The 110664-nt window shown below is 30.3% G+C and carries 152 protein-coding genes and 1 tRNA gene (2 of these 153 running past the window's edge); 78 read left to right on the plus strand and 75 right to left on the minus strand.

The genetic code is table 11. The features are described from left to right. The 5 genes in view from P9515_RS07185 to plsY are tightly spaced (at most 28 nt apart) and all read left to right on the plus strand, a layout consistent with a single transcriptional unit that may run on beyond the window. A protein-coding gene (locus P9515_RS07185) for an MFS transporter (protein ID WP_011820787.1) crosses the window boundary here: on the plus strand, positions 1-504 show its 3' end. The gene continues 846 nt to the left of window position 1, outside the view; only the last 504 of its 1350 coding nucleotides appear in the window; its start codon lies beyond the left edge, outside the window; it ends in the stop codon at positions 502-504. Between the two features lie 9 nt (positions 505-513). Then, positions 514-1269, plus strand: coding sequence for an MlaE family ABC transporter permease (locus P9515_RS07190; RefSeq protein WP_011820788.1), 756 nt, complete (start codon positions 514-516; stop codon positions 1267-1269). Positions 1270-1273: 4 nt separating this feature from the next. After that, positions 1274-1684 carry a DUF3119 family protein gene (locus P9515_RS07195; RefSeq protein WP_011820789.1) on the plus strand — a complete coding sequence of 137 codons (411 nt, stop codon included), beginning with the start codon at positions 1274-1276 and terminating at the stop codon, positions 1682-1684. Positions 1685-1712: 28 nt separating this feature from the next. After that, on the plus strand, positions 1713-2723 hold the full coding sequence (locus P9515_RS07200; RefSeq protein ID WP_011820790.1) for a DUF3086 domain-containing protein: 1011 nt from the start codon (positions 1713-1715) through the stop codon (positions 2721-2723). 5 nt (positions 2724-2728) lie between these two features. Continuing rightward, complete coding sequence (plsY, locus tag P9515_RS07205) at positions 2729-3325, plus strand: glycerol-3-phosphate 1-O-acyltransferase PlsY (protein WP_011820791.1); 597 nt, start codon at positions 2729-2731, stop codon at positions 3323-3325. Here plsY and pyrF read toward each other — a convergent pair. From pyrF to P9515_RS07220, 3 genes are read right to left on the minus strand one after another with little or no spacing between them, the layout of a single operon-like run. Beyond that, positions 3315-4034 (minus strand): orotidine-5'-phosphate decarboxylase, encoded by a 720-nt coding sequence (pyrF, locus tag P9515_RS07210; RefSeq protein WP_011820792.1) that lies wholly within the window; start codon positions 4032-4034, stop codon positions 3315-3317. The genes plsY and pyrF overlap by 11 nt on opposite strands. Before the next feature lie 6 nt (positions 4035-4040). After that, complete coding sequence (gene tyrS, locus P9515_RS07215; RefSeq protein ID WP_011820793.1) at positions 4041-5279, minus strand: tyrosine--tRNA ligase; 1239 nt, start codon at positions 5277-5279, stop codon at positions 4041-4043. Positions 5280-5300: 21 nt separating this feature from the next. Next, entirely contained in the window at positions 5301-5624 is a 324-nt protein-coding gene (locus P9515_RS07220) for a DUF1825 family protein (RefSeq protein ID WP_011820794.1), read from the minus strand. A 151-nt stretch (positions 5625-5775) separates the two neighbouring features. Here P9515_RS07220 and P9515_RS07225 point away from each other — a divergent pair, with 151 nt between their 5' ends. Together P9515_RS07225 and P9515_RS07230 are read left to right on the plus strand one after the other, a co-directional pair. Continuing rightward, positions 5776-6387, plus strand: coding sequence for a hypothetical protein (locus P9515_RS07225; protein ID WP_049750658.1), 612 nt, complete (start codon positions 5776-5778; stop codon positions 6385-6387). Positions 6388-6410: 23 nt separating this feature from the next. Next, positions 6411-7898 (plus strand): leucyl aminopeptidase, encoded by a 1488-nt coding sequence (locus P9515_RS07230; protein WP_011820796.1) that lies wholly within the window; start codon positions 6411-6413, stop codon positions 7896-7898. Here the strand turns inward: P9515_RS07230 and msrA are convergent, their stop codons facing one another. Genes msrA through purC form a run of 7 tightly spaced genes read right to left on the minus strand, consistent with a single transcriptional unit; the run spans position 7899 to position 14772 of the window. Continuing rightward, the gene (msrA, locus tag P9515_RS07235; protein ID WP_011820797.1) at positions 7899-8504 is read right to left on the minus strand and encodes a peptide-methionine (S)-S-oxide reductase MsrA; all 606 of its coding nucleotides are present in this window, start codon (positions 8502-8504) and stop codon (positions 7899-7901) included. 16 nt (positions 8505-8520) lie between these two features. After that, complete coding sequence (gene lpxB / locus P9515_RS07240) at positions 8521-9699, minus strand: lipid-A-disaccharide synthase (protein WP_011820798.1); 1179 nt, start codon at positions 9697-9699, stop codon at positions 8521-8523. Then, positions 9696-10538 (minus strand): acyl-ACP--UDP-N-acetylglucosamine O-acyltransferase, encoded by an 843-nt coding sequence (gene lpxA, locus P9515_RS07245; protein WP_011820799.1) that lies wholly within the window; start codon positions 10536-10538, stop codon positions 9696-9698. The genes lpxB and lpxA overlap by 4 nt, the downstream gene beginning before the upstream one ends. A gap of 4 nt (positions 10539-10542) precedes the next feature. Next, positions 10543-11001, minus strand: coding sequence for a 3-hydroxyacyl-ACP dehydratase FabZ (gene fabZ, locus P9515_RS07250; protein ID WP_011820800.1), 459 nt, complete (start codon positions 10999-11001; stop codon positions 10543-10545). Positions 11002-11019: 18 nt separating this feature from the next. Continuing rightward, positions 11020-11856, minus strand: a complete 837-nt coding sequence (gene lpxC, locus P9515_RS07255; protein ID WP_011820801.1) for a UDP-3-O-acyl-N-acetylglucosamine deacetylase — start codon at positions 11854-11856, stop codon at positions 11020-11022. Then, a complete protein-coding gene (locus P9515_RS07260; RefSeq protein WP_011820802.1) occupies positions 11857-14001 on the minus strand; it encodes a BamA/TamA family outer membrane protein in 2145 nt (714 codons plus the stop codon). 42 nt (positions 14002-14043) lie between these two features. Continuing rightward, complete coding sequence (gene purC / locus P9515_RS07265) at positions 14044-14772, minus strand: phosphoribosylaminoimidazolesuccinocarboxamide synthase (RefSeq protein ID WP_011820803.1); 729 nt, start codon at positions 14770-14772, stop codon at positions 14044-14046. A gap of 133 nt (positions 14773-14905) precedes the next feature. On the opposite strand from purC, the gene purD reads away from it, so the two are divergent. Both purD and P9515_RS07275 read left to right on the plus strand, forming a co-directional pair. Beyond that, positions 14906-16243 carry a phosphoribosylamine--glycine ligase gene (purD, locus tag P9515_RS07270; RefSeq protein WP_011820804.1) on the plus strand — a complete coding sequence of 446 codons (1338 nt, stop codon included), beginning with the start codon at positions 14906-14908 and terminating at the stop codon, positions 16241-16243. After that, positions 16244-18313, plus strand: a complete 2070-nt coding sequence (locus tag P9515_RS07275) for a HAMP domain-containing sensor histidine kinase (RefSeq protein ID WP_011820805.1) — start codon at positions 16244-16246, stop codon at positions 18311-18313. On the opposite strand, the gene kaiC is transcribed toward P9515_RS07275, so the two are convergent. Next, the gene (gene kaiC / locus P9515_RS07280) at positions 18310-19839 is read right to left on the minus strand and encodes a circadian clock protein KaiC (RefSeq protein ID WP_011820806.1); all 1530 of its coding nucleotides are present in this window, start codon (positions 19837-19839) and stop codon (positions 18310-18312) included. The two genes, P9515_RS07275 and kaiC, sit on opposite strands and share 4 nt — an antisense overlap. A gap of 61 nt (positions 19840-19900) precedes the next feature. Next, positions 19901-20227, minus strand: coding sequence for a circadian clock protein KaiB (gene kaiB / locus P9515_RS07285; protein WP_011820807.1), 327 nt, complete (start codon positions 20225-20227; stop codon positions 19901-19903). Positions 20228-20369: 142 nt separating this feature from the next. Between kaiB and rplU the strand changes: the two genes are divergently transcribed. Next, positions 20370-20810 (plus strand): 50S ribosomal protein L21, encoded by a 441-nt coding sequence (gene rplU, locus P9515_RS07290; protein WP_011820808.1) that lies wholly within the window; start codon positions 20370-20372, stop codon positions 20808-20810. 9 nt (positions 20811-20819) lie between these two features. Next, positions 20820-21080 (plus strand): 50S ribosomal protein L27, encoded by a 261-nt coding sequence (gene rpmA / locus P9515_RS07295; protein WP_011820809.1) that lies wholly within the window; start codon positions 20820-20822, stop codon positions 21078-21080. Here the strand turns inward: rpmA and P9515_RS07300 are convergent. Next, positions 21070-21747, minus strand: coding sequence for a class I SAM-dependent methyltransferase (locus P9515_RS07300; protein ID WP_080513419.1), 678 nt, complete (start codon positions 21745-21747; stop codon positions 21070-21072). The genes rpmA and P9515_RS07300 overlap by 11 nt on opposite strands. Before the next feature lie 143 nt (positions 21748-21890). Between P9515_RS07300 and truB the strand changes: the two genes are divergently transcribed. Beyond that, positions 21891-22808 carry a tRNA pseudouridine(55) synthase TruB gene (truB, locus tag P9515_RS07305; protein ID WP_011820811.1) on the plus strand — a complete coding sequence of 306 codons (918 nt, stop codon included), beginning with the start codon at positions 21891-21893 and terminating at the stop codon, positions 22806-22808. A 3-nt stretch (positions 22809-22811) separates the two neighbouring features. Here truB and P9515_RS07310 read toward each other — a convergent pair whose 3' ends face one another. Continuing rightward, positions 22812-24005, minus strand: a complete 1194-nt coding sequence (locus P9515_RS07310) for a SpoIID/LytB domain-containing protein (RefSeq protein WP_011820812.1) — start codon at positions 24003-24005, stop codon at positions 22812-22814. 88 nt (positions 24006-24093) lie between these two features. On the opposite strand from P9515_RS07310, the gene rnz reads away from it, so the two are divergent. Next, positions 24094-25032: a ribonuclease Z gene (gene rnz, locus P9515_RS07315; RefSeq protein ID WP_011820813.1), complete on the plus strand. Its 939-nt coding sequence runs from the start codon at positions 24094-24096 to the stop codon at positions 25030-25032. A gap of 77 nt (positions 25033-25109) precedes the next feature. Then, positions 25110-25670 (plus strand): pentapeptide repeat-containing protein, encoded by a 561-nt coding sequence (locus P9515_RS07320; RefSeq protein WP_187146020.1) that lies wholly within the window; start codon positions 25110-25112, stop codon positions 25668-25670. Positions 25671-25673: 3 nt separating this feature from the next. On the opposite strand, the gene P9515_RS07325 is transcribed toward P9515_RS07320, so the two are convergent. From P9515_RS07325 to serA, 4 genes are all read right to left on the minus strand, one after another. Beyond that, complete coding sequence (locus tag P9515_RS07325) at positions 25674-26042, minus strand: hypothetical protein (protein WP_011820815.1); 369 nt, start codon at positions 26040-26042, stop codon at positions 25674-25676. An 81-nt stretch (positions 26043-26123) separates the two neighbouring features. Further along, positions 26124-26423 carry a ferredoxin gene (locus tag P9515_RS07330; RefSeq protein WP_011820816.1) on the minus strand — a complete coding sequence of 100 codons (300 nt, stop codon included), beginning with the start codon at positions 26421-26423 and terminating at the stop codon, positions 26124-26126. Between the two features lie 143 nt (positions 26424-26566). Next, a complete protein-coding gene (gene prmA / locus P9515_RS07335; protein ID WP_011820817.1) occupies positions 26567-27469 on the minus strand; it encodes a 50S ribosomal protein L11 methyltransferase in 903 nt (300 codons plus the stop codon). 16 nt (positions 27470-27485) lie between these two features. Next, positions 27486-29072 carry a phosphoglycerate dehydrogenase gene (gene serA, locus P9515_RS07340; protein WP_011820818.1) on the minus strand — a complete coding sequence of 529 codons (1587 nt, stop codon included), beginning with the start codon at positions 29070-29072 and terminating at the stop codon, positions 27486-27488. 101 nt (positions 29073-29173) lie between these two features. Between serA and P9515_RS07345 the strand changes: the two genes are divergently transcribed. The 6 genes from P9515_RS07345 (at position 29174) to P9515_RS09820 (ending at position 32130) form a co-directional block, all read left to right on the plus strand. After that, positions 29174-29740 (plus strand): hypothetical protein, encoded by a 567-nt coding sequence (locus tag P9515_RS07345; RefSeq protein WP_011820819.1) that lies wholly within the window; start codon positions 29174-29176, stop codon positions 29738-29740. After that, a complete protein-coding gene (locus P9515_RS07350; RefSeq protein ID WP_011820820.1) occupies positions 29741-30532 on the plus strand; it encodes a photosystem II electron transport protein, Sll1252 family in 792 nt (263 codons plus the stop codon). A gap of 55 nt (positions 30533-30587) precedes the next feature. Further along, positions 30588-30659 (plus strand) — tRNA-Val (locus tag P9515_RS07355). A 65-nt stretch (positions 30660-30724) separates the two neighbouring features. Further along, a complete protein-coding gene (locus P9515_RS07360; RefSeq protein WP_011820821.1) occupies positions 30725-31348 on the plus strand; it encodes a DUF1295 domain-containing protein in 624 nt (207 codons plus the stop codon). Beyond that, complete coding sequence (locus tag P9515_RS07365; protein WP_011820822.1) at positions 31335-31886, plus strand: pyridoxamine 5'-phosphate oxidase family protein; 552 nt, start codon at positions 31335-31337, stop codon at positions 31884-31886. The genes P9515_RS07360 and P9515_RS07365 overlap by 14 nt, the downstream gene beginning before the upstream one ends. Before the next feature lie 76 nt (positions 31887-31962). Next, positions 31963-32130, plus strand: coding sequence for a hypothetical protein (locus tag P9515_RS09820; RefSeq protein WP_011820823.1), 168 nt, complete (start codon positions 31963-31965; stop codon positions 32128-32130). Here the strand turns inward: P9515_RS09820 and P9515_RS07370 are convergent. Further along, entirely contained in the window at positions 32127-32693 is a 567-nt protein-coding gene (locus P9515_RS07370) for a DoxX family protein (protein WP_011820824.1), read from the minus strand. The genes P9515_RS09820 and P9515_RS07370 overlap by 4 nt on opposite strands. A 158-nt stretch (positions 32694-32851) precedes the next feature. Further along, positions 32852-33988, minus strand: a complete 1137-nt coding sequence (locus tag P9515_RS07375) for an FAD-binding domain-containing protein (protein ID WP_011820825.1) — start codon at positions 33986-33988, stop codon at positions 32852-32854. 298 nt (positions 33989-34286) lie between these two features. Between P9515_RS07375 and P9515_RS07380 the strand changes: the two genes are divergently transcribed. Both P9515_RS07380 and P9515_RS07385 read left to right on the plus strand, forming a co-directional pair. Then, the gene (locus tag P9515_RS07380; RefSeq protein WP_011820826.1) at positions 34287-35036 is read left to right on the plus strand and encodes an NAD-dependent DNA ligase; all 750 of its coding nucleotides are present in this window, start codon (positions 34287-34289) and stop codon (positions 35034-35036) included. A 171-nt stretch (positions 35037-35207) separates the two neighbouring features. Then, positions 35208-36137 (plus strand): oxidoreductase, encoded by a 930-nt coding sequence (locus tag P9515_RS07385; RefSeq protein ID WP_011820827.1) that lies wholly within the window; start codon positions 35208-35210, stop codon positions 36135-36137. Here P9515_RS07385 and P9515_RS07390 read toward each other — a convergent pair. From P9515_RS07390 to P9515_RS10000, 3 genes are all read right to left on the minus strand, one after another. Next, a complete protein-coding gene (locus tag P9515_RS07390; protein WP_011820828.1) occupies positions 36132-36398 on the minus strand; it encodes a hypothetical protein in 267 nt (88 codons plus the stop codon). The genes P9515_RS07385 and P9515_RS07390 overlap by 6 nt on opposite strands. Before the next feature lie 279 nt (positions 36399-36677). Then, on the minus strand, positions 36678-36770 hold the full coding sequence (locus tag P9515_RS10125) for a hypothetical protein (protein WP_011820830.1): 93 nt from the start codon (positions 36768-36770) through the stop codon (positions 36678-36680). Next, positions 36743-36928 (minus strand): hypothetical protein, encoded by a 186-nt coding sequence (locus P9515_RS10000; RefSeq protein WP_011820831.1) that lies wholly within the window; start codon positions 36926-36928, stop codon positions 36743-36745. Before P9515_RS10000 ends, P9515_RS10125 begins: the two co-directional genes overlap by 28 nt. A gap of 49 nt (positions 36929-36977) precedes the next feature. On the opposite strand from P9515_RS10000, the gene murD reads away from it, so the two are divergent. Then, complete coding sequence (gene murD / locus P9515_RS07400) at positions 36978-38411, plus strand: UDP-N-acetylmuramoyl-L-alanine--D-glutamate ligase (RefSeq protein ID WP_011820832.1); 1434 nt, start codon at positions 36978-36980, stop codon at positions 38409-38411. 89 nt (positions 38412-38500) lie between these two features. Further along, complete coding sequence (locus tag P9515_RS07405) at positions 38501-38809, plus strand: hypothetical protein (protein WP_011820833.1); 309 nt, start codon at positions 38501-38503, stop codon at positions 38807-38809. An 8-nt stretch (positions 38810-38817) separates the two neighbouring features. Here P9515_RS07405 and P9515_RS07410 read toward each other — a convergent pair whose 3' ends face one another. The 6 genes from P9515_RS07410 to P9515_RS07430 all read right to left on the minus strand — a co-directional run bounded on the left by P9515_RS07410 (position 38818) and on the right by P9515_RS07430 (position 43015). After that, the gene (locus tag P9515_RS07410; RefSeq protein ID WP_011820834.1) at positions 38818-39549 is read right to left on the minus strand and encodes a pirin family protein; all 732 of its coding nucleotides are present in this window, start codon (positions 39547-39549) and stop codon (positions 38818-38820) included. A gap of 96 nt (positions 39550-39645) precedes the next feature. After that, positions 39646-39774, minus strand: a complete 129-nt coding sequence (locus P9515_RS10085) for a hypothetical protein (protein WP_263969684.1) — start codon at positions 39772-39774, stop codon at positions 39646-39648. An 82-nt stretch (positions 39775-39856) separates the two neighbouring features. Continuing rightward, positions 39857-40390, minus strand: a complete 534-nt coding sequence (locus P9515_RS07415) for a DUF1643 domain-containing protein (RefSeq protein ID WP_011820836.1) — start codon at positions 40388-40390, stop codon at positions 39857-39859. Next, on the minus strand, positions 40387-40872 hold the full coding sequence (locus P9515_RS07420) for a DUF2214 family protein (protein WP_011820837.1): 486 nt from the start codon (positions 40870-40872) through the stop codon (positions 40387-40389). The genes P9515_RS07415 and P9515_RS07420 overlap by 4 nt, the downstream gene beginning before the upstream one ends. A gap of 94 nt (positions 40873-40966) precedes the next feature. Further along, positions 40967-41683: a GAF domain-containing protein gene (locus P9515_RS07425; RefSeq protein WP_011820838.1), complete on the minus strand. Its 717-nt coding sequence runs from the start codon at positions 41681-41683 to the stop codon at positions 40967-40969. Positions 41684-41779: 96 nt separating this feature from the next. Continuing rightward, positions 41780-43015 (minus strand): BaiN/RdsA family NAD(P)/FAD-dependent oxidoreductase, encoded by a 1236-nt coding sequence (locus tag P9515_RS07430; RefSeq protein ID WP_011820839.1) that lies wholly within the window; start codon positions 43013-43015, stop codon positions 41780-41782. Positions 43016-43244: 229 nt separating this feature from the next. Between P9515_RS07430 and P9515_RS07435 the strand changes: the two genes are divergently transcribed. Continuing rightward, entirely contained in the window at positions 43245-43427 is a 183-nt protein-coding gene (locus P9515_RS07435) for a hypothetical protein (protein WP_225867083.1), read from the plus strand. 32 nt (positions 43428-43459) lie between these two features. On the opposite strand, the gene P9515_RS09825 is transcribed toward P9515_RS07435, so the two are convergent. Next, positions 43460-43612, minus strand: coding sequence for a hypothetical protein (locus P9515_RS09825; RefSeq protein WP_011820841.1), 153 nt, complete (start codon positions 43610-43612; stop codon positions 43460-43462). Positions 43613-43993: 381 nt separating this feature from the next. On the opposite strand from P9515_RS09825, the gene P9515_RS07440 reads away from it, so the two are divergent. Then, the gene (locus P9515_RS07440) at positions 43994-44869 is read left to right on the plus strand and encodes a DMT family transporter (RefSeq protein WP_011820842.1); all 876 of its coding nucleotides are present in this window, start codon (positions 43994-43996) and stop codon (positions 44867-44869) included. A gap of 183 nt (positions 44870-45052) precedes the next feature. Here the strand turns inward: P9515_RS07440 and P9515_RS09830 are convergent, their stop codons facing one another. Continuing rightward, positions 45053-45196 carry a hypothetical protein gene (locus P9515_RS09830; protein ID WP_187146021.1) on the minus strand — a complete coding sequence of 48 codons (144 nt, stop codon included), beginning with the start codon at positions 45194-45196 and terminating at the stop codon, positions 45053-45055. Between the two features lie 469 nt (positions 45197-45665). Here P9515_RS09830 and P9515_RS09835 point away from each other — a divergent pair, with 469 nt between their 5' ends. After that, positions 45666-45842 carry a hypothetical protein gene (locus P9515_RS09835; RefSeq protein WP_187146022.1) on the plus strand — a complete coding sequence of 59 codons (177 nt, stop codon included), beginning with the start codon at positions 45666-45668 and terminating at the stop codon, positions 45840-45842. A gap of 65 nt (positions 45843-45907) precedes the next feature. Here the strand turns inward: P9515_RS09835 and P9515_RS10090 are convergent, their stop codons facing one another. Next, complete coding sequence (locus tag P9515_RS10090) at positions 45908-46036, minus strand: hypothetical protein (protein ID WP_011820845.1); 129 nt, start codon at positions 46034-46036, stop codon at positions 45908-45910. Between the two features lie 303 nt (positions 46037-46339). Here P9515_RS10090 and P9515_RS07450 point away from each other — a divergent pair, with 303 nt between their 5' ends. The 4 genes from P9515_RS07450 to P9515_RS07465 all read left to right on the plus strand — a co-directional run bounded on the left by P9515_RS07450 (position 46340) and on the right by P9515_RS07465 (position 47724). Continuing rightward, the gene (locus P9515_RS07450) at positions 46340-46519 is read left to right on the plus strand and encodes a hypothetical protein (RefSeq protein ID WP_011820846.1); all 180 of its coding nucleotides are present in this window, start codon (positions 46340-46342) and stop codon (positions 46517-46519) included. Positions 46520-46562: 43 nt separating this feature from the next. Next, on the plus strand, positions 46563-46700 hold the full coding sequence (locus P9515_RS09840; protein WP_011820847.1) for a hypothetical protein: 138 nt from the start codon (positions 46563-46565) through the stop codon (positions 46698-46700). Positions 46701-47139: 439 nt separating this feature from the next. After that, positions 47140-47304 carry a hypothetical protein gene (locus tag P9515_RS09845; RefSeq protein WP_187146023.1) on the plus strand — a complete coding sequence of 55 codons (165 nt, stop codon included), beginning with the start codon at positions 47140-47142 and terminating at the stop codon, positions 47302-47304. 84 nt (positions 47305-47388) lie between these two features. Continuing rightward, positions 47389-47724, plus strand: a complete 336-nt coding sequence (locus P9515_RS07465; RefSeq protein ID WP_011820849.1) for a DUF805 domain-containing protein — start codon at positions 47389-47391, stop codon at positions 47722-47724. Between the two features lie 16 nt (positions 47725-47740). Here the strand turns inward: P9515_RS07465 and P9515_RS10095 are convergent, their stop codons facing one another. Together P9515_RS10095 and P9515_RS07470 are read right to left on the minus strand one after the other, a co-directional pair. Further along, positions 47741-47872, minus strand: a complete 132-nt coding sequence (locus tag P9515_RS10095) for a hypothetical protein (RefSeq protein ID WP_011820850.1) — start codon at positions 47870-47872, stop codon at positions 47741-47743. Between the two features lie 129 nt (positions 47873-48001). Beyond that, positions 48002-48331: a hypothetical protein gene (locus P9515_RS07470; RefSeq protein ID WP_011820851.1), complete on the minus strand. Its 330-nt coding sequence runs from the start codon at positions 48329-48331 to the stop codon at positions 48002-48004. Between the two features lie 579 nt (positions 48332-48910). Here P9515_RS07470 and P9515_RS09850 point away from each other — a divergent pair. The 4 genes from P9515_RS09850 to P9515_RS07485 all read left to right on the plus strand — a co-directional run bounded on the left by P9515_RS09850 (position 48911) and on the right by P9515_RS07485 (position 51868). Next, on the plus strand, positions 48911-49066 hold the full coding sequence (locus tag P9515_RS09850) for a hypothetical protein (protein ID WP_011820852.1): 156 nt from the start codon (positions 48911-48913) through the stop codon (positions 49064-49066). 148 nt (positions 49067-49214) lie between these two features. After that, positions 49215-49505: an RNA recognition motif domain-containing protein gene (locus tag P9515_RS07475; RefSeq protein WP_011820853.1), complete on the plus strand. Its 291-nt coding sequence runs from the start codon at positions 49215-49217 to the stop codon at positions 49503-49505. A 135-nt stretch (positions 49506-49640) separates the two neighbouring features. Continuing rightward, entirely contained in the window at positions 49641-50651 is a 1011-nt protein-coding gene (locus P9515_RS07480; RefSeq protein WP_041710645.1) for an SDR family oxidoreductase, read from the plus strand. Positions 50652-50761: 110 nt separating this feature from the next. Continuing rightward, positions 50762-51868: a fatty acid desaturase gene (locus P9515_RS07485; RefSeq protein ID WP_011820855.1), complete on the plus strand. Its 1107-nt coding sequence runs from the start codon at positions 50762-50764 to the stop codon at positions 51866-51868. A gap of 2 nt (positions 51869-51870) precedes the next feature. Here P9515_RS07485 and P9515_RS09855 read toward each other — a convergent pair whose 3' ends face one another. Continuing rightward, entirely contained in the window at positions 51871-52023 is a 153-nt protein-coding gene (locus tag P9515_RS09855; protein ID WP_187146024.1) for a hypothetical protein, read from the minus strand. A 127-nt stretch (positions 52024-52150) separates the two neighbouring features. On the opposite strand from P9515_RS09855, the gene P9515_RS07490 reads away from it, so the two are divergent. The 3 genes from P9515_RS07490 (at position 52151) to P9515_RS09865 (ending at position 52867) form a co-directional block, all read left to right on the plus strand. Continuing rightward, positions 52151-52363 (plus strand): hypothetical protein, encoded by a 213-nt coding sequence (locus P9515_RS07490; protein WP_011820857.1) that lies wholly within the window; start codon positions 52151-52153, stop codon positions 52361-52363. 203 nt (positions 52364-52566) lie between these two features. Beyond that, positions 52567-52725 carry a hypothetical protein gene (locus P9515_RS09860; protein WP_011820858.1) on the plus strand — a complete coding sequence of 53 codons (159 nt, stop codon included), beginning with the start codon at positions 52567-52569 and terminating at the stop codon, positions 52723-52725. Further along, entirely contained in the window at positions 52718-52867 is a 150-nt protein-coding gene (locus P9515_RS09865) for a hypothetical protein (RefSeq protein ID WP_011820859.1), read from the plus strand. Before P9515_RS09860 ends, P9515_RS09865 begins: the two co-directional genes overlap by 8 nt. Before the next feature lie 423 nt (positions 52868-53290). Here the strand turns inward: P9515_RS09865 and P9515_RS09870 are convergent, their stop codons facing one another. Continuing rightward, on the minus strand, positions 53291-53437 hold the full coding sequence (locus P9515_RS09870) for a hypothetical protein (protein ID WP_011820860.1): 147 nt from the start codon (positions 53435-53437) through the stop codon (positions 53291-53293). Between the two features lie 192 nt (positions 53438-53629). On the opposite strand from P9515_RS09870, the gene P9515_RS10100 reads away from it, so the two are divergent. The 5 genes from P9515_RS10100 (at position 53630) to P9515_RS09875 (ending at position 57087) form a co-directional block, all read left to right on the plus strand. Beyond that, positions 53630-53761: a hypothetical protein gene (locus P9515_RS10100; protein ID WP_263969685.1), complete on the plus strand. Its 132-nt coding sequence runs from the start codon at positions 53630-53632 to the stop codon at positions 53759-53761. A 111-nt stretch (positions 53762-53872) separates the two neighbouring features. Further along, positions 53873-54550: an HAD family hydrolase gene (locus tag P9515_RS07495; protein ID WP_011820861.1), complete on the plus strand. Its 678-nt coding sequence runs from the start codon at positions 53873-53875 to the stop codon at positions 54548-54550. Between the two features lie 29 nt (positions 54551-54579). After that, the gene (locus tag P9515_RS07500; RefSeq protein WP_011820862.1) at positions 54580-55218 is read left to right on the plus strand and encodes an SOS response-associated peptidase; all 639 of its coding nucleotides are present in this window, start codon (positions 54580-54582) and stop codon (positions 55216-55218) included. Positions 55219-55630: 412 nt separating this feature from the next. Further along, positions 55631-56809, plus strand: coding sequence for a fatty acid desaturase (locus P9515_RS07505; RefSeq protein ID WP_041710646.1), 1179 nt, complete (start codon positions 55631-55633; stop codon positions 56807-56809). Positions 56810-56925: 116 nt separating this feature from the next. Beyond that, positions 56926-57087: a hypothetical protein gene (locus tag P9515_RS09875; protein WP_011820864.1), complete on the plus strand. Its 162-nt coding sequence runs from the start codon at positions 56926-56928 to the stop codon at positions 57085-57087. A gap of 98 nt (positions 57088-57185) precedes the next feature. Here P9515_RS09875 and P9515_RS07510 read toward each other — a convergent pair whose 3' ends face one another. After that, positions 57186-57833, minus strand: coding sequence for a DUF938 domain-containing protein (locus tag P9515_RS07510; protein ID WP_225867084.1), 648 nt, complete (start codon positions 57831-57833; stop codon positions 57186-57188). A 902-nt stretch (positions 57834-58735) separates the two neighbouring features. On the opposite strand from P9515_RS07510, the gene P9515_RS09880 reads away from it, so the two are divergent. After that, on the plus strand, positions 58736-58873 hold the full coding sequence (locus P9515_RS09880; protein WP_011820866.1) for a hypothetical protein: 138 nt from the start codon (positions 58736-58738) through the stop codon (positions 58871-58873). Positions 58874-59219: 346 nt separating this feature from the next. On the opposite strand, the gene P9515_RS09885 is transcribed toward P9515_RS09880, so the two are convergent. From P9515_RS09885 to P9515_RS07515, 3 genes are read right to left on the minus strand one after another with little or no spacing between them, the layout of a single operon-like run. Continuing rightward, positions 59220-59369: a hypothetical protein gene (locus P9515_RS09885; protein ID WP_187146025.1), complete on the minus strand. Its 150-nt coding sequence runs from the start codon at positions 59367-59369 to the stop codon at positions 59220-59222. Between the two features lie 4 nt (positions 59370-59373). Then, on the minus strand, positions 59374-59499 hold the full coding sequence (locus P9515_RS10105; protein WP_263969686.1) for a hypothetical protein: 126 nt from the start codon (positions 59497-59499) through the stop codon (positions 59374-59376). A gap of 5 nt (positions 59500-59504) precedes the next feature. Next, entirely contained in the window at positions 59505-59792 is a 288-nt protein-coding gene (locus P9515_RS07515) for a hypothetical protein (RefSeq protein WP_041710647.1), read from the minus strand. Between the two features lie 236 nt (positions 59793-60028). Between P9515_RS07515 and P9515_RS07520 the strand changes: the two genes are divergently transcribed. The 3 genes from P9515_RS07520 to P9515_RS09890 all read left to right on the plus strand — a co-directional run bounded on the left by P9515_RS07520 (position 60029) and on the right by P9515_RS09890 (position 61509). Next, positions 60029-60136 carry a high light inducible protein gene (locus P9515_RS07520; protein WP_011132751.1) on the plus strand — a complete coding sequence of 36 codons (108 nt, stop codon included), beginning with the start codon at positions 60029-60031 and terminating at the stop codon, positions 60134-60136. Beyond that, complete coding sequence (locus tag P9515_RS07525; RefSeq protein WP_011820868.1) at positions 60136-60276, plus strand: high light inducible protein; 141 nt, start codon at positions 60136-60138, stop codon at positions 60274-60276. Before P9515_RS07520 ends, P9515_RS07525 begins: the two co-directional genes overlap by 1 nt. Before the next feature lie 1083 nt (positions 60277-61359). Next, the gene (locus P9515_RS09890; RefSeq protein ID WP_011820870.1) at positions 61360-61509 is read left to right on the plus strand and encodes a hypothetical protein; all 150 of its coding nucleotides are present in this window, start codon (positions 61360-61362) and stop codon (positions 61507-61509) included. A gap of 868 nt (positions 61510-62377) precedes the next feature. Here P9515_RS09890 and P9515_RS07530 read toward each other — a convergent pair. The 3 genes from P9515_RS07530 to P9515_RS07540 form a co-directional block, all read right to left on the minus strand. Then, positions 62378-62584 carry a high light inducible protein gene (locus tag P9515_RS07530; RefSeq protein ID WP_011820873.1) on the minus strand — a complete coding sequence of 69 codons (207 nt, stop codon included), beginning with the start codon at positions 62582-62584 and terminating at the stop codon, positions 62378-62380. 875 nt (positions 62585-63459) lie between these two features. Then, on the minus strand, positions 63460-64620 hold the full coding sequence (locus P9515_RS07535) for an LptF/LptG family permease (protein WP_011820874.1): 1161 nt from the start codon (positions 64618-64620) through the stop codon (positions 63460-63462). 23 nt (positions 64621-64643) lie between these two features. Beyond that, positions 64644-66341, minus strand: coding sequence for a hypothetical protein (locus P9515_RS07540; RefSeq protein ID WP_144038789.1), 1698 nt, complete (start codon positions 66339-66341; stop codon positions 64644-64646). A 144-nt stretch (positions 66342-66485) separates the two neighbouring features. Between P9515_RS07540 and P9515_RS07545 the strand changes: the two genes are divergently transcribed. Both P9515_RS07545 and P9515_RS07550 read left to right on the plus strand, forming a co-directional pair. After that, positions 66486-66770: a DUF3764 family protein gene (locus P9515_RS07545; protein ID WP_011820876.1), complete on the plus strand. Its 285-nt coding sequence runs from the start codon at positions 66486-66488 to the stop codon at positions 66768-66770. A gap of 541 nt (positions 66771-67311) precedes the next feature. After that, positions 67312-67512: a DUF2839 family protein gene (locus tag P9515_RS07550; RefSeq protein ID WP_011820878.1), complete on the plus strand. Its 201-nt coding sequence runs from the start codon at positions 67312-67314 to the stop codon at positions 67510-67512. Between the two features lie 54 nt (positions 67513-67566). On the opposite strand, the gene P9515_RS07555 is transcribed toward P9515_RS07550, so the two are convergent. Beyond that, positions 67567-68148 (minus strand): DUF1543 domain-containing protein, encoded by a 582-nt coding sequence (locus P9515_RS07555; protein WP_011820879.1) that lies wholly within the window; start codon positions 68146-68148, stop codon positions 67567-67569. Between the two features lie 94 nt (positions 68149-68242). Here P9515_RS07555 and P9515_RS07560 point away from each other — a divergent pair, with 94 nt between their 5' ends. After that, entirely contained in the window at positions 68243-68875 is a 633-nt protein-coding gene (locus tag P9515_RS07560) for a 2OG-Fe(II) oxygenase (RefSeq protein WP_011820880.1), read from the plus strand. 103 nt (positions 68876-68978) lie between these two features. Here the strand turns inward: P9515_RS07560 and P9515_RS09895 are convergent, their stop codons facing one another. The 6 genes from P9515_RS09895 to P9515_RS07580 form a co-directional block, all read right to left on the minus strand. After that, positions 68979-69146 (minus strand): hypothetical protein, encoded by a 168-nt coding sequence (locus P9515_RS09895; protein ID WP_011820881.1) that lies wholly within the window; start codon positions 69144-69146, stop codon positions 68979-68981. A 205-nt stretch (positions 69147-69351) separates the two neighbouring features. Next, positions 69352-69537, minus strand: coding sequence for a hypothetical protein (locus P9515_RS07565; protein WP_011820882.1), 186 nt, complete (start codon positions 69535-69537; stop codon positions 69352-69354). A gap of 694 nt (positions 69538-70231) precedes the next feature. Next, positions 70232-70708: a hypothetical protein gene (locus P9515_RS07570; protein WP_011820883.1), complete on the minus strand. Its 477-nt coding sequence runs from the start codon at positions 70706-70708 to the stop codon at positions 70232-70234. A gap of 7 nt (positions 70709-70715) precedes the next feature. Continuing rightward, positions 70716-71252, minus strand: coding sequence for a site-specific integrase (locus P9515_RS07575; protein ID WP_041710649.1), 537 nt, complete (start codon positions 71250-71252; stop codon positions 70716-70718). Positions 71253-71415: 163 nt separating this feature from the next. Then, the gene (locus P9515_RS09900) at positions 71416-71562 is read right to left on the minus strand and encodes a hypothetical protein (RefSeq protein WP_011820885.1); all 147 of its coding nucleotides are present in this window, start codon (positions 71560-71562) and stop codon (positions 71416-71418) included. A 264-nt stretch (positions 71563-71826) separates the two neighbouring features. Next, complete coding sequence (locus P9515_RS07580) at positions 71827-72231, minus strand: MarR family winged helix-turn-helix transcriptional regulator (RefSeq protein ID WP_011820886.1); 405 nt, start codon at positions 72229-72231, stop codon at positions 71827-71829. 471 nt (positions 72232-72702) lie between these two features. On the opposite strand from P9515_RS07580, the gene P9515_RS07585 reads away from it, so the two are divergent. Continuing rightward, on the plus strand, positions 72703-72876 hold the full coding sequence (locus tag P9515_RS07585; protein ID WP_187146026.1) for a hypothetical protein: 174 nt from the start codon (positions 72703-72705) through the stop codon (positions 72874-72876). A 583-nt stretch (positions 72877-73459) separates the two neighbouring features. On the opposite strand, the gene P9515_RS07590 is transcribed toward P9515_RS07585, so the two are convergent. Beyond that, positions 73460-73603, minus strand: a complete 144-nt coding sequence (locus P9515_RS07590) for a high light inducible protein (RefSeq protein ID WP_011820888.1) — start codon at positions 73601-73603, stop codon at positions 73460-73462. Then, positions 73603-73719, minus strand: a complete 117-nt coding sequence (locus P9515_RS07595) for a high light inducible protein (protein WP_011820889.1) — start codon at positions 73717-73719, stop codon at positions 73603-73605. The genes P9515_RS07590 and P9515_RS07595 overlap by 1 nt, the downstream gene beginning before the upstream one ends. A 147-nt stretch (positions 73720-73866) precedes the next feature. Between P9515_RS07595 and P9515_RS09905 the strand changes: the two genes are divergently transcribed. From P9515_RS09905 to P9515_RS07605, 4 genes are read left to right on the plus strand one after another with little or no spacing between them, the layout of a single operon-like run. Then, positions 73867-74004, plus strand: a complete 138-nt coding sequence (locus P9515_RS09905; RefSeq protein WP_011820890.1) for a hypothetical protein — start codon at positions 73867-73869, stop codon at positions 74002-74004. A gap of 59 nt (positions 74005-74063) precedes the next feature. Continuing rightward, positions 74064-74438, plus strand: coding sequence for a hypothetical protein (locus tag P9515_RS07600; protein WP_011820891.1), 375 nt, complete (start codon positions 74064-74066; stop codon positions 74436-74438). Between the two features lie 21 nt (positions 74439-74459). Then, positions 74460-74615, plus strand: a complete 156-nt coding sequence (locus tag P9515_RS09910) for a hypothetical protein (RefSeq protein ID WP_011820892.1) — start codon at positions 74460-74462, stop codon at positions 74613-74615. After that, on the plus strand, positions 74612-75040 hold the full coding sequence (locus P9515_RS07605) for a hypothetical protein (RefSeq protein WP_011820893.1): 429 nt from the start codon (positions 74612-74614) through the stop codon (positions 75038-75040). The genes P9515_RS09910 and P9515_RS07605 overlap by 4 nt, the downstream gene beginning before the upstream one ends. 473 nt (positions 75041-75513) lie before the next feature. On the opposite strand, the gene P9515_RS07610 is transcribed toward P9515_RS07605, so the two are convergent. Continuing rightward, on the minus strand, positions 75514-75729 hold the full coding sequence (locus P9515_RS07610) for a photosystem II reaction center protein PsbN (RefSeq protein WP_011820895.1): 216 nt from the start codon (positions 75727-75729) through the stop codon (positions 75514-75516). A 304-nt stretch (positions 75730-76033) separates the two neighbouring features. Here P9515_RS07610 and P9515_RS09915 point away from each other — a divergent pair, with 304 nt between their 5' ends. From P9515_RS09915 to P9515_RS09930, 10 genes are all read left to right on the plus strand, one after another. Beyond that, complete coding sequence (locus tag P9515_RS09915; protein ID WP_011820896.1) at positions 76034-76204, plus strand: hypothetical protein; 171 nt, start codon at positions 76034-76036, stop codon at positions 76202-76204. A 158-nt stretch (positions 76205-76362) separates the two neighbouring features. Further along, complete coding sequence (locus P9515_RS07615) at positions 76363-76785, plus strand: hypothetical protein (protein ID WP_011820897.1); 423 nt, start codon at positions 76363-76365, stop codon at positions 76783-76785. A 925-nt stretch (positions 76786-77710) separates the two neighbouring features. After that, complete coding sequence (locus P9515_RS07620) at positions 77711-77965, plus strand: hypothetical protein (protein WP_041710650.1); 255 nt, start codon at positions 77711-77713, stop codon at positions 77963-77965. A gap of 48 nt (positions 77966-78013) precedes the next feature. After that, positions 78014-78139: a hypothetical protein gene (locus P9515_RS10110; protein ID WP_011820899.1), complete on the plus strand. Its 126-nt coding sequence runs from the start codon at positions 78014-78016 to the stop codon at positions 78137-78139. Beyond that, positions 78139-78324: a hypothetical protein gene (locus tag P9515_RS07625; RefSeq protein WP_011820900.1), complete on the plus strand. Its 186-nt coding sequence runs from the start codon at positions 78139-78141 to the stop codon at positions 78322-78324. Before P9515_RS10110 ends, P9515_RS07625 begins: the two co-directional genes overlap by 1 nt. A gap of 814 nt (positions 78325-79138) precedes the next feature. After that, positions 79139-79276 (plus strand): hypothetical protein, encoded by a 138-nt coding sequence (locus tag P9515_RS09920; protein WP_187146027.1) that lies wholly within the window; start codon positions 79139-79141, stop codon positions 79274-79276. 106 nt (positions 79277-79382) lie between these two features. Next, positions 79383-79919, plus strand: coding sequence for an HPP family protein (locus P9515_RS07630; RefSeq protein WP_011820901.1), 537 nt, complete (start codon positions 79383-79385; stop codon positions 79917-79919). Positions 79920-80096: 177 nt separating this feature from the next. Continuing rightward, positions 80097-80282, plus strand: coding sequence for a hypothetical protein (locus P9515_RS07635; protein ID WP_041710651.1), 186 nt, complete (start codon positions 80097-80099; stop codon positions 80280-80282). A 282-nt stretch (positions 80283-80564) separates the two neighbouring features. Then, positions 80565-80714, plus strand: coding sequence for a hypothetical protein (locus P9515_RS09925; RefSeq protein ID WP_011820903.1), 150 nt, complete (start codon positions 80565-80567; stop codon positions 80712-80714). A 131-nt stretch (positions 80715-80845) separates the two neighbouring features. Continuing rightward, entirely contained in the window at positions 80846-81004 is a 159-nt protein-coding gene (locus P9515_RS09930; protein WP_011820904.1) for a hypothetical protein, read from the plus strand. 84 nt (positions 81005-81088) lie between these two features. Here the strand turns inward: P9515_RS09930 and P9515_RS07640 are convergent, their stop codons facing one another. Together P9515_RS07640 and P9515_RS07650 are read right to left on the minus strand one after the other, a co-directional pair. Beyond that, positions 81089-82648, minus strand: coding sequence for a BCCT family transporter (locus P9515_RS07640; RefSeq protein ID WP_011820905.1), 1560 nt, complete (start codon positions 82646-82648; stop codon positions 81089-81091). 1159 nt (positions 82649-83807) lie between these two features. Next, a complete protein-coding gene (locus tag P9515_RS07650; protein ID WP_011820907.1) occupies positions 83808-84032 on the minus strand; it encodes a hypothetical protein in 225 nt (74 codons plus the stop codon). Between the two features lie 189 nt (positions 84033-84221). Between P9515_RS07650 and P9515_RS07655 the strand changes: the two genes are divergently transcribed. After that, entirely contained in the window at positions 84222-84689 is a 468-nt protein-coding gene (locus P9515_RS07655; RefSeq protein ID WP_011820908.1) for an EVE domain-containing protein, read from the plus strand. 7 nt (positions 84690-84696) lie between these two features. On the opposite strand, the gene P9515_RS07660 is transcribed toward P9515_RS07655, so the two are convergent. The 3 genes from P9515_RS07660 to P9515_RS07670 all read right to left on the minus strand — a co-directional run bounded on the left by P9515_RS07660 (position 84697) and on the right by P9515_RS07670 (position 85873). Next, on the minus strand, positions 84697-84948 hold the full coding sequence (locus P9515_RS07660; protein WP_011820909.1) for a DUF2811 domain-containing protein: 252 nt from the start codon (positions 84946-84948) through the stop codon (positions 84697-84699). A 314-nt stretch (positions 84949-85262) separates the two neighbouring features. Further along, the gene (locus tag P9515_RS07665; protein ID WP_011820910.1) at positions 85263-85634 is read right to left on the minus strand and encodes a DUF1818 family protein; all 372 of its coding nucleotides are present in this window, start codon (positions 85632-85634) and stop codon (positions 85263-85265) included. A gap of 2 nt (positions 85635-85636) precedes the next feature. Beyond that, positions 85637-85873, minus strand: coding sequence for a DNA-directed RNA polymerase subunit omega (locus P9515_RS07670; RefSeq protein WP_011820911.1), 237 nt, complete (start codon positions 85871-85873; stop codon positions 85637-85639). Between the two features lie 103 nt (positions 85874-85976). Between P9515_RS07670 and P9515_RS07675 the strand changes: the two genes are divergently transcribed. Beyond that, a complete protein-coding gene (locus tag P9515_RS07675; protein ID WP_011820912.1) occupies positions 85977-87542 on the plus strand; it encodes an Hsp70 family protein in 1566 nt (521 codons plus the stop codon). Positions 87543-87545: 3 nt separating this feature from the next. Here the strand turns inward: P9515_RS07675 and pyrR are convergent, their stop codons facing one another. After that, entirely contained in the window at positions 87546-88085 is a 540-nt protein-coding gene (gene pyrR, locus P9515_RS07680; protein WP_011820913.1) for a bifunctional pyr operon transcriptional regulator/uracil phosphoribosyltransferase PyrR, read from the minus strand. A 139-nt stretch (positions 88086-88224) separates the two neighbouring features. Between pyrR and gpmI the strand changes: the two genes are divergently transcribed. Both gpmI and secG read left to right on the plus strand, forming a co-directional pair. Continuing rightward, positions 88225-89847 carry a 2,3-bisphosphoglycerate-independent phosphoglycerate mutase gene (gene gpmI, locus P9515_RS07685; protein ID WP_011820915.1) on the plus strand — a complete coding sequence of 541 codons (1623 nt, stop codon included), beginning with the start codon at positions 88225-88227 and terminating at the stop codon, positions 89845-89847. A 25-nt stretch (positions 89848-89872) separates the two neighbouring features. Continuing rightward, positions 89873-90097, plus strand: a complete 225-nt coding sequence (gene secG / locus P9515_RS07690) for a preprotein translocase subunit SecG (RefSeq protein ID WP_011820916.1) — start codon at positions 89873-89875, stop codon at positions 90095-90097. Positions 90098-90192: 95 nt separating this feature from the next. On the opposite strand, the gene groL is transcribed toward secG, so the two are convergent. Both groL and groES read right to left on the minus strand, forming a co-directional pair. After that, complete coding sequence (gene groL, locus P9515_RS07695) at positions 90193-91827, minus strand: chaperonin GroEL (RefSeq protein WP_011820917.1); 1635 nt, start codon at positions 91825-91827, stop codon at positions 90193-90195. A gap of 51 nt (positions 91828-91878) precedes the next feature. Beyond that, entirely contained in the window at positions 91879-92190 is a 312-nt protein-coding gene (groES, locus tag P9515_RS07700; RefSeq protein WP_011820918.1) for a co-chaperone GroES, read from the minus strand. A 221-nt stretch (positions 92191-92411) separates the two neighbouring features. On the opposite strand from groES, the gene atpD reads away from it, so the two are divergent. Both atpD and atpC read left to right on the plus strand, forming a co-directional pair. Continuing rightward, the gene (atpD, locus tag P9515_RS07705) at positions 92412-93872 is read left to right on the plus strand and encodes a F0F1 ATP synthase subunit beta (protein WP_011820919.1); all 1461 of its coding nucleotides are present in this window, start codon (positions 92412-92414) and stop codon (positions 93870-93872) included. A 48-nt stretch (positions 93873-93920) separates the two neighbouring features. Continuing rightward, positions 93921-94325 (plus strand): ATP synthase F1 subunit epsilon, encoded by a 405-nt coding sequence (atpC, locus tag P9515_RS07710; RefSeq protein WP_011820920.1) that lies wholly within the window; start codon positions 93921-93923, stop codon positions 94323-94325. A gap of 3 nt (positions 94326-94328) precedes the next feature. Here atpC and P9515_RS07715 read toward each other — a convergent pair whose 3' ends face one another. The 3 genes from P9515_RS07715 to P9515_RS07720 form a co-directional block, all read right to left on the minus strand. Next, entirely contained in the window at positions 94329-94805 is a 477-nt protein-coding gene (locus P9515_RS07715) for a 30S ribosomal protein PSRP-3 (protein ID WP_011820921.1), read from the minus strand. 107 nt (positions 94806-94912) lie between these two features. Beyond that, positions 94913-95071: a hypothetical protein gene (locus tag P9515_RS09935; RefSeq protein WP_011820922.1), complete on the minus strand. Its 159-nt coding sequence runs from the start codon at positions 95069-95071 to the stop codon at positions 94913-94915. A 55-nt stretch (positions 95072-95126) separates the two neighbouring features. Further along, positions 95127-96452 carry an aminopeptidase P N-terminal domain-containing protein gene (locus P9515_RS07720; protein WP_011820923.1) on the minus strand — a complete coding sequence of 442 codons (1326 nt, stop codon included), beginning with the start codon at positions 96450-96452 and terminating at the stop codon, positions 95127-95129. A gap of 73 nt (positions 96453-96525) precedes the next feature. Here P9515_RS07720 and P9515_RS07725 point away from each other — a divergent pair, with 73 nt between their 5' ends. The 4 genes from P9515_RS07725 to P9515_RS07740 are packed head-to-tail and all read left to right on the plus strand — an operon-like array spanning position 96526 to position 101027. Beyond that, positions 96526-97503 carry a CNNM domain-containing protein gene (locus tag P9515_RS07725; RefSeq protein WP_011820924.1) on the plus strand — a complete coding sequence of 326 codons (978 nt, stop codon included), beginning with the start codon at positions 96526-96528 and terminating at the stop codon, positions 97501-97503. 2 nt (positions 97504-97505) lie between these two features. Beyond that, positions 97506-98747, plus strand: coding sequence for a DUF697 domain-containing protein (locus tag P9515_RS07730; protein ID WP_011820925.1), 1242 nt, complete (start codon positions 97506-97508; stop codon positions 98745-98747). Continuing rightward, complete coding sequence (locus P9515_RS07735) at positions 98744-99325, plus strand: nicotinate-nucleotide adenylyltransferase (RefSeq protein ID WP_011820926.1); 582 nt, start codon at positions 98744-98746, stop codon at positions 99323-99325. Before P9515_RS07730 ends, P9515_RS07735 begins: the two co-directional genes overlap by 4 nt. Positions 99326-99329: 4 nt before the next feature. Further along, positions 99330-101027: an NAD+ synthase gene (locus P9515_RS07740; protein WP_011820927.1), complete on the plus strand. Its 1698-nt coding sequence runs from the start codon at positions 99330-99332 to the stop codon at positions 101025-101027. On the opposite strand, the gene P9515_RS07745 is transcribed toward P9515_RS07740, so the two are convergent. The 11 genes from P9515_RS07745 to P9515_RS07795 all read right to left on the minus strand — a co-directional run bounded on the left by P9515_RS07745 (position 101024) and on the right by P9515_RS07795 (position 108397). Next, a complete protein-coding gene (locus P9515_RS07745) occupies positions 101024-102091 on the minus strand; it encodes a DUF3326 domain-containing protein (protein WP_011820928.1) in 1068 nt (355 codons plus the stop codon). The two genes, P9515_RS07740 and P9515_RS07745, sit on opposite strands and share 4 nt — an antisense overlap. A 13-nt stretch (positions 102092-102104) precedes the next feature. Then, positions 102105-102314, minus strand: a complete 210-nt coding sequence (locus tag P9515_RS07750) for a hypothetical protein (protein ID WP_011820929.1) — start codon at positions 102312-102314, stop codon at positions 102105-102107. After that, entirely contained in the window at positions 102311-102622 is a 312-nt protein-coding gene (locus P9515_RS07755; RefSeq protein ID WP_011820930.1) for a 2Fe-2S iron-sulfur cluster-binding family protein, read from the minus strand. The genes P9515_RS07750 and P9515_RS07755 overlap by 4 nt, the downstream gene beginning before the upstream one ends. A gap of 14 nt (positions 102623-102636) precedes the next feature. Further along, positions 102637-103587 carry a F0F1 ATP synthase subunit gamma gene (locus P9515_RS07760; protein WP_011820931.1) on the minus strand — a complete coding sequence of 317 codons (951 nt, stop codon included), beginning with the start codon at positions 103585-103587 and terminating at the stop codon, positions 102637-102639. Positions 103588-103607: 20 nt separating this feature from the next. After that, positions 103608-105125, minus strand: a complete 1518-nt coding sequence (gene atpA, locus P9515_RS07765; RefSeq protein WP_011820932.1) for a F0F1 ATP synthase subunit alpha — start codon at positions 105123-105125, stop codon at positions 103608-103610. 31 nt (positions 105126-105156) lie between these two features. Further along, entirely contained in the window at positions 105157-105699 is a 543-nt protein-coding gene (atpH, locus tag P9515_RS07770) for an ATP synthase F1 subunit delta (RefSeq protein ID WP_011820933.1), read from the minus strand. Beyond that, the gene (locus tag P9515_RS07775; RefSeq protein WP_011820934.1) at positions 105699-106211 is read right to left on the minus strand and encodes a F0F1 ATP synthase subunit B; all 513 of its coding nucleotides are present in this window, start codon (positions 106209-106211) and stop codon (positions 105699-105701) included. Before P9515_RS07775 ends, atpH begins: the two co-directional genes overlap by 1 nt. After that, complete coding sequence (locus P9515_RS07780) at positions 106208-106669, minus strand: F0F1 ATP synthase subunit B' (RefSeq protein WP_011820935.1); 462 nt, start codon at positions 106667-106669, stop codon at positions 106208-106210. The genes P9515_RS07775 and P9515_RS07780 overlap by 4 nt, the downstream gene beginning before the upstream one ends. A gap of 69 nt (positions 106670-106738) precedes the next feature. Continuing rightward, positions 106739-106984, minus strand: a complete 246-nt coding sequence (gene atpE / locus P9515_RS07785; RefSeq protein WP_002805169.1) for an ATP synthase F0 subunit C — start codon at positions 106982-106984, stop codon at positions 106739-106741. Between the two features lie 162 nt (positions 106985-107146). Continuing rightward, entirely contained in the window at positions 107147-107872 is a 726-nt protein-coding gene (atpB, locus tag P9515_RS07790) for a F0F1 ATP synthase subunit A (protein ID WP_041710653.1), read from the minus strand. Positions 107873-107917: 45 nt separating this feature from the next. Continuing rightward, on the minus strand, positions 107918-108397 hold the full coding sequence (locus P9515_RS07795) for a hypothetical protein (protein WP_011820937.1): 480 nt from the start codon (positions 108395-108397) through the stop codon (positions 107918-107920). Between the two features lie 270 nt (positions 108398-108667). Here P9515_RS07795 and P9515_RS07800 point away from each other — a divergent pair, with 270 nt between their 5' ends. The 3 genes from P9515_RS07800 to P9515_RS07810 all read left to right on the plus strand — a co-directional run. Then, complete coding sequence (locus P9515_RS07800; protein WP_011820938.1) at positions 108668-109897, plus strand: FtsW/RodA/SpoVE family cell cycle protein; 1230 nt, start codon at positions 108668-108670, stop codon at positions 109895-109897. An 83-nt stretch (positions 109898-109980) separates the two neighbouring features. Beyond that, complete coding sequence (locus P9515_RS07805) at positions 109981-110637, plus strand: cytochrome c biogenesis CcdA family protein (protein WP_011820939.1); 657 nt, start codon at positions 109981-109983, stop codon at positions 110635-110637. Next, positions 110638-110664, plus strand: partial view of a cytochrome c biogenesis ResB family protein gene (locus P9515_RS07810; protein ID WP_011820940.1) — the beginning only. Its footprint extends 1260 nt past the window's final position; 27 of the gene's 1287 nt are visible here — the first part of the coding sequence; the start codon lies at positions 110638-110640; its stop codon lies off the right edge, out of view.

The raw sequence follows: 110664 nt of genomic DNA on the forward strand, positions 1-110664 counted from the left end.
TTAAACAGAATTTCAGCTTTTAACTATGGGGCAATTATTTGGATAGTTTCATGTACAGCAGCATTATTTTTACCTTCTTTATCCAAAGTTTCATCTTTGGGAGATGGTGTATTTCTAAATACTAATAACTTTATTCTATTTATAGTTTTAATTATCATTATTTGTCTAATTGGTATAGGTGCTTCAACTGCTTACCTAATTCCATGGTCACTTCTTCCTGATGCGATAGATGAAGATCCAGAAAAACCAGCAGGACTATATACCGCTTGGATGGTTCTTATTCAGAAAATTGGTATTGGTCTAAGTGTTCAAATACTAGGCTTATTACTATACATATCTGGTTATCAATCATGCATTGTCGACAATTCCAGTTTTAATATTATTGAACAATCATCTTTAGCTCAATTAACCATAAGATTATGCATTGGTTTTATACCTTCTTTATTAGTAATTACTGGAGTACTTATAATGCGAAAATGGGATCAAAAATTATTGCCCAACTAATATAAATATATGTATTATCCAAAATTTTTTAAAAGACTTGTAAACAGCCTCATAATTGGAGGGCAAGCAATTAATTATATTTTCAAAGGGAAAATTTCCAAAAATGACCTTTTTGAACAACTGATGGAATCAGGCCCTGGAAGTTTATTAATTGTATTAATAACAGGTGTCGCTGCTGGTACAGTTTTTAATATTCAAGTCGCTTCTCAGTTAACAAGCATGGGGGTTTCAAGTGAAATAGGCGGCTTGCTAGCTGTAGGAATGGCAAGAGAAATGGCTCCTCTTCTAACAGCCACTTTAATGACAGGCAAAGTAGCCACTGCCTATGCAGCCCAACTTGGAACCATGAAAGTTACTGAACAAATAGAAGCTATAACAATGTTAAGAACTGAACCAATTCAATATTTAGTAGTTCCAAGATTACTTTCCATGATAATTATGTCACCAATACAATGTCTTTTATTTTTATCAGTTGCTTTATGGAGTGGCCAAATCTGGAGCACAATTTTTTATAACGTTCCCCCCTCAGTTTTTTGGACTTCTGTACGTTCTGGTAATGTAAGTTTAAGCAGTTCAGACTTATCCTCTATGATAATAAAATCCGTAGTATTCGGATTATTAATATCAATTATTGCTTGTGGATATGGCCTTACTACAAAAGGAGGACCCAAAGAAGTCGGGACAAGTACAACAGGTGCAGTTGTAATGACTCTTGTTACTGTATCTTTAATGGATGTAGTACTAACACAAATATTATTTGGATAAATCTATGTTTAATACTAAATCAAAGATGCAAGAACCAGTAACAATCTCACCATCATTTCAATTACCAATAATCCTTATAATTTTGAGTTTTATGCTCCTATTTCTAAATATTGGTTATTGGCCAACAATAGTATTTGCTTCGTTTAGCTTTTTTTTACTGCTTCAATCATTCACCTTAAGAATAAAAATTACGGATGAAGATTTCGTTGTTTTGCAACTAGGAAAAGAAATTAGGACATTTCCATTTAAAAATTGGATCTCTTGGAAATTCTTTTTCCCCATAATCCCTGGTATTTTTTACTTTAGAGAAAAGTCTAGTCCTCATTTATTACCTATACTATTTAATCCACAACAATTAAAAAGTGAACTTATAAAGAAAGTTGAATCTCTGGAAATTAAAAACCTTGAAAACTAAATTTTTGATTAAACACCATTTTATTTAAATGACTAATACCAAAGTTTCTAATAATAATCCTGAAAAGGAACCAATAATTAATAAATCGATTACAAAAACAAATGCTGATCCAAATATCAAAAATAAAACGACTCAAAGTAGAAAGGTTGATTCGGTAAGCAAAAAAAGCAATAAATCTCTAGATGATATTTCTAATGAAATCTTTAGCGAGCTTATTTCAAAAAAAATCTCTTTACTTAGAGAAATAAAAGAGTTAGAAACAAAAAAAAATGAATTAGACAAAGAAATAGAATCAAATTTTAAGGGGCAATCAGATAATATAGCCAAAAGAGTAAAGGGATTCCAAGAATATTTAACCGGCTCTTTACAGAACCTCTCACAAAATGTTGAAAAACTGGAATTAGTATCACAACCGATAGTTGTTAAGCCTTCTCCTCTTGATGAGAAAAAAGAAGTTTCAAACAAAAATGAATTTATTAGTATTCCTGCTTTATCTGAAACATTTAAACCCGATGAAAAAATAATTAGAAATTGTTTATCAACTTTTACTGAACAGCCTGATTTTTATTCAGAACCTTGGAAATTAAGACGAAGCCTTGATTCCTCAGATATAGAAGTAATGAACGATTGGTTCTTTAATATGGGTGGGAGAGGTTCATTAGAAAGTAGAGGTTCAAGACAAAAAAATGCTTTATTGTCTGCTGGATTAATAGCTATTCTTGGTGAATTATATGGCGATCAGTTTCAGACTTTAATTTTAGCTTCTGAACCTGAAAGATTAGGAGAATGGAGAAGAATTTTACAAGATTCCTTGGGTCTTACAAGAGATGATTTTGGACCTAATAGTGGCATTGTCCTTTTTGAGAGGTCTGAAGGCGTTATTGAAAGAGCTGATAGATTAGAGGCCAATGAGGAATTACCATTCATTATTGTCGATGCCGCTGAAACATCTGTAGAAATTCCAATTCTTCAATTTCCATTATGGCTTGCCTTTGAGGGCTCAAATGATGAAATATATGATGATCTAGAACTAAACTAAAATCTATGACAATTATTATTATCGTTCTCAGTTATTTTTTAGGATCAATTCCAACAGGATTTTTATTTGGAAAATTTCTAAAAAATATAGATTTAAGACTTATTGGGTCTGGATCTACAGGAGCAACTAATGTTTTAAGAAACGTGGGCAAATGGCCTGCTTTTTTCGTTTTTATTATTGATGTAGGCAAAGGTCTTCTTGCGGTGAAACTTTCTCAAAGTTATACAAATCAACACTTATTTGAAGTTTTGGCAGGAATTTCTGCTGTTTCCGGACATATATGGCCAATATGGTTAAAAGGAAAAGGTGGTAAGGCTGTAGCCACTGGATTAGGAATGTTTATCGCTCTTTCATGGAAGGTAGGATTTGCATCTTTGGGAATTTTTTTAATAATTCTTTCAAAATCTAAGATAGTCTCTTTATCAAGTATTTTAGCTGCATTTTTTTTACCGCTTTTCATGTTTTTGGATATCGGAGTAACTAATCATCCTTACTTCTTAATTAGTTTAGTTGTATCAATATTAGTTATTTTGAAGCATAGAACAAATATCAGACGTCTTATTAAAGGAGAAGAATCAAAGATTAATAGCCTTAATAAATAGAATTACAGATATCTAAAAAAACCTTATTAGGATCTTTAGCTTTTGAAATAGCTCTTCCAATAACCAATCTAGAAGCTCCATTTTTTAACGCTTCATAGGGAGTCATTATTCTATTCTGATCATCTTTATTTTGAGTCTTAGTTCTTATACCAGGTGTAATCAACTCGAAATTATTTTTATAAATTGATCTCAATCTTTTTGCCTCCCATGGGGAACAAACGCATCCATCTAATCCTGCATCAAAACATAATTTTGCGAGCCTAACAACATTCTCTTCAATAGAGTTCTTCCTATCAAGATCATTTCTAAATTCTTCACTAGAGAAACTAGTTAAAACAGTTATACCTACAATATTGGGAGGATTCACACTAGCTAAATTTGCTCCATCTAAAGATGCATTTTTTGATGAGGTGAGTGCTTTATAACCTGAAGAAGCGTGAACAGATATAATATCAACTCCTAATTTGGAAACCTCATAACAAGCAGCCTCCATAGTATTTGGAATATCGTGAAATTTAAGATCTAAAAAAATTTTTTTATTTAAATCTTTCAAAAATTTTATTACATTAGGGCCTTCCCTTGTAAACAGTTCTAATCCAACTTTTACCCATTTAATATTGGGACATCTCTCAAGAAATAATTTTGCTTCTTGAATATTTAATCCGTCAATAGCTAATATTATTTTATCTTCTAAATTAATTTTGTTCATTTAAAATCAATTCTCAAATCTTTTAATTATTTTTTTGCCAATTTGCAAAATTTTACCTTTTAAAGCTTCTTTCGAATCAAAAACAAGGTCTGGATTTACTAATTTATTACTATCAATTTTCACACCACCACCTTTAATAGATCTTTTTGATTCACTGCTTGATTTAAATAAATTTAATGAGCTAAGCAAATAAAAAAGCTTTACAGGAAATACTATCTCTTTTAAAGAAATTATTGGAATATCTCCAACTTTTTCTTTAAGGCCTAGAAAAATTTTTTCACAATTAGATTGTGCTTTTAATGCTTCTTTCTTCCCATGGTACAAAGATGTAACTTCCAAAGCCATAAGTCTTTGTAAATCTCGAGGATTGGTTTCTTTAATGAAACTTAAATCTAATTCTGTAAGCAATTCGAAATATGATGGAATAAGTTGATCAGGTACTTTTTCTAATTTTGAATACATAGATAGTGAATCCTCGCTCAAGCCAACAGTATTGAATTCTGATTTACTCATTTTTTTAATTCCATCTAAGCCAGTTAAAATCGGTAGCAATATTCCATATTGAGGTTCTTTTTTAAAGTGCCTTTGCAAATCCCTTCCTATGGCAATATTAAATTTCTGATCAGTTCCACCTAGTTCAATATCCGAATTCACGATCACTGAATCATAGCCTTGTAGTAATGGGTATAGAAATTCATGTAATGCAATTGGGGTTTGATCGTTATATCTTTTATTAAATTCTTCCTTAGCAAGCATTTGGCTAACTGTAGATCTTCCCATTAGTTCAATAATTGAATTAAGGTCTAGATTTTTTAACCATTCGCTATTGTATCTAATTTCTATCCTATCTTCTGATTCAAAATCCAAAATAGATTTATCAGAAGATTTACCCATACCAAGTTGATTCAAATAAGTTTTTGAGTTTTCTTTAACCTCTTCTTCGGATAATTGAACTCTTGTTTTGTTTTTTCCTGTTGGATCTCCTATTTGTGCAGTAAAATCTCCAATTATTAGTACCGCTACATGACCATTATCTTGGAATGCTCTAAGTTTTCTGAATAAAATGCTATGACCAAGATGAATATCAGTTCCAGTTGGATCAATACCAAGTTTTACTCTTAATTTTTTTTTATTTTTATTTGCCTCATCAATTTTATATGCAAGTGTTTGATCAAAGTTTTTGAGTGGGAATGATTCTTCTATTCCCCTCGTGAGCCATTTTGGCAATTCAAATTTATCTACCATGAAAATTTCAATTTTAGGAAGTTAAGAAGACTTATCAAGCTCTTCCTTCATTCTTATCAATGTTTTGTTCATTTGATCAAACATTTGATCAGGAGTAATACCAAATTGACTTAATTGTGTTTTTAATTGTTCTACAGTCATTTTAGCTTGAAAATCTTCTGATAATTCAAATCTTTTCATAAAAACTTTATAACGCTCCATAAGTGATTCCATTTTTTTTATAAACATTTTTTTTCCTTCTCTATCAAATTTTCCATAATCAGAACCAAGTTTCATCAGTTCTTGATAATCTGTAAAAAGCTTTTTAGCTTCTTCTTGAACTATATCTGACTCGAAAAAGCTCATTTTTTATTTTAATTTCATCAATAGTTTACTTCTATACCAAGATAACAAGAATCTTGTTGATTGATTATAAGATTAATAAAATTTTAGTTTATAAATAATTCTATGTATAATTTTGATTCAGAATTAAAATTCTTAGACGCAATAAATAAATTTGGAAAACTCTAATAACAAAAAAATTTCTAATCAAAATAAGCAATTTGAATTATTTAGTTCCTCAGTGGATACTTCAATCACTTTGCCTTTATCAAATATTCTCAAAGTCAAAAGTAAAACCCTAATGATCTGGCGAAATAGAATTTATAAGTATCAATCAAAAATTGAGGAAGATAACCAAAATAATATTTCTCAACAGTCGGTCATACCCGATAATGAAAATATTGATCCTAAAAAAATTTATCCATTCTCACTACAAGGATTATCCTTAAATTTTTGGAGAACAAATCAATCAGTGCACAATGGTCCAGCCATGTATTTTGTAATTGATAATATGAAAAATTCTCAAATAATTCTCTATATAGGGGAAACCAATTCAGCTAATAAAAGATGGAAGGGTGAGCATGACTGCAAAAATTACCTTAGTAACTATAAAGAAGCGCTAGCATATAACAATCTAACTAGTCAGTTAGATATACGTTTTTTTTTAGATGTTCCCAAAAATGCTAAATCAAGACGTAAATTAGAACAGAAACTAATATATCTATGGATGCCGCCATTTAATAAGGAAACTAGAGATAGGTGGTCAACAACTTTTACAAACAACTAAAAATTAATTAAATCTTTTTAAAAATGCAATTTTCAAATTTCCAACAAGATCTTAATACTTGGCAAGGTTCTATTTTAATATTTGGAATTGTTGAAGAGGATCTTAAGAGCCAATTAGAAAAAATTTCTTGCATTATTGATTCAAAGTTGTTATTGGAAAAAATTAATCAAAAAAAATTCATAGGAGAAAAGGGAAAGATCTTAAACTTCGATTTTTTTGATCAAAAATTACAATCTCTGAAGATTATTGGTCTTGGTAAAGGAAAAAATATAAATATTAATGATATAAAAAATTTATTAGCAGACGTCATAAGAAAAAACGATGATAAAGATGAAAAAGTTAGTATCATGTTTCCTTGGAATTTAATAAATTCTCCAGAAGAAATTAGATCTTTGGGAGAATCAGCAAGATTATCAGCCTATAAAGATAATCGATTTAATAGCAAAAAGGATGATAAAAAAGTTCTAAAGGAAATTGAATTTTTGAATTTAAATAAATTTGAAAATATAAACTTCAATGAGACAGAATATATTTGTGAAGGTGTTGAGCTTGCAAGGAGGCTGGTGGCTGCCCCCCCAAATAGTCTTACTCCACTAGAAATGTCTAGACAAGCATCAATAATAGCTAAAGAACATGGTTTAGAAATTAAAATCCTCGATAGAAAAGAATGTGAAGATTTAGGAATGGGTGCATATTTAGCAGTAGCTAAAGGTTCTGATTTAGAACCTAAATTTATTCACTTAACTTTAAAGTCAAAAAGTCCCATAAAAGAAAAGATTGCATTAGTGGGAAAAGGTTTAACCTTTGACTCAGGAGGATACAACCTAAAAGTTGGAGCTTCTCAAATTGAAATGATGAAATATGATATGGGTGGTAGCGCGTCGGTTTTAGGAGCCGCCAAAGCACTCGGGGCTATAAAGCCAGACGGATTAGAAATACATTTCATTGTGGCAGCTTGCGAGAATATGATCAATGGATCCGCTGTTCATCCAGGGGACGTAATAAAAGCTTCAAATGGCAAGACAATTGAGATTAACAATACTGATGCTGAGGGTAGGCTTACATTGGCCGATGCATTAACCTATGCCTCAAATTTAAAACCTGATTCAATAATTGATCTTGCTACTTTGACTGGAGCTATTGTTGTCGCATTAGGAAATGATGTAGCTGGTTTTTGGACCAACAACCATTTGATGGCAGAGGACTTAAAAATAGCATCATCCCAAGCTGGAGAAGCATTGTGGCAAATGCCTTTACAAAAATCTTATAAGGATGGTCTTAAGTCTCATATTGCCGACATGAAAAATACTGGGCCAAGGGCAGGCGGATCAATAACTGCTGCATTATTTCTAGAAGAATTTTTTGATAACAAAATAAAATGGGCTCACATAGACATAGCTGGAACTTGTTGGACTGACAAAAGTAAAGGAATTAACCCCTTAGGAGCTACAGGATTCGGAGTTAAAACTTTAGTCCAATGGATTAAAAATAAACGTCAAGATAATAAATAATTATTCTTGAGACCAAGCATTCATTGATCTAGCATTGTCTTTCCATATTTTATCTAATTTCTGATCTCTGCCACAAGAGAATCTATAGAACTTATATTTTAATTCATTCCTAATAGCAAAATCTTGATGATAATCCTCCGCTTCCCAAAACTGACTTTTTGGTTTTAGTTCAACATTAATTTGTTCTAATTTGACGCCTAATTCTTTTGAAGCAGAAAGGAGGGATTTACTTGCTTCATTCTTTTCATCTGAAGTTTCAAAAAAAATTACAGGTCTATAAGAGTTCCCTCTATCGCAAAATTGACCTTCTCCATCAAGTGGATCAATATTTCTTAGGTATATTCTGTATATTTCTGATAAAGCCACCTCTTCAGAGTCATAATCTACTAAAACAACTTCTTGGTGTCCATCATGATTTTCATAAGTAGGGTTTTGTAAATTCCCTCCGGAGTATCCACTAATAACTGAATTAACCCCTTTTAATGACTCTAAATCATGCTCTAAACACCAAAAACATCCTCCAGCGAGGGTTACTTCTTCAGCGAAAGTATTTATAGGATTTACTATTATTGAAAATACAATAATTAGTGAGAAAAAATAAGTCATTTTTCAATTATAAGCATCAAATTAAAGAATTAATAATCTCTTCAGCAGCTCTTTTGGCCACACCTTGTTGTCCTAACTCTTTCTTTAATTGAGCATAACCTTTTAAGATTTTTGCTTTTTCTGATTTTTGATCTATAACCAGACAAGCTTTATCGTATATTTTTTTTACATCAAATTCTTTTTGAACGAATTCAGGAATAATTAACTTTTTAACTAATAAATTTACTGGCGAAATAAATTTCACTTTGAAATTGAGAATCTTTTTTGCAATAAATGCTGTAACTCTACTCACTCTATATCCAACGATTTGAGGTATCCCATATAAAGCCAATTCCATATTTACCGTTCCTGATTTACATAAGGCTAATTTACTTAATGAATAAATATGAGTTTTAAATTTATCGATATCTTTTTGAGATACTACCTTTCCTTTAACTTTGTATTTATCTAAAGCTTGTTCGAATTTAGCATCAAAAACAGCTCTACACGATGGGATATAAACGATTAGATTTGGATATTTTTGTTGTAATTTTCTGGCTGCCTGCATAAAAACGGGTAGAACATATCTTAATTCTTGAGGTCTTGATGCTGGCATTAATAGTAAAATATTTTCATTTGCACGAAGTTCAAGAATTTTTCTAGATTCTTTTTTAGTAGGTAGTTTTTTTATAAGATCGATCATTGGATGTCCAATCCATAAAACATTACCGCCTCTTCTTTTATAAAAATTTGCTTCTTGTTTAAAAATTGCAAAAATTCTATCAGAAAAACTTATAAGATCCGTCGTCGAATTATTCCCAACTCGCCAAGCCCACTCTTGAGGAGCGATATAATAATAAATTGGGATTTTATTCTTCTCAATTTTTAATTGTCGTCCAATTTTAATATTAGGACCCATATAGTCAATTAATATTAAGCAATTCGGGGAAAAGTTTTTAAGTGATTTATAAAATTTTTTTTGTATTTTTATTGTAGGAATGATGAGTGGCAAAGCCTCCCAAATACCAATAGCACTTATTGAAGTAGTATCTTGTAAAATTTCTACACCCTCTTTTCTCATCCTTTCCCCACCCAAGCCATATATTTTTAAATTAACAGAACGTTTTTCAGCCTCATTAAATAATGCATTAGCTAATAAACTTCCATGTAAATCTCCTGAAACTTCTCCAGTACTTATGAATATCTTTTTATTCATAAATTAACGGAAGGCATTGGTCCTCTTCTTTGCTTTGATATTGAATCTTTTACAAATTCACAAAGTTTAGCAGAAGAAATATCTAATTTTCCTTTCATCGCCATACCCAATGAAATAGAAATTACATCATTAGACTTAAATAAAAGATTCCATGTATTTTGCAATAATTTCAAATCAAATTCTTCATTTTCCATCAGCCCACTCCTCTTAATTCCTACTCTATTTAAACCTCTCAATCTACCAGGATGTCCTTCTGCCAAGCAAAAAGGAGGAACGTCTCTATCTACTCTTGTCATTCCTCCAATCATTGCGAGATATCCCACATGTACAAATTGATGAATACCTAAACAACCTCCAATAATTGCATTATCTTCAATTTTTACATGACCAGCAACCTGGACACTATTTGATAAAACAATCCCATTACCAAGTACGCAATTATGACCAATATGAGTGTATGCCATTAATAAATTATTATTCCCAATAATTGTTTTTTCTCCTTCGTCAGTTGCCTTATTAATAGTTACGCACTCTCTAAATGTATTGTTATCTCCAATAATCACCTCCGTAGATGCACCTTGATATTTAAGGTCTTGGGGCTCAAGTCCTATAAAAACATTTGGAAAAACTTTATTATCTTTACCTATTTTGGTTTTCCCTTCAATTACAGCATTAGATCCTATTTTGGTGCCTGATTCTATTATTACGTTTGGTCCAACGATAGCTCCACTAGCGATAGAAACTCCATCATGCAATTCTGCACTTGAATCGACAACTGCATTGGGGTGCACTCTCGCACCTCGAAAATCTGGATTTCGTTTGGTATTTTTAATCTCCATTTTATTAATCAACTAATGAAAACATCAATTCGCCTGAGCAAACTAATTTCCCATCAACATGTGCTTCACCTTTTACCTTCCCAAACCTTTGTCTTTTAATGCTTAATAACTCACAGGTAATCACTAATTGATCGCCAGGTAGCACCGGTCTTCTAAATTTGACATTATTAATTCCTGCAAAAACAAAGAGTCCTTTTGGGAGGTCGGGCATTTGAGTTACAATAATTCCTCCTACTTGAGCCATTGATTCAACAATAAGCACTCCTGGCATTAAAGGTCTTTCTGGGAAGTGACCTTGGAATTGAGGTTCATTTATAGTTACATTTTTCAATGCAACAGCTTTGTGTCCCGGAATATGTTCTATAACTCTATCTACCAGAGCGAAAGGGAATCTATGTGGCAAAAGACCAAGTATTTCCTCAGAAGATAGTTGATTATTTTCACTTAGTAATTGCTTGTCCAAAACTTAAAAAAGATAAAATTAATTTTTTAATGATGAGGCCAATAAAGCATTTAAAGAATGTGATCCCTTATATACTAAAATTTGTGCCTTTGGTAAGCCTACCAAAGCCAAGTCCCCAATAAGGTCTAAAATTTTATGTCTTATAGGTTCATTACTAAATCTTAATGGAGGATTAACCCATTTATCACCATCACAGACAAGAGCATTTTCTAAACTCCCTCCTTTAATTAATCCAAGTTCACTTAACTCTTGAAATTGGTCCTTAAAACCAAATGTCCTAGCGGGAGCTATATTTTCAACAAAACATTTCGGACTCAAATCTATTACATAAGTTTGATTTCCAATTGCTTTATACGAAAAACTTATTGTTGAAATAATTGTAATTTTATTAGATGGAGTTAAAGCAATAACTGAATTGTTTTTATTAAAAATGATCGATTTATTTATTTCTCTTATAAAGTTTGCTGGTTTAGGAACTTTTTTAATGCCAACTTCTTCAAAGGCCTTGACCCATTGAATTGCTGATCCATCTAGTAGTGGTATTTCTCTTCCATCAACTTCAATATGTATATAGCTCAATCCACAGCCTGCAAGTGAGGCTAATAAGTGCTCAATAGTATATAAATTTCTACCTGCTAATTTGACTGCAGTACATAACATAGTACTTCCAATTAAATTTTGATCTAGCTTAAAAATCTCATCAGGATTATCTGCAAAGGAAACATAAAATCCCTCTTTTTCATAAGGGGAAATTTTAACTCTTGTCTTTTCTCCACTATGCAGTCCTATTCCCTCTTTAGTGATAACACCAGAGAGCGTATAACAGAAATCATAATTAGGAGGCCATGAAAACACTTAAAATTTCCATCCAACTCCGAGAGTATATCTCCAATCACCACTTAATTCTTTACTAGCTACATCTAATCTTAATGGTCCAACTGGGGTCTTAACACCCACTCCTCCTCCCAGAGAATAACCAGTCCCAGCTTTTCGTAATAATTGACCAGGCTTTCCCGGAACGGCATTCTGCGACCATAGATGACTTCCAATATCAGCAAATAATGCTCCTGATATCATTCTCCAGACAGGGAATCGATATTCAGCAGTTGCTTCCACAAAACTTTTACTTACTGCCAGATCACAGGAGCTCCAGCCTCTGACAGAGGAAGGACCTCCAAGACAAAATGCTTCATACGGAGGCAATTCTCCAACAATTGTTCCAGCCTTAAATTCGAATCCAATAGTTTGAGGGCAATCACTATTAACAACATCAGTGCTCCTACATCCTTTTGACAGGTTTAAAAATTTTGTTGGAATGAAAAATGAGTATGTAGCTCTAACTCTATTAAAAGTTGGAGAGTTTTTTCCTACTGAAATAAACTGTTCACTTCCAAGGGTAAATCTATTTCCTGAAGTTGGATTAATTGTATTGTTTAAGTTATTCCGCGAGGTAGAGCCAATAAAACTAACTAATGTATTTGCAGATGGACAAGAACCATCCTCAGGGGTATATCCAATGCAAATGATTTCATTAATATTACCAGTCGTCGGAGTTATATCCCCATAAGGTTTTACATTACCACTACTATCAATCATTTCTACTTTTTTAAAATTCATCCCTGCAAGAACTCTCCACTTAGATTCTTTAAAAGGATCTCCACCGTTTAGAGGCCTAGAGAATGAGAATCCACCTCCTGTTTTTTCCAAAACTATTGATGACAAAGTATCAGTACTAGCTGTTGTTGTATCGTTGACAGCATATATTCTTCCATTCTTTTCACTTTTGAATTCTTGAGGATAATCTCGACTTAGAAAAACATTTGTTCTAAAAGAAGTCTTATGTTTATCTCCTTTAATCCAAGGATCAGCTAATGAGAAATTATAAGTTGTTGAGTATTCTCCAAAATTGAGATTTATGCTTGTTGACCAAGCCCTTCCTAAAGTATTAGTCTCTTGAAGACCAATTTGTGCAAAGATACCAGAAGTAGTACTGTAACCAAGACCACCTGTTAGAGATCCTGTTCGTTGTTCACTAAAATCCAAGATTATTCTGACTTGTCCGGGATTTTTATTATCAGGTCCAAGAGAAACTTTAATATCATCAAACAACGAAGTGGCATAAAGTCTTTTAATATCTGCTTCTAATATTTTTCTATTAAATATTGAACCTGGGATTGTCTTCAATTCTCTCTTGATAACCCAATCCTTTGTTTTTCCTTTTCTAGGTTTTCCATCAACATTAGGTTCTCCATCTGATCCAAGAAACCTTAATTCAATATCAGAAACGATACCTTCATCTACATTTAAACTGACAACTCCCGCCCCAGAGATTCTTTCAGGACCATTAATTCTTGAGAGGGAATAACCTTTTTCTTCATACCATTTTTTAATTAAATTTATTCTATTTTGGAGTTCATTTAAATTAAGAGTGGTTCCGTAATAATTAGTAAAAATATCATCCACAATTTCATTAGGAATAATTAAATTTTTGGGATTAAGTTCAACTTTTTTAAAGATTGGATTAGGCACAACGCTTACTATTATTCTTACTCCTAATGGGCCATCTTGAGATTTAATCTTTACGCCTGCGAACCATCCGCTGGCATAAATTGAATTTAAATCATCCTTTAAAATTTGATTATTAATAACGCTTCCCGGCTTAATTGTCATAGAGTCATAAGCAGCTAGTTCTAGCTTTCTCCCTTCCGGATGATTTTCCCATCCTTCAATAATTATTTCTGAAATAAGTACATTCTTTTCAGCATTATCTCCGCTATTGTCTACTATTAATACATTATTTTTTTGAACAAACTCAAACGCTGATGTTGAATCATTTGAATATTGATTTGTATTTTGAGGATTGTTTTTAATTTTATTGTGGTCTTCTTCTTTATCAGGTAGAAACTTAGCAGCTAATTCAGAATTATTTGAAATCAATAATAAAGAGAAGCAAGCTATGCTTGTAAATACTTTTGTATATTTTGAAAGATTATTTCGCATAGTAATGTGAATCAAGATAAATAAATAGAATCGTGTTTGGGACTAAATGAAATCGTTTATTCGTTTATTAATTTCACCATAAGCTTCAATAAAGCCTCCTAAATCATTTCTAAATCTATCTTTATCTAGGCTTACTATTGTACCATTACTTTGATTTAAGTCCCATAATCTACAATTATCAGGACTAATTTCATCACCTAAAACGATTTCACCCTTAGAGTTATAACCAAATTCTAATTTAAAATCTACTAACTTTAGGTTGATATTAAAGAAAAATTTTTTGAGTAGTTTATTAATTCTTAAAGTCATACCACTAATAAATTCTAACTCTTTATTATCGATTATTTTTAATAAATTTATTCTATCTTTTGTGAGGAGAGGATCGTTGAGATTATCATTTTTAAGATAAATATCAATCAAAGGTCTTTCCAAAACTGATCCGGGTTTAATCGTGGTCTGCTTACAAAGAGAACCATATGCAATATTTCTTAAAACAACTTCAAGGGGGATAATTTTTATTTTCTGAGCAATCATTGAATTATTATTTTTTAACTCAAGAAAATGTGTTGGTATATTATTTTTGATAAGGAACTCAAATATTTTTGAACTAATAAGGCAGTTTAATTCTCCTTTACCTTCAAATTTAGCTTTCTTTAATGCATTAAAAGCCGTGGCATCATCCTTGAATTCAATAATTACTTTATCTGAATCTTTATGAGCAAATATTTTCTTTGCTTTCCCTTCATAAATCAACCCAAATTTACTATTCATGAAAAAATCCTTTGCAATTTAAAAATAGAATATAATTAGACTGTTTACTGGCATTAGAAACGTTTTATAGTTTTATTAATACAATTTTAACTGATTTTTCTTCCAAACCTTAATATATTTAATAAACGAATTCATGAGTATTAATTCAAACAACTCTAAAAATTCTAATAAATTAGAAAATATTTTAATAATTGGTAATGGTGGAAGAGAAAATGCATTGGCATGGGCCATTCAAAAAAACGAATTAATCAAAAGAATTTATTTACTTCCAGGAAATGCTGGCTCAAAAAATATAAATAAATCTGAGAGAATAAATTTAGATTTAAATAATATTGAAGCATTAATAAAAAAACTGAAATCACTAAATATTGATTTAGTAGTAATAGGTCCAGAGACTTATTTAGCAGATGGATTAGGAGGAATTCTTCGAAAAAACAATTTTGATGTATTTGGACCTGGCTCAGATGGAGCCAAATTAGAATCAAGCAAATCTTGGGCGAAGGAATTTATGAGAGAGGCAAAAATCCCTACTGCAAATTTCTGGAAAATTAAATCATTAGAGGAAGCAAAAGAAATTATTTTTAAATCTCCAAATCCATTAGTAGTAAAAGCTGATGGATTAGCTTCAGGGAAAGGAGTTTATATCCCTGAGACAAAAGAGTCATCTCTTCAAGCTACGGAAGAAATATTTAAAGGTAAGTTTGGCAATGCTGGAAAAACAATTGTTTTGGAAGAAAAAATTGAAGGTCCAGAAGTCTCAGTTTTTGCTCTTTGTGATGGGAAAAAATACGTTTTACTTCCTACAGCACAAGATCATAAAAGACTTAACGAGAATGATAAAGGGCCTAATACAGGGGGTATGGGAGCCTATTCTCCTACTCCACTCATAACAAAAACTAATCTTGAAAAGATTACAAATGAAATCATTGAGCCAACAATTAATACATTGTTGAAAAAGAATATTGACTACAGAGGCGTTTTATATTTTGGACTAATGATCACAAAATCAGGTCCGAAAGTTATAGAATACAATTGTAGGTTTGGTGATCCGGAATGCCAAACGATAATGCCTTTATTGGATGAAAATTTTGTGATTCTTTTACAAAAATGTTCAAAAGGCAATCTTATCGGTAACGAAACAATTAAAATGCCTGATAAATTTAGTGGTTGTGTAATCGCAACTTCAAAAGGTTATCCTCTTAAATACGAAATTGGTTTTCCTATAGATTTCGGGAATATTGATAAAGAAGATTGTCAAATTTTTGATTCGGGCACATCTTTAAATTCAAATGGTGAAGTTATAACTAATGGTGGAAGAGTACTTAGTATTGTTTGTCAAGGTAAGGATTTCGACAAAGTTTTTGAAAAAGCATACAAAAATTTGAAAGAGATAAGTTTTGAAGGGATTTTTTATAGAAAAGATATTGGTCATCAAGTCAGAACAAAAACTTTAGATGACGAGATTAATTAAATGATAAATAGCAATGAAACTAAAAAAATAGAAGTAAGTTCCTCAAACCAAACTATTGAGGATGATAGTTACGAATCTCTTTCAAATAGAGTTTTAACATGGTGGAGTGGTTTCAGCTTAAGAACAAAATTATTAGCAATAGCAACCCTTGTTGTAAGTCTATTAATGACTGGTATTACTTTTTTTGCTCTTAATAGTATTCAAAGAGATGCAGGTATGAATGACACAAGATACGCAAGAGATTTGGGTCTATTACTTTCAGGGAACGTTACAGAACTAGTTGCGAATAATCAAAAGCAAGAAATATCAAATGTTGCAGAAAAGTTTTGGAGATCCAGTAGAAATTTGCGTTATATTTTTTTTACCAATGCTGATGATATTGTTCAACTTGGTATTCCAATTAGTGCTACTCCCACAAGTTCAGATAATCAATTTCAATTAACTAGAAAATTAAAGTTACCAAAGGAATTAAAGAAAAGGCCTCAATTTCCATTAGTGAGACAACATACCACTCCCCAAGGCCAAGTTACTGATGTATTTGTGCCTATGTTATGGAAAGGCAAGTATCTAGGAACATTAGCTTTAGGAGTTACACCTAACAAAAAAGCTTTAGCCAGTGCTGCTCTAACTAGGGAAGTAACAATAGCAGTTTTCATTTCTATTTGGGTTTTAGTGATACTTGGAGCAGTATTTAATGCTTTAACTATTACGAGACCAGTAAGAGAATTAGTAAGAGGTGTTAGAGAAATATCAAAAGGTAATTTCAAATCGAGGATCTCTTTACCGATGACCGGAGATCTAGGCGAATTACTTACTGGCTTTAACAGAATGGCTTCTCAATTAGAGAATTATGATGAAGCAAATATTGAAGAGCTTAAAGCCGCCCAAGTAAAACAACAGTCACTTATAGCCACAATGGCTGATGGAGCAATATTGCTGGACTCAAAAGGCAAAATTGTTCTCACTAATCCAACTGCAAAAAGACTATTTCGATGGGAAGGAAGATTTTTAGAAGGTAAATATCTTTTAAATGAAATCCCTGAAATCCTATCTAATGACTTACACACAAATATTGAATCAATCTTAAATAGAGAAAAAGAAAGTGATGATTTAAGGTGTAGCTTAGGGGAACCTGCAAGAACTTTAAGAATTGTTTTACAATCTGTTTTAGATACAAATAAAATCGAATTAAAAGGAATAGCAGTAACTATCCAAGATTTAACAAGAGAGGTTGAGCTTAATGCGGCACAAAATAGATTTATTAGCAATGTTTCTCATGAATTAAGAACTCCACTTTTTAATATTAAAAGTTATGTAGAGACTTTATACGATTTAAAAGATCAACTTTCTAATGAGGAGCAACTAGAATTTCTGGGAATTGCCAATTCAGAGACTGACAGATTGACAAGACTAGTTAATGATGTACTTGATTTATCAAGATTAGAGTCAGGTAAAATTATTCAATTAGAACCAATGGAAATAAAGCCAGCGATAGAACAAACTCTTAGAAATTATAGACTTAATGCTTCTGAAAAAAATGTTGCCTTAGCTCATGACATAGAGGAAAACATCCCATTAATTCTGGGAAATTTTGACTTGCTTTTACAAGTGTTTGATAATTTATTGGGTAACGGTTTGAAATTCAGTCCGAAAAATAGCACTCTTAAAATTAGGGCTTATACTTGGCCTGATTCTTGCCCAGCCTTTCCTCCTAACGACAATAATGAAGCGCCTCAATGTGAATTGGTCTCACCTTTACCTAAGGTAAGAATTGAGATTGCTGATACAGGTTCCGGTATATCTCAGCCCGATCAAGAGAAAATATTTGATCGTTTTTATAGAGTTGAAAATGCTGTTCATACAGAACAAGGTACAGGATTAGGTCTATCAATTGTCAGAGGGATAATTGAGAAACATGGTGGTGAAATTAGAATGGCTAGTGAGCTGGGTATTGGTACAACATTTTGGTTTGATTTACCTCTAGAACAATCAGATAAAGATGAACTTATTACTCAAACAATTAATACTACAGAAAATTTTTCTGATTCTCAAGTAAGTGAAATTATCTAAATTTTATCAATTCCTTTAAATACGTTCTGTATATTTTGATCAGAAATAACTCTATGAGGGGCACCGCTAAATATTTGTTCAAAATTTGAAAATGAATCTTTTATTTCAGGACCTCTACTTGTAATTATATATTCTCTAATCCTTTTATCATGCCATGAGCCTCTCATTTTAAATACATTTATTGCTCTTGCCATTTCTCCTTTAATCTCTACATACTGCAGTAATAATATAGTGTCTGTAATAGTTGATATGTGAGAGTCTGTAATGGAATGACTTCCCATAAATTCCTCAGCAGTATTTGTGAAGAAACCTGCTATCTCCTCTTGCTTTGAATACCCCGTAACTCCAATCACAAACTGTCTAAAAGCATTCAAACTTACACCTCTAGCTAATGCTGAGAGGGAGTCGATTGCCAATCTCTTAGGTTTGAATTGATTTATTTGCGTTTTTATAATCTGTAAGTGATCTTCTAAACCCGTTGATTCAGGATATGCACAAATAATTTTTAATAACCCATCACTTTCCATTTTTTCAAAATCAATTCCCCAACTAGTAGCATTTCTATTTAGTTGAGCTCTAGATTCTTCATAGGCAAAGAGTATTGCTCTTTCATTATTGTTATAAGCATCCTCAATAAACTTTGATACCAGCATAGTTTTACCTGTGCCAGTGGCACCAGTAGCCAGAATTATTGAATCTTGGAAATAACCACCTCCACACATTTCATCTAGATCTTTAACTCCTGAACTTATTCTGATATTTGAGGATCTTTGAGTTAATCTCATCGCTCCTAAGGCAAAAACACTTATACCATCATCTCCCATCGTAAACGGGAATTCTCCCTTCATATGAACTGTACCTCTTAATTTCAAGACTTCTAGTGTTCTTCTTCTCTTTTCTGACTCGAGTACATTTCTAAGCAGTACTACATTATCAGATACAAATTCCTCAACTCCATAACGAGCTATTGGACCATAATCATCCACTCTTTCTGTTGTCATTACAGTAGTAACACCAATTTCTTTTAATCTTGCAATAAGTCTGAAAATCTCTCTTCTTACAACATAAATAGCATCATATTGCTGAAAAACCGCCGTTATTGAGTCTATGGCCACTCTCTTTGCTTTATATTTTCTTATCGCGTAACTAATCCTTTCAATCAAACCAGAAAGATCGAAATTGCCCGCAACATCTTGTCCATCAGGATCAGGTGATGCGTCCAAAATAAAAAGTTTATTTTGATCAATTAATTTTTGTAAATCCCATCCGAAGCTAGCGGCATTTCTGATTATGTCTAAAGGTGATTCTTCAAAGGTAATAAAAATCCCTGGTTCATCGAAATTACAAATCCCATGATGTAAATATTGTAAAGAAAAAACAGTTTTACCAGTGCCAGAGGTGCCACTAACAAGAGTACTTCTCGAAGCCGGCAAGCCTCCCCTACAAACATCATCAAAGCCATCTATACCCGTAGGTAATTTCTGGACTTGCATTTTATTTGATTTGTTAATTTTTTTTTCTTTCATAGATGTTTTTCGAAAATAGCTATTTTTAACTTATTTATTATTTAACTTTATTATAAAAGTTTTATTTATTTTTTTTACCCCCATTCAATTCACTCTCTGATAATTCATCAAAAAGTAAATCTAAACCTATTAAAACCTTTTCTCTATCTGACAGATCACCAATTATTCTTCTAACAGGCGGAGGTAAAATCTTGGCAAGAGTTGGAGTAGCCAAAATTTTATCTTCTTCTGCAAGTTGTGGTTGTTTAAGGACATCTATTACTTTTAAAGCATAAACTCCTTTAAATTCATTTTCTAGAATTTCTTTAAGAGTATTTAGAGCTCTCATTGAATTAGGAGTATTACCTGCTACGTAAAGTTTTAGAATATAAGTTTTTCTTGCCGCCATTTGTTAGTTCTCCAAATTTAATAAAGAATTTAATAAAAACCTTGACTAATTACACTATAAAATAAGAAAATGAAAAAACCTTACGACTGCTTATCAGGCTGAATCAAATTAAAACATTTGAGCCTGGGTGCGTCCCTAATATATGACTTCTTCAAAAAAATCTTCAGATAACTCCTCTTCGAGTAACGATTTGTATGCAATAGCTGAGACTTCGGGCCAACAATTCTGGTTTGAAGTTGATAGATACTACGATATTGATAGATTAAATGCAAAGGAAAAAGATAAAATTACTATTGATAAAATTCTCCTAATAAAAGATAAAGAAAATGTTTCTATTGGAAAGCCCTACATAAAAAATGCAAAAATTGAGCTAGAAGTCGTTTCTCATAAAAGAGATAAAAAAATAATCGTATATAAAATGCGTCCTAAAAAAAAGACCCGTAGAAAAATGGGTCACAGACAAGAACTGACAAGAGTTATGGTAAAATCTATATCAATATCCAAAAGTACTCCAAAATCTTCTCCAAAAACAGAAGCAACAAAAAAGAGTACTAGCTCTAAAGCATCAAAACCCGAAAACTAATTTTTACTAATGGCACATAAAAAAGGGACCGGATCAACCAGAAATGGAAGAGATTCAAATTCTAAAAGACTTGGTGTAAAAGCCTTTGGGGGGGAAAAAGTGTCTGCAGGATCTATAATAATCCGTCAGAGAGGTACTTCTTTTTTGCCAGGAATCAACGTCGGCAAGGGTAAGGATGATACACTTTTTGCACTTAAAGAAGGCACTGTAAGCTTTGATAGTATTAAAAGGAATTTAAGAAATAGGAAAAGAGTAAATATTATTCTCTAAATTTTTTATAGGTTCTTGTTGTAATTAAAATAGGATGAAAAACTTCTACAAATTTTGATTGAAGAGTCTTAAAAAATTTTTCAACTATTTGTTCATCATCAATATGGAAAGGATACTCATTTTTTTCTCCTTTATAAAAGTACCAATTAAATAATCCTATAGATTTTGGGCCCATAATTTCGTAAAAGGTATTTAGCTGAAATGCCGGATCAGATAAATGCTCCAAGACATCAAGACATACGATCGTATCAAATCTAGAAATTTCAGTTTCATCAATTGTTTTACAAAAAGTGAGTTTATTACTCACACCTAGTTTTTGAGCTCTATATTCAACAAAATTTCTATTTGTTTGATTAATATCAACAAAAAAAACATGTTCGACCTTAGGAGACATTGCATTTGCCAAAGCATGTGTGCCAATCCCTCCTCCAAAATCAAGGACTAATTTCTGTGAAAATAACTGCTGAAGTTTTAACGTATCAGAAATATAATCTTTACTTGAAATATGCCAAGCGGCCAAATCAGCCAAATGTTTATCACCTACAATTTCTTTATAAAAATCTTCAGCCTCATTTAAATTATTTCCGGGATGAAGATTTGCCAAATCCATCTTTGCGTTTTCTAGGAACCCATCCAAATCACTTTCATCAATAGATAAGAATTCTATTAAGTGTGATTTCAAATCAAAAGCATGATCTCTAAACTCTTTTAATATAAAATCATCTTTTTTCAATTTCTTGCCTAAATAATTCCTTATTTAAAAATAATAAAATAGTAAGAAATAGTTCACATAGTAATCTTAATATTAAAATGGAAATCAAAGATGGATTTATAATAATAAATAAAGAGAAAGGGTATACTTCTCATGATTGTGTTCAACAAATAAGAAAATTATTAGGTACAAAAAAAGTTGGGCATACAGGGACTTTAGATCCAGGAGTAACAGGTACATTACCAATTGCCATTGGAAGTGCCACTAGATTTATTCAATACTTACCACAAGGAAAAACCTATATTGGGCAAATCCAATTAGGCATAAGAACAAAAACTGATGATATACAAGGAGAAATCATTAATAAAAAAGAGTGGCCTATTTTGAGCAATGCTCAATTAGATAAATTTTTAAATAAATTTAGAGGGATAATTCAACAAATACCTCCAAAAGTATCTAGCGTTCACGTAAATGGAGAAAGAGCTTACAAAAAATTTTTTAAGAATGAGGAATTCGAATTAAAACCAAGAGAAGTAAAAATAGAAGAATTAGTTCTGAAAAAATGGGACCAAATTAATGGAATATTAGAAATAAAAATTTCATGTTCAACAGGTACTTATATAAGATCTATAGCTAGAGATTTAGGGGGGGTATTAGACTCTGAAGGTTGTCTATTAAATCTTAAAAGAATTTCAGCTTGTGGATTCCATGAAAAAAATTCTATTAAAATATCTGATCTAGTTAATCTGAACAAAAACTGTTCCACCTTTATTATTCCTACAATTTATGCACTTGATCACATTTCAACACTTATTTTAAATAACCAAGAGGAAATTAATTTTTGGGAAACAGGAAGATTAATTAAATTAGATGAAGAAAATTTGATTAAAAGCTCCAAATTTGATTACAAAAAACCGATTAAAATTATCAATAATCAAAAAATGCTGTTAGGAATTGGTTTTATTAATGAAGATAAAAATAAATTACATCCCAAATTAGTTCTCAATGCAAAATAATATTTATAAAAATTTTTTATTAAATGGTTCAATCCTTACACCCTTATAAAAATGCTTTAATATTCTTTCTGCTTTTATACCTTTGGAGGCCATAAAATTTGCTCCCCATTGACTCATGCCAACACCATGACCAGATCCTCGACCTATAACTATTAAATTTTTTTCAATAGGAAAAGAGGAATTATCATTATCAGAAAGATTTTTTTTATCTTCTATAAGTTTAAACCTAATAAAATTACTTTTAAGATTAAGTTTTTTTCTAAAATCAACTCCTGATATCTTATTAGAACCATAATTACCAATAAGTTTTATATTTTTTACTCTTCCAGAATTAGTTATATCTATTATCTCAATTTTCTTTATCCCACCAATTTCAGGGAAAAAGCGTTCTAAATCTTGATGCGAGAATTTTTTCTGCCATCTCAATTTTGGATTATATGTATCAAAATCTTTAACGCTAGATAAATAAGGGTATTCATTATTCCAGACATCTTGACTATTTTCTGTCATTCCTCCTGAACTACTATGAAATAAAGCATTTATTAATTTATTTTTATATGTCAAAACTAATGATCTAGTAGTTCTTACTGCCCTTAAAGTTTTAAAAGTTCTTGATTCCAATCCATTATAAACTTGATTTTTCTGCGTAGAATCAATATCATAAAGCTCATTTCCTTTCTGTTTTAATGCATAAGTTCTCGAGGCAATAGCTTGCGCTTTTAATGCCTCCAATGGCCATTTAGTTGGCATCTCTGAGCCGACAACACTACTTAGGTACTTTTCAATTCCAAGGATATTAATTACTAATATCTCAGAATCAAGAATCAATACACTTATTATTCCAGAATATCTTTTCTGACCGACCCAAATACCTCTTTCATCTGTAGATTTAACTATAATTTTTGATTCATTGTTTAAATCGTAAATTTTTTGTTTATTCTTATCAAAAAATATTTTTGTTCTATTACTTTCCTTTTTTAAAGTTAAACCCTTAACTTTTTTATTTGAGAAGTTTTGTCCTTTGATAGTTAATGGAATTGATCTATCAGATCTTATCCTTAAATTATTGCCTTTTGATATAAGAACCCTCATTAGTGGCTCTCTGGAGGCAGATACTGAGTTATTTTGAAAAACAAAAAAACCTATAATGACGACCAAAAAAAATTTATGAGGAATTTTTATAGTTTTAAAAATCACTATGTCTGAGAAACAAATTTTGTATTTGCCTTAGTTTGACTAAAAGTCTAGATTTAATCTAGATATAAAAATAAAAATATTATAATAAGTGAATGTAACTTTCTTAGGAACCAGCTCGGGGGTTCCCACCTTAACAAGAAATGTCTCCTCTTTAGCCCTTAAATTATCACAAACGGCGGAAGTTTGGCTTTTTGACTGCGGAGAAGGGACTCAGCATCAATTAATGAAAAGTAATATTAAGTCTTCGCAAATTAAGAAGATATTTATTACGCACATGCATGGTGATCACATATATGGTTTGCCAGGCCTTTTAGCCACCTTAGGGCTATCAGGAAACAGTAATGGTATTGAACTTTATGGCCCTTCAGAGTTAAAATTTTTTGTACTTTCTGCACTTAAAAGCAGCTATTGCAAGTTGTCATTTCCGTTGCGTTTTAAAGAAGTTGAAGATAAGGCCTCATTTAATAAAATTTTATTCGAAAACGATAAGTTAAAAGTTCATTGTGCGTGTCTCAAACATAGACTACCTGCATATGGTTATCGTGTAAGCGAAAAAGATAAGCCTGGTATATTTGATATAAAAAAAGCAACAGATTTAAATATTCCGCCTGGACCTATATATTCAGAATTACAAGCCGGCAAAACAGTTAAATTGAAGGATGGAAGATCTTTTAATGGGCAAGAGTTCTGTGGTCCTCCTCGAAAAGGTGAAAGTTTTGTTTATTGCACAGATACAGTTTTTAGTGAGTCGGCAATTAACCTATCAAAAAATGCTGATTTATTGGTCCATGAATCTACATTTTCAAAGGAAGATGAAAAAATGGCTTACGAAAAATTACATTCGACAACAATAATGGCAGCAAAAACTGCACTCTTGGCCAACGCAAAGAAATTAATTATCACACATATAAGTCCTAGATATACTCAAAAAAGCCTAATAAAGCCAAGCACTTTACTATTAGAAGCTCAAAAAATTTTCCCCAATACTTATCTTGCAAAAGATTTCTTGACCGCAAAAATTAAATAAACTGCAACAGTTCGTGAGCAGTAGGGTTGTAAATGGCCAACCCATGAAATAATAGTCTTATGGTTTTTTTTAATTTGATGTCGATCGAAATGGTTTCTATTTTTTCATCACTAAAAAAGTCTTTCAAAAGACTTCTTATTTTTCTCCCATTGATTATTGGTTTACTTATTAATCCAATATCTGCAAATGCGCTTTATCCCAGCGATCCATCCTCGGTAGATGTACTAAAAGACGATCTTCATGGTGCCGATCTTCAAAATACTGAATACGTAAAATATGACTTATCTAATCAAGATTTAGGTGAAGCCAACCTTCAGGGAGCATATATGAGCGTAACAACTGCAAAAAATTCTAGTTTCAAAGGTGCCAACATGAAAGACCTTATTGCATATGCAACTCGTTTTGATAATGCTGATTTTTCAGATGCTAATTTGACAAATGGAGAACTAATGAAAAGTGTTTTTGATGGAGCAATTATAGATGGAGCAGATTTTACTGATGCAAATCTTGATTTAAAAACAAGAAAATCATTATGCGAAAGGGCAACTGGAACAAATTCAAGAACAGGTGTTGATACTTTTGAGAGCCTTGAATGCTCAGGTCTAAAAGGTTATATGCCTCCAAAGCCAAAAGCTTAAAAACTAATTTACACAATTAGGATATACATTACCAGCTTCTTTTGAAGCTGGTTTTTTGCTGTACCACCATTCTTGGATTTCTGCTGAAAATTTCTTAGAAAATAGTGTTATTACAGTTTCTACAGGTTTTGATCCTGGTTCTAAAATCTGAACTGAATATGAAGGACATTTCCTTGAGGCCATATCCGCTACAAATCTTGAACCTATTCTTCTCCAACTAGGTTCTTTACTACGCCAAGCAAGTCTAGAGCATGGCCAAGGCAGCTCTTCTCTATCATATAGCCTACAACACGGTCCAATTACTTTATAGCTAAATTGTCCACCATAACTTGATTGAATTGCATCAGTTTTAAAAAATTCAAATTTATTCATTTCGCAAAAAAAAAAGCCACCTCATTAGAGAGTGGCAGAAATAATTCTATATATCAACTAATTAAAATTAATTTTTATAAATTAGTAAAGCTCTTCTTCAGCGTGAGTATTAATTGTTACATCTGAAGATGGATAAGCGACACAAGTAAGCACAAAGCCGGCTTCAAGTTGATCATCATCTAAAAAACTTTGGTCTGACTGATCAACAGTACCCGTAGTAATCTTTCCCGCACATGTTGAGCAAGCTCCTGCTCTACAAGAATATGGTAAATCTACACCCTGCTCTTCAGCAGCATCTAGAATATACTGGTCATCTGGAACTTCAATAGTAGAATTGAGACCTTCACTTTCGCTGATAAGTGTAACTTTGTAGGAAGCCATTTAAATAAGAGATTGTTAGTAAATAAATTACTTATAATACTTTTTTAACATTGATCATAACCATTTGTGAGTTTTTGGCGTAAAAAATGAAACAATGAAATGTAAAAAGAGGGTTAGATCAGGAAAACTTATATGTTTTCAGTTCAGATGATTTTTTGTGCTGTAATGCACACCCAGCCTTGTTTAGAAGATACATCATTTATTTGTAAATTACTAGCATTTAATAATTTAATAATTTCATCTTTTTGAGAATTCAAAATTCCACTAAAAATCACTTCTCCATTTATTTTTAAACAGTTACGAATATCAGGGATTATGCCTTTTATCACTTCTGCAAGAATATTACATAAAATCAAATCAAAATTCTTTAAAGAATATTTTGAAACCAACTCATCGAATCTTCCTAGATATGTCTTTAAATCATCTAAATCACCAAAATTTAGCCGAAAATTAGATTCAGTAGAATTGATTGCCAGATAATCATTATCAATAGAATAAACCTTGCTAGCTCCAAAATATCTAGCAGCAATACTTAAAATACCGCTTCCTGAACCTATATCTAATATTTTCTTATTCGATAATGAAAATTTTTCCAATTCTTCTAAGCAAAGAGATGTCGTGGGATGACTGCCAGTACCAAAAGCTGCTCCTGGATCTATTTTAATAACTTTCTTATTTTTAAATTTCTCTGGCAATTCAAGCCAACAAGGCAATACAAGTAATTTTTTGCCTACAAGTTCTGGTCCCCAATACTTTTTCCAACTTGACATCCAATCTTCCTGCTCAATAACAATCCACTCAAAACAATTAGTTCGATAATTATTTTTATCTAAAACCTCTTTAATATTTCTCTCAAGTTTAATTCTTAAACTTTTTGGCCAATTTAAATTTGGAAGCCAAATTAAAACTTTTTTATTATTTTTATTATTTAATAAAATTTCTAATGCATAACTAGATATACCTAATTCGTTTAATTTCCAAATAATGATCTCTTCTAAATTAGCTTCTATTTCAAAGGTGAGTTTATACCAATAATTTATTTCCATTAAACTCTTAGAGTATTTACAAAGTTACTGGATCGGAACTAGTAATACCCTCAACTTCAAGAATCGATTCAAGCAAATTTGTGGGGATCGGATCATCAATACTTAAAACCATAACAGCTTCTCCTCTGACAATTTTTCTACCAACTTGCATTGAAGCAATATTGACATTGTGGTCCCCCAAGAGGGAACCTAACTTTCCAATAATGCCAGGCATATCTCTATGCCTAGTTATAAGCATAAATCTACTTGGAGAAACATTAACTGGATACTGATCAATGCTAATTATTCTTAATTCACCATCGGCAAAAATACTTCCTGCAACACTATGCTCTCCATTATCTCCGAATGTAGTTAATTGGAGTGAGCCGCTAGCAAATTCAGGTCTAGCCTCATCTTTACTTTCAACCACTGAAATACCCCTTGATTCCGCCTCAAGAGACGCGTTAACATAATTAATTCGATCTCCAAGCGCTTTACTTAATAGGCCTTTTAAACTTGCTATAATTAAGGGCTGAGAAGGGTGCTGTACAAATTCGCCTTGAAGCCTTAGGTCTAACTTTTGAATTTTTCCTCCAGAAAGTTGGCTTATTAAAAGACCCATTGTTTCAGCTAATTGTAAATGAGGTTTAAGGCTATCCATAATATCAGGACTTAAACCAGGAATATTTACTGCTGTTCTTGCAGAAAGGCCCAAAAGAACATCTCTTATTTGTTCCGCAACATCTACTGCAACATTCTCTTGAGCCTCCCTTGTTGAGGCTCCTAAATGAGGAGTAAGGATTAAATTTTTATCAACTTTAAGTAATGGTGAATTAGAATCTAATGGCTCTTCAGCAAACACATCAATAGCTGCTCCTCCAATCAATGACTTATTAAGCGCCTCAGCTAAAGCTTCTTCATCAATTATTCCCCCTCGAGCACAGTTTATTAATTTCGCATTATCTTTCATACTTTTTAACACTTTCATATCTACCAAGTTTTCTGTTTCTGAAGTCCTCGGCAAATGTAAACTTACATAATCAGATTCAGCAAACAATGTTTTCAATTCGGACAATTTGACCTGTAATTGTTGTGCTCTCTCTGAGGAAACAAAAGGATCATATCCATAAACATCCATTCCAAGCGCATTAGCAACTTTTGCGACATGAGTACCTATTTTTCCCAAACCCACAACACCTAGCTTTTTCTTAAAGAGTTCATTACCAACAAACTTTTTCCTTTCCCATTTACCTAAAAAAGTACTACTGTTAGCAATCGGTATATTTCTAGATAATGCCAACATCATTGCAATTGTATGCTCGGCAGCAGCTATTGTATTTCCTCCTGGAGAATTAACAACCAATACACCCTTCTGAGTAGCAGCCTTAACATCAACATTATCTACACCAACCCCAGCCCTGCCAATTATTCTTAGTTTTTTAGAAGAATTAATAATATCTCCTGTAACTTGAGTCCCAGAACGTATCATAAGAGCATCATAGTCTTGGATAATAGATGCCAATTCAAGGTTGGAGATTCCTATTCTCTGATCAACTTGAGCGACTTGGGAAAGAATATCAATTCCAGTTTGATCAATTGGATCGGTAATTAGAACTTTTGTCATTTAAAGAGTTGTTCTTTAATTTTTTACTTTAACTTAATCTATAGTAGAGATATCTTATTTTTTTTATTTGAATCAACAAACCAACATTTGAGGAATGAAAATTGACTAAAAGTATAGTGATATTTAATGAGCTAGAAAAATGCCTTGATCTTTTAAATGTTTTTAAAGATAAGTCAGTATTTCTTGAAGAAACTTTATTAATAGTGCCATCTAAAGAAAAAATAACTCCCGATCAACAACAATTATTAAATTCATCGAAAAATAGCTTTTTTAGATCTGATGAAATAGAAAACATAAGAATCCTAAATCCAAAACTTGATAGAAAGATTAGACAAAAAAACATGAGCATCTGGCTTATGCCATTTGGATTTATAGCAGGCATAGCATTTTCCAACATGACAAACTTATCCACTTTTAGCTTCCTAGGATTAAATAATATAGGCGAATCCTTCATAGGGGGTATTTTGGGTATGGGCTCAGGATATTTAGGTAGCATTGTATCTTCAGCAAGTATCAATCTTAATAGGAATAAAGAGTTGAAATCTATTATTGATTTCAATAAAGAGGGGAAATGGCTTGTTCTTCTCGAAAACCAAATAGGTACTGAATTACCTTGGGCTTTAATAAAACAATCAGAACCAAGAGACATAATTTTTATAGAAAGCTAAATGATTGACTTAAAGGAATTATTAATAAACTCAAATTACAAAAAAGAAATTGAGGAATTAATAAATATTTCTAATTTATCTTTAAAACATTGGGTAACGTATTGGACAGGGTTTAATTCAACATTTGTATGTGAAGAGATTTTGAAAGAATTTGAAAATTTAAATGATTTTAAATTTTTTGTTTTTGGAGGATATCCCTCAGCCCAAAAATCCAAGATTGCATGTTTCAGAGAAGATAATGTCCCAGATGAAAATGAACTAATAAAAAATTTTCCCGCAAAAGGTATTCTAATGAAAGGCAATTTTTTATTTGATAATGCAACTCAGGATGATTTCAGATCTTTACTAAGGGATAACGGTCTAATTGAAGAGAGAATTGGTGATATTTGGACTACAGGAGACAGAGGAGCTCAAGGAATAATCGATGATTCAAAAATTGAAGACTTAAATGAAAAAGTTTTCTTCCTAAGAGATGTAAAAGTAAAAATACAAATAGTTGATTTAGATTCATTACAAATACCGGTTGGAAGATCACAAAAACTAATTAATACCGTAGAGGCTTCAACAAGATTAGATGCAATAGCTTCAGCAGGTTTTAGGATCTCTCGGACCAAAATATTAGAAAGAATAGAAACTGGAATGCTTAAATTAAATGGTAAGACTGTTAAGAAAGGTACTATTAGTTTAAAGGTTGGAGACAAAGTTCAGCTTGATAACAAGGGGTTTGTTGAAATTCTAGATTTGGAAATGACAAAAAGAGAAAGATGGAAAATTAAGTTAATTAGAAAATGAATACTCAAGCTGCTATTTTCATATAGGGAGCTCAAATATTTGACTTTTGCTAAAAGGGCGATTAGCTCAGCGGTAGAGCATTACCTCGACAAGGTAGTGGTCACTGGTTCGAATCCAGTATCGCCCATTAAACTATTTATGAACTAAAGATAATCCACAAATAATGCTTTCGTTTTTTAGATTAATTAAAAAATGAAACTCAACCAAATAATTAACCTGCATAAAGGTTTAACTCTTTTTGTTGTTGCGGGGTTGATGATATTTTATGAAAACTATTCAATAGCAGCATGGGTTTACTTATCCTTGCATGGCACATATGGGATTCTTTGGCTATTAAAAGAAAAAATATTTCCGGATCCTTATTTTAAAGAAAAAATAAATCTTATCACCTCAATTACAGGGTTTCTTTTCCTTGGTAGTTACTGGATAGCCCCATTTATTCTAATATCTTCGCAAAAATCAGTTCCATATCCAATAATTGCAGCTTCTATTTCAATAAATATAGTTGGTGTTTTTCTTCATTTTGCTAGTGATGCTCAAAAATATTTCACTCTTAGAATTAAAAAAGAACTTATTAAAGATGGATTTTTCAAGAAAATACGAAACACTAATTACCTTGGGGAAGTACTAATTTATTTATCATTTGCTATTCTCTCTATGAGTTTTATACCTTTTTTAATTCTTGCTTTATTTTTCGTTGTAGTCTTTCTACCAAGAATGCTAAAAAAGGACAAATCACTGACAAAATACGATTCATTTAAGGAGTATCAACAAATTAGTGGTTTAATCTTTCCTAAATTCAATGACAGAAAATAAAATTCCAATATGGAGACAAGAATTAAAATCTGCGAGAATTAAAGAGGGTAAATTACCCTCAAGCAGATGGATTCAGTTGTGTACAGTTAATAATAATAACGAGCCTAGATTGCGGACAGTTGTCTTTAGAGGATGGAAAACAGAAAGTTCAATCCTTGTTTTTACTGATCAACTTAGTGAAAAATTTTCTCATTTACAATTTAATTCCAATGCGGAGGTTTTATGGCTTTTTTTTAGAAGCAAATCGCAATTTAGATTTAAAGGAAAGATGAAGGAAGTGAAGGAAAACATAAAATATTGGGATTCATTATCAGATAGCGCAAAATCAACTTGGTTTTGGCCGCATCCAGGAAAAGAGATTGATCACAAAATTCAACAACCTCAAATGATTTCTAATAATTTGAATAAACCAGAAAGATTCGTTGTACTTGAAATTGAAATATATTCTGTAGATCTTCTCAAATTAGTTAAGCCAATACACAAGAGATATGTCTGGAATAAAGAAGATAATTGGAAAAAAATAGAAATATATCCTTAAAAATATTTCTAATTTGTTTACTTAGGTTGAAAAAGCTATATAGATCGGTCAGTTTGGTTAAAGAAACATTATCCTTATGAATTTCTCAGAAATTCCAGAAAATTCCTTTATCTTGTTATCTTGGGTAACAGCCTTTGGATTGTTTTTAAGTTTAACTGAAGCAACTTTAAAAATAAGGTTTGAAAGGTTAAGTTCTATTAGAAGAAGACAAGAACTTGTTAGTAATCTCTATCCTAAGGTTTAGTTAGATGTATCTGAAAGTAAATTAGCTTGTAAGAATTGAAAAATACCACCTTTGTTGGGTTCCTCTTCATCTTTAACTGTAGATTTTCCAATTTTAGCTTTTGATTTTACAGACACCTGTTGAACTTCTTCGTCCTCAGATTCAGATCTCAATATTCTAATTATAACCTCATCAATCGAGAAATCCCCAGGACCGGTTAAAGCAATACAAGTTGAAGAGGCAAAATATAAAAGCAAAAGTTCTAATAAAAAAATATTAAAACCTGCTGTGACGAGCGCATGATAAATGGCTACTGATATAGTGCCAACGATTGCGAGCGCACCAAATCTTGTGGCTAAACCAAGAATTAGTAGCCAGCTGCCTCCTATCTCTGAAAATGCGGCCACGTATGACAAGAATATTGGGAAAGGTAGGTGTAAAGGTCTGACAAAGGCATCAGCAAAATTTTCAATATTTGCAAGCTTTTCAAAACCATGATGAATTAAAACTGTACCAGTTATAACTCTTAAAATTAATAAAGCTGTATCTTTGCTGAATGATTTTGTAAGAATTGTTGAAAGCACTATAAAACGTATTTCTTAAGTAAAAATAACTAGCCACATTATCCATCGTGGATTAAACCACCAAACTGATCCTTAATTAAGTATATATACTTAGATGGCAATGAATATTAAATGTTCAAGTTTATAAAAATATATTACCTTTCAAAAATCTTCAATTATTAATTTTGAAAAATATATTTATTGATTTTTGGAATGTTTTCTTTAAATTTAAAAAATCCTTTTTTGGCAAACTTCCAAGCAAATAAGTCTTGATCTCTTACTAAGTTAAAGATAACTTTATTATTTGAAATTTTAAAATTTTTTATAAAATCGTTATTATCTCCTATGCCGGGATAAATCATATCTAACTGATTAATATCTTTAAAGTTTTCTTGAAGTCTTATAGTATTAAGTTGAGTAACATTATCAAATTGCGCTACAAATTCGGAAACTATTTGTTGTTTGAAACTCATAACTGCTGAAGATAATTTTATCTTTCTTTGTTCGTTTCCTAGCAGGATAATGAATACTCGTTTGTAATTTTGAAAGATATTTTTAAGGGTTGGAGCATGTAAATCGTTTTCAAATAATATGAGTGATTCTGACTTTTGTTCCATATTGCTCTTATAAATCTCATCTGTTAATGGAATTTGATTTAGTTCTTCTAGAAAGATTTGTTTATTATTAATTTTTTCAACATTAAACCTATTATTTGAAAATTTCCTAAGATTTGAGGGGGAAAAAAGATATTGCTTCCCTTTTGTTTGTAATCCAGCAACCCATCTCCAACTCAAAATATTGGAGGCAGAATCCCCATCATATAAATGTTTAAAGAAAAAATTCGCACCTAATTCCCAAGGCAGTCCAAAATTAAATATCCAAGTACTAGCAAACCACATCCGAGTATGGTTGTGTAAATAGTTATGAGTCTTTAACTCATTAACCCATGAATTAAAAAAGCTTAAATCTGTATCTCCATTAATTGCTTTTTCATAGGCTTCAAAATCATATTTAAAATTTTTTTCTGAAATAAAATCAACCCAAACATTCGGTCTATTCTCCATCCAACCTTTCCAATAAATTCTCCAATAAATTTCTTCTATAAATTTATTAATTTTTTGAGATTGATATTTCTTCTTAACTTCCTCAATTAATTCGTACTCTAATAAAATCCTATGCGAAACGTAAGGGGATAATTTCGAAACCGAGCTAACATTCTCTGGTCCATAATCAAAATTACGAAATTTTTCATAGTTTTGAATTTTATTCTCTAAAAAATCGACCCACTTTTCTTGAGCATCCTGAAATTGTGTCATTTTTACATAAGCTAGAACATATTTTTCTTAATTGTAACTAGGTAAATACTAAATTTTTTTAGGGAATCACTTAACGAATAGAAGTTCATAAAATTTTTTTTGAAAAAATGTTTTATTGAAGTATTTAATTTAAGCATTCAATAAGTACATTTTATACCTTTCGAATCAACTCCCCATAGGAAAATATTTATGGACAAATGAATTTTTACGGAATCATAAAGTTAAATTTTTATTTATGAAAACTTAACTTTAATAAAAATTCTCCTCAAAAATATTTATAAATTATTCAAGAAATATTATGGGTTCGTTATTAGAAAAAAATGTTAAACATCTTGATGAACAATATAGAATAGGCAACGCTCTAATATCAGATAAAGCTTTTGATCAACTTGAAAAAAACTTACTCCGAACAGATCCACAATGTGATTACTTTAATCAAAAAAATAATTTATTACTTCCCTCATTGGCTAATGAAAACCATATAGAGTTTTTAGCGAGCTTGTTAAAAAACACAAGATTGAGCATTCAACCAAAAATTGATGGATGTGCTATTGCAATTAATTATATAAATGGCAAGTTTAATAAAGCCATTACAAGAACAGGATTTGATGTCACAAGCAAAATTAAAAAGATTAAAGATGTCCCCAGTCGCCTTCCTATCCAACGAGATTTTCAAGTTAGAGGTGAGCTTTACTCCCCAAACCAAACTCCCTATTTTTCCCAAAAAATTACAAGCGAATTCCTCAACAATAAAAAAAGGATTGCAAAAAGTTTCAGCTTTTGCTGTTTCCAAATACTTAATGGAAGACTTAACCAGTATGAAACCCTTAACTATCTTAAAAAATGTGGCTTTAACACCCCTCACAGTTACTTCACTAATTTTACAAGCCAAGTCGAGTTATTTAGAAAAAGATGGTTAGATGGAAAAATTTTTTCAAAATACCCAACTGATGGAATTGTCATCAAAATAAATAGTAGAAAATTGCAGTTGCTTAGAGAAACAAATCTTTCAAAATATAATGAATGGCAATATGCAATTAAAAAATAATTTAATTTCGAAAATAATTAATAAATTAATTAAATCCTAAAAAAATTTTCAAATTAGAAAAAGGAGTAACTTTTTAAGTGGTCACGATCCTTCTGATTAGTATTTACGATAAAAATAATAAATAAGATTAATTCTTAATTAAGTTTCAACAATCTAGATAAGTTTTCAAAAATGACTGCAACTAATCTTAAGAATAGAAATTCCAATTGGACCATATCAGATATTCCCAATCTAGATGGCAAAACAGTTTTCATCACAGGAGCGAATAGTGGTCTTGGCTATTACACAGCTAAAGCTTTAGCAGAAAAAAATGCCCATGTTGTACTTGCTTGCAGAACTTTAGAAAAGGCTAATTCAGCCTTACACAAATTGAAGTCACTTAATCCTGAAGGAAAATTCACCCCCATTGAATTAGACTTGGCAGATTTAAATAAAGTGAGTGAAATTGGATCAAAAATTTCAACTGAGTTTGAGAAGTTAGACTTGCTAATTAACAATGCAGGAATAATGCATCCACCGAAAACATTAAGTCCACAAGGTTTTGAAATACAATTTGCGGTGAATCATTTAGCTCATATGCTTTTAACATTAAAATTTCTTCCTTTAATTGAAAAGCAAAAAGGATCTAGAATAGTAACAGTAACTTCTGGCGCCCAGTTTTTTGGAAAAGTTGGATGGAATAATCTAAAAGCAGAAAATTACTACAACAAATGGGAATCATACGCTAACAGTAAATTAGCTAATGTAATGTTTGCTTTAGAATTAAACGAAAAACTTGAGCAAAAACATATTCTATCTTTAGCAGCTCATCCAGGTATTGCAAAAACAAATCTTTTTTCTGCCCAGAAACCAAAGCCTAATCCAATTGAAATTTTCTCTTTAGAATTATTTAGCCCAATTTTTCAATCTGCCGAAATGGGTGCTTTACCACAATTATTTGCTGCTACTTCGCCTCAGGCAAAAGGGGGTGAACATTACGGGCCTAAATTTAATTTTAGAGGTCACCCAAAATTATCTCCAGCTTCACCATTTGCTACAAATAAGAAAGAAAGAAAAAGTCTTTGGGAAAAGAGTATGGAAATACTTAGTAATTTTTTATGAGTTTTTTAGTTTTATTAACTTCAAAAAATATTTCAAGATATGCAATTCACTTTCTGAAAGTTTCATAAATTCAATTAATGCCTGATAATTTTCTTCATCAAATTCTTTGGCCAATTCAAACAAATTATTATGATTTTCATTCACAAATCTCTCCGCTATTTGCGATGGAGATAAGCCCTTCTCAATTAAATCACCAGGAGCATTTTTCTCCCAATTCTTATAAAACCAAGAAAACCATAGTTCAGAAATATTTTCTCTCATAAATTTAATTAACTAATCTGGATATTTAAGTTTAGATCTAGGAAATCAAAATAAACCAGAAATTATTGCAAATATTGTTAGAAAACCTAAAACTGGCGAATAAAGATGTTGCAAATTTATAAAGAAAAAATCTCCTTTATGAATTTTAATGAGCAAAAAAATCCAATCTAAAATAATAAAATATTGAATATAAGTTTCCACTAACAACTGTTAAAAATAATGGTATTAAGGCTAATAGAGTAGTAAATCTATGAAGTTTTCTTATTTTAATTTTTAATATTATTTATTTTTCCTTAGATATTTATGAAGTTCTTTTTCACTTTCACAAGGCATCCAAGTTTCCTTTAATTTATGTGTTCCAATGCAACCCACATCTTTAGCTTTTTTTCTTTGGCTTCACCTTCAGTAGAATAACAACCTCTAAAATGAGCTTTTGATTCCATATAAGTAGAATTAAATCCAAAACTGATTAAAAAGACATTTATTAATTTTAATTTAGAAATGATATTAGTTTTTAAAGAATTTTTCATAATTAAATAGAACAATTACTTTAGAAACCTCAATTTAATTATAAATTTAATGCCTATTAAAAATAATTCAAAAAACGAAAAAAAAATTTATTTTGTAATTGGGTTAGGTAGATCTGGCTTTTGGGCAGCAAAGTATTTAAGAAGTCTGGGAAAGAAAGTTATAGTTTGGGAAAGTAATGAAAACGAAGAACTCTCAGAAACAAAAGAGATACTAGAGAAACTCGACATATCGGTTTGTCTAAATAAACAATTTTTATTTGAAGAGTTTTCTGAGTGTCTTAATCAGATTGAAGCTGTTGTTATAAGTCCAGCTATACCCATCGACCATAAAACAATAATCAAACTTAAAGAAAAAGGAATCGAGGTATTAGGAGAAGTCAATATCGCATGGGAAAGTTTAAAGAATATAAATTGGATTGGAATTACAGGTACCAATGGAAAAACCACAGTCACACACTTATTAAGTCATATACTTAGAACGAATAATTTATTAGCTCCATTTGCTGGCAATATTGGGACCCCATTATGCAAAATTGCGTACTCAATTAAAAGCAAAAATATTGATTGGTTAGTAGCTGAATTAAGCAGTTATCAAATAGAAATAGCGACACTTTGCATAAAACCAAAAATTGGAATTTGGACAACATTTACTGCCGACCATCTGGACCGTCACAAAACCCTTGATAATTATTTCAAGATAAAAAATAGCTTACTAAAACAATCCGAATTTAGAATTTATAATTATGACGATATACATTTAAGAGAAAATTTCAAATCTCTTTCAAAGGGGATTTGGATCACCACCAGTTCTAAACAATCAGATTTAGATCATTGTGATTACTGGATAAATAATGAAGACTTTATAGTAGAAAGACAGGAAAATTTATTGAGTTTAAAAAACTTTAAATTAAAAGGTAATCATAATACTCAAAATCTATTACTAGCCATAGCAGCAGCAAGAAAAATTGGATTATCACCTGAAAAAATAAAGAATGCTTTACTTAGTTATGAACAACTTCCTCATAGAATGGAGACGATCTATCAAAGCAATAAGCTTGAAATAATCAATGATAGCAAGGCTACCAATTTTGACTCTTCTACAGCAGGGATAAAGGCAATTAAAGGTGCTCCCATAATAATTTCCGGGGGAAAGTTAAAAAGTGGCAGTTATATTGAGTGGGTAAATATTATTAATAAAAAAGCAAAAGCCGTATTTCTTTTTGGCGAAAGCTCCCAAACTTTAAAAAAATTAATCCTTGAGGGAGGATTTAAGAAAGATATTTTCATTTTTAATGATCTTTCAGAGGTAATCAACTATGTCTACTCTTATATAGAAAATAATCAAATAGAAACTTTATTGTTTTCTCCGTCATGTTCAAGTTTTGATCAATTTAGAAACTATGAAGAAAGAGGAGATATTTTTAAAAAATTAATCCATGAAAAATTCAATCTCAAACTTTTCGCGCACAAAGAATTTAGTTAAAAGAATTGCTAGGTCGGTCATTACAACCAATTCACCACTAGCAAATATTGTCTTATTTAGTTAGTTTTAAACAAGAAATAGTAAGAAACATGAGTGAATCTAACAATTTACCTCAAGCTATAAGTCATAAAAAATTAACTTATTTGATGCTAAATGCTCAAAAAGATATTAATTCAATTAATGAGGAAAAAGACTTTATTAGCCAAGAAAAACAAGAATTTGATGAATTAATTAATAAATGGGAGATAATTTCCAAAGACGTCATTAAGACAATTTCTAAGAGAAATAAAGATTTATTAAAAGATAAATCTTCTAATTCCTTAATTGCGTTAGGTGCTATGGAAGTTCACGTAAATATGGCATTACAAGCTCTAAACGCATTTAAAAAAGATTCTTAAGACAATTTCTATATACTTTTCATAGAAAATAAAAGCATATCCACCTTCTTATCCGACTGAATATTTATATCGCAAAAATCAGATATCTCAAATCCCAAACCGTCACCAGAGAAAAGAGTTTTAATTAAATTATTATTTTTATCTCTTACTAACAAATTACCCTCTATTATTTGAATCCAATTAAATCTTTCTAGTTCTGAAGGCAAATATTTTTTGTCGCAAGTATTATATTTACATCGCCATATAGATATATCTTGATTAATAAGGAGTTGAGAGTTATTTTTTTTTGAAGAATTAATAATTAAATTATTTCCGGACAAACTTTTAATCGAAATTTGTCTATATGAAGGTTTCAGATCTTGAATATCCGGATATATCCATATCTGAAACAACTTGCAGTCTGAATTTTTTTCATTTTTCTCACTATGAGAAATTCCTGTTCCTGCTGACATGATCTGAACCTCATCCTCATGTATTATCCCCACATTATTTAGTGAATCTCTATGTGAAATCTCACCTTTTGTGACTATTGTCACTATCTCCATATTTGAATGGGAGTGAGTTCCAAAGCCGGAATTAGGAGAAATTATATCTTCATTAATTACTCTAATTTTTCCAAAGTTATCCCAAGATGGATCCCTATGTTCTGCGAAAGAAAAAGAATGTTTAGAATCTAGCCATTCTCTTTTTGATTTAAATCTTTCATTAGATTTTCTAAATTTAAGAATATTTAAAGCCATGCAATAAGTTTTAATGTCTTAGACACTTTTTATTTATCTTTAAGTAGAAGTGCAATTGATCAGAGAGATAGAAATTAAAACCAAATAAAAATTATTTTAAAAAGTTATTTTACTTTGAGCCTTAATTGCTTTATTAATAATTTTTTTTGCCTCATCTCTCGTTAAACAGTTTTCTGCTTCAACGTTTAAATTCTTTAATTTTTTTAATTGTTTAGAGATTTTCATCTCAGATTTAAGTATATTTTTAAAAATTAACATACTTTTTAAACAAAAGCATTAGTTTTTTACCTTACGAGAAATTAAATGACTATTTTGCTTTTAGAACAGAATTATCAGAACAATATAAAGGGTGTATGGGATTTTGCTTTTTTGTTTTTTTTATAAAAAGGGGGCCTAAAGGATTATTAAATTTATCTTTTTTAATTGAATAAGAATTTGATATTTTTTTAGAAATTTTGTTATTCCTATTAAAGTAGATCCCGTTGTTACCCCAGCCCAACCACAAATGACAATTTTTATTTTCAGACCAATATTTTAAATTTTTATTTATGAACTTATTATTTAAATATCCAATGGGTTTTTGATGGATTAATAATTCATGAGGATTTTTGGCAATCAAGGCAAATAAATTTATTATTTTAAGATTGCCATAATTATTGTTTTTGCAAATTTTGATTATTTTTCTTGTTGTATTATCAATGTAATTCGTATCTGAAAGAGATGGATTTAGACCTATGAAAATTATCTCTTTTATGGATTTAGTTAATTTGAAACTTAAACTCCATCTATATTCTCTATTTGTGCTTATTAGGCAACTTCTTTCAATGAAAAGATTTTTCAAACAAGCCCCACACCCCTAGCCATTAAGGTTGCAAAAATTGGGATAGTTGCAAAACCAACTAATTCAGTTGTAATGATGAATCTAAATCTTTTTACAAGTTTTTCAGGGATGTCAGGTAATTTGTTTTTACTCAGTGGTATCGCCCACAAAATATAAGTTGTTGTTGGGTATAAAGACAACAATCCAACCACAATATAAAGGGTAACTTTGATCCAAAAAATTGGATTATGTGTATAAAAATCTCCCCCTTGTCCAAAATATTTTACTCTTAGAATTCCAGTAACCAATATTGCAACCCCAGCCAAACCATAAATAACATCTGCAACAATCATAGATACAGTCTCGTTTCTATTAAGACCAACCTTTAAAGTTAACCTTTCGAATAAAAGAGATCCAAAGCAAAGTATGATCCCCAAGTAGTGGATATAAGCAACTAATGCACTTTTAGCTATTTCACCGATAAATAAAGTCCCTAGTAACATCTGCGAGTCTAATTTTATACAATACTAACTACTTAAATATCTATTCGTCCAAAAATGCTTTCAATAAAATCGAGATTTTTTAAATTTCAGCATTTTAAGAACCTTTTTTATTCCAGACCTCAACCACATCTGGGAAATGCTTTTCCATACAAACATCACAAACACCATGACTAAATCTAATATCACTTATTTTCGAAAGATACTTTTCTAAATGCATCCAATTGCCATCATCATTTTTAACTTCTCTGCAGTAAGAACAGACGGATAATATTCCTTCTTGTCTATGCAAATTAGACAAAGCCTCTAATAAATTTAGAGATTTTTTTCTTAATTCCAAAAAAGAAACTATTTGCTTAGATAATAATTCCATTACATTGTATTGATTAGAGGAAAGATTACCTGGTTTTCTATCAATAACACATAGAGTTCCAAGTTTATTTCCATCACTATTTTTAAGAGGAAACCCTGCATAAAACCTGATTTTAGGGTCACCAGTTACTAAGGGATTATTGATAAATCTTTCATCCTGAAAAGCATCCTCAATAATCAATGGACTATTCTCTTGTATGGCATGAGTACAAAAAGACCAATCCCTTTTTGTTTCACTAATTTCGAGGCCAACTTTTGACTTAAACCATTGCTTATCTCTATCAACTAAGGTCATTAAAGATATTGGGACATTACAAGTTGAGGCTGCTATTTTTGTAATATCGTCATAACACGATTCTGGTTTAGTTCCCAATATTCGATATTCGGCTAATGCTTTTAACCTCCTTTCTTCTTCTTCCTTTTTAGGAATTAGATTTTGCATTACATTTTTTAAGTTTTTCAACTTTAAAATTAATCTTTCTTTAAAAAACTTTTTTTGATTAATACTTAATAAAAAGAAGTTAAACTTATTGATTTGTTACTTTACTAATTGTTTTGAGACAGCTTTACCTGCAATCCATCCGCTAGTCCAACAATGTTGAAAATTGAATCCCCCAGTAATTCCATCAACGTCTAGAACTTCTCCTGAAAAAAACAAACCTGGGCATATTAAACTTTCCATGCTTTTAAAATTAACTTCATCAATTGATACTCCTCCCGACGTGACAAATTCCTCACCAAAGGGGCCTTTACTAGAAATATTATAAATATCTTTCATAAGGCTATTTATCATTTTCTCTCTTTCATTAGCCAAAAGATCTGACCACTTTTTTTCTTTATTAATTTCCATTTTATTTAATAAGAAAACCCACAACCTTTTTGGCAAAAGAGGTAGAGGTCTTAAATTAATTAATTTTAATTTTCCATTATTAAATTTAAGGTTATCAATTTTTTCTTTTAGTTCTTTGTATTCTAAATCTGACCATCTAATTAGTAAGTTAAATTTATACTTTTGGTCAAATAATTCTCTAGCGGCTATTGAAGAGAGCTTTAGGACCGCAGGGCCGCTAAAACCCCAATGAGTAATAAGTAAATCTCCTCTATTTTTAAAAGATTTGTTATTTAGTTGAATTTCAATATCTATATTCTTAATAGAAACGCCACTACACTCATTCAATTTAGTTTTTTCTGTAGTGAAAGTAAAAAGAGATGGAACAGGCCTTATTATTCTATGACCAAAATTTTTGGCTAATTTATGTCCGCTAGGATGGCCTCCAGTAGAAAGAATAAGATTTTTTGCAATTATCAAATTTTTTTTACTATCAAAAATATTAAACAGGTTATCTGCGGTTTTTACAATTTCTTTAACAAAAAATCTTGTCGATATTTCTACTCCTTTAGTAATTGCACTTTTTTTTAGGCAACTTATTACATCTAAAGATGAATCCGACACTGGAAATACTCTATTGTCAGATTCAATCTTTAAATTCAATCCTCTTTTCTCAAACCAATCAAATACATCTCCAGCAGCAAAACGATTAAATGATTCCAAAAGTTTAATTCCACCTCGAGGATAATTTTCTACCAACTCATTCGGTATCCATGATGCGTTTGTCACATTGCATCTCCCTCCTCCACTTATTCTTACTTTTTCCATAAGTTTTGAGGAACCTTCAAGAATTATTATTCTTTTAACTCCGTTTTCAGCGGCTATTACTGCTGTCATAAAACCTGCTGCTCCACCACCAACCACTACTAAATTAAAAGGGTCCAAAAATGTAGGCTCACAATTTTTCCTTGATTTGATAATAGCAATACAATTTATTAAAAAATTGATTTCAAATCAAAATTTCAAAGCTCGTATTAAAACATCCCGAAATATGAATAATAAATACACTTTAAATTTTTTGGTTCATATGAACACGCAACTATCTTTTATACATTATTTTAGTTAGATGATACTTTTATTTTCCTACGTTAAATATTCTGAAGCTAGTTTTCCCATGACGGGTCAGTATACGGCTCTTTTACTTTTAACTACAGTTATTTGGATACTTCTTTGGTTTGGTTATAGACAAAACAAAATAAATGATGAAATAAAGAAAAAAGAAAAGGAAGAGAGAATTAACGCGAAAATCGAAAGGAGAAAAAAGTTAGAAAATTTGTATCCAAACAGAAAAAAATAATTTTTAAAGCTATAAATTAATTGCTAAAAATATTAATTAGATTTTACTTTAGTTTTAGTTTTGAATTCGCTTCTAATTTCAATCAGCTTTGAAATTTCTTCATTAAGTTCTTCTTCCGAATTGAAGCCTAATATATCGAAAGGCGTTAGACCTAAAGAAGCATCATTTTTATTAATTATTTCCATTTTATTGATAATTTATTTTTATAGTAGATAGTTATTAAATTAAAGTAATTGCTTGGTGATTGATTCAAGATAATACTTACTGCTTTTGGATATAAACATGAAATATAAATTTTTTGATAAATTACTTATGAATTCTCTTACCAATAAATCTCTTTACTAATTTTTAGAATCAAATCTTACGTTAGTTTCTTGATTCATCAGCTTCTAATGACTACATAGAGACGGTATATTATTTAAATATAAATTTCAAATTTAAATATCATGGAAACTAACAAATTAAAGTCTCTCATGCAATATCTACCAGGTTTTATTATTCTTTTATACGTGTTATTTTTAGCAGTAACAACATTTATAAAGTAAAAATTTTAAATATAATTCATTTTGATTGGAATCATTTCCGCCTTTGGAGCAGCAATATCTTGGACTTATGCATGCTTCATATGGCGATCTCAGACAACAAAGTATAAATCCATTGATATAAATTTAATTAAAAATATAATCGCATTTTTAATTTTTTTACCTGCATTTTTCAATATCAGCATTTTAACTAATTCAAAATCTATACTTACTCTTTTACTAAGTGGAGTTGTAGGAATAGGTTTAGGAGATACTTTTTATATAAAGTCATTACAGATAATTGGCACTAGAAGAACTCTATCTATTGAAACATTATCTCCACTATTAGCAGCACTATCTGGTGAAATTTTTATTAATGAAAATTTAGCACTTAGATCTTATGTAGGGATTGCAATAATATCAACTTCACTTTTCATTTTACTTAGACAAAGAACTAACCTTGTAGTTGATAATATGAACCCCATTACAGAACACAATAATTTTAAAATTTATATATTTCCTTTTTTATCAGTTTTGTTTGCTGTATCAGGGGGGCTTTTATCTAGAATAGTATTTTTATATAGCGATCTATCCCCTTTCCAAACAACAGAGATAAGGTTACTTGGGGCAATAATATTTTTAATAATAATAAAAAATTTTAGAATTAATTTTTTCCTTAAGAAATTAAATAACAATGATCAAAAAAGATTTTTACTCTCAATATTTTTAGGAACAAATTTAGGCATACTACTACAACAAATTGTTTTCAAGACTCTTCCTTTAGGTATAGGGTGGACTTTGCTTAGTACCTCTCCAGTGATTTCTCTTTTTTTCGCCAATAAAGAAGAAGGAAAGATAACAAAAAGCATAATATTGTTTACTACATTATTATTTTTAGGTTTATGTTTAATAATTCTATGAGATAAATACATGTAATAAATACTCATGTTATTAAAAAAAACAATCAATAAAATTATTTTAGAAATGTCTTTAATATGAAAATCCTAAAGAAAAAGAGACTTGGTATTTTTGAAGTGTATATTATTTTCTTATCATGCATATATACGGGCTATATAGGTTATAAAGCTTTATTGAGTACATTATTTACCTAAATTGATTTATCTCTTGAACTGACTTTATCAAGTGGCCTCCATCTTGATCATCATCATCACTTGAAGCAAAAAATATACAATATATTCCTAGTGAAGCTATAGATAAAGAAATAGAAAGTGCTGAGAGCTCATCCATCAAATAAAATTTTTTCTTAATCCTAATAGAAAAGAAAATAAAAATCTGTAAATTTGTTAACAGTCTCAGTGTTTAAAACTTAGTTTTGTTTTATTTTTACTGATAACATATGACTATTTTGAAAGAATTTTTGAAGGAATTTCTTATAAAATCGCCACACAACGCAAGTTAATTATTCAGTATGGATTTAGGATTAGCCCATTTAGGAATGTGAACCATTAATTTCCAATTAAATCACAAGGAGAGTGAAATTTGTTAATCATTGCAGAATAAACAAAAATCTAAACTAAGGCAGAATAGTCAAGGAATTTTTTTTATTCCCTTAAGTTATCTCTTGTGATTTATAAATAATCAAAAGTAAAAAAATTCTTTAGATTAGGAGATTAAAAAATTTTAATACGATTAAATAAATTTGAGTACCAATTTAAAAATTACTATTAGATTGATTCTTAAATCATATATTTTTTTTATGACTTTCACTGATAAAGAATATTTCGAAGTTATCGAAAAGAACGAGACAGTAAAAGAAGCTTATGAATTAATAAAACAAACTTGTATTAATCTACAAAAACAAACTAATTGTCCTGAAGAGGATATAGAGAATTTTCTAAAATTTATTTCAAAACAATTAAAATTTAATGAATAATAATTCTTTTTAGAAGAAATTCATCATTAAGAACACTTTTAAAATTATTTATCAGCATTAAAAGCTTAAATATCTTTTTTAGGATTTGTATTCATACTAGAAGTTCCATTAGCAGCTTTAACATAGAAAAAGAAACCTACTATTCCAGCAATACCAAAAATTGCACCTAAAGAGTTAAAAGAGAAAGAGAACATAAAAAACTATAAAATCAAGATAAATAATAGTTTTTGAATCCAAATTCCACAATTATTGTTAAGTAACATTTATCACATTGATATATCTCAAGACGTCAATATCAAAAAATTCCAAGGAAATTTCTAAGTAAAAATTTATCTGATGACATCAAAAAAGGAGAAATTTTCTTATTAAATAATTCTCCAAACCCCTTACATCACAAGTATAAATTTAATTTTTCATTGCGTATTTAGAAAAACTAGTAGGCTAGAAGATACATCAAAATATCCACAATTTATATTTTTTTAGTTTATGTTGGATATATGACAGAAATTTACACATCAAGTTCATCGATTAGTCCATTTGCGGCTATATTATGGTGTTTTTACCCTCTAGCAATATTAGTTTTAGTTGAATTATTTTTAGGTGGTGGCTTTGATGATGACAATGACGATCAAGACGGTGGAATGCTAATACCTGCATATTCAAGTTCAAAAAATTAAATTTAATTTCTTGAACAATACATAAGCTCCTTACCAAAAAAAAATGGGTAATACATTAATATCACTCATATTATTGTCGCTTCTCATTCTTATCTTCATTTCATGGTTAACAACAAAAACATTAAAAGAAGGTAGAGAAGCTCTTAAAGAAATTGGAAATTTAGAAAATAAAAAAAAATAATATTTACTCAATCGATATTTACGTACAAATAAGCTACAAGAAATTAAACTTAAAATTTCTAAAGAATTATTAGAAAACTTATTTTCCCTTATTATAAAAGTAATTTCTTTCATATTAATATTTATGATGTCCTACTAGAACGGTTTAAAACTCTATTTGGACAAGGTTTAATTTTTAACATTTATTTTAAATTAAAGAAAAACTACTCATTAAAGTAGATTAAATTTTGCTTTAATAAATTTATTCTGATGAGATCTTAAAATGCATCTTAATTCCCTACTTTATATTTTTTCCATATCTTTATTTATTTATGTCATGGCACTATTTTGGAGAGACCTTCCTAATCAAAAAAAGAAGTGAAAAGTAATTATTTTTAATATTGTTGACCATACCAATTTATTTAGTTATTAATTTAATAATGTTTATATTAATTTTATATATGCCAATTGAACCATCAAATAATTCCAAAGAAAAAGATTTTTCTAAGTCTTTAAGAATTGAGAAAGAAAACATTATATGTAAGGACGGCTTTTGTACATTACCCAATCAAAATGAAAATCCAAACATGATAGAAAATAATGTGAATTTGTTTGATCCTATTTAATTCCGGGGATCTAAACCGAAGCAAAAATATTTAAGTTAATACTCCTCTAAAATAAACTTTATTCGGTTAATAAATTTTTTAAAAATGTATAGTAAAATTTTTAATGCCTATCAAGAATTTTGGCTTAAAGCTACGGATTTCGAGAGTAAAACCACAAGATTGGATTGGTGGTATGTTCAACTAGCAAATGTCGCGATATCTATTATCGCTATCCCAATTTTTTTAAGAACATTTGGTTTTAACGTTTATGGGTTAATATGTATTCTGCCTCAAATAGCTATTGATATTAGAAGATTGAAGGACTTTGGCAAGAACTGGAAATGGATTTTTATAAATTTACTACCAGTTTTTGGATGGTTAATATGGTTTATATGGCTGGGGTTTGGTAAATCTGGGAATGGAAGGTCTAAATTTATTTAAAAAAAATATTTAAACATTAACCTAAAGAATCTAGATCTCTACGATGGTGAACTGAATTTTCTTTATTATTCGAAGTGTTTTCTTTTGTATTTTTATTCAAATTCTTTTTAGTAGCAAGAATCGAAAAGGGTGTAATAAGATTTTTCATAACAATATCTAATTTCTAATAACCTAATCAAAAGATGATCACAAATGAGGTTACTTTTCATATTTAAACCGAACAATTATGTTCATTAAACCGTACCAAAAGACAAAAGCACCTAGAAAAATATGGTTTTTACTTTTTTACTTTTTTACTTTTTTTAAAATCCACAAAAGTAACCTTATTACGAAACTCTAATTGTTTTTTTAAAATTCTGAATACATGCCATTCACATTCAGTTAACTTTTGAAATTGATCAAGAGTTTCTTTATCTTCTTCATCAAATTTATCAAAAATGTCAGATATCCCCAAACTATTTAATGCAATAAATTTCTCTGCCACTTCTTCAGGCTTTTGACCTGAAGCAAACTCATCAAAAGCCTCATAAGAATTTAATTTTCTAGTTAACCAACTAAACCACAATTCAGATTCACTATTATTCTCCTCTCTGACTATTTTCTTCATATAAAGATCATTTACTACATTAATGATTATTGGTGATTCTTTATTTGGCACCTGTACAATTACTCATATTTATTTTTTAAAGGATTATTAAAAAGAATACTTCAAGTAATTCTTGATTTTTAATAAGAGAAGACTTTACCTTTAAGAACAAAAACCAACAAAATTTCATTATGGTTTTTTATTATAGAGATCTAATAAAAAAAAAGCTAAGAAAAAATTTTATTGAGCAAACAATTTCTATACTTCTTTAGCATTTTTTCCATCAAAATTTCATCCATAATCGAAACATTTGGAACTCTAGGAATGATAGAAGTATTTTTTTCTAGCTTATTGAAAATACTATAATTCACCTTTGAGAGGAAACTCTAGCGAAAGAAAAATCTTTAATAAGAGTAAAATCAAAAACAAATGAAAGACTTAAAAAAAATCAAAATTCATAAAATTTAGCAAGAAATTCAAAAGTTAATTTTGGGAAATAATTCCAAAATAAGCAAAATAATTAACTTCAAAAACAAAAAAATAAGGTATGGAATTCAAGATTTTTAGTTTTTAATATAAAAATATGGCTTATAAGGAGTTATGGATAAACAACATCTTGTAGATTTAATCTCCAGCAGTTTGATTAACGAAAGCCAAAATCTCAAATCAAGGGAAAGTTCTAGTGAAATAATAAATTATTTAAATAAATTAAATTTAGAGCAATTAAGAACCATGTCTAAAGAATTTATTCTCTAGATATCAAAGAAATCATAAAAGTTCTATTAGAAACCAAATCTTAGTAAAGATAAATGAAAAAATCAGTTCAAACCAAAAACCCTAATATTACCTATCTATTTAAATAAGCGCCTTATTCCAGCTATCTTTAAATAGCTTTTTTAAAATTATGACAATTTTCATTGGAAATTTATCATGGAACACTGAAGAGAAGGATCTTAAAGACCTTTTCAATACTTATGGTGAAGTTACAAAATGTATGATTCCTTTAGAGAGAAATTCAAGAAGAAAAAGAGGTTTTGGCTTTGTCGAAATGACCAGTGAAAGCTCAGAAAAAACTGCGATTGATGATTTGCAAGATGTCGAATGGATGGGCAGGGAAATTAGAGTTTATAAGGCGGAGCAAAGAGATCGCTCTTCAACGAAAAATAGACGTTATGGTATTAAAAAAAATAGTTAAGAAGCCTCTTCTTTATTATTTACTTCTTAGTTTTTTTGAAAAATAAATTCCTAAAAACTGTATAAATAAGAAGCCTTTTATTTATTTATGTAGCCTAAAGAATCATAATAAAAGTAGGCATAAAATAAAATTATTTTGGAAAAAGTTTTAGTTACTGGAGCATCTGGGTTTATTGCTTTGCACTGCATCCATGAGCTCCTAAAAGAAGGTTATATCGTAAAAGGATCTCTTAGAAATATGAAAAGAGCAGAGGAAGTAAGAAAATCTCTTAAGATAGATTCAGAAAATCATAAGCTGGAATTTTGTAAACTTGACCTTCTACATGATGAGGGTTGGGATGAAGCAGCCTTTGATTGTGATTATCTTCTTCATGTCGCATCTCCTTTTACTATCGCAGAACCAAAAAGAGAATCTCTTCTAATCAATCCTGCATTGGAAGGTACTATAAGGGCATTAAATGCTTCAAAAAAATCCTCTAAAGTCAAAAAAGTTGTTCTAACTTCTTCAATGGCGGCAATTGCTTATGGACATGATAAGCAGTTATGTACGCCTCAAGACTGGACAGACACAACAAAAAACGTCGGCGCTTATGTAAAAAGTAAAACAATTGCAGAGAAAGCTGCATGGGATTTTGTTCATAATGACAATGATCATTCTTTTTCAATGACAACTATTAATCCTGGAATGGTTTTCGGTCCACTGCTCAGCGATGATATTGATGGGGCTTCGGCAGAACTTCTTTCAAAAATGATTAATGGTAAATTCCCGGCATTACCAGATGCTTATTTTACTGTCGTTGATGTAAGAGATGTCGCTAAGTTGCATGTCGATTCTCTTAGAAATAATAAAAGTGATAATAAAAGAATTATTGCGACTTCTCCCCAAGGGATAAATATCATGAAAATTTCAAAAATTTTAAGAAAAAATGGTTATACAAAAACACCTCAAAAATTTATCCCAACAAAAATGATAAATTCTCTTGCGTCTTTTAATAAAGAGATGAAAAGTATGGCTAATATGGTTAATAGAGGTTCTTATGGTGCTGATATTTCAGAAACTATTTCTATATTTAATTGGGAACCAATTTCACTAGAAAAAACATTAATTGATATGGGTAATTCTTTAAAACAAATTTCAACCAAATAAACCAATAACATGGTTATAGCCATAGTTTTCGTATATCTTAAATTTATAACTTTACCACGATAATTTTTAACTCGACTATCCTATCTATAGAGAATCAAAGAAAAATTTATATGAATAAAATCAAAAGATCTGATTTTATATTAAAGCCATTTCTAAAAAGGAATAATTTTAAAGCGTTCTATCAGCTAATAACTACTCTCGTACCAATAATCGCTATTTGGATTATTGTTTCTAAAATTGTATATTCTCCTCTTTTGCCAATTGCAAAAGGGATTTTATTGATTCCCATTCTCTTTCTTCTTACCCTATTATCTTCAAGAACATTCTCATTAATGCATGATTGTGGACATAATTCCTTATTTGAAAAACGTTCTTTGAATAACTTTTTTGGTTTTTTTCTAGGTTTGTTAAATGGAATACCTCATAAACCTTGGGCTAATGATCATGCATTCCACCATCGAAATAATGGGAATTGGGAAATTTATAAAGGTCCTGTAGATGTGTTAAGCCTAGAAGATTATGAATCTCTTACTAAAAGAGAAAAACTTATTTATAAAATTAGTAGACATTGGTTAATGCTTTTACCAGGAGGTTTCTTTTATTTGGTTATTAAAGCAAGATTAGGACTTATTTTGATTATCTTTAATTTTATTAAATCCTTGATGATAGAAAGTTTTATTAAAATTAAAGAAAGAAATTATTCTCAACTTTTAAACATTAAATCAAGAATTAAACCTCCTTTCTCTGATTATGGAGATAATTTTGATGAATTATTTGATCTGATTGCTAACAATATTATTGTTATAACTGGTTGGATAATTATGTGTAAGTGGTTAGGAGCCGTATTTTTCTTAACTTTTTATTCGATAATATTAACTTTTTCAGCAGCAATTTTCATATGTATCTTTTTCATACAACATAACTATGAAAATGCATATGCGAGTAATACAAAAAACTGGGATATTGTCGAAGGTGCAATTTTTGGAAGCAGCAATTTAGATATACCAAATTGGTTAAATTGGTTCTTAGCTGATATTTCTTTTCACAGCATTCATCATCTATCAGAAAGAATCCCTAATTACAATTTAAGAGCTTGTCATAAAGCAAATATACATTTACTAAAAAAGTCAAAATTTCTTAAATTAAGTGACTTCCCTAATTGTTTTAAATATATTATTTGGGACAGTAAAAATGAAAATCTAATCCCAATTAATTAAAACTAGCTGAATCTTCTTCTCATTTTCCTTTTTAGAGGAACATTACTGTAAGCGTGGGCTCCAATAGATGGAGGCAAGTCGTTTTTAACAGGATGAATAAATGCATTTGCCATGCTTTCTAACATTTTAGAAAACCAATTTATAATTGATTTCATATGAAAATATAAAAAGTACATTATTATCATCTAACAATATTTTAAAAAAGTAAATCAGCATAAAGACTGATTTACTTTCAATATTATTAATTAGAAGATAATAACTAGTAAAGGGTAAATCATCTTTATGAATAAGCAAAAATGGATCCCTACAAATTATCAAAAAGATAGGCTAATATCTTGCACGAAAAGATACATATATCAAAAGTTAAATGAACTACAAAAAGAAATTGAATGTCCGAATGAATTTATTTTTGATTTTATAAAAGATATCCAACAAGACTGGGACTCAAATAGTTATAAATTAAAAGCAGAGAATTTACAAAAAAATCAACTTTAGAGCAAAATTTAAAATAAATATAATTATGTTTTTAAGTATTAAATTAATCCTATAAAGATAGATTGAAACTAAGTATTTGGCTGTTAATAACAACAAAATACAAAGATAGTAACTAATACTTATTTATTCGTAATTTCTTAACAAAGCAACAATTAACTTTTAAAGCTATGCTATATCTCATTCCAAATTAAGGAACAAAAATTATGGAAGATTTGTTTTTTTCTTCGAATCAAATAACAAAAAAAGATACTATAGATTCATATTTTGAATGCATTAGTGAATGCAGCATTGTTGATGGCCATCAAGAATGTATAACTCGATGTGTAGAAATTCATCTTAAAGGAGGAAATAAAAATGAATAAAAAATATTCTCTTCAAAGAAAAACAACTTTAAAGTGGAACTCTAATGGCGATCTTTCTGAGATTGATATGCTGAGAATTTTGGATAAAATTTCGGCTTCTGAACTGAATCAATGTGAATTAACATGTGATTTAGATCAATAAACACGGGAAAAATATATTGAATATCTTTTAATAAACTATTTATAAAAATATCAATTTTCTATATAAATATATTGTTTATTGAATCAATGATTAAGAATATAAATGACTTCAAAAAGCTCAATAATGTTCACATGAGAGAAAAAAATCTGAATTTAATACTAGATTCCCGTTCCTAAAAACTTGCTCAAGAAGATCTTAATTTGCTGAGAAGTCATGAAATGCGTGGTATTAGAATGCTTCTAGAAATAGCTAAGCCTTAATTAATACTAGAAGAGCAAAATATCTTATAAACTATCACTGTTTTTGGATGAACCAACAATTATTTTTGTAGGTAGGGCGTAATCCATGTTATGGCTATAATTCTATATTTGTATTATTAATATCAACCATTAAAATTTACTGAACCTGTTTTCAAAATTGAGGCTAATAAATATCCTTTTTAGATTTACTTTTATTTTGTAAATTATTAGAAATTTCTTGCCTTGTTAATTGTATAGGTTCTACTTTGCCGGCATCGCCATGCGTTGGGCAATAGTAGGTCATTAACATCCATTTTTTATCTTTATTCATAAAATTCTCCTTTAATTAAATAGCAGTAACCTTATTTAGGACATAAACTTAAAATGCTTCTAATATTTAATATTTTTTTTTCTTTTGCTTAACAATATATAAAGTTGTAAAGATATTGCCTTGCTAGATATAAATACGCATGACTAAAAAAACAATTACTGCTATTTGTAAGATAAATTTTTAAATAAATTAATGTCTCTAGAATCTATACTTATGGTTGTGGCTCCAATATGTGTTTTTACAGCAGGAGTTATTATTTTGCCAATATTAGTAAAACCACGAAAGCAGTCAGATACTCCTAAAAGATATGTTCGAGGCTTATAAATTTAATCCAGATTTTATAAATATTTTATTGACAGACAAAAAGTAATTGAATAACGAAATAAAAATTAAGACTATATTAAATTAAAGTCTTTCTAAAATATTTGTATAAAAATGGAATTCCCAGAAGCAATTCTTTTTGATTTAGATGGTGTTCTATTAGATACAGAACCATTACTAGCTTATGCGTGGAATGAAACCGCCAAAGAATATAATCACTATTTATCAAACGATAACTTATTACAATTAAAGGGAAGAAGAAGAAGAGATTGCGCAAAAAAAGTTTGTAAATGGATAAATAAAGAAAATTCAATCGAGGAATTACTAATTACTCAAAAATTAAAAGTAGATAAACAGCTCAGCAAAGCAAAACCTTTTAAGGGGGCAATAGATCTAATCAAATTTTGTATAAATACAAAATTACCTATTGCTTTAGTAACAAGTAGTAGTAGCCAGAGTTTTAAAATCAAAAGCTCTTCAAATTCCTGGTTAAATTTATTCGAAACAAAAATTCTTGGAGATGATAAATTTATATCTGCTGGCAAGCCTTCACCTGATCCTTATTTGAGAGCATTAAAGATTTTAGATGTAAATCCATTTAAAACATGGGTGATAGAAGACTCATATGCAGGATCAGTTTCAGGACTGAGAGCTGGCTGTAATTTAATATTTTTTTCCAAAGATAATGAGATCCTTAATAAATTAATAAATGAATTTAACCAAGAAAAGATTCAAAAAATTAATGAGTTGTCAGAGATTATTTATTATTTAAAGTTATATAAAGGTTTTTAAACTAATCAAATTAAATCCTAATTCTTAATATGTGCGGAAGATTTGAACTAAAAACTAAATTTGAGAACTTACCAAAAGTTTTAAAACAAGACTATCCAAGTGCGCTTAATACTAAATACGAGACCCAGAATTTAATTCGACCTAATGATCCAGTCCTTGTAATTAAGAATGAAGGAAAAATTCAGACTACTTTTATGACATGGGGGTTTATCTCGCCATGGGCTAAAGACCCTTTTGACAAGAGAAGACCTAGACCCTTTAATGCGAGGTCAGAAAGTGTTGAAGAGAAAAAATTGTTTAGCGGAAGCTGGAAACATAAAAGATGCTTAATACCTGCAAGCGGTTTTTTTGAAAAAAAATATCGTATTAGAAAAGATAATTATGAAACTTTTTGGTTAGGAGGGATTTGGAGTAAATGGTCTTCACTTGATGGTGCTGAGTTAGAAAGTTGCTGTATTTTAACGACTGAAGCAAATGATTTAGTGAAACGTTTACATCATCGTATGCCAGTGATCATACCAAATGGATACGAAAAAAACTGGACTGATCAGGTTAAGGATACTGATGAATTGAAAGGGTTAATTCCCATAATGAGGGGTTGGCCTTCTTCCGGATGGATAACAGAAGAAATTAATAAAAAGCCCACTACCCAAATGAGCTTATTTTAAAAAACATATTAATTTTTTTTGTTATGGAGATTTATTAACTATTTTGTTTTATCATTTGAGCTTAAATAGTTTTAGATTAGTTCCAGTTAAGTTAATGGTTAAAGTAGTTAACAGAAAAATTAGATTTTTAAGATGGCTAAATACTGGTTTAATCTTACCTCTTTCTGCATTCGCTATTACTTCAACTCTATTTCTATATTTAGTTCTATTGATAGCCCTAAAATAATTATTTGCGATGAATTAATAACTTTCTAAAGATTTAAAAAATATTCATAAATGTTCAAAAATTTACCCTAATTAATACTATTTGAACATTTGACACTACACAGTACTTTCACAAAAAGAATCTTTGATGGATAATAAATTATGTAGATTAAAATTTATTTAAAACTAAATCCTAACCAAAAAAAATTTGAGTAATATTAATTTTTCTGGCCTTAAAGGTCAAGCACTTGCAATAAAGATGAGTGATATCCCAAGCTTGAAAGAGTTTCAAAGTGTGATTCCAAATCACTGCTTCAAACCTCAAACCAGAACTTCATTACGCTATCTTTTACAGTCGACCATTATTCAGGCAATTGTTATAGCAATAGGATTAACTATTCCTTTCACTCAAAGTATGATCCCAATTTGGATTCTTTATGCATTTTTATCAGGAACAACTGCGATGGGTTTTTGGGTAATTGCCCACGAATGTGGTCATGGGGCATTCTCGAAAAATAGGACCTTGGAAACCATTACTGGATATTTACTTCATTCATTATTATTAGTTCCATATTTCTCTTGGCAACGTTCACATGCAGTCCATCATCGTTTCACCAATCATATAACCAATGGAGAAACTCACGTCCCAATAGTTATTGATGGGAATGGAATTAGCGAAAAAGTTGGAGGTGAAAAGGAACTTTCTTTTTCAAGTAAATTAGGCAAAACTAAGTATGGAATTCTCCAACTTGTTCTTCATCTTATTTTTGGTTGGCCTGCTTATTTATTATCAGGAAGTACAGGAGGGATCAAATATGGAACTTCAAATCATTTTTGGCCAAGGAAACCTTTTTCTAAGACATTATGGCCTGCTGTATGGGCTAAGAAAGTTTGGATTTCAGACATTGGTGTAGCTGCAGTAATAATTGGACTTATTATTTTAGTTACCAAATATGGAATTTTTCCAATAATAGCAATGTATTTTGGTCCCTTATTAGTAGTTAATTGTTGGTTAGTTATCTATACTTGGCTTCATCATACAGATTCAGATGTTCCACACCTCGCTAATTCAGAATTTTCTTTTATGAGAGGAGCCTTCCTTTCCATTGATAGGCCTTATGGCAAGATTATTAATTTACTTCATCATAATATTGGTTCAAGTCATGTAGTTCATCATGTGTGCCCAACTATTCCTCACTATCATGCTACGAAGGCAACTCTTGCAATAAAAAAAGCATTCAATAAAGCCTACCTTTTCAATCCCGATCCAATACATAAGGCTTTATGGAATATTGCTTGTAATTGTATTGCTGTTAAATCAGAGATGGATGACGGAAGGTATATTTGGCAATCCTCTTACAAAAAAAATGTTCAAACCAAATTCTGATAATTTAACTCATATCACATAAATTTACGCAAATCTGAAAATAATATAAAAGATTCAGGAAATTAGGTACTTTCTATCTTAAATAGTTAACTATATAAACGTTATAAGATTAAGTCATGAGTGGAGACAACCTATACGGGAAACAACCAATTAAGTTTTACTCTGAGGAAGTAACACTTACCAAAGTACAATTATTAGAGAAGCAACTAAGTTTAGGAGATAAAGTAACAGACCTAGATGAGAAACATAAGGAATGGAGTAGGAAGTTATCAGGATAGTTTTCTAATAATATAAATTAAAGATACATTAAAAAGTAAGGAGTATAAAAATGAATTTCGACTTTAAATGTATTGCAAGTTTTATTTAAAATTAATTATTATTTAGAAACTTTCCTATAAATTACAGAAAAGTTATTTGCTGGCATTTGACATAACTTTTCTTGAACGAAACTATTTTTGATGGCTTCATTGCTTACTTCTTCAAGATTTCGGATACCCCATAACTTATTTTGCATTTTTAATGATTTATCAAATAAATTATTACTTTGACTTGTGTGCTTATTACCAATTTTAAAAGGCCCGTACAATATTAAAAATTGTCCATTTTTTAATAATTTACTAGACTCCCTAAATAATGATTTTGTGCAATTCCAGCATGCTATATGAATCATATTTATAGATATAATAATATGAAGGGATTCTTTTACCTTCGAGGGAATTATCCAAGGAATGTTCTCAACATTTATGTCTATAGGTTGAGGCATTTTAAAATTTAGTCCTTCATAATCAATCCAGGCAGCGATACTATTTCTATGAATAAGAAGAGGATCACTTGATTGCCATAGTATTTCCGGGAAGCGTTTTTGAAATACAACAGCGTGTTCCCCACTACCACTACCAATTTCTAAGATTGATCCTCCTTTAAGCGGAATTGTTGATAATAAATCTCCTATACACTTTCTATTACGATTAGTGGCAGGAAAAAAAAGTCTATTATCTTTAATCAAAAAAGTCCCTTTATACAAAAAAAGTAATAATTAATATTTGTTCAGCGATATAATTATATATATATTTATTTATTTAGCTCGTCGCAATTTTGGGGCTTTATAAAACATTATTTTCAAGCTAAAGAATAGGATCATAACTGTAAGCAAAGGTAAAATATAAAGTATCAAATCAGTACCAAATAAAGAAGGAATGCTTGCAAAAATTAAATGCATGTAATAAGTAGCAAATGACATAAATCTTTTATCTAATTAATTTATTATTAGCAATAATTTGATAAAAAAAAAAGAGTATTTTTTCTAGTTTAAAAAATTTAAATTTTATTTTAATATAAATAACTTTTTTTGATATTAGACTTTATTAATAGGGAATTCTGATTACTAATTTAAGGATTAAAAAAGATGAGTCAGCCTGTATCCCTACTAGCTGACTCTTAAGTAATCTTAGTTAAGATTAACCTAAAGTGAGGTTATTTAAGATAAGACTAAAGTATTAAAATTAAAAAAAATACTATTAATTGATTACTAAAAAAATAAAGAAGATTATAGTTATTATGCCTTAGATATTGCACTCACTATATTTTAGTATTGTTCAATAACTGAAAATGGAAATTCTTTTTACATCTTTATTAACAAATTAAAATTAACATTTGGAGAAAATAAATTCCAAATAACGTAATAAAATTTTGGATATTACTTTTTAAAATCTAACTATAAACACAGTAATAGATTAAATTATGTTATAGTTAAATCATCTCAGGTAGAGATAAGCATAATTTATATTGACAACGCAAAAAAAATTCTCAAATTGCAAGAGTCAATAACTTTAAATGAATAACTAAATTTGTTATTTAAAACACAGGTCAAACAGTAAAAATCAATTCTTATCAAGCCTGAATTAATAGCTTCAAAAAATTAATTCAATGAAAAAACTTAACAAAAAGTATGCTGATTTATTGCATCAAGCTTCTATAGCAACTGGAAGAAAAGAAGCAGTAGGACTTCTACATAAAGCAGCTAAGCTACAAACTAAATTTGAGAAAAGCCTAGATTCTAAATAACATTTATTTGATTTGGAACTGAAATTAAGGTGTATAGATTTCATTTTGATTTTTCTTCAAAAATTGTTTATGAAATTATCTAATTATAAATAAAAATATTATCAAGTAATTACGACATATAAATTGCAAAATCTTAAAGGATTATTACCAGATTATGTAGTTATTGAAAGATACAAAAAGGTAATTTCCTTAACCAAGTGATTACAAAATTTAAATACATTTTACCTAGAAAAACCTAAAAGAATTAAGCTATTCTTTTTTTAATCTGCAATTGAAGAAATAAAAAACTTTCCCAAAATGTTTAAACTTCTAATGCAAATAATTTTAGATTCAATACTAATAATTATTATTTCTCTTTGAGCAATGCCTTGAGTTGTAGGTCATCCAACTGCTCTAAATAATTTCTCATTGCAAGCCATGACTTGCGACTTTCTATTTTTCCACTTTCCTTAAAAATGTTTGCGGAAACTTGATCAACTAATTCTTTATGATTCATAAAATTATTCTTCACCAACTTGTATAAATAAACCATTAAAAAATTCTAAAAAAAATTTCGATGGATAATTTCCTGCAACTCTTTGCTTTTTATTAAAAATTTTCTCTTCGTTTAAAATGAGATTTGTCATGTGGCTTAAGATTTTTGGTTGAGTTTTTTATGAGTCCCTAAAATTACTTTCTCTTGATATTGTTCGCATGAATGAGTCAAATGCTGACCATGCCAAATAAGTTTTTGATGGCAGTTGCAGCAGAGAATTGAACCACGACTTGCTTGACTGGAGTAATCAAATTTTGAGCAAGTAATACAGACATGACTACCTATCGATCTCGAATATGTTGGATCTTCAATATATTCCCATTTTTCATGAAGCTTACGATCCCTCTGAAATAACGAAAGCGCTGCGACTTTTTTTTCGACCATCACCAAAGCAATACATTTGTACTACTATTCTTACCCTTCGTTAGGCGGATGTCAACTGCCGAGATGAAAAACTAGTGTTATCGCGGAACTCTACCAAACAAATCGTAATAAATATGATATGGCGCATATATGTAGCAAAACTGTCGCTTTTACAGCCAAAGCAGGCGGGATTTAGACTATTTATTTACAAAACTATATATATGTGTTATATTAATTAATATTAATTATTTTCAAAAATGACTCCAGAAGCAGAACGTTTTAATGGTTGGGCAGCAATGTTAGGTTTTGTAGCAGCTGTTGGTGCATACGTAACAACTGGTCAAATCATACCAGGTTGGTTCTAATGAAGAACAACGACACTAAAATTGTTGAAAAAGAAAAGGTTGTAGCTGAAAGGCTAAATGGAAGATTTGCGATGTTGGGTTTTGTAGCCTTAATAGGAGCTTACCTGACAACTGGTCAAATTATTCCTGGATTTATTTAAAGATTCAATAACATTTCTTCCCAGATTGTTAATAACAATCTGGTTTTTTTGTCTATAGTTTTGATAGTTTCATTATCTTTAATCCCTTTAATTATGGATTTTAAAATTTAGAAAATAATATAAATTTTAAACTGCTAAAAAATGGCTAGATCCATCTTTATTATTAAAAAAAATGAACACATTTAATAAATATTTACCTTTTGGATTTAAAGCTCAAAATATTATGCCATTTTTTATTATTTTTAAACTTCTTACCTTCTCTCGTTTTATTTCTTATCTGATGAACCAATAAAAATGATTTATCCTCCCCCTCAAGTGGTTTTTGCTTTGCTAATTTTATCTACAGCAGTAGTCCTGATTTGGGATCTTAGATACAATCCTTTCGGAGAGGACCAAGACGGGATATAAAAAAGGCGTATTCAATTTTATTAAGAGCTATTGATTTTCTAAAATTCTTTGTAACTAGATTTTCTTTTTTTTAATTGAAGGTTCAAAGTTTATAAATTCTCCACTTTTAGTTGCCATAAAATTTTTTTGTTTTTAAAAGCTTTTTGCTCGTTTGTGTTTTATTTAATTTATGCGAGATGATTCAAGATCTTTGCGATAATCAAAATCATCTTTACCATACTTACAATTGTAACTTAGATGATAGTGGAAATAATAAGATGATTATATTAATAGATTACTTCTTTAATCAGTATAAAAACTCTATCGGAATAATAAAAACTATATTAAAGTCAAAGAAATAATTGGAGGGAAATCAGATGAACAACCTCGGATTGGAGATTGTATTCTGGCTAACTTTATTAATGTATCTTGGAGCTAGACTTACTCAAACTAAGAAAGATTACAAACAACAGCATTAAAAAGGCAGTTTCTAATTAATTGTTTCTTATGGATATCATTTCACATATATTCAAAAAAAGTTCTAGATTCTTTATTTAATATTTATTTATTAGTCAAGATGAAATAAAGAACTAAAAAAGAGAGTCAAACTGAATGTTTGCAATTTGGCATTTGCTCCTCTGAAACTAAAAAATCAGAGGTCATTCCTTATTTTTATTATTAAAAGAGGTATTAATCATGGCATTAAATGATACTTTTAATATTCTTCCAAAAAAAACAACTAAATCAAAAAACGAGTTAACATCAAATTTTGCTATTAAAGATTATTGGGAAGAAAAATGCAGGGAGAATCCCTCTAAAAAAGAATGTCTTTTTTATTGCGACTAAAATTTTCTTTTTTTACGTAAAATTGTAAATTTTGCAGATTGATTTTCAATAGATCCGTTTTAAATTAAAAATAATTTGAGGAAGAATTATGCCTACAAGAAAGAAAAATTCCAAGGCAAAAAAAGTTGAAACCAATACTGAATGGTTGGATAAAGTTATTAATCAATTAACAAATAAAGAGTCAAGTCATTATCTTTAGATTTTGATTTGTTTGGATTTAATTTCAAAAGCTAAGACTAGCAGTAATAGATTAATATTTAGCCTCCAATTTTTTTGAATACAGTTTTAAAAAATCCCTTAAATACTGCTACTCAAGAAGTATATCTAAATTGAGAAAAATCTCGTTTATATAAATATTCTTGTGGTTAGTATTATTTAAAAATTTTAAGTCAGTGTTTTAGGGTAGGTCTGTAATAATCTAAAGAAAAAAAATATCAGTTTATAAAGGTGCTAGATTTATTATTAAATTAAGGGTAAAAAATGAGAGTAAAGCTTGAACCTGAAACAGCTTTTATAGGAAAAAAATTTGCATATATTTTCCTAGGAGTAATGTTTAGTCTTAATGCAATAGCATTTGTTTGGTATTTCTTTTTTTCTAAACTAAATTAGATCTTATGAATTATCACTTTTTAATTGATATTATATTAATTTCTACAGCTATATCTTTCGTTTTGATACTTAGAGCTAAAAAGTAAATCTTCTAAAAAATTTAATTAGATATGAATAAGGGATTTATAGATAAAAATTTATATTCTTATTATTTAGGTATTAAAATAATTTTATCATCTTCTTGAGGTTGATTCATTAGTTACCAAATAAATCTATCCGTCAAGGATTCAATAAATATCAAAAACTAGCTTATTAGAGATCAAAAGATGCCTGGGATAATTTGACCCGTTGTTACATAAGCACCAAGTAAAGCAACAAAACCAATCATTGCCCAACGACCATTAACCTTCTCTGCATTTTGAGGGTAACCTTCATAGGAGACAGACTCATCGATATATGGACGAGTTTCAGCTGGAAACATATTCTGTCTTCCGCCTGATTCTGTTGTTACTTCTGAGTTTGACATTTTGAATATACAATTGTTAATGAATGTAACATAAATATTAAAATATGTAAAGCTAATGGCCTATTAAAAGAGGTCAAGCGGAAAATATGCCAAATGTGTGTCGAATATGCAGATATTCAGAAATGAATCTAAGATGCTCTTTCAAATTTACCAGAAATTTATGAACTCTTATTGACTCAAGACCTAACACTAAAGAAAAAACATCAGTCTTGGATTACTTATAAGCATTTATACTCACGCTAAGTATTTTTGCTTACTATGATACAAGTATGGCATTTAGGAAGTGCTTAGCTGTTTAAGCTCAGTTCATCTGAATTTAACTTATTCGTCATGAGAGTTTGCTAGTAGGGATACAAGCAAACTTTTTTTTAATTTATGGAGTTAATGAATTAGTTTCTAGCAGATAAATTATTCTTTTAATAAAAATGTTTTTAGATCAATTGGTACATAGAAAAAATCTATGCAATAAGAATTTATAATTTACAAATATTTTCAGGAAATAAACCTGTCAAAATAAAAAAAATTTGCTAAAAAAAGGATACATATTATAAACGGAATGTCCCTAGATTTCATTCTTATCCCTTTTTGCATTATTGCTATTTTATGGCTTTTTAATCGGGAGAACAAAATTTATCGTAATAATAAAAAAGAAGTCCGATAAGAATGAATTTAAACTTCAAAAATTTCAACTTTAAATTTAATATCACTAGATTTTTTTAAGTATGATTTTATTTAGATAACCATTTTCTCTTGACTAAAGTCTGCCAAAACAATACAAAGAGTCTTTAGTTTCAATTAAAAAATGTTGGATATATGGATAAATAACTTAAACAAACTAGAAAAGAAATATATCATTTTAAAAGATCAATACCTAACTAAACTCCGTTAGATCTCCATAGTAAGAAGGTTCCAAAACCTAAAAACATAAGGACAGGTATCCAAGCTGCAAAAAAGGGAGTCAATATACCAATAACCCCCATCGAACTAAAAACGAAACAAGTTAAATAATATAAAAAAATAAGTATAATACTAATACCAAATCCTTGACTCTTTGAAGATCTAATATTTTGTTTTATCCCAAGCGTGCTACCTATCAAAGCAAAAACTATGCAGGACATAGGTAATGTCATTTTTTCATAAATTCTTACTTTCATCTTTCTAGATTCTTTTGTATTTCCTGACATCTCATACATTTTCTGAGCTTTTCTAGCTTGAGATATTGTCATATTATTTGCGTCAAGAGGGATCTCAGCTAATTTAGATGGACCATTATCTAATGGATAAATGTAGGTATCAAATATTATCGTTGATACAGATCCCTCATCCTCAGTAGCCATTATCTTTCCATTATTAAATTGCCAACTACTTAATTCTTCATCAAATACACCATTTTGAGCGGTTATTAATATTTTTGTTCCTTTTTTTGAAAAATCAATAACTGTAATATCATACATGGTTTTCTTTAGGAATCTCCGTGCATAAAAAATATGAGTTAAATGAGAAGCTCCATCAATAGGTTTATTAGTATTACTATCTACAATTGAACCATATTTCGAAAATGAAATATTATATCTTCCTCTTTCAGTTCTCATTGATTTCCCCATACTATTCTGCAATAAATCAGCGGCCAAACGATTTGAAATTGGAACCAAATTATCACTAAAAGTAAATGTAAGAAATGTCATAAAAACTGCCAAAAGCAAAGAAGGTAAAACTACTCGAAAATTATTAACTCCTAGACTTTTTAGCGCTAATATTTCTGAATTTGAAGAAAGATTGCCATAAGTTAGTAAGCATGAGAGTAGAACGGACATAGGAAATGCAATAACCAAGAATCCTGGCAGGCTTAAAAAAAAGATTTTTAAAGCTATAAAAATAGGTAATCCATACTCAACAATCTTTCTTATGAGATCAAACATTACCCCTACGGAGAGAGATACGATGGTAAAAGCAGAAATTGCAAAAAATAATATTGGTATTAATTTCGATATTATCCACTTATCTATAAGAGGAATTTTTCTTAAAATTGCAGACATCTTATAGTGCAGTTTTAAATTTCTCAAGATAATAATTCTAGACTAGAAGGAACTACTTTTATTGGAAAAATATATATACTATTAGATCTACTAAAGAGATTATCCCTTTTTGCATATAGTGAAGAATTCTTATCGAAATTCATAGAATCAAAGAATATATTACTTTCTTTAAAGTAAGGTTCGTCAACAAGCGTAATTTTTACATTTTTATATTTAGTTATTAGCTCATCGCCTTTTTTTAAATCGAATGAAAAATTTTCTATTTCTCTGATACTTTGGGTAACTAATAATCTTGTTCCAATAAAATCTAATGGAACATATGTTTGAGGATCTTTTTTATTATATGTAGCCCTTATCTCTGAAAAATCGTTATATAAATAATGAGTATCACAATCAACTAAAGACATTGTATTAGTATTATTTTTGGCAACAAATTCTCTAATATTCAATGGAATTTCGTTAGTTTTAAGCGGATCAAAACGTAAATAAGAAGAATAAGTTGACAAGATCATTAAAAATGTAAGTAATGAAATGCTTAATATTTTTTTAATTAGAAATGCTTTAAAAAATTTTTTTTTGAACTCCAAATATATCAACTGTAAACCAACTGCAACCAAGAACAAAATATATGGTGCTATAAATAGTGAATGTCTTGTTAAGCCAAAAGATAACTGCCCAATACTTATTAAGAGAGTTATAAAAATTAAATTAATTATTGAAATATCAATAGCAAAATTTAATGATTTAGAGTTTTTATATGGAATCGAAATCTTTATCTCATTTAAAAATCTTTTATATATGGTGTAGAAAGATATAACAAACAATGAGATTGAGGTAAAAATTGTAAGAATGCTAATTTTTGAATACTGAGGAAAAAAAGCAAATGGGGTCAAAAAACCTCTAAAGTCAAAATCAATTCTATTACCGCTATTAAAAGGAAAAAACAATAAGATTATAAATAACAATGTTAGAAAGCCTATTTTATTCGAATTAATTATCAAAATAAATTTATCAATTAATATGTTTTTATTCTTATTGTTTGCCCTTAATTTTTTTGTAAAAATCCTCTTAATATAAAGATAAATATTATGAGCAAAAAAGTGAACGATTGAAGGATAACTAGTTATTAAAGCAAGACTAAATCCATATTTTGAAGCCTTATTACGAAAAAATATTGTTGAAGAAATAGATATTAACGAACCTGAAATAAACCAAATAGTACTTCCTAAATGATAGGTATATGAATTTATAGAATAAAAACTTAGAATACCAAACGAACAAAGAAATGATATGTATTTTGATACGCCAACAAATTTAAGAGATTGATAGAAAAGTAGTATTACTGAAATAAAAAAAACTATATTTATAAATGAAGCGTATTCATAAAACGACCCAAATCGATCAGGTAAATATAGTCCATAAATAAAACCCTCTAGAGGAGGATATGTCATTTTTAAAGGTAATAATATTAAGGAACTTATAAAATCAAATGGAATAATTGAGACTGTTAAAGCAAACACAATTCTAAGAGGAGCAAAAATAAAGCCTGTTTTCCATATATGACCAATAAAATGGCCTTTTGAAAATAATGAAGAATCAGTTAAGTATTTATAAACATCACTTGAGTCACATTCGTGAAAATGAAACAAGGAGATAATTGAATGAGATATCAAAACTAAAAAAATAAATAATGAGGTAATTATTTTTTCTTTATCGCTCAAAAAATTTTTTAATTTAGTCAAAATAAACAATTTATAAAATTGCGTCAATTAATATAAAAATAACTTAAATATCGAAGTTATCAAAATATTTTAAATTGATTGATAATCGTCCTAAAATATTGATTATGTAGCTTATTATTTTTTATGACTATTGAAACAACTGTTTTCACCTTTAAAATTTCTAATACTTTTGAAGAATGGGCTAAAATGTTCGATAGTAAAGAGATTGATGAATTTCATAAAAGTGTAGGAATATCTCCTATCTATAGAGGTAGAGGTTTAACAGATCACCAAGAAGTTATTGTTATTCATCAAGCAGAAGAAGGAGTAGCTAAACATATATTTTCCGATCCAGAAACAATAAAGAATATTGAAGCTGGAGGACATATCTATAGCACTACAAAAATTACAAGTTGGTTATCAGATTAAATGGGAAAGGAATTCAACTTAACTCAAGGGATTACTTTACTACTTTTGAAACCTTTAAATTTGCCATCAAACTACGTTTTGAATTTGATTATTTGGATTACAAATCCCAAAAATAATATTGGTTAATAATATTGGTTAATAATTTTAATTAATATTAAATTCATTTTTAGAGAGAATTATTGAAATGAATAATTATTTTATTTATTTTTTCGTTTTATATATATTGATTGTTTACCGTAAATTAAAAAAGAAAAAAAATAATTTGAATAATATATTTATAGTCACTTTCGATAGTCTTAGATTGCGTGAAGAGATCACAATTAAGTAAGAAAAATTTCGCTAAGATAAATTATTTAGAGTGATCTAGAAAAGATTAGTCACTAAATAATTAACTAAAACCAAATAATTATGACCATAAAAATAATTTAACTAAACTTTTGATAAAAAACTTCAAGTCAGAATCAAACTAAATTCACCTTTAAAAACTCGCACATTTATGGCTTCAAATTTATTATAGGTCTACATATACTATTTTTAAAATATGGGAGAAGCAAAAAGAAGACAAGATTTAGGTATTCCTCCAAGAATAAAGAAAGTAAATCACGAAAAATCAGATAGATATATTTCTTGGCTACCTATTACCAAATCAAGAATTAAAAAATATCCTTACATGGGAGTAGCAACTATGGCTTTAGGTGCCATTATCTTCTTAGTTAGTGGAGGATTTAATACTACTAGTTAATTATTAATAATTTAATTCTGAACTTTTACGTGGTGAGTCTTTATATATTTAAAATTACTTTTTATCTATTCGCATATAACCAAACCAATCAGGAACATTTTTTTCTTCCACATAACTATCATCCGGTATTAATTCTATTTCCCAATTTCTTATTTTTTTTATAAGCTCACAATCATCTACATCCGTAAAACTATCAACCTCAGATATATCGTCTTTATGTTTTTGTTTACAGTCAATCAGCCATTTTGATTTTGCTCTATTTTTTGCTTCTGATGAATTAGAGGCAACGATAAGTCCAAATTCATGTTTTTCTTGCATAGAGCTAGGATCATATCCTCCAATATTTACAAACCATAAATTCTTATTAGGAATTTCTACTTTCTTCAAAGAAGTTTTTTTTGATTTAGTTTTATCTGTATTTTTAAGATTTATTTTATAACCATCAATTGAATCGATCTTTTTATAACTATCAATATGTAAACCATTGTGAGATCCAAACCAAGCATTTCTTAGTTGATCAAAGGTATCCTCAATTTTTGAACCGATAACCCATCTGACATCATGTAGTTCAACATTTGCTTTTGGAGATCTTCCTCCAACCACAACTAAATAAAGAAATTTTTTAAGAGTTTCCATTTGTTTACATTAAATAGATAGATAATTAAAATAAATAGTTAACTGAAAGATATGATTAAAGGATAATTTATATTTTTAAAGAGTAATCCTTTTTATGAAACTAATTGGGAAATATAAAAATTCAGGATTTGAGGCTGTAGCTGATGGTGTGATTTCTTTCTTTGATAGACGAGAAGACTTACATACTAATGGTATCGCTTTTGGGCAAAACATCTCCTTAAATAATGATCCTTATAAAGTTTCAACAGATATTAGTCTTGTTTCTATAGACAGATCGGACCCAGAAGCTTTTGCAATATCTGAAGTCATAATTAGAGGGGTTAATGCAGGACTAAAAAAATATCTGGAAGATCACTCATTAATTAGAGAATGCTGCCCAGAACAATCTTTATTTGTTAACCCAATATTTAATTTACAACGTTATGCACCAGGAGAAGGATTTAAAAAATGGCATTGTGATTGGACTATTAGTAATGAAGCAACGGAACCTGTACATAGAGTCTTAGCTTGGATTCTTTATTGTAATGATGTGGATTCAGGCGGAACTGAGTTTCTTTGGCAGAAACATCATGAAGCTGCTGAAAGGGGTAAACTTATTATCTTCCCCGCGGGGATATCTCACATACATCGAGGAAGAGTAAACAAAAAAGATATAAAAACTATTGCAACTGGTTGGATAAATGCTGGTAATTTTGAAGACTACATTTCACGATTAGCAAGCTCCTAAAATACAAACTATTCATAATTATCAAAGTAGAAAATTATTTTATGTAGTGTCGCACTAAATCTATCTTATAAAATTGATGAATGATAAATTAAAAAATATTGATTTATTTAAACCAACCCTTTTTATTAGTTTTAATTTCAGGAACTGTTTTAACCTTTTTTATTTCATCTTTTCTACCTTTGATAATCATAAGTGGTACTATTGCCCACAAACCAAGGAATAATATCCAAAATACGTAAACGTTCATAGCTATTGAATTAATTTTATTCATCCTAAAGATGTTTTCTATCAGTCTGTGGCTTTCTTTTTATAGTACTCTTTTAGATGTATAATCTGCATCATTTAATTATTTTAAGATTTAAATATAGACCAAAATTACAAATAAAAAGTATTAAATCCAAATAAGAGAATGTTAACAAGATATTAAGCAAAATTATCTACTATTTTTATATAAATCATTTAAGCTAGAAAGTTTACTAAATATAGATTCCATCGAGCATTATTATGTGTTGAGAATGTATTGAATCTATACTATCTTCTTCTTCAGGATCCTTATAAGATTCAATCTCAGATTGAACTCTTCTTTTGTAAACTTCCTTGATATATGACATTTCTCTTGCATTTTTATTTAAAATTGAGAATGATATTGTTTTTAATTTCATATTTAAATTCCCTAGAATTTTTAATGGACTCTGACTAATGAACTTGAATTTTCATAGTTGAGTAAAGTCTGTTCTTCGCCTAGTAAAAGGAGAAAATAGGCATAAATCACCAAGATTCGAATTTGATGAATTTATACAGCTCAATACATATTTTGTACTGGTGTAGTTAGCGTTAAATGTATTTAGCTTACTTTTGTTACCTTACAGTTTTAGCTAGGTTTTTCACAATTTTGGCTATGAGATATGTTCGGTTTGAGGAACATTTATATACGGATAAAGGATCAACAATAGAATTTTTTTAATGTTAAGTGAATATAAAAACAAAATGATATCAATATAAATTTAAAATTGATATTTGGTAGCTATTTATTGGTGCTAATAATTTTTAAATTAGAGAAAATATGAAGTCTCATTTGCAAATCAGAATGTATCACGCTAGAAACAAATTTTACAAATACAACCACAAAGGTTTTATAAAAAATAATCCCTTATGTTATTAATCTATTTTTATTTGAATTAGGTAAATCACCGATTTCAGAAAATATTCTTAAGGAGAAATTCTATGTTGGAATATATATGACTTTATCTTCTAATTTTTGTAAAAATTGAACTTCTAGTTCTACTGAAATAGAAGATAAAAAAATCCCTACTATAATCTCTATTAAATGAGTAATGAATCAGTTACTAATTAATATTAAAAAAGGATTTTAAATTCTTTTTTGATAACTTTATATTCGGAATTAATATCATTTAATATTCCATCTACTTCATTTTTCAAATCTTTAAATTCATTAATTGTTTTTTTACTTTTCGCGTAAATAATTGATTCAAATGTTCCAGGATTTGTATTCTCAATCCAATATCCTGCATAGCAATAAATCCTATTAGGGACAATTTTTATTATTTGAGAATTCTTAGAAGCTTTATATCGATCAATCATCTTGTTTACTAAACGTCCTCTAGTTTTACTAACACCAAATTTTAGAATATCTTTCGAAATTAAACTAAGATTTTGGGATACATTTTTTCTCTTTTGTATCGAATTCCTAGAAAGTATCTTTTCAAGAGAGTAACAGTAATCAAATAATTTTGTATTTTCTTTTTTTGAAGGGTAAACTAAACCGGTTAAGTTTAGAAGTAAAAAAGAAGTGAAAAGTAGGTTTTTAAACATTTTTAATTCAAGAATTTTTAGGTTTGTGATCTGAACTTATATAATTATCATGAAAAAACCTGATTGAGTTTCCCATTGAAATTGCACAATCAGAGGAAGAAAACATTAATTTCATAGCTCTCTTAGCCCAACTATGCCTAATCATATTTATTGTAAATCGAGGGAATTTCTCTTTTTTAATAATTTTCTTTAATCTTTTACTCATTTGTTCTGTTTTGATTTTTGAATAAATAGCATCATATTTTTTATCATTCATATTGTATTCCCAAGGTCTATCAATATTATTTAAATCAAAAACATCTACCAAAGATTTATCTAGAGAAAAAGCTTTCCTATCCTCAACTTGATTCTCCTCCCCCTTAAGTCCTAATACAGTGCAAGTTTTATTTTCTTGTTTAACTTTCGATCCGAAAACTTCATAAGGTCTTAAACCGTAGCAATACATCATTCCAAGACTCCACTTCCATTCAGACATCAGATCCATCAACTTTAATACTATTTCAAGTAACTGATCATTTTCAAGGTTAAGTTTAGTTTTTACCATGTATTTTTTAACATCTAGATCAATCAAAATTTATTTATATCCTCAGTAATAGTTGCAATAAGTAAATTATATAATCCTCTAAAACTTAATAACAATGTATTTATGAGTTTTTATATTTGGGAGGTTACCCTTCAAAAAGAGATAAAGTGATTTGTTTTAATAACTATTTAAATGCCTTTGAGTATTCGAGATTATATATTAATCTTTCTCCATCATCACTATCATCGTCATCATCGCTAAATAAAGAAATTAGCACATAAACTCCTGCAAGTCCTAAAGTCATTGAAATATAGAGAATTGGATCGGCCATATTTATTTTTTTATAAAGTATATGGTTGATTTCTAAAGCTTCCGCAGTAGTTTCATGATAACCATAGAAACAATCTAAGAAGTTTTATTTTTTTATTTATTATTTATGCATACCTGAAACCGAACTAGAACATTCCTTAAACCGTACCCACTTCTTATCACGAATCAAAAAACAATAACTTTCGAATTTACAAAATCATTTTGGAAATGACTTATATTTTTAGGAATTTCATAAAATTTACTTAATTAATAAAATTACGAGTGTTCATTCTTCAAAATCAATCTCATTGAAATCTTTTACATCCTCATAAAGAGTACTGAAAGACTTTTCTATTAAATCCTTACCTTTCCTAGTAAGTTTCAAAAGTGTTCTTCTTCTATCATTTGGATCTTGTTCTTTAGAAACTAAACCTAAGCCTGGCTTACCTAGTCTATGATATCTGCTTATATAGTCCGTCATCCTTGAGGCACTAGCTTTGCTCATTTTGAAGTGATCTTCTATATCCTTTTTACTACACTTTTGATAAGTAGCTACATACCAAAATACAGCCATTGATTGTAATGGCACTTCCTGAGTATTATCTAACTTCATGAACATATGTAGAACTCTTAAAAGGTTGTACGATTCGTTATCTATCTTGAGTAATTCTTCGAGTTTCGCTTGTGTCATCTCTGATAAACTCTTCTTTCTATCATTATCATACTAAACTATATAATTCGTTTTATACGTTTAGATCCATGCATGGATCATTTGTAATCTATTTATAGTTGGTGATCCTATGTAAATGTCACATAATTAATCATGAGATTTTTATAAAGCATTAGAAGACACAAAATATTTTTTACAATTTTTATCTAATAAAACCTTAAAAATAAAATATAATAATCATTCTTTATCGCTACATCAACTTATATAGACTAATAATCATATTTTGCTGCAACAGATGTAGACAATTAAATATAAAGATAGAGAGAGATGGATTATGGATCAACACTTTTAGATTTTAAGTCAAAAAAAATTTCCACTTACTAAGTAAGTTTTATTAAATCTGTAAAGCAAAGCCAAATAAAAAGTTAAATTTCTGGGGTTTCTTCCCAAATCATCTTATAAATATTATCAGATTAATATGTGGAGAATTTTTTGGAAAATAGAAAAAAGATAAAAGTAGCTCCATTGAGTTTTTATTCAAATGATATGGCTGTTTCGAAAGATCAGCTAGCTCATAATCAATTGAAGTTAACTTTTCAACGAGACTCAGTTATGAATTTAGATCAAAAACATAAAGCATGGGCTCAAGAAAATAAGGCAAATTAAAAAAAATTCTGCTCTTATGGAATTTATGAAAAAATCAAATTTCGCTCAAAAAATATTCTTGACATATCAAAACTAACTTGATAAAAAAATCCATGCTGAACTTAACTCTCAATGTTGAAAAATATCTTTAATTTTTTATCTGATGTATGTTTAAACTCGATGTAAATATTATTTTTGAAAGAAAAGTTAAATATTCCAAAGAATTTGAAAAACTTAAAACTCCCAAAAATAACCATATAATATTAGTTCTCAGATAAAAATTTTATGGAAGAAGATATTAACTTTAGAATCTCAGAGACAATAGAGGCTTGCAAGAGTGTGCATTACTTTAAACAAGAAAAAGAAACACATATCTCAATATAAGAGTTATTAATTCTAGAGGAAATTTATGGATAAAACTTCCTAAAATCATCTCAAGTAAAACTGTTAGTAGCTCTAGGAGAGATAAGTTTAGGTGTTTTACTAGGAATAAAGATAAGCTCTTTGAATATATGTTTATATATGAAGAATTAGTTAGGGCATTACTTAATAAGCCCCAATTTATGAAAACGAGAAAAGAATTTAAATTAGATTCACGTAAAACTTAAATTATTCCTGGGACGATTTGGCCTGTTGAAATATAAGCACCAACTAAAGCTATAACACCTACGAGAGCAAATCTTCCATTAAGTTTTTCTGCACTTGTCTTTTGTGGATCAATGTTCCTTTTTTGATTTTGATTTTCCATTAGAATACTCCTGGAATAAGTTGACCTGTAGTAACATATGTTCCCACTAAAATCATGAAAGCCATCATTGCTGGTCTTCCAATAGCTCTATCGAGAATGTCTTTGTTTGAATTCATGGTTTGAGTATAATTAACTCTTAAATATTACTAATTGTAAATAAAATTCGAGAGCAGTTTGTATCATTTAAGTTAATTTACACATAAATGAGTCAGATGTGTCGCAAACAGTCTAGTATCTCATTATTAAATTAACATTTCCTCACAATGACTACTAACGAAGATTTAGAAAAAAGAATTGAAATTTTAGAAAAAGAAGTTAAACATTTAAAAGCAGCATTACAATACCAAAAAAAAAAAAAAATGATTAAAAGATCCAAATTAACTGAAGGTTGTATTATTTGATATTGATAAAAAGAGCTCTCTAAATTATTTTAATAAAGTTAATTTAAGAATATTGGATAATGGAAGTTTTTCTTTTTGCACTGTTTTTTTTAGTTACTATTATTTTCTTTGTCGCAGGGAAAGATGATTTTGGAAGAAAAGAAATCAAATTGACATCTGAGCAGAAAGAAGAAGTTAAAAAAGATATTAAGGATGTACCTACAGAGGATATAAAAAAAGAAGTAGTTGAAAAAGATATTAAGGATGACTCTAAAGGGGATGTAAAGAAAGAAGAAGTCAAAAAAGATATTAAGGATGTACCTACAGAGGATATAAAAAAAGAAGTAATTGAAAAAGATATTAAGGATGACTCTAAAGAGGATGAAAAGAAAGAAGAAGTTAAAAAAGATATTAAGGATGACTCTAAAGAGGATGTCAAAAAAGAAGTAGAATAATAACTAGATAAAAAACTATCAATGATTTATGGATTTGCTTATCTTGGAATGGTTATCGCTATTAGCGCAGGGTGGGTTATTCTTGCAGTATTAAAGAAACCTGAGTTTATTGAAAAGCCAATTGAGGAATTAAAAAATAAAATAAGACCTTTTTTAAATTCCAAAAAAGATGAATGAGAGTTTCAATAATCTCATGTCTCTTATCAATTTTAGCTATACATTTTATTTACCTTAATACATTACCAATTTTCGCAAACACATATCCACAAAATCATCTCATTACTAATCAACTTGCAGAGAAATATTGTGATTCTATAAAAAAAAATCTTTTCACTGGTCTTGATAATGAATCAACATTGAAATATGAATACTTTTTCTCCGCAATTCCTGAGAACGCTATTCAAGATAAAAATAAATTCTTAGAAAAATTTAAATTAGAGGTTAAATCTACCTGTTCATATAAGATTTCAAAATCTAATGAAGCAGAGTTTAATTCATTTTTAAAAAATTATTTTAACAATAGAAGTAATACTCCAAAAATCAAAGTTGAAGCAACAAATCCAACACCTACTAACCCAGCAACAATACCAGTATTGAGGTAAACCTTCACTGTAGCTAATTCTTTACCTTCTTTTTTAGACATGATTTTTCTACTTAAATAAGCACATCCAAGCTATCAAAGAGAACAGTACTAATGTAAGACTTAAAATACTTTTACTATTTGCTTTGCCTTTTTTCTCAGTTGATTTGAAAGGTACTAATGCCATAAATTTTGTCTAAAAATTTATAACCACTATTACATGAGATTTTTAGAAAGCAAGAAAGTTTTATACAGGAATTTGTATTGTCTAAGTTAAAAGTTTATAGATAATTACTAAACTTAAAAAGTTAACCAAACACTATATAAATTCTTTGTTAGGAAACTATTGCTTTTTAAACATTGCATTCTGATTAGTTAACCAAAAAATAAGGAAAATAAAAAAAGATAATAAGGCTCCCGAAAAAATTGAAATAAAGAAGAATTCAGTTGTTAAATCAGAATCAAAGAAAAACAAATACATCTAAATACACTTTATTAATGAATATGATCTGCTTCATTATGGTTTTGACTATTGTGCCCATGAGCAATACCTAGTTCATGCAACCTTGCATGTTCTTTAATAGTGTCTCTTAACTTGTATGAAGATGGTCCAACTGTAGTATATATTCCATATCCTATTGAACCGAAAAGTAGTAATCCAATACTCCCTAAAAGTAAAAATAATGTTGGATCTTTAGTTACACCTACCATTTTTTGAATTTAAAAACTCTCATAAACATAGTTATTTTACTAAAAAGATTCAAGTTCAAAATTTATAAAATAAGGAGGCAAATTTTAATTAAAAATATAAAGAATAAATGTTTAAAATGTAAATAATTACTGTAATCTAAAATTAATTATCACACAAATATCAATTAAAAATATTTTTAAAGGTATCTTAAATTACAAACTAGTGTTGGGAAACATTCAAATCAATTGATATTAAAGAGTTACATCTAACATTAAAAATTTGACAGTTGGTATAAACTAATTAGCAATTAACTCTTTTTTTTTTATGAAACTTGAGTCGATTTCAATCGCAGGTAATAAGACCACTCAATCCGGAGTTGGTAAGAAATTTTTAATAATTTCCATCTCACTGACTGTCCTTTTAAATACTTCAGTTGCGATTTGGTTTTATATTTATCTCCAACAAAATGGTTTAGATAAATTTTTAAATAAATGAATAGCTTTCTTCTCTCAGCAATTGTTTTTATAGGTGTTCTTTATGGTTGTGGTTTATTTTGGCTACTATGGCATTAATTATTTAATTAAAAAATTATTCATTAGTTACTCACAGTAGAGTTAAAATAAGAATCTATAACCCTTTTTTGTTTTAAGCTTTTGTATTTTCTTTTAGCTGAAATAATTCAACCTATAAATTGTATTTTAGTTTCCGAAGAAGTCCCAAATATTTCTATAATTTTATCTGAAAGAAGATCTAATGCCCTTAAGGGCATAATTTCAAAGGGGTCTAGTATTAAAGGAAATTTTTACACAAAAAAACCCAATAAATCAAAGCCTTCAAGTTGGAGCTTTGAAAATACAAATATTAAATTTAACGGGGAAATGATACTACTAAAGGATGATAAAATATGGCATCCTTATCAAAACAAAATCAAATCTCATGAAGTGAATAAAGTTCTGTTTTCAAGTTTGTCGTCAAAACTATCAAAGGTTACTAATGAAACAGATTTACTGAAAGCAACTTCAGGATTTTTTAAAATTGAAACTGGGTGCTATGGAGGGCGTATTAATAAAGTTTAGACATTTCTCAAAAATACATAATTTTCTTAACGATTAATCATGAAGAGTATAAATATACACTTTAATAAGCAAGTCAAGTGACTTGTAAACACACTTTATCTATAAAAAAGTTTTTATACTCTCGAATAGGAGAGAATAGACAACCTTAAAACCACGACATTCAAGTTCTTAGAAAAAAGATAAGTCTTTAGACAACTCTTCTCAGACTAATTGCTTACAAGATAGTGAAGTTATAACTTCCTATTCACAATCAATTAAACAATGCTTATTTGTTTGATGTTCTTCGCGTTCACTCTTCCAGTGATCAACTCTATTTTCCTCTAAGTAATCAAGGTCTCATAAATTCTTTTTGATGATAGTGAATTGACTAAATATTTTTATTGAAACTTCCTAGATACCTACACCAACATATCCTTTGATTACTTTGGAATTGATAGAGTAGTTATAAGTTAGATGAACATATTGGTACGAGAAGACGTACATAACTTAAGTCTATCAATAAGATGGCACAGTCAAAAAATTAACTTACTATTATCAAAAAACAGTTAAAGGTATAAAAGCAAGCTATAAGAGTTTAATTAAAAAAACAAAATACTTACCAAATACTGCCATTGTCAAATTTTTTATAAAAATACTTTCCTCATAGTACTTAATCAAAAATAAAGTCCTGTTTATAATTTTGAAGAGATTATTAAAAAGCGTACAAATAAAGAGGTACTGGCGAAGTTATCTCCATAAAAAAAGGGCGTTATCTACGCCCAATTAAAAAGCAAGATAATCCCCATCACCTAGCCTTTTATAAAATACTAGCACCACATATGGTGTTTGACTGTAATATTTATTACTTTAGATGGGGTTGTTTGTTTTTGTTTGATTTGCGATGATAGAAATCCTCATCACCTTGGCTCGCAAGAGTCTTTTTTTTATGTCACCTCATAAAAGTCCAAACATTATAAAATACTGCGTAATCACATCGACAGCTGCAATAGTTTTAATAGCAATTTCTTTAATTCCTGTTTCAAGAAAAGCTACTTACTGGAATCGCTGCCTTCATAGAACTGTTAGCTGGATTAATAACAAGGAAAAGGATTTAAAAGGTTGGGATAAACAATCAAAAGAAAGTCTTGCAGTAGCAGTATGTAATGGTGCTGTTTATGAACCTGCAATTAAAACTAAGTAATTTAATTGATATAAAATCTAAACTAAATAATTAACTAACTTCTTTGTCATGTCTCCTTCAACTAAAGAATTTTCAGATAATTTTTTTGAGTTTTATCGACAATATCAAGCAAAAATTCCACCTCATAAAATTACGTATATTTTTAAAGATAATGCCGATAGGTTGGATAGATAATGATAAGTACATCTGAAGCTAATTCTTTAGGTAAATGGATACAGAATTGGAAAAAAACTTACGGAGAAAATCCAAACCTAAATGAGTGCATCACTTGGTTTGAGTGGAAATATGAAGATAAAGAACTATCCCCAAGCGACAAGAGTTCAATCGCAACTATTTTGAGATTTAATTCAGAAAAATAATTACTTCTCTTCAGTTTTTCTTATTTTTTAAAAAGCGTTTAGAAAAAAATCGGAGGATATTATTTTTTAAATTCCAAAAAAGAAGCCATCTTTTTGGTAAGAAAAAATTATGACCGATATCACTATTAAAATAAGGATAAATTTAAATATGTTATTTTGTGGATTCTTCCTTCTTAAATAGGATGCTTCTGATTCTTTCATAACATGACATTAAATAATCGAATAAATTTAAAAACTTTGAAGTTAATTGATGGGATAGTTTTCAGTAAGGTAAGAAAAAAAAATGAATTACTTTTTTCTTGGTGTAGGTTTTAGACCAAAATCATTTTTACCTCTAAAAAAGAAATTAATTACCAATAAAAAAAAACTTAAAATTGCGATAGTTTCCATTTTGTATTTACATTATTGTTGACTAGAAAGTTTTGATACCATTTTTTTGTAGCTTACTAGATTTGATTCCAAAGTCATTTGAACCAATCTTCATAAAAGCAACAAAAGCAGCAAAAAAGGTCAAAACTATAAAAAGATACATTTGATAAAAGATATATTTGTATGGACAATAAAAATATTTTAAAAAAGAGTCAAGAACAACTTTTACATTATTAATCGCTAAAAATACAACATTTACTTATAAAAATTACTTATAAATAATTATTTGATAATGCTTAGTGAACCAAATTTTCTAGGGAGAATGATTAATTAAAGCTTCTCTAACTCAATAAAATTAAATCTCTTACTTTCCTTAATATGAAATTTGATAGATAATAAACTGTTTACGTATCCCATTAGTCACTAACTTTGCTGAGTATAAATTTTGATAGATATTGAATTCAAAGAAGAAATATTTATTGATATATTTTGGAGTTTTTATTCATTAAATAAAGACGCTAAAAAATTTCAAGAAGTTTTTATACCTCCAAATGAATGCGAGATCTTAAAAAGATTTAATTAATGCCACCAGCTATATCTATTTAGAAATAGTATTTTCAACCTTTTGGAATCTCGGTATCATTGCTTTGGGAACAATGAATTCAATAATTTAATTATCTAAAAAAATAATGAAACCTCTTTTATCCTCTTTAATTAGATTCTGCCAAAAAGAACTTGATAAAGGTCGATATACCCAACCAAGTTGTAAAAGATGGCAGCCGTTACTCTCTTTTATAGGGGGATTAATTGCGATAAGTTGCCTAGGAATAATTAGCAATTTATCTAACTACTCTCTACTTGTTGCACCTTTTGGAGCTTCTACCGTTCTTTTGTTTGCCGCTCCCAATAGCCCTTTAGCTCAGCCAAGAAATCTTGTTTTTGGAAATTTAACAGGAGCTATCTCTGCAGTTCTTTGTGTCTTTTTAATAGGAACGTCTCCCTTAGCAAGTGGTATAGCAGTTGGACTGGCTATTGCTCTTGGTCAAGCTTTTCGATGTTTACATCCACCGGCTGGCGCAGTTGCATTACTGGGCGTCTTGCTAAAAGCATCACCTATTTTTATTTTAATTCCTGTCCTTTCTGGTTCACTAATATTATTAGTTATTGCCTTTTGCTTTCATCGTCTTCAAAAAAGAGAACAGTCTTATCCATTGCATTGGCTGTAAATATCTAAAGATAAGTCATAGAAAAAAATCTCAAAGATTTAAATCTAAGTATGTGGTGGTAATAGTTAAGGATATAACTTGTGAAAAAGATTATTTCATCTTTATTAAAGAGAGTAATTATGCTCTATGCAGAGCAATCAATATCTTATAAATTAATCTCACATTTTGGAGATCGACATGAAAACATTTAGAGATAAGCACTTTAAAAACAAACTAGATCCAAAAGCTGCCTATTATGATTGCATCAGAAGTTGTGAATTAAATATCTCTACTGAACAAGGTTCAGAAAGTTGTGAGATTAAATGTACATTGCCATTAGCAGCCTCAGAGGGCTACAGATATCTAAAAGCTGGACTCAAATAATTAAATTATCACTAAGATATTGTATTGAAGCGCAAAGTAGCACGAATATAAACCTTTAAAAAATGAATAAAATCAGCTAACCCTTAACTTAAATCCAAAGACTGTAAGATTCATTAAAGTATATGAATAATCGCTTAAAAAAAGTAATTGCCACTATCCATTAAGATTTTTTGGTTTATTGATCATCTAAATCATTAAAAAATAGGTACTTAACCAAACTTATTATTGATTTGACTCGACTTAATTCAGTCTGCTAAATAATCACCAGAATATTGAGGCCTTATGAAAAAGGATATTTACTCCAATATTAAAGATAAAGATGCGTTAGAAAGTTTTTTTGAATGCATTACTTACTGCAGTATTAATAACGAGGGTGTTGCATGCGCCACAGCATGCTACGCAAAACATCTAAAGTCAATTGAATCTTCTTAGAAAAAAATTTATTAAGCTAAAAAACAAAACTATTCAAATACTAGGGTAACTTCTTATAAATAAGAATTTTTGCTCTATACAAAACTAACAAGATCTTTTTATATTAAATTCACATTAAGGAGGGTAATCTTATGACCAACCTCGCAATAGAAATACTTGTTTTAACTTTTGTATTAGTAAATTTTGGAGCAATCCTAACTGCAAATATTTATGACTCTTCAAAAAGGGCGCTCCAACGAAGAAAATTATTTTGTGGGAATACTCTTAGTAATCCTTACTGCATAATTTAGGTTTTTACTGATCAGGGCGACAGGATTAGAACCTGCGACCTAGTGCTCCCAAAGCACCCACTGTAATTTATATTTTATTTTAAACTAACCTTTTTTTAACCTTACATATTCTTTTATTGCAAGTTTCGGAGCTGTCCATATGGTGGAAATTATTAAGGGAGTGACAGGGACTGCAGTTATGACAATAAATGCTTGAAGAGCATCGATACTTGTTTTATCTCCAACTTCTGATCCGATTCTTAAAAGAGCTATTGTAAGAAAACCTATCATCAATGCCCAAAATAATCTTATCTTTTTTGGAGGATTTTCCTTACCACTAACGACAATTGCAGCTGCATAACTTATTGAATCAGCACTCGTACACATGAATAAGACTATAAGTAATATTGAAATTGGTATCATTAAAAACGATAAAGGCAACTGACTTAAAATTGAGAATAATACGCCTGCTTCTCCGCCCTCTACTAACTCTTTTCCTAATAAATTAGGATTATTTAATTCAAGAAATATTCCATTACCTCCAAGGATTGTGAACCACAAATTAGTCACAAATGGACAAATAATACAAACTACAATTATTAATTCTCTAAAAGTACGACCTTTACTAACACCAGCGGCAAACAATCCCATTAAAGGTGCATAACCTAAAAACCATCCCCAATAAAAAATAGTCCAGCCCTTGACCCAAGCATCATTAGGATTTGGTAATGCAAGTTTTTTAACATCACTCAAGTATAAAAAATTACTACTAAGAAAATGATTAACTAACCAAAAAGTAGGTCCAATCAATAAAAGTATTACGCCTAGAACAATGGTAAGCCAAATATTAATTTCAGAAAGAAACTTAATACCTTTTTGAATACCGCTCAAGGTTGAAATTGTGAAAATCAAAGTCAAGACCAAAACTATCAAAGTTTGTAAAAAACTATTATTTGACAAAAAAGATAATTTTCCAGCAGCATTACTTAATTGAAGTGATAAAAATCCTAAAGGGCCCACAGTTCCTGCTACCGCTGCAACGACGGATAATCCATCAGTAATATCTCCAACTAATCCTTCAACAATTCTTTTTGGGAATATTGGTATTAATAAACTTCTTGGTCTAAGAGGGTACCCATTTTGAGAAAGCAAAGAGAAAGTTATAGTTACAGTACTTGCAACTAATCCCCAAGCAAGAAAACCCCAGTGGAGAAAACTTACTGCTAAAGAAGGATCAATAGCCTGTTCTGTTCCACCCGTAATATCAGAAAAATAACTAGCGGGACTTAAGAAGTGAATCAAAGGTTCTGCAGCAGACCAAAAAACTCCACCACCGGCAAGAAGAGTACATATTAAAACCGCACACCAATCAAAAAAATTCAGAGATGGTTTTACATCAGGTCCACCAATTCTTAAAGAGCCAAGAGGAGAAAATCCTAAAAAGAACCCAACAATGCATATCCCAACCACCATTATTAGCCAAGTAGAACCAAAATTTGTCAAAGCAAAGTCTTTGCCATAATTAGTAATTTTTTCAGCAAGATTTAAATTTATTGAACAAATAGCCAGAAATATAATTAATGGCAAGCCCCCTATTATTAGTGATTTACTTCGTAAAGATTGATCACTTAAAAATGCTTTCGCACTATTTATAGCTTTATACATAAATTTTCAAATCTTTTGTTACTTTAAACAAAATAAGAATAGAGAGCAAGGCAACTTGGATAGTAAATAATTTATTATGGCAATTGAAATGTCAGATTATTAGGGAATATTTTTTGTAAATGGATACTCCCAAAGCAAACGCCCTACGATTATTTAGTAATAAGCAATTGGATATTAACGAGGTCAAAACAATTCCGAAAACAATAAAATAAATCACTTTTGGGGTTTAAATATACACGCGGCACGGATTTACCCCCATGCCGCCCCACCGAAAACTACACAGACATAACTAACAACCAAAACTTAAAAAATGGACAGAACACAACAAATTAAATATGCTCAGCCTTAGCTTTCCTCTGACAAAGTAGTGAAGGCTATTTTCTATCGTCATGGGGGGGGGTTCAATATGTACAGAGAACCTTTAAAGAGACAAGTTTGAGAGCTCGAAAGAAGCTTTTAAGCGTCTTCAATCAAAAGTATGAAAGCATTTAAAACTTTTCTTGAGAACGTTCTTGCCGAATACTACAACGGTGCTGATAAGTACTGTAATCAGATAAAAGTAATCAAAAATGCATAAATGAAAAGATGGCACAAAGCAAAAGAAATCTTACAAAAAAGTAAATAAGTTTGTTGACCTTTAACCTTTAACGATGATATATATATAGTACTTTTGTACTATAAAAGTTATGGATGACTGGCAAGAATGGGGCTACTTCGATCACCACGGAGAGTTAAAAAGCAAGCGTACAAAGATTTGCATTACTTGCTCTTATTTTCGCTATAGCACTACAGATCAATGTGTAATTATTCTGACTTGTCCCTTTCATCAGAAACTTATCCCTCAAGGAGATCACTTAATTAAGGGGTGCAGATACTGGAGAAAAGACAGTCGGATATTTGCTCTAGAAGCCGCTTAAGGTCCTGGTAAGTGGTTCTTTAGAGAGAGCATCAAACCTTAATATATGACTGTTTTTACGTACCTAGCTGGTACAGATTTGCAAATCTACTGGCACAAAAGACTCTCTCATTCCCTAAAAAGCATTGCAAATACTGCTTTTTCTAGAAAGCAACTAATTCTTGAGAATAAAAATAAAAATTCGTCAGCAGCGATCTGTAACTATGTAAAATTCAATTTGCTAAAGATAGAATTTTTTATTATTTAACAACAAGAGCAACCGCCCTCAGATTCAGATTCAGATTCTGGATGAATAGAAATTAGTGCATCTGCGATATCTCTCAACATATCTGCGACATATTCAGGAGGGCATCCAAATTGATTAACATAAGCAACACTTTGTTTCGCCATATCTGTGTAGGCAGGTAAGATCATGTCATCTAGCTGGTCTTTAGTTGGTTGCCACCTTAATTCGGAATTATCAGACATCTGAAAGAATATATTTAATTTTTATTTTAAAGACTAAAAAACAATTAACAATTAGTCTGTATACTTTGTTTTCAAAACTTTCTTCGATTATCTTCGATAAACTAAATAAAACGCTTTGGATTTGGCTGATTTTCGAAAAAGTCAACAAAATGCCATACCAGCAGCACTATTTCCCGCAAATCATTGTCTATGAATGAACCTAATTACTGGCTAATGAAAAGTGAACCAGATGCTTATAGTATCGACACATTAAAAAGGGATGGAGTAACTTTATGGGATGGCATTAGAAATTATCAGGCACGCAATTTCATGAGAAGGATGATGATTGGAGATAAAGTTTTTTTTTACCATTCAAATTGTAAACCTCCAGGAATTGCTGGTTTTATGGAAGTTGTAGATTTGAATATTATTGATCCAACTCAATTTCAAAAAGAATCAGGTTACTATGACCAAAAATCTTCTAAGGAGAATCCAAGATGGGATTGTGTCAAAGTAAAATACCTTTTCAAAGCAGATAAATTTTTAAGCTTGCCAGAATTAAAAATCTTATTCAATGAAGAAGAATTATTACTGGTTAAAAAAGGTAATAGATTATCTATAATTCCTGTAGAGACTAAGATAGCTAAATCGATTTTAGAAAGAATTAAACAAGGTTAATCATCTATTAATTATCAAAATCCATTGAAAACATTTTGCCAACATAGAGTCTTGTAAGATCCCTATTTTGAAATCCCTTCTGCATTAAAAATCCTGCTATTGCTGCTTGTAGTATTCTATATTGATCCCATTTTGGGTGATCCTCAACGAATTTATTCATAGCTTGTTGAAGATTTCTATGCAGGTCACATTTAAAGCTAACAATTTCTTCTTTTTTGTTTAAAAATGTTTGATTAACATCACCTTCTAATTCTTGCATGATTTTAATAATGAAAAAATTTGTCGAAATATAAAAACTATGTTTCTTCAAAAAAACTAAATAGTCAACTTTTAATATTCAATCAAAGTCTCATTCTGTATTATTTTAAGAACCCAATAGACAAAGGGATTTATATGGAAAGTTTTCTAAATTCTTAAGATCTTATAAGTAATATAAAATTTTCTTATCTTTATAACTTTTTCCACATAAGGCTGTTCTAGAAATATTTTTGTTGAATTATCTGTGGAAAAGATGTGAAAAAATTTTTTTTTGTAGGGGAATTTTTTTAAAAAAATTCCAAATTAATTAATTTTTCAATCCATTGATTCCCACATTTTTTTTATTTCAAAAGATAAATTTTCAGCTATTGGTATAGGCCAATACATTTCAAAAGATCGAGTTTGTTCCAAGCTTTCAAATATTAATCTTAAGTTCCATTCATATTTTTTACCCTCTAATTCTGCATACCAAGGCATTTGTTCTATTTCTAAATTAATTAACTCTTCATCCATTAATTCATCTTTTATTTCCAAAAATTGACTGTTAAGTTTCAAAAGTAATTTATATAATAATTCGAATTCATGTTTTTGTAACTCAATCGCCCAATTATTTACTCTAATAAGAAAACAAAATTTACCTTTTTTGATATCTTTTATTAATTTCCAATTTTTTTCTTCTGCTAACAAAATTAACCAGGGAGTAAATCTGGCTGATCTTGTTCATCACTTAGTTCGATTATAGATCTTTGAACTGGTTTGATTGAGGACTCTTCTAACAAACCATCAAAGTCATCAAAACGTCTTTGTTTAGCTCTAAAAGCAATTCTTACAGTAGTTAAATATCTATTAGTAGATTTTCTTATTAAACTTTCCCCTCTTTTTGCAAGATCGTTATGATCAATACTAGAATTATGTGATACGTTCATAAAAAAATTTTTATTTTAATTATACAATAAAGTTTACATCAACATTAAAGCCATTAAATTTATAAATTTCCAAACAAACTTAATAACATAAAAGTAATTTGATATGGAAAAGAATTTTTCAGGAACTCTTGCTCTTGATTTGGGAAATACTAATACCGTAATTGCTTTTCAAGATGAAAAAGGTAAAGATTTAAATTTAATAGAAATACCAGGCATTACATCTTCTCCTGGAGTCATCCCAACAGTCATTTGGTTCGAAGGTGAAGACAATATCGCTAAGATAGGATTATCTGCATTGAAAAAGAAAAATTTATCTAATTCAGAAACATATTTTCATTCAAATTTCAAAAGATTAATTGCTAATCCTGTTGAGAGGCTTCAAAAGAAAGTTTTAAGTCCTAATGAATCCGGTGAAAAATTTTTCAAAATTCTTTGGGAAAATATTCCAAATGAACTAGAAATCAAAAGGCTCGTCTTGACTGCACCAATTGACACCTATAAAGGTTATAGAAAGTGGTTAATAAATCTCTGCGAAAGTTTACCTATTAATGAGATTGCACTAGTTGATGAACCTACTGCTGCGGGAATAGGCATCAATGTTCCATTGGGTTCAATCATTATGATTATCGATATTGGGGGAAGTACAATCGATATGAGTGTAATTAAAACACAAGGTGGCGAAGGTAAATCTGCCCCTATTGCAGAACTATTGAAGTTTCAAGGAAAGGATGTGAGTTCAATATCAAAGCAAAAAATAAGATGTGCAGAAACAATAAGCAAATCGGGATCAAAAATTGGAGGTAAAGATATAGATCAATGGATTGTTAATTATTTTTTACCATCAAATCAAGATGAAAGAAATCTTTCAATAGCAGAAAAATTAAAATGTAAGCTTAGTAGTCCAGGAGTCGAATCTGAAACAAGGCACCTTATCTCATTATTTACAGAAGAAAATGAACAAAAGGAATTTTTTTTGAGTAAAGAAATTTTTGAAAAGATTTTGATAGATAACAATCTTTTAAATCACTTAAATTCTTTACTTAAAGATTTATTAAATGAAGCTAGAGGCAAATTTTGTACTATAGATGATTTGAACTCTGTGATTTTGGTTGGAGGAGGAACACAAATTCCTTTAATCAAAGAGTGGATAGCTAATGAGATTTCAGGGATACAAATCAGAACTCCTCCTCCTATTGAATCAATAGCAGTTGGAGCTCTTGCTATGACTCCCGGAGTTAAGATTAAAGATATTCTAATTAAAGGTATATCTATAAGATTATTTAATAAAAGAGAGCAAAAACAATTCTGGCATCCGATTTTTTATAAGGGCCAAACATGGCCTACAGAAAAACCATTTGAGTTAATTCTTCAAGCCAGAAAAGATGGTCAGAGCATTTTCGAGATCATTATTGGAGAAACTAAAGAGAAAAGAAATTATGATGTGATTTTTGAGAATGGTTTACCCAAGTTATCAGAGTATCAAAATGAAGAGGAGGTTCTTAAATGGAATAAAAAGCCCTTAAAAATAAAATTAAACAATGAGTGTAAAATTGGAGAAGATTGCTTAAAGCTCTATTTCAGTATTACGAAGGATTCATCTCTTTATGTAAAATATCTAGATATTAATGAAAAAGAATTAGGCGAATCTAATTTAGGAAATATCTTTTAAACATTAACGATCCAAGAAGATACCCTCTTCCCCGTCCACTTGCTTTAAACATAAATGAACAGTTTCTTTTTTGTTAGTAGGAACTTTTCTTCCACAAAAATCAGGCTGAATTGGTAGTTCTCTATGTCCTCTATCAATCATTACTAATAACATTACTCTTTTCGGTCTTCCCCATAAAAGAAGAGCCTCAATCGCAGCTCGAATTGTTCTTCCTGTATAAATAACATCATCAATTAAAACAATATCTTTTTTTTCTATTGAAGTAGGAAAATCAGTTGCCTCAATTAGACGAGTTCCAACTCTATTTTGATCATCTCTATAGAAAGTCGGATCTATTATTCCTTTATTTACATTAATCCCAGTTTTATCAAACATGTCTTTTCTCAAAACTTCAGCGAGATGAACTCCTCTCGTAGGGATACCAACCAATAAGAGATTTTCTAAATTTGAGATCTTTTCAATAATTTCAAAAGTTAAGCGCGAGAGAGTTTTTCTTAACTCATCTTCAGTAAGTATTGTGATTCTTTTATCTTGATTGGACATGACTCACATGAAAATTAACTTTATTCAACATCCTATTTAAATTAGCAAAAGCTAACTAAATTAAATATAAATTGTATGGAACTGCTTTTACAGCTAAATTAAAGATTAATGCTTTAAAAACTTGCATTTTATTTAAGAGATGTCAAAGATTAGCAAAAAGAATATAAATAAAATAAAAGTTACTGAGAGTCCAGTTGTTCTTGCAATTCTTGATGGTTGGGGACATAGAGAAGAAACCTCAGATAATGCCATAAAACAGGCCAATACTCCCGTAATGGATGCTTTATGGCATGCTTATCCTCATACACTTATTAGTGCGAGCGGGGCTGATGTGGGTTTGCCAAATGGCCAAATGGGTAATTCTGAAGTAGGCCATCTCACAATTGGATCAGGAAGAATTATTCAGCAAGAACTTGTAAGGATTACGAATGTAGTTAAAAATAACCAATTAACTCAAGTACTTGAGTTAAATAACATGGCTAATTCTATTAAGAAGAACAATGGAACCCTTCACATCACTGGCTTATGCTCAGATGGAGGAGTTCATAGCCACATTGAGCACTTATTGGGATTAATAAAATGGGCATCTGAATCTGGTTTAGACAAAGTAGCTATACATGTTATTACTGACGGTAGAGATACCCCAGCAAAAAGTGCTTATAAATACATCAAACAAATAGAAGATTGCATAAAAGAATTCAAAGTTGGAGAAATAGCATCCATATGCGGTAGATATTGGATAATGGATAGAAATTTATTATGGGAAAGAACTGAAAAAGCTTTTATAAATCTAACTGATCCAAATCTCCAAGTAACTGATCTTTCCCCTGAAGATTATCTTAATAAAAGTTATGGCGAAAATATTACCGATGAATTTTTAGAGCCAGTAAGAATATCTAAAAAATTCTTAAAAGATGGAGATAGTTTAATATGCTTTAATTTTCGTCCAGATAGAGCAAGACAAATAATAAAGGCTCTTTCGGAAAGAGAATTTGATAACTTTAAAAGAAACATAATACCTGATATAGATATCTTAACTTTCACTCAATATGAAGCGAACTTACCAGTTAAAGTTGTATTTCCGCCTGAGTCTCTCAACAACTTTATTGGCCAAATAGTTTCAGAGAACGGCCTTAAACAATACAGAACAGCTGAGACAGAAAAATATCCACACGTAACTTATTTTTTTAATGGAGGAGTAGAAGTCCCCTCTCCTGGAGAGCATAGGCATTTAATTCCCTCTCCGAGGGTCGCAACTTATGATATGGCTCCAGAAATGTCTGCTGAAGAATTAACTATTAGTTGCTCTAATGCTATAAAAACTGGACAATATTCTTTTGTAGTTATTAATTTCGCTAATCCTGATATGGTTGGACATACAGGTGATATGGAGGCCGCCATAAAAGCTATTGAAACTGTTGATAAATGTATAGGCAAAATAGTTAATGCTACAGGAGAGATGGGAGGCAGTATCCTTATCACTGCAGATCATGGCAATGCTGAATTAATGAAAGGTCCTGATGGGGAACCATGGACAGCCCACACTATCAATAAAGTCCCTTTAATTTTTATTGAAGGTGAGAAAAGAAAAATTCCAAATATGGGGAATGAGATTTATTTGAGAGATAATGCTGGATTAGCAGATATTGCTCCAACATTATTACAGTTGTTAAGTCTTCCAGTTCCAAAAGAAATGACAGGAAAATCACTTATTAAAGAAATTGAATTAAAAGGATTTAATAAAGTCGTTCAACATGTTTAAATTAAATACATAACAAATTCTAAAAATGAGTCAAATATTTACTTGGATATGGGTTGGTTCTGGAATTCTTCTAATACTTTTAGTTTTGCTTCATAGTCCTAAAGGAGATGGTATGGGAGGAATAGCAGCTAGTGGAAGCTCAATGTTTACTAGCGCTAGTAGTGCTGAAGCATCACTTAACAAAATAACTTGGACAACTTTGATAATATTTTTATCTCTTGCAATCATTCTGAGTGCTGGTTGGATTTAGTATTTTAAAATTACATTTATTTTTCTTTAAATAATTTTTTGAACAAAAAAAGGGATTGTAAAAACAATCCCTTTTGAACTAGAACATGTAATTATCTAGTAGTCAAAATCTCCACCCATTCCTGGAGCTCCAGCAGGTGCTGATTCTTTTTTCTCAGGCATATCTGCAACAATGCATTCAGTAGTAAGTACCATTCCTGCTATTGATGCGGCATTCTGTAGTCCAGAACGTGTGACTTTTGCAGGATCAACTATTCCTGCTGAAGACATGTCTACATATTCTCCAGTAGCTGCATTAAATCCATCATTAAATGGTTTGGATTTAACATTTTCAGCAATTACAGCTCCATTTGAACCAGCATTCTCAGCAATTCTCATAAGAGGAGCAGTTAATGATGCCTCAACTATATTGGCTCCTATTAATTCCTCGCCAGATAAAGTTGCATCAGCCCATTCTTTAAGAATTGGAGCTAAATGTGCAAGAGTTGTTCCACCACCTGGAACTATCCCTTCTTCAACAGCAGCTTTTGTAGCATTGATAGCATCTTCTAAACGAAGTTTTTTATCCTTCATTTCAGTTTCAGTAGCAGCTCCAACTTTAATAACTGCAACTCCTCCAGCCAGCTTAGCTAAACGTTCTTGAAGTTTTTCTTTGTCGTAGGAAGAATCTGTTTCCTCCATTTGTTTTTTAATCTGATCACATCTTGAATTGACTGCCTTTTCATTACCCTCAGCGACTATAGTTGTAGTCTCTTTATTGATGGTAATTCTTCTACCAGTGCCTAACATTTCTAAAGTAGCATTTTCTAATTTCAAACCTGCATCTTCAGTTATTAACTGACCATTAGTCAAAACAGCCATATCTTCAAGCATTGCTTTCCTTCTATCGCCAAATCCGGGAGCCTTAACAGCAGCAACATTCAGCACACCTCTTAATCTATTAACAACTAGAGTAGCTAGAGCTTCTTTTTCAATATCTTCAGCAATAATGACAAGAGGCTTTCCTGTTTTGGCTATTTGCTCTAAGACTGGCACTAAATCTTGCACTAACGCAATCTTCTTATCAGTTAGTAAAATGTAAGGCTCATCTAAGACTGCCTCCATTCGCTCAGTATCTGTTGCAAAGTAGGGAGAAATGTAACCTTTATCAAAACGCATTCCCTCAGTGACCTCTAACTCAGTAGTCATTGATTTGCCTTCTTCAAGTGAGATGACACCTTCTTTACCTACCTTGTCCATTGCATTGGCAATCATTTCACCAACTTCTTCATCATTGCCGGCAGCAATAGTTCCGCATTGAGCTATTGCAGTACTATCACTAATTGGTTTTGAATTTTCTTCTATCTTCCCTACAAGGAATTCAGTAGCTTTATCAATACCTTTTTTTAAGGTAATGGCATTAGCTCCAGCTGCTACATTTCGTAGGCCAGCTTTTACCATTGCATGTGCAAGAACAGTAGCAGTTGTAGTACCGTCACCAGCCGCATCATTTGTCTTTGAAGCAGCTTGTCTAATTAGAGCAACACCAGTATTTTCAATATGGTCCTCTAATTCGATTTCCTTTGCAATTGTTACCCCATCATTAATAATTTGAGGAGCTCCAAATTTTTTTTCTAGGACAACATTTCTTCCCTTAGGCCCAAGCGTTACAGCCACAGACTCAGCAAGGATATCAATGCCTCTCTCGAGCGCTCTACGAGCTTGCTCGTTGTAAATAATTCTTTTAGCCATGTTAGGCAAGTAATTTAATAATAAGTTTTAATAATTTTTGAAACAAATAAATTAGCTTACAACAGCCAAAATATCTTTTTCTGAAAGCAAGACGTACTCATCTCCTCCCAATTTGATGTCAGTTCCAGCATATTTGCTGTATAAGACTTTGTCGCCAATACTCACTTCGGGAGTTTGACGAGAACCATCATCGTTAAGTTTCCCAGGGCCAACCTGAGCAACTTCTCCTACCTGTGGTTTTTCTTTAGCTGAGTCAGGCAAAAGGATGCCCCCAGCAGTTTTTTCCTCAGATTCGGAAACTTTGATAAATATTCTATCTCCCAGTGGTTTGACTGTAGAGACTGTAAGTGAAACAGCTGCCATAGATTAATGGAGGGTCATAAATGCGACGCTATGCGTCAAAAATTTGGAAAGATTGTTAATCAATACCGTATGATCAATAACATAATCTGTTAAGCAGCAATTCAACCACTCTTTAACTGTGCGGTTGGCCGAACCCAGTTAACGAATATACCCTCGAGGTGGTAATATTTCGCATTATGGGCTGTTCTAAAATCAGCTAATCATCACCAAGTCAATACAAAATGGTAGCAACTCCATCAACTTCAGCACCAACAAAGGGTGTAGTACGTCAAGTAATTGGTCCAGTTTTGGATGTAGAATTTCCAGCTGGTAAATTACCAAAAATATTGAATGCTTTAAGAATTGAATCAAAGAACCCAGCAGGTCAGGACATAGCGCTCACTGCAGAGGTCCAACAGCTGTTAGGAGACCATAGAGTTAGAGCTGTTGCCATGAGCGGCACTGACGGCCTTGTGAGAGGCATGGAGGCGACTGATACAGGTGCTCCTATATCAGTTCCTGTTGGAGAGGCGACTTTAGGAAGAATATTTAATGTATTAGGAGAGCCAGTAGATGAACAAGGTCCAGTAAAAACTTCAGACACTGCTCCAATCCACAGATCAGCACCTAAATTAACTGATTTAGAGACTAAGCCTAAAGTTTTCGAAACAGGAATTAAGGTTATAGACCTATTAGCTCCCTACAGACAAGGAGGTAAAGTCGGTTTGTTTGGAGGTGCTGGCGTAGGTAAAACAGTATTGATACAGGAATTAATTAATAATATTGCCAAAGAGCATGGTGGTGTATCAGTGTTTGGAGGGGTTGGGGAAAGAACTAGAGAGGGAAATGATTTATACGAAGAATTTAAAGAGTCAGGTGTTATTAACGCAGAAGATTTATCTCAATCTAAAGTTGCTTTGTGCTTCGGCCAGATGAATGAGCCACCAGGTGCCAGGATGAGAGTTGGCTTATCAGCATTAACTATGGCTGAACATTTTAGAGATGTAAACAAGCAAGATGTTCTTCTTTTTGTAGACAATATTTTTAGATTTGTTCAAGCCGGTTCTGAAGTATCAGCATTGCTTGGAAGAATGCCTTCTGCGGTTGGTTATCAACCTACTTTAGGAACTGATGTTGGAGCATTACAAGAAAGAATCACTTCAACTTTAGAGGGTTCCATTACATCAATTCAGGCTGTATATGTTCCAGCTGATGATCTAACTGACCCAGCTCCTGCTACAACTTTTGCACACTTAGATGCCACAACCGTTCTAGCAAGAGGTCTTGCTGCAAAGGGTATTTACCCTGCAGTTGACCCTCTAGACTCAACAAGCACAATGCTCCAACCATCAGTAGTTGGCGATGACCATTATAAAACTGCTCGTGCAGTTCAATCTACTTTACAAAGATATAAAGAGCTCCAAGATATTATTGCAATTCTTGGTTTAGATGAATTATCTGAAGAAGACAGATTAACTGTTAGCAGAGCAAGAAAGATTGAAAAATTCTTGTCTCAGCCATTCTTCGTAGCAGAAATTTTTACAGGAATGTCTGGAAAATATGTCAAATTAGAAGATACAATTGCTGGTTTTAATATGATATTGGCTGGTGAACTAGATGATTTGCCCGAGCAAGCATTTTACTTGGTGGGTAATATTGAAGAAGTAAAAGCTAAAGCAGACAAAATAAATTCAGAAAAATAAATTATCAACTTTAATAAATAATTCTAAAAACTTTAAAAATTTAAATTAATGGCAATTTCACTCAAGGTTTTAGCTCCAAATCAAAATGTTTACGAAGGTGATGCTGAAGAGGTAATTCTTCCAAGTACGACCGGTCAGATTGGGGTGCTTCCGGGTCACATATCCTTGGTTACGGCAATTGATATTGGTGTGTTAAGGCTAAGAATGAATTCAAAATGGACATCAATAGCTTTGATGGGTGGCTTTGCTGAAATTGAATCTGATGAAGTTATAGTATTAGTTAACAGTGCTGAAATTGGTTCTGAAATTAATACCCAAAATGCTGAAGAAGCTCTTAAAAAAGCAAAATCAGCAATTAGTAAATTTCCTGAAAATGAGAAAAGTCCAGAAAAGATTAAAGCTCTTAATGAAATTTCAAAGGCTGAGGCAAGATTTCAAGCATCAAAAAACTAAATTTCATGCAGTCCCACAGAAAGCAACTTCAGGAAACTTTAGCTTTGCCTCTTCCAATTTTTTAGTTTTACCTTCTTCTTGCCAATAATTTATTACTTCAGTAGCTTTATTCAATATTTCAACTCTTTCATTATCTGTAATCCAACTTTTATTCTCTAGTTCACTTTTTAATTTTTCCCAAGCATCATCTCTTGGCCAAAAATAGTAAGCAGTAAGAGGACTTGGACCTCCACCAACAATTTGATCTACTGCCAATGCAACATTATCAGGTAACCACAAAATTTTAATAATAAACCTTCCTTCATCCGGTTTAGGTGTATAGCCTGTAGGAACTCCATCTTCATCAATTTTGGCAGCAGCTAAAACAGCATTTGCCCCCATCATCCCAGCATTTGGGAAAGTTTTTTTTGATTTTGAAGAATCATTTTTTTGTTCTTGTTGCTCCTGCGTATTCTCAATGTTTTTATCTGATGAAGTCATTAAATATTAATTAGATTTAGTTAATAATTTATCAGCTTATGGTCACTTATTGATCAATTTGATCAAAAATTCTTGTTTTTATTTATTCAAAATAGCTTAAAATTAATTTATCTATCGCTGGACACCTCATAAAATTCGTAAATAGTTGCCTCTAAAGAATCCCAAAGATCTTTGGGAATATCATTTTCTTCTGCAAACATACCAAGTTGACTAGCTAAACCTCTTGCTTGAGATAATTTGGAATCATAAGAATTTGATTTATCCATTTTTAATTTTTATACTAATAAAAAAATAAAACCATTAATTGGATAAGTCAAATATTCAATACTCTAAATCAGAAATTTCTTTCAGCGCAGCGATGCTAAGAATTTCTGGTTCTTTTTCTTTTACAAGAATGTCATCTTCTATTCTTATTCCAATACCTTTCCATTTTTCATCAATACTAGGTTGTCCTTCGGGGACTGGGATCCTATCACTTATATAGATACCCGGTTCAACAGTAAGTATCATGCCATTCTGTAATGGAACATCATATTCTCCCATCCTGTAAGCCCCAACATCATGAACGTCTAAACCAAGCCAATGTCCAGTTCTATGCATATAAAGATGTTTATAAGATCCGTTTTCAATTATTCCATCAGTATCTCCTCTCAACAGTCCAATTTCCTTTAATCCATCTACCAAAATTCTCAAAGCAACATTATGAACATTAGTAGTATTAGAACCTTTTACAGAATGCTTAATTGCGTTTTTTTGTGCTTCTAAAACAATTTCATATATAATTTTCTGCTCTTTAGAAAACTTCCCTCCTATCGGAATAGTTCTTGTTATGTCCCCATTGTAATAATCCATTAATGAACATCCTGCGTCCACCAATAATAGATCTCCTTTATTTAAGTCAGAGTTATTTAATGTGTAATGCAAAATGCAGGCATTATCGCCTGAAGCAACTATTGAGTTATAAGCTGGTCCTCTTGCACCTTTTTCTAAAAAGAATCCTTCTATTAATCCCTGAATTTGTCTTTCATTTTTTTTTAATGAAATAGATTCCCTAACTAATTCATGAGCTTCGGCAGAAATTTGAGTTGCCTCTCTCATCCTACTGATCTCAAAATCACTTTTAATTAAGCGCATCTCATTGAGATAAATTTCTGGGGATTCTATATTAATTTCTTCTTTTCCTTCTTTTGAACGAGCTTCAATTTGTTTTGAGAATATTTCCAAAACTATTTTTTCAAATTTGGAATGTTTGTTTTGTGAATATACGATGTCTTCTGAATCACTAATATAAACTGGAAGTAAACGCTTAAAATCACTAATTGAGTGGGCTTTATCTGCCTTGAATTCTCTTTCAGCGCCCTCTACACCCCATCTAAAGCCATGCCAGACCTCGCTAATAATGTCTTTTGGGGCAACAAACAAGATGTACCTTTCACCTTTTGGCTTATTAGACAAGAAAAGAGCAATTGAATCAGGCTCATCAAATCCAGTAAGATACCAAAAATTACTATCTTGTCTAAAAGGGTATTCACAATCAGCATGATGATTAACTAAACTTGAGCTTGAAATGATGGCAGCTTTACCATTTAATTTTTTTAGGAAAATTTCTCTTCTTTCTTCAAAAATTTTTGTATTAGTTTTAAACATAAATTGTCAATTGGCGGGTTTTGTAAAAAAGTGGAAGAATGAATTAAAAGATATTTAAAACTAATCAATTTAAATGGAACCAAGTGTTTACATTCTAATTTTACTAATAATAATAATATTAGTAGGTTCCGCATGTTGTTCAGGAGTAGAAGCAGCTTTTTTAGCTGTCAACTCCATAAGGATTTTAGAATTAGCATCAAAACAAAAACCTAAAAGTTCTGCTAATCAACTTCTTAAACTTAGAAAACATCTTGGAAGAACTTTAACTGTAATTACCATAACTAATAATGGTTTTAATATAATAGGTAGTCTCCTTTTAGGTGTTTATGGAGCCTTAATAATTAAAAGTAGTTTTGGTTTAACATTATTTTCGATCGCTTTTTATGTATTAGTAGTATTACTTGGCGAAGTACTTCCTAAAGCAATAGGTACAAGATTTTCATTGCAAATAGCTATATTATCTGTTCCAATTTTGAGAATGTTAAATAGTTTAATGAGGCCTTTCTTAATATTAATAGAGCATTTATTTCCTGTGATCACTGCAGAGAACGAAATATCAACGGATGAAGAAGAAATTAGGCAAATGGCAAAAATTGGTTCACAGAAGGGGTTCATAGAGGCTGATGAAGCCGCAATGATACTTAAAGTTTTTCAATTAAATGATTTGAAAGCTAAAGATTTAATGATCCCAAGAGTATCTGCACCTAGTCTTGATGGTTCCTCAAATCTTGATGAAATTTCAAAACTAATAATTTCAAATAATTCTCCATGGTGGATTGTCTTGGGTGATAAAGTTGATAAAATACAAGGAATAGCCAAACGTGAAAACTTACTAACTAGTCTTATCAAAGGAGAAAATAAAAAATTACTATCAGATTTATGTGATCCTGTGGACTACATACCAGAAATGATAAAAGTAGACAAGTTATTAACAAAATTTGACAAGGATAACAAAGGAGTGAAAGTAGTAGTAGATGAGTTTGGAGGATTCGTGGGAATAATTGGATCAGAAGCTGTATTATCTGTATTGGCAGGATGGTGGCAAGAATAAATATGAAACAAATCAATATTGATAAAATTTATTTACTTTTAAAAAAATGGTGGGAGAGTATCGACCTTAGCAACTATGAAAAAAGTAATTTAAATAAGGAAATTATATCTTTTAATCAACAACTTTTTAGGCTCAAAGAAAAACAGTTAAGAATTGGTATTTATGGCAAGGCAGGAGTTGGAAAGTCCTCAATACTAAATTTATTGTTAAACAAACACGAGTTTAAGACAGATATTATTAATGGATCAACAAAAAACATTGAAAAAAAAGAGTGGTCTCTAAAATTTCAAAATTTAAAAACTATCGAATTAATTGATTCTCCCGGTTTTGACTTTTGTGATATTAAAGATCCAGAAAAAATATTTTCTCAAGTGAGTAATTCAGAACTGATTTTATTTGTCATAGCTGGAGATATTAACAGAAATGAGCTATCTCAAATTAATTCATTTATCAAAAATGGAAAAAAAATTATTATTATTTTTAATAAAATTGACACATGGAAGGAGCATGAATTTATAAATATCATCAAAAATATAAGATTAAAACTGCCTCAACATATTCATATCCCAATAATATTTAATTCAAAAAAGAACATTCAAAACGAGATAACTGAATTAATAAATAGATATGGGGAAAGTTTATTAACTTTTAACTCCCTTCAATTAGCTGATAATTTATCCTTGAAAATAAAAGAACAAAGGTTAAAAAGAAGACAATTGGAAGCTCAATCAATTATTGGTAAATTTGCAACAATCAAAGCATCGGGAGTTGCATTAAACCCATTAATTTTTCTTGATATTGCAGGAGGTTTTGCTTTAGATACTGCTTTAGTTTGTGAATTGAGCAAAGTTTATGGCTTAAATCTTAAAGGCCAATCAGCACGAAAAATCGTCAAAAAGATTTCTATAAATAACATTCTCCTAGGAGCCTCTCAAGTCGGTATAAATACATCTTTTAATTTATTACGAAAAGTTTTCTTAGCTACTGCTCCTTTCACACACGGGTTGTCATTGTTACCATATGGGCCGATAGCTATTGTACAAGCAGCAATATCTGTTAAATCTACAAAAATTATCGGTAAATTAGCCGCTAAAGAAATATTTAGAAAAAGCAAAGGATATCTTTTAGATCCATCTCAAATAATCACAAAATTCATAATGAAAGAACCTGAAATTTTTGATTACACAAAAATTTATTTATCTAATAAAAATTCAGAGAATAATTTCGCTACTTTTCTACCTTGAAATTTGATAATAAAAATCGAATCGCCCTATTTGGAACTAGTGCAGATCCACCAACAAAGGGCCATAAGTTAATACTGGAAGAATTATCAAATATTTATTCTTGCATTATTACTTATGCAAGTGATAATCCCAAAAAACAGCATAAAGAAAATATTTTTTTTCGAAACCTTTTATTAGAAACACTAATCAAAGATATCAATAATCCAAAAGTAATATTCAATCAAAAAATAAGTAGCCCGTGGGCAATAGAATCAATTGAAAAATGTAAAAAAATTTATTCCTTCGATAAAATCGATTTTGTGATAGGAAGTGACTTAATTACAGAAATTTTTTCATGGAAAAATTTTAATAAAATTATTGACGAAGTTAAATTACTAATAATCAAAAGAGAAGGCTATCCAATTGAATCTAATACTTTAAAAATGCTAGAAAATAATAAAGTTATATTTGAAATTTCTTCATTAAATATTCCAAATATTTCTAGTTCAACGGTTAGATTAAATAACAATTATTCTGACCTACCAAAAGCTTTAATTGATATAGTGAAGAAGAATAATTTATATGAATTTGTTACTTAGTTGAATGAAGTTTTTCCTTGCTCAATTAAATCCAATTGTGGGCGATCTAGATGGAAATGCAAAAAAAATACTCTATGTAGCTAATAAAGCACATTTAAATTCTGCTGATATGGTGCTCACCCCAGAATTATCTTTGTGGGGTTATCCTGCAAAAGATTTACTTTTAAAAAAAAATTTAATTGAAAGACAATATACTATTCTAGATCAGCTATCCAAATCTATTAATAAAAAATATGGGGATTTGAGCATTACGGTAGGGATTGCTGAAAAGATTGATGACTCTTTTTTCCCAAATCTTTATAATTCTGTTGTTCTAATTGAGAGTGGTCATTGGAAAACAATTGCACGAAAAATTATTCTCCCTACTTATGAAGTATTTGATGAGAAAAGATACTTTCGATCCGAAGAGAAAGTATCTGTAATCTCCAAGAAAATTAAAGATAAAACTTATAAGATTGGCTTAACTATATGTGAAGATTTATGGGTTAATGAAAATATAGATGGGAGAGGTATTCATGAAAAGAATCCAATTTCGCAATTAAAGAGTAAAAAAATTGATCTTTTATTAAATTTATCGGCATCTCCATACACCTTCAAAAAATTTAAGTTAAGAAATAAAATTTCAAGTTTTGCGGCTCAATATCTTAATGTGCCTTTGGTATACATCAATCAAGTAGGGGCTAATGATGATCTAATTTTTGATGGGAATAGTTTCATTATCAATAAAAATGGATCAAAAATTAAGCAATTAAAATCTTTTTCAGAAGATACATTCATTTGGAATATTAATGAAAATTTAAATTTGGTAACTGAAAAAAAATCTTCTGATATTTCTTCAGTTTTTGATGCTTTAGTTTTGGGAGTAAAAGATTACGCTAAAAAATGCGGATTTAGATCAGCTTTGATTGGCTTAAGTGGAGGAATTGATTCGGCACTCGTTTCAGTAATTGCAACTGCTGCATTAGGACATGAGAATATCTTCTGCGTCTCAATGCCTTCTAAATGGAGTTCAAATCATTCTAAAATCGATGCAAAAGATTTAGTCGAAAGATTAAATGTAAATTTAAATACAATTTCAATTGAAAATATCATGTCTTCTTTTGAGGACTCTTTTTTAGAAAGCTTTAATTTCAAAGTAGAAGGCGTAACAAATCAAAACATCCAATCGAGGATAAGGGGTACCCTTCTAATGGCTTTAGCTAATCAAGAAAAGCATTTATTACTTGCAACTGGTAATAAATCAGAACTAGCTGTTGGATATTGCACACTATATGGCGATATGAATGGAGGATTATCTGTAATAGGTGATTTATATAAAACTAATGTTTTTAAATTGTGTAATTGGCTAGATAGTGAAGATTCATTAGAACGCCGAAAAGCTTACAAATTAGATACTAAAGTTAAAATTATTGGGGACCAAATCCGAAAGAAGGCTCCCAGTGCTGAGTTAGGACCTAATCAACTTGATACCGATTCACTGCCTCCATATTCTTTATTAGATAAAATTCTTAAAGGAATTATTGAGGAAAAAAAAGATTTACAGCTTCTTGAACAAGATGGTCATACCAAAAAACAAATTTTAAAAATAATTACACTAATTAAAAAAGCCGAATTCAAAAGAAAACAAGCTCCTCCTATACTAAAACTAAGTAGTCAATCACTGGGAAGTGACTGGAGAGTCCCAATTGCAATTTCTTACTAAGATCCCATCTTTTTAAAAGTCATTTCTTGAATTTTATTTAAAGGTCTTTTAATTGATTTAGGGTTAATTCCTTCTCTTATAGCAAGAACTAAACCTGATGCCTCAAAATAATTATCCACCTCAATGAGTTTAGGATAGTTATAAATATTATTATCAAGGTTTATAATATTTTGATTTTTTACAGCAATTATATTTAATCCTCTTTCCATTCCGGCTAAAACTGCTTCTCCGCCTAATGAACCACTTGGAATCACAATAGATTCGACATGACTTGGGTGTAAGGTAATACTGTCGCTTTTATCAGATAATTCTATAAGATCTGGAGCCTTACTTAAACCAATCAATACTGAGGGCAAAAATGTATATCCTATTTCTTCGGAAGCCGCCCGAGGATCTAAATTTTCATTCAATTCAATTGGACTTAATGCAGGTGCATGTGCACAGGGAACTTTGAGAAACTTACTTATCAAATGACTTATTACAGCCTCAACTCCTGCTATGGGATCAACACCTTTTCCCTCCCTATATGAATTTGTTTCAACTAAATCTAAATCATCAGGGAATTTAGCTACTATCGCTATTGCCGTCATACCTTTATTTATCAACATTTCTCCTGCTTCAATTAAAGTATCGGGATTTTCAATTAAACCTTCGCTGATACCTTGTGATTCAGAATCAATACTTATTCCTAAAGGCTTTTTTGTTAATACATAAGAATCAACATCAATTCCTAATGTTGCGACACAAGCATCTGCGACTTGTAAATGTCTTATTAATATTTCATGTTCAATGCTTGAATCAAAAATTATTCCAATTTTCTGCTGTTTTACACTTTTGAGGCCAATTTCTCCTTTAGCAAATCTATCTAAGCTATAACCTTCGACATAAAAAATATCTTTGTGTTTTTCTGCAAGAGAACCCCCATTCATAACATTGGGATGAGTAATTAAGCATCCACTTGCGGAGGCTAACAATTTTGCAGCAGGGAGGGAATCTCCAGCAAAACCTCCGATTTCACATCCAATCCCAGTTGGAATAATAAAAATTGTAGGTGAAATGTCCATTTACTATCTTGATTTATATTGATGAATTGATTTGTTTTTCTAAAACAGCTTTAATTCTTATTTTCTTTACATGAGATGATTCTACTGAAGCTTTTATATCGGCAATAGACCATCTTATAATTCTCCCTTTTTTCATTAGATTTCCGATAATAAATCTCCTCAAATTAAAAACTTTTATTGATGGTGGCCAATCTAAATAAAAATCAACCTTTATTAATTTCATTTTTGGTAGTTACCAAATTGACTACTAGATAGATGATCTTGAGCTTCATTTCCGATAATAATATGTAAATCAGACTTTGAATAAGCAAAACTCTTTCCCTTCAAATCATTCTTTAAACCAATTGCATCCTCATGTTCAACTGATCTATCAACTAACATTGAGGAAGTATTAGTAAATACTCCCGAAGAGCAACTTGTTGGAATATCAATTTCAATAACTTTAGCGAAAGTTATGGTATTTGGATACACCGGACATAAAAAAACACGTCCATTTTTTTTTAATTCAACTTTAATACTATATTCCGACATTCTTGAGGATTCAGCTAGACTGCTGAACCTCCTACCACCTCTAAAATTTCCTGAGTTATTGCAGCTTGTCTTGCTTTGTTATAGGTAAGGTTTAAAGTACTTGCTAATTCTTTAGCATTATCACTTGCATTATTCATTGCAGTCATTCTGCAGGCAAGTTCTGATGCAGCAGACTCTTGAAGTGCTCTAAGAATCTGATTCTGCAAGTACAAAGGTAATAAGGAATCCAATAACTGATCAGGGCTTTGTTCAAAAACGATATCAGAAGGCAATCTGTCTGATTCATTCTTTTCTAAATTAGATTTTTCAACTAGTAACTTACTATTTTTTGTAGTTAATCTAAAGATCTCATCATTTTCCTGTGCAATTCCTTGAGGGTCTAATGGCAGCAACGTTTGTACAACTGGAGCACAACTTACGAGAGTGATGAATTTGGTATAAATGATTTCTACCCTATCTGAGTTTTCTGATAAAAATTCCGCTAAAACCTCATTGGTTATTCCTTCAGAATCTATAGCTGTTGGGACTTGTTCTAGTTCTTTGAATGTACTTTTAATTACGTATTTATCCTTCCTATTTTGGAAGTAACCTATTGCTTTTTTCCCAACTAAAATCAAATTTGGTTCATAACCTTGTTTAATTAACTCTGCATACCTAATTTCTACCTTTTTAATTATGTTTGTATTATATCCACCACATAAGCCTCGATCCGCAGTTATGCAAACCAAAGAAATTGATTTCACTTCTCTTTTGGATAAAAGTGGAGAGTCTACAGCCTCAAACTGGACCCTCGATTGAATATTCTCTAAAACACGAGCAAGTTTGTCTGCAAAAGGTCTACTCTTGAGGACTTGATCTTGTGCTCTCCTAACCTTCGCAGCCGCAACCAATCTCATGGCTTCTGTTATTTTTCTAGTATTTTTAACAGAAACAATTCGATCTCTAATTTCTTTAAGATTTGCCATAATAACTCCTTAAAATAAATTCAAACTGTGGCAAGCATTGAGGATTTAACTTCTTTTATAACCTCTGTTAATGTTGTTTCTAAGCCTTCGTTAAGTTTCTTCTCTTTAAGAATCTCTTCAATAAATTCTGCTTTATTTAACTTGAGATATTCTCTAAGTTCAGCAGCAAATTTGGTTACATCTTCAACAGGTACTTCGTCAATAAGACCCTTAACACCTGCATAAACAACCGCCACTTGTTCAGCAAGGTTTAATGGTGAGAATTGTGCTTGTTTAAGCAATTCTCTTAATCTCTTACCTCTTTCAAGTTGTTGTTGAGTTGCCTCATCAAGATCAGAGGCGAATTGAGAAAATGCTGCTAATTCATCAAATTGAGCTAATTCTAATTTTAGTGTTCCAGCTATTTTCTTAATTGCTTTTGTTTGCGCAGCCCCACCAACTCTACTAACTGAGATACCCACATTTATTGCAGGACGTAAGCCTGAGTTAAACAAATCTGCGCTTAAGAAAATTTGTCCATCAGTAATTGAAATAACGTTTGTTGGAATATATGCAGAGACATCTCCAGCTTGAGTTTCAATAATTGGTAGCGCTGTCATTGATCCACCACCCATATCGTCAGATAATTTTGCTGCCCTCTCAAGTAATCTGCTATGACAATAAAAAACGTCTCCAGGATAAGCTTCCCTTCCTGGTGGTCTTCTCAAAAGAAGAGACATTTGTCTGTATGCTTGCGCTTGCTTTGTTAAATCATCATAAATAACAAGAGTAGCTTTACCTTGGTACATGAAATGCTCAGCAATAGCAGCGCCAGTATAAGGAGCTAGATACTGTAAAGCAGCAGCTTCAGAAGCACCTGCACTCACTACAACTGTATAATCAAGAGCACCTTTTTCTCTTAGAACTTCTACTACATTTGCTACTGATGCAGATTTCTGACCAATTGCTACATATACACAAACTACATCTTGGCCTTTTTGGTTGATTATCGTGTCTATGGCGATCGCAGTTTTTCCGGTTTGTCTATCTCCAATAATCAATTCTCTTTGACCTCTCCCCACAGGTATCATTGCGTCAATTGATGTAATACCTGTTTGCATTGGTTCATGAACTGATCTCCTTTTAATAATTCCAGGAGCCATCTCTTCGATAAGTCTATTGTCACTAGTTGGTATCTCACCTTTCCCGTCTATTGGTTGCCCTAAAGGATTAACAACTCTCCCTTTCATTGCCTCTCCAACTGGGACAGAAGCAATTTTACCTGTTGACTTAACATTACTTCCCTCTTGAACGCCTAGAGCTTCTCCCATTAAAACCGCGCCAACATTATCGTCTTCTAGATTTAGTGCTATCCCTTCAGTCCCATCTTCAAATTCTAATAATTCACCAGCCATGACCTGATCTAAGCCATATATTCTTGCAATGCCATCCCCTATTTGCAGTACAGTTCCTACATTGCTAACACTTACAGATTGGTCATAATCAGTTATCTGCTGTTTTAAGATTGAACTGATTTCATCAGGGCGTATAGATACCATGGATTTAAGAATTTAAGGTTGAATTTTGAATTTACTTGGATAGTGACAAACCAAGCTTTCTAATTTGAGAGGCAAGACTAGCATCAATTACTTTAGATCCTACACTCGCGACGAAACCACCAATGAGTGATGGATCAATTTTAGTTACAAGTTCTAATTTTTCAGTGCCCGCTATATTGATGATCTTTTTGGTAATTAAACCTTTTTGGTCATCAGTAAGCTCAACGGCGGAAGTAACAGTTGCCAATGCAATATTACTATTTTCTCTGTGAATTTCTAAAAATCTATTGAGAATTGAAGTTACAATTCCAATTCTTTGCCTATCAGCCAATAATTTCAAGAAATTAAGAAGAGAAGAATTAATCCTATCTGAAAAAATTTCAATTATAATTTTTCTCTTAGTTTCTGTCTCTAAAACTGGAGAAGATAATGTTTTCTCTAGCTCAGGGGCATCATTAATTAAAGTAAGTAGTTGTTTTACTTCATTAACCATTTCTTCAGTTTGATCATTTTCATTAACAACCTGAAGTAATGCTTCTGCATATGGAGTAGTGACTGAATTTAAAAGTGGCATTAGTTCATCTCAATATTGTTTATGGATTGAGTTACCAAATTTTCTTGAGTTGTTTGATCAAGTCTATTTGGTAGAGAATCTAAAGCTTTCTTAATAGCTAATTCAACAGCTTCTTTACGAAGTTGAGAAATCGCTCTTGAGGCTTCTGAGCTTTCGTCAGAGATGGCACTTTGTTTTATTCGTGCCATTTCTTCAATAGCTTTTTTCTCACTTTCCATCCTGATTGATTCAGATCTCTTAAGAGAATCTGCCTTTATTTGACTAGCTTTTTCTTCTGCTAAGGATAAGTCAGTCTTTGCTTTCTCTAAAGCTTGTGTTGCTTTAAGAAGTCGATCTTCTGCATCTTTTAATTCAAGAAGTATTCCCTCTCTTCTTTTTTGAAGCATTTTACCGAGAAAACTTGGTAAAAATTTGTAAAGACCAAAAACGACTACAGCCCAGTTAAGAACGTTAGTTTCGAATAAATTAAGATTTAATCCAAAACCTTCTGTAGCTAAAAGAGGTAAATTCATTTTTCTAGAATTAATCTATTAACAATAAGTTCGCTTAAGTCATCAGCTTGCTTAAAAAGTTGGTCACGAGCAGAAGATGTCTGATTTTCTATTTCTAACCTTGCTTTTTCTTTAGAAGCATTTGCTTCATTATTAGCAAGTTCAAGAGCTTCTTTGTAAAGCTTATCAGATTCATTCTCGGCATCACTCACAATTTTTTGAGCTTCAGAACGAGCACTTTGAAGCTGGCTTAATAAATCAGCTTCTAATTTTTCAACTTCTGAAAGTTTATTTTTGGCCTCCATAATATTATTACTTACAAATTTTTCTCTTTTTTCAACAACCTTGCCTACAGGTTTAAAAAAGAGAGAATTTAATATGTAAGTAAGAGCGACTACTTGTATTGCCATAAGAGGCAAAGTGGCATTTATGTCAAATAACCCACCTTCGGTAGCTCCAAAAAAATTAAAGGCCAACATATGTTTCAGTTGATAATTAAAAAATTATATTTAAATATTGCTAATAAGAATTAAAAGCAACATTAACTTTTAGGAAAAAGGGTTCGCAAAAAGTAATACTAAAGCCACAACTAATCCATAGATTGTTAATGACTCCATGAAAGCGAAAGATAAAAGTAGAGTTCCTCTGATTTTACCTTCAGCTTCAGGTTGGCGGGCAATACCCTCAACAGCACCTTGAGCTGCGTTACCTTGTCCAAGGCCTGGGCCGATAGCGCCTAAACCAACTGCTAATCCTGCAGCTACAACAGATGCAGCGGAAGTAATGGAATCCATAATTTTGAAATAAAGAGCTTAATGCTTGTGATAAATCTTTTTGTCTGTCACGCTTGGACATTCTTTTTTAAGAATGGGTCTGAATTTTTCAGACCTACGCGATTAAATATTTTGCCAGATTACAGGCCCTTTGTAAAAGAGTCTGAATGTATTTAAAAGATGCTAATGATGTTCCTCTACCGCTTCTCCTATGTAGTAAGCAGCAAGTGTAGCGAAGATTAATGCTTGGATTGCACTTGTAAACAACCCAAGAAACATTACAGGAATTGGTAAAACTAGGGGAACCAGGAAAACCAAAACACCAACTACAAGTTCATCAGCAAGAATATTCCCAAAAAGCCTGAAAGATAATGATAAGGGTTTGGTAAAGTCTTCTAAAATTTTAAAAGGTAGCATTATCGGTGTTGGATGAACATAATATTCGAAGTATCTCCAGCCCTTATTGCTTAAACCAGCATAGAAATAAGATAAAGATACTAACAAGGCCAGTGCAATAGTTGTATTAATATCAGCTGTCGGAGCTCCTAATTCTCCACTTGGTAACTTTATTAATCTCCAAGGTATAAGCGCCCCTCCCCAATTACTAACAAACACAAATAAGAATAGAGTTCCGATAAAAGGCATCCAATCTCTATAAACTTTTTCACCAATTTGAGTTCTTGCAAGATCTCTAATATAGTCCCATAAAAATTCAAGTAAATTTTGCAATCCTTTAGGATCATTTTCCATTTTTTTCGTCCCTAAAGAGATAAAAACTAATAATGAACCTAATAGGATCCAAGAAGTTAAAAAAACTTGTCCATGAAGTCTTATATTTCCAATTTGCCAATATAGATGTTGACCAACTTCTAATGCTGCAAAATTTGTCGACAAGGAGTTTAATAACATTTTGATTTAAAGAAAAATTAATAAATTTTGATAAGCAAAATTTATTTAAGAACGTGAAAAATAAAATATAAGAGAAGGCTTATAGATAAAAAAGCCTATCATTGCTGGGAAAATATCTAAGGATGCTAGCTTGCTCGCAAAAATAAAGAGACAAACTGGAACCAATAGTTGTAATTGAGAAACACCTCTAGATTCTTTTCCTATTTTGCCTATACTTTTAGCAAGCAAACGTAAGTAAAAAATACCAGCAATGGCACCTATAAAAACACTAAAACCAAAAGTATACCCAATTAGAATCCCTGTTATAGATGCTACTAAAATGGCAACAATAAAAGTAATACCAAAAATTGTTATTTGTAATTTGGTATATTCATCATTTTTTGAAAATAATCTTTGAAATTGACTTCCAAAAACTAATTTTATTTTATTAATGAAAGAATCATCATGGGAAGGAGTATCGAGAACATTCTTACTATGAAGATGTTCGATATTTTTTTTTCTATTTGAGTCCACTGATGTGAACATAATTTAGAAAACCCCCTTTATACAGATTTAAGTAAGTATATAAACTCACGGAATCTATCATGGAGAGGGGCCTTTTAGCTAGGTATTCTTTGTTTAAAGTCCTAATTCTTAAGATTTGTGATATTTGATTTATATGTTTTTGAATAACTAAAAAAGGGTTTGAGTTTTGTTAATCAAAATCAATTTAATTGACATTCACTTCAAAACTTAGCTTAAAGACTTGGCAAAGTAGTTATTTGACGTCTCAATAGTATATCTACGAACTTTAACTTGGAGATAAGTAAAGCCGCTAAAAAATATTCACATTCTTTTGAAAGAAATAGAACTTTTGATTCCAGAATAAAACCTAATTATTTAAGGAACAATTTCTTACCTTTACCGTGGGAAATCTGGCCTTATGAAGGGAAAATCCTGCTTATTTTGATATGTATTTGGTCTATTTTTGGTTTATTTATACTTGGTTCTGCAAGTTGGTGGGTGGCTAGCAAAGAAATGGGGGATTGGGCTTATTATTTAAAAAGGCAAATTATTTGGTGTATTCCGGGATTAACTATCTTTTATTTTGTTTTAAATACAAATATTAGAGATCTTTTAAAAACTTCAAAAATTATCTTCTATTTCTTAATTATCTTGATAATTTCAACAATTTTCTTCGGAAGTACAGTAAACGGTTCTTCAAGATGGTTAATTATGGGTCCTCTACAAATTCAACCCTCGGAATTGATCAAACCTTTTGCGATTTTAGAAGCAGCCAACTTATTTGCACATTGGAATTTAATAAAAAAAAATAAAAAACTTATTTCATTAAGTACTTTTGGATTGCTAATTTTATTAATAATGAAGCAACCCAATCTTAGTACGGCAGGATTAACAGGGATTCTTTTTTGGGTAATGGGTTTATGCGGTGGAGTTAAATACAGTTCACTCTTTTCAGTAGCTTCTCTAGGATTTTTGAGTGGTTGTATTAGTATTTTGAGTAATGAATATCAAAAGCTAAGAGTAATATCATTTATTGATCCTTGGAAAGATTCAGAGGGCAATGGATATCAATTAATTCAAAGTTTATTAGCGATAGGTTCAGGAGGATTATTTGGGCAAGGATTTGGTCTGTCTACACAAAAATTACAATATTTACCAATTCAAAGCACAGATTTTATTTTTGCTATTTTTGCAGAAGAATTTGGTTTATTAGGATCAACATTATTATTAGGTTTTTTAGTTCTTCTCTCTTATGTAAGCTTAAGGATTGCAATAAAATGCAGGAATAACTATACCAAGTTAGTCGCTATTGGATGTGTAACCTTACTAATAGGTCAATCCATATTGCATATAGCTGTAGCGACAGGAATGATGCCCACAACTGGGCTGCCGCTACCCTTTGTAAGTTACGGAGGAAATTCCTTATTATCCTCATTTTTTGTAATTGGAATGTTGTTAAGGTGCTCATTAGAGTCAACTGGCTTCATAGGCATTATTAGTGCACGAAAGTCTCTTAATTAGTTAGAATTTAAGAGATTTAGATTCTTGTCATCACATCTATTAATTTAGTTATTTCAGAATTAGCTCAAAAAGGTAATTTACTAATGGAGCAAGGGCTTAATAATCCAGGCCCGTTTACAATATTTTTGGTATTTACAGCAGGCCTTTTAACCAGTCTTGGCCCATGTTCTTTATCTTTACTGCCAATCACAATTGCGTATATTGGTGGAACAAAGAAAAATAAATTTAAACTTATAAGTTTTTCTGGCGGAGTTATTTTTTCGCTAGTTACTTTAGGAGCATTAAGTGGATTCTTAGGGAAAATATATGGTCAATTACCCTCTTATTACTCTTCTTTAGTTGCTTTCATAGCAATAATTATGGGTCTAAATTTATTAGGAATTTTAAAATTCCAATTACCAAATGGGCCCGACTTAAGATTTATGGAAGATAAGGTGCCTCCTTTAATAACACCTTTTCTGATAGGTGGAACTTTTGGTCTCGCTTCCTCACCATGCATTACTCCAGTACTGGCTACACTATTAGCTTGGGTATCGCAAGCAAAAAACCCCACAATTTCAATAATCTTTTTGTTCTTCTTTGGACTAGGTCAAATAACACCCTTAATACTTGCGGGGGCAACAACTGAAAATCTAAAGCAGTTTCTAGAACTCAGAAAATATAGTCAAATAATTCCTACTTTAAGTGGAGTATTTTTAGTTTCTGTAGGAATTTTAAATTTAATTTCAAATTGGATTTAAATGATTATTTTTAAGAATTTGATTTTA

The organism is Prochlorococcus marinus str. MIT 9515 (assembly GCF_000015665.1).
GTDB classification, from domain to species: Bacteria; Cyanobacteriota; Cyanobacteriia; order PCC-6307; family Cyanobiaceae; genus Prochlorococcus_A; species Prochlorococcus_A marinus_P.

Excerpts from the sequence above, each read along its gene's own strand:
- P9515_RS07595 (WP_011820889.1), bottom strand. The coding sequence starts at position 73,719 with ATGAATTCAAACAAAGACATTCTCGATAGAGCTATTGGAAGACCAGCA.
- P9515_RS07475 (WP_011820853.1), top strand. The coding sequence starts at position 49,215 with ATGACAATTTTCATTGGAAATTTATCATGGAACACTGAAGAGAAGGAT.
- P9515_RS07630 (WP_011820901.1), top strand. The coding sequence starts at position 79,383 with ATGAAACCTCTTTTATCCTCTTTAATTAGATTCTGCCAAAAAGAACTT.
- P9515_RS07365 (WP_011820822.1), top strand. The coding sequence starts at position 31,335 with ATGACAGAAAATAAAATTCCAATATGGAGACAAGAATTAAAATCTGCG.
- groES (WP_011820918.1), bottom strand. The coding sequence starts at position 92,190 with ATGGCAGCTGTTTCACTTACAGTCTCTACAGTCAAACCACTGGGAGAT.
- P9515_RS07605 (WP_011820893.1), top strand. The coding sequence starts at position 74,612 with ATGAGAGTTTCAATAATCTCATGTCTCTTATCAATTTTAGCTATACAT.
- kaiC (WP_011820806.1), bottom strand. The coding sequence starts at position 19,839 with ATGAAAGAAAAAAAAATTAACAAATCAAATAAAATGCAAGTCCAGAAA.
- P9515_RS07385 (WP_011820827.1), top strand. The coding sequence starts at position 35,208 with ATGACTGCAACTAATCTTAAGAATAGAAATTCCAATTGGACCATATCA.
- atpE (WP_002805169.1), bottom strand. The coding sequence starts at position 106,984 with ATGGATTCCATTACTTCCGCTGCATCTGTTGTAGCTGCAGGATTAGCA.
- P9515_RS07500 (WP_011820862.1), top strand. The coding sequence starts at position 54,580 with ATGTGCGGAAGATTTGAACTAAAAACTAAATTTGAGAACTTACCAAAA.
- P9515_RS07490 (WP_011820857.1), top strand. The coding sequence starts at position 52,151 with ATGAATAAGCAAAAATGGATCCCTACAAATTATCAAAAAGATAGGCTA.
- P9515_RS07580 (WP_011820886.1), bottom strand. The coding sequence starts at position 72,231 with ATGACACAAGCGAAACTCGAAGAATTACTCAAGATAGATAACGAATCG.
- prmA (WP_011820817.1), bottom strand. The coding sequence starts at position 27,469 with ATGGAAATAAATTATTGGTATAAACTCACCTTTGAAATAGAAGCTAAT.
- P9515_RS09830 (WP_187146021.1), bottom strand. The coding sequence starts at position 45,196 with ATGGATGAGCTCTCAGCACTTTCTATTTCTTTATCTATAGCTTCACTA.
- P9515_RS07780 (WP_011820935.1), bottom strand. The coding sequence starts at position 106,669 with ATGTTGGCCTTTAATTTTTTTGGAGCTACCGAAGGTGGGTTATTTGAC.
- P9515_RS10105 (WP_263969686.1), bottom strand. The coding sequence starts at position 59,499 with ATGACAAATCTCATTTTAAACGAAGAGAAAATTTTTAATAAAAAGCAA.
- P9515_RS07450 (WP_011820846.1), top strand. The coding sequence starts at position 46,340 with ATGACAGAAATTTACACATCAAGTTCATCGATTAGTCCATTTGCGGCT.
- P9515_RS07675 (WP_011820912.1), top strand. The coding sequence starts at position 85,977 with ATGGAAAAGAATTTTTCAGGAACTCTTGCTCTTGATTTGGGAAATACT.
- msrA (WP_011820797.1), bottom strand. The coding sequence starts at position 8,504 with ATGACTTATTTTTTCTCACTAATTATTGTATTTTCAATAATAGTAAAT.
- P9515_RS07425 (WP_011820838.1), bottom strand. The coding sequence starts at position 41,683 with ATGCAAAATCTAATTCCTAAAAAGGAAGAAGAAGAAAGGAGGTTAAAA.
- atpD (WP_011820919.1), top strand. The coding sequence starts at position 92,412 with ATGGTAGCAACTCCATCAACTTCAGCACCAACAAAGGGTGTAGTACGT.
- P9515_RS07520 (WP_011132751.1), top strand. The coding sequence starts at position 60,029 with ATGACTCCAGAAGCAGAACGTTTTAATGGTTGGGCAGCAATGTTAGGT.
- P9515_RS09900 (WP_011820885.1), bottom strand. The coding sequence starts at position 71,562 with ATGGCCGATCCAATTCTCTATATTTCAATGACTTTAGGACTTGCAGGA.
- P9515_RS09905 (WP_011820890.1), top strand. The coding sequence starts at position 73,867 with ATGACTACTAACGAAGATTTAGAAAAAAGAATTGAAATTTTAGAAAAA.
- P9515_RS07555 (WP_011820879.1), bottom strand. The coding sequence starts at position 68,148 with ATGGAAACTCTTAAAAAATTTCTTTATTTAGTTGTGGTTGGAGGAAGA.
- P9515_RS07330 (WP_011820816.1), bottom strand. The coding sequence starts at position 26,423 with ATGGCTTCCTACAAAGTTACACTTATCAGCGAAAGTGAAGGTCTCAAT.
- lpxB (WP_011820798.1), bottom strand. The coding sequence starts at position 9,699 with ATGAATAAAAAGATATTCATAAGTACTGGAGAAGTTTCAGGAGATTTA.
- atpH (WP_011820933.1), bottom strand. The coding sequence starts at position 105,699 with ATGCCACTTTTAAATTCAGTCACTACTCCATATGCAGAAGCATTACTT.
- P9515_RS07325 (WP_011820815.1), bottom strand. The coding sequence starts at position 26,042 with ATGAATAAATTTGAATTTTTTAAAACTGATGCAATTCAATCAAGTTAT.
- P9515_RS07730 (WP_011820925.1), top strand. The coding sequence starts at position 97,506 with ATGAAACAAATCAATATTGATAAAATTTATTTACTTTTAAAAAAATGG.
- P9515_RS07600 (WP_011820891.1), top strand. The coding sequence starts at position 74,064 with ATGGAAGTTTTTCTTTTTGCACTGTTTTTTTTAGTTACTATTATTTTC.
- P9515_RS07405 (WP_011820833.1), top strand. The coding sequence starts at position 38,501 with ATGAGTGAATCTAACAATTTACCTCAAGCTATAAGTCATAAAAAATTA.
- P9515_RS07495 (WP_011820861.1), top strand. The coding sequence starts at position 53,873 with ATGGAATTCCCAGAAGCAATTCTTTTTGATTTAGATGGTGTTCTATTA.
- P9515_RS07565 (WP_011820882.1), bottom strand. The coding sequence starts at position 69,537 with ATGAAATTAAAAACAATATCATTCTCAATTTTAAATAAAAATGCAAGA.
- P9515_RS07640 (WP_011820905.1), bottom strand. The coding sequence starts at position 82,648 with ATGTATAAAGCTATAAATAGTGCGAAAGCATTTTTAAGTGATCAATCT.
- truB (WP_011820811.1), top strand. The coding sequence starts at position 21,891 with ATGGAAATCAAAGATGGATTTATAATAATAAATAAAGAGAAAGGGTAT.
- P9515_RS07750 (WP_011820929.1), bottom strand. The coding sequence starts at position 102,314 with ATGAAATTAATAAAGGTTGATTTTTATTTAGATTGGCCACCATCAATA.
- P9515_RS07670 (WP_011820911.1), bottom strand. The coding sequence starts at position 85,873 with ATGAACGTATCACATAATTCTAGTATTGATCATAACGATCTTGCAAAA.
- P9515_RS07485 (WP_011820855.1), top strand. The coding sequence starts at position 50,762 with ATGAATAAAATCAAAAGATCTGATTTTATATTAAAGCCATTTCTAAAA.
- P9515_RS07380 (WP_011820826.1), top strand. The coding sequence starts at position 34,287 with ATGGGTTCGTTATTAGAAAAAAATGTTAAACATCTTGATGAACAATAT.
- P9515_RS07320 (WP_187146020.1), top strand. The coding sequence starts at position 25,110 with ATGTCGATCGAAATGGTTTCTATTTTTTCATCACTAAAAAAGTCTTTC.
- purD (WP_011820804.1), top strand. The coding sequence starts at position 14,906 with ATGAGTATTAATTCAAACAACTCTAAAAATTCTAATAAATTAGAAAAT.
- P9515_RS07515 (WP_041710647.1), bottom strand. The coding sequence starts at position 59,792 with ATGGTCGAAAAAAAAGTCGCAGCGCTTTCGTTATTTCAGAGGGATCGT.
- P9515_RS09875 (WP_011820864.1), top strand. The coding sequence starts at position 56,926 with ATGAGTGGAGACAACCTATACGGGAAACAACCAATTAAGTTTTACTCT.
- P9515_RS07470 (WP_011820851.1), bottom strand. The coding sequence starts at position 48,331 with ATGAAGAAAATAGTCAGAGAGGAGAATAATAGTGAATCTGAATTGTGG.
- P9515_RS07545 (WP_011820876.1), top strand. The coding sequence starts at position 66,486 with ATGACTATTGAAACAACTGTTTTCACCTTTAAAATTTCTAATACTTTT.
- P9515_RS07525 (WP_011820868.1), top strand. The coding sequence starts at position 60,136 with ATGAAGAACAACGACACTAAAATTGTTGAAAAAGAAAAGGTTGTAGCT.
- P9515_RS07635 (WP_041710651.1), top strand. The coding sequence starts at position 80,097 with ATGAAAACATTTAGAGATAAGCACTTTAAAAACAAACTAGATCCAAAA.
- purC (WP_011820803.1), bottom strand. The coding sequence starts at position 14,772 with ATGAATAGTAAATTTGGGTTGATTTATGAAGGGAAAGCAAAGAAAATA.
- P9515_RS07760 (WP_011820931.1), bottom strand. The coding sequence starts at position 103,587 with ATGGCAAATCTTAAAGAAATTAGAGATCGAATTGTTTCTGTTAAAAAT.
- P9515_RS09935 (WP_011820922.1), bottom strand. The coding sequence starts at position 95,071 with ATGGATAAATCAAATTCTTATGATTCCAAATTATCTCAAGCAAGAGGT.
- P9515_RS09835 (WP_187146022.1), top strand. The coding sequence starts at position 45,666 with ATGACTTTCACTGATAAAGAATATTTCGAAGTTATCGAAAAGAACGAG.
- P9515_RS09850 (WP_011820852.1), top strand. The coding sequence starts at position 48,911 with ATGGATAAACAACATCTTGTAGATTTAATCTCCAGCAGTTTGATTAAC.
- atpA (WP_011820932.1), bottom strand. The coding sequence starts at position 105,125 with ATGGTATCTATACGCCCTGATGAAATCAGTTCAATCTTAAAACAGCAG.
- P9515_RS09880 (WP_011820866.1), top strand. The coding sequence starts at position 58,736 with ATGAAAAAACTTAACAAAAAGTATGCTGATTTATTGCATCAAGCTTCT.
- P9515_RS07660 (WP_011820909.1), bottom strand. The coding sequence starts at position 84,948 with ATGCAAGAATTAGAAGGTGATGTTAATCAAACATTTTTAAACAAAAAA.
- P9515_RS07260 (WP_011820802.1), bottom strand. The coding sequence starts at position 14,001 with ATGCGAAATAATCTTTCAAAATATACAAAAGTATTTACAAGCATAGCT.
- P9515_RS09915 (WP_011820896.1), top strand. The coding sequence starts at position 76,034 with ATGAAACTTGAGTCGATTTCAATCGCAGGTAATAAGACCACTCAATCC.
- P9515_RS07230 (WP_011820796.1), top strand. The coding sequence starts at position 6,411 with ATGCAATTTTCAAATTTCCAACAAGATCTTAATACTTGGCAAGGTTCT.
- P9515_RS07625 (WP_011820900.1), top strand. The coding sequence starts at position 78,139 with ATGATAAGTACATCTGAAGCTAATTCTTTAGGTAAATGGATACAGAAT.
- P9515_RS09885 (WP_187146025.1), bottom strand. The coding sequence starts at position 59,369 with ATGAATCATAAAGAATTAGTTGATCAAGTTTCCGCAAACATTTTTAAG.
- pyrF (WP_011820792.1), bottom strand. The coding sequence starts at position 4,034 with ATGAACAAAATTAATTTAGAAGATAAAATAATATTAGCTATTGACGGA.
- serA (WP_011820818.1), bottom strand. The coding sequence starts at position 29,072 with ATGACAAAAGTTCTAATTACCGATCCAATTGATCAAACTGGAATTGAT.
- P9515_RS07575 (WP_041710649.1), bottom strand. The coding sequence starts at position 71,252 with ATGGTAAAAACTAAACTTAACCTTGAAAATGATCAGTTACTTGAAATA.
- kaiB (WP_011820807.1), bottom strand. The coding sequence starts at position 20,227 with ATGGCGGCAAGAAAAACTTATATTCTAAAACTTTACGTAGCAGGTAAT.
- P9515_RS07550 (WP_011820878.1), top strand. The coding sequence starts at position 67,312 with ATGGGAGAAGCAAAAAGAAGACAAGATTTAGGTATTCCTCCAAGAATA.
- P9515_RS10095 (WP_011820850.1), bottom strand. The coding sequence starts at position 47,872 with ATGAAAAATCTTATTACACCCTTTTCGATTCTTGCTACTAAAAAGAAT.
- P9515_RS07740 (WP_011820927.1), top strand. The coding sequence starts at position 99,330 with ATGAAGTTTTTCCTTGCTCAATTAAATCCAATTGTGGGCGATCTAGAT.
- P9515_RS10090 (WP_011820845.1), bottom strand. The coding sequence starts at position 46,036 with ATGTTCTCTTTCTCTTTTAACTCTTTAGGTGCAATTTTTGGTATTGCT.
- P9515_RS07570 (WP_011820883.1), bottom strand. The coding sequence starts at position 70,708 with ATGTTTAAAAACCTACTTTTCACTTCTTTTTTACTTCTAAACTTAACC.
- P9515_RS07805 (WP_011820939.1), top strand. The coding sequence starts at position 109,981 with ATGGAGCAAGGGCTTAATAATCCAGGCCCGTTTACAATATTTTTGGTA.
- P9515_RS07465 (WP_011820849.1), top strand. The coding sequence starts at position 47,389 with ATGTATAGTAAAATTTTTAATGCCTATCAAGAATTTTGGCTTAAAGCT.
- atpC (WP_011820920.1), top strand. The coding sequence starts at position 93,921 with ATGGCAATTTCACTCAAGGTTTTAGCTCCAAATCAAAATGTTTACGAA.
- P9515_RS09870 (WP_011820860.1), bottom strand. The coding sequence starts at position 53,437 with ATGAATAAAGATAAAAAATGGATGTTAATGACCTACTATTGCCCAACG.
- P9515_RS10100 (WP_263969685.1), top strand. The coding sequence starts at position 53,630 with ATGTCTCTAGAATCTATACTTATGGTTGTGGCTCCAATATGTGTTTTT.
- P9515_RS09825 (WP_011820841.1), bottom strand. The coding sequence starts at position 43,612 with ATGGAAATAATTAATAAAAATGATGCTTCTTTAGGTCTAACGCCTTTC.
- P9515_RS07650 (WP_011820907.1), bottom strand. The coding sequence starts at position 84,032 with ATGTCTGATAATTCCGAATTAAGGTGGCAACCAACTAAAGACCAGCTA.
- P9515_RS07745 (WP_011820928.1), bottom strand. The coding sequence starts at position 102,091 with ATGGACATTTCACCTACAATTTTTATTATTCCAACTGGGATTGGATGT.
- pyrR (WP_011820913.1), bottom strand. The coding sequence starts at position 88,085 with ATGTCCAATCAAGATAAAAGAATCACAATACTTACTGAAGATGAGTTA.
- P9515_RS10085 (WP_263969684.1), bottom strand. The coding sequence starts at position 39,774 with ATGAAAATCTCTAAACAATTAAAAAAATTAAAGAATTTAAACGTTGAA.
- lpxA (WP_011820799.1), bottom strand. The coding sequence starts at position 10,538 with ATGGAGATTAAAAATACCAAACGAAATCCAGATTTTCGAGGTGCGAGA.
- P9515_RS07795 (WP_011820937.1), bottom strand. The coding sequence starts at position 108,397 with ATGTTCACATCAGTGGACTCAAATAGAAAAAAAAATATCGAACATCTT.
- P9515_RS07720 (WP_011820923.1), bottom strand. The coding sequence starts at position 96,452 with ATGTTTAAAACTAATACAAAAATTTTTGAAGAAAGAAGAGAAATTTTC.
- P9515_RS07275 (WP_011820805.1), top strand. The coding sequence starts at position 16,244 with ATGATAAATAGCAATGAAACTAAAAAAATAGAAGTAAGTTCCTCAAAC.
- secG (WP_011820916.1), top strand. The coding sequence starts at position 89,873 with ATGAGTCAAATATTTACTTGGATATGGGTTGGTTCTGGAATTCTTCTA.
- P9515_RS07420 (WP_011820837.1), bottom strand. The coding sequence starts at position 40,872 with ATGTTACTAGGGACTTTATTTATCGGTGAAATAGCTAAAAGTGCATTA.
- P9515_RS07560 (WP_011820880.1), top strand. The coding sequence starts at position 68,243 with ATGAAACTAATTGGGAAATATAAAAATTCAGGATTTGAGGCTGTAGCT.
- P9515_RS09820 (WP_011820823.1), top strand. The coding sequence starts at position 31,963 with ATGAATTTCTCAGAAATTCCAGAAAATTCCTTTATCTTGTTATCTTGG.
- P9515_RS07715 (WP_011820921.1), bottom strand. The coding sequence starts at position 94,805 with ATGACTTCATCAGATAAAAACATTGAGAATACGCAGGAGCAACAAGAA.
- P9515_RS07195 (WP_011820789.1), top strand. The coding sequence starts at position 1,274 with ATGTTTAATACTAAATCAAAGATGCAAGAACCAGTAACAATCTCACCA.
- gpmI (WP_011820915.1), top strand. The coding sequence starts at position 88,225 with ATGTCAAAGATTAGCAAAAAGAATATAAATAAAATAAAAGTTACTGAG.
- P9515_RS09860 (WP_011820858.1), top strand. The coding sequence starts at position 52,567 with ATGGAAGATTTGTTTTTTTCTTCGAATCAAATAACAAAAAAAGATACT.
- rpmA (WP_011820809.1), top strand. The coding sequence starts at position 20,820 with ATGGCACATAAAAAAGGGACCGGATCAACCAGAAATGGAAGAGATTCA.
- groL (WP_011820917.1), bottom strand. The coding sequence starts at position 91,827 with ATGGCTAAAAGAATTATTTACAACGAGCAAGCTCGTAGAGCGCTCGAG.
- P9515_RS09895 (WP_011820881.1), bottom strand. The coding sequence starts at position 69,146 with ATGAATAAAATTAATTCAATAGCTATGAACGTTTACGTATTTTGGATA.
- P9515_RS10110 (WP_011820899.1), top strand. The coding sequence starts at position 78,014 with ATGTCTCCTTCAACTAAAGAATTTTCAGATAATTTTTTTGAGTTTTAT.
- P9515_RS07590 (WP_011820888.1), bottom strand. The coding sequence starts at position 73,603 with ATGGAAAATCAAAATCAAAAAAGGAACATTGATCCACAAAAGACAAGT.
- P9515_RS07755 (WP_011820930.1), bottom strand. The coding sequence starts at position 102,622 with ATGTCGGAATATAGTATTAAAGTTGAATTAAAAAAAAATGGACGTGTT.
- P9515_RS07200 (WP_011820790.1), top strand. The coding sequence starts at position 1,713 with ATGACTAATACCAAAGTTTCTAATAATAATCCTGAAAAGGAACCAATA.
- P9515_RS07360 (WP_011820821.1), top strand. The coding sequence starts at position 30,725 with ATGAAACTCAACCAAATAATTAACCTGCATAAAGGTTTAACTCTTTTT.
- P9515_RS09910 (WP_011820892.1), top strand. The coding sequence starts at position 74,460 with ATGATTTATGGATTTGCTTATCTTGGAATGGTTATCGCTATTAGCGCA.
- P9515_RS09845 (WP_187146023.1), top strand. The coding sequence starts at position 47,140 with ATGCCAATTGAACCATCAAATAATTCCAAAGAAAAAGATTTTTCTAAG.
- P9515_RS07410 (WP_011820834.1), bottom strand. The coding sequence starts at position 39,549 with ATGGCTTTAAATATTCTTAAATTTAGAAAATCTAATGAAAGATTTAAA.
- plsY (WP_011820791.1), top strand. The coding sequence starts at position 2,729 with ATGACAATTATTATTATCGTTCTCAGTTATTTTTTAGGATCAATTCCA.
- P9515_RS07350 (WP_011820820.1), top strand. The coding sequence starts at position 29,741 with ATGATTGACTTAAAGGAATTATTAATAAACTCAAATTACAAAAAAGAA.
- P9515_RS09855 (WP_187146024.1), bottom strand. The coding sequence starts at position 52,023 with ATGAAATCAATTATAAATTGGTTTTCTAAAATGTTAGAAAGCATGGCA.
- tyrS (WP_011820793.1), bottom strand. The coding sequence starts at position 5,279 with ATGGTAGATAAATTTGAATTGCCAAAATGGCTCACGAGGGGAATAGAA.
- P9515_RS07390 (WP_011820828.1), bottom strand. The coding sequence starts at position 36,398 with ATGAGAGAAAATATTTCTGAACTATGGTTTTCTTGGTTTTATAAGAAT.
- P9515_RS07535 (WP_011820874.1), bottom strand. The coding sequence starts at position 64,620 with ATGTCTGCAATTTTAAGAAAAATTCCTCTTATAGATAAGTGGATAATA.
- P9515_RS09890 (WP_011820870.1), top strand. The coding sequence starts at position 61,360 with ATGGCATTAAATGATACTTTTAATATTCTTCCAAAAAAAACAACTAAA.
- P9515_RS07435 (WP_225867083.1), top strand. The coding sequence starts at position 43,245 with ATGACGGGTCAGTATACGGCTCTTTTACTTTTAACTACAGTTATTTGG.
- murD (WP_011820832.1), top strand. The coding sequence starts at position 36,978 with ATGCCTATTAAAAATAATTCAAAAAACGAAAAAAAAATTTATTTTGTA.
- P9515_RS07725 (WP_011820924.1), top strand. The coding sequence starts at position 96,526 with ATGGAACCAAGTGTTTACATTCTAATTTTACTAATAATAATAATATTA.
- P9515_RS09865 (WP_011820859.1), top strand. The coding sequence starts at position 52,718 with ATGAATAAAAAATATTCTCTTCAAAGAAAAACAACTTTAAAGTGGAAC.
- P9515_RS07620 (WP_041710650.1), top strand. The coding sequence starts at position 77,711 with ATGTCACCTCATAAAAGTCCAAACATTATAAAATACTGCGTAATCACA.
- P9515_RS07530 (WP_011820873.1), bottom strand. The coding sequence starts at position 62,584 with ATGTCAAACTCAGAAGTAACAACAGAATCAGGCGGAAGACAGAATATG.
- atpB (WP_041710653.1), bottom strand. The coding sequence starts at position 107,872 with ATGTTATTAAACTCCTTGTCGACAAATTTTGCAGCATTAGAAGTTGGT.
- P9515_RS07375 (WP_011820825.1), bottom strand. The coding sequence starts at position 33,988 with ATGACACAATTTCAGGATGCTCAAGAAAAGTGGGTCGATTTTTTAGAG.
- P9515_RS10000 (WP_011820831.1), bottom strand. The coding sequence starts at position 36,928 with ATGAAAAATTCTTTAAAAACTAATATCATTTCTAAATTAAAATTAATA.
- P9515_RS07220 (WP_011820794.1), bottom strand. The coding sequence starts at position 5,624 with ATGAGCTTTTTCGAGTCAGATATAGTTCAAGAAGAAGCTAAAAAGCTT.
- P9515_RS07610 (WP_011820895.1), bottom strand. The coding sequence starts at position 75,729 with ATGGTAGGTGTAACTAAAGATCCAACATTATTTTTACTTTTAGGGAGT.
- P9515_RS07655 (WP_011820908.1), top strand. The coding sequence starts at position 84,222 with ATGAATGAACCTAATTACTGGCTAATGAAAAGTGAACCAGATGCTTAT.
- P9515_RS07775 (WP_011820934.1), bottom strand. The coding sequence starts at position 106,211 with ATGAATTTACCTCTTTTAGCTACAGAAGGTTTTGGATTAAATCTTAAT.
- P9515_RS09925 (WP_011820903.1), top strand. The coding sequence starts at position 80,565 with ATGAAAAAGGATATTTACTCCAATATTAAAGATAAAGATGCGTTAGAA.
- P9515_RS09840 (WP_011820847.1), top strand. The coding sequence starts at position 46,563 with ATGGGTAATACATTAATATCACTCATATTATTGTCGCTTCTCATTCTT.
- P9515_RS07190 (WP_011820788.1), top strand. The coding sequence starts at position 514 with ATGTATTATCCAAAATTTTTTAAAAGACTTGTAAACAGCCTCATAATT.
- rplU (WP_011820808.1), top strand. The coding sequence starts at position 20,370 with ATGACTTCTTCAAAAAAATCTTCAGATAACTCCTCTTCGAGTAACGAT.
- P9515_RS09930 (WP_011820904.1), top strand. The coding sequence starts at position 80,846 with ATGACCAACCTCGCAATAGAAATACTTGTTTTAACTTTTGTATTAGTA.